The sequence below is a fragment of the Thetidibacter halocola genome, assembly GCF_018224955.1.
GTDB lineage: Bacteria > Pseudomonadota > Alphaproteobacteria > Rhodobacterales > Rhodobacteraceae > Thetidibacter > Thetidibacter halocola.
The window spans coordinates 456,008-568,773 of the sequence record NZ_JAGTUU010000002.1 but is presented as its reverse complement, the minus strand read 5'-3'; the positions used below and the strand labels follow the sequence as shown (position 1 = coordinate 568,773).

At 66.4% G+C, this 112,766-nt stretch carries 108 protein-coding genes and 2 tRNA genes (2 of these 110 running past the window's edge); 44 read left to right on the top strand and 66 right to left on the bottom strand.

Features of this window, described 5'->3' with window-relative positions; genetic code table 11:
- On the bottom strand, window positions 1-465 hold the 5' portion of the coding sequence (locus tag KB874_RS06930; RefSeq protein ID WP_212535816.1) for a 2OG-Fe(II) oxygenase family protein. 153 nt of this gene lie to the left of the window's left edge; 465 of the gene's 618 nt are visible here — the first part of the coding sequence; the start codon lies at window positions 463-465; the stop codon falls past the left edge of the window.
- Window positions 466-568: 103 nt separating this feature from the next.
- Between KB874_RS06930 and KB874_RS06925 the strand changes: the two genes are divergently transcribed.
- Entirely contained in the window at window positions 569-1,351 is a 783-nt protein-coding gene (locus KB874_RS06925; RefSeq protein ID WP_212535815.1) for a lysozyme family protein, read from the top strand.
- A gap of 158 nt (window positions 1,352-1,509) precedes the next feature.
- Here the strand turns inward: KB874_RS06925 and rplP are convergent, their stop codons facing one another.
- The 5 genes from rplP to rplB are packed head-to-tail and all read right to left on the bottom strand — an operon-like array spanning window position 1,510 to window position 4,156.
- The gene (rplP, locus tag KB874_RS06920; RefSeq protein WP_212535814.1) at window positions 1,510-1,923 is read right to left on the bottom strand and encodes a 50S ribosomal protein L16; all 414 of its coding nucleotides are present in this window, start codon (window positions 1,921-1,923) and stop codon (window positions 1,510-1,512) included.
- A gap of 2 nt (window positions 1,924-1,925) precedes the next feature.
- Window positions 1,926-2,648 carry a 30S ribosomal protein S3 gene (gene rpsC / locus KB874_RS06915; protein WP_212535813.1) on the bottom strand — a complete coding sequence of 241 codons (723 nt, stop codon included), beginning with the start codon at window positions 2,646-2,648 and terminating at the stop codon, window positions 1,926-1,928.
- Entirely contained in the window at window positions 2,648-3,028 is a 381-nt protein-coding gene (gene rplV / locus KB874_RS06910; protein WP_212535812.1) for a 50S ribosomal protein L22, read from the bottom strand. Before rplV ends, rpsC begins: the two co-directional genes overlap by 1 nt.
- Before the next feature lie 3 nt (window positions 3,029-3,031).
- Window positions 3,032-3,310: a 30S ribosomal protein S19 gene (rpsS, locus tag KB874_RS06905; protein WP_212535811.1), complete on the bottom strand. Its 279-nt coding sequence runs from the start codon at window positions 3,308-3,310 to the stop codon at window positions 3,032-3,034.
- Between the two features lie 3 nt (window positions 3,311-3,313).
- Window positions 3,314-4,156 (bottom strand): 50S ribosomal protein L2, encoded by an 843-nt coding sequence (rplB, locus tag KB874_RS06900; protein ID WP_212535810.1) that lies wholly within the window; start codon window positions 4,154-4,156, stop codon window positions 3,314-3,316.
- Window positions 4,157-4,477: 321 nt separating this feature from the next.
- Here rplB and KB874_RS06895 point away from each other — a divergent pair, with 321 nt between their 5' ends.
- Window positions 4,478-5,167, top strand: a complete 690-nt coding sequence (locus KB874_RS06895) for a DUF6639 family protein (RefSeq protein ID WP_212535809.1) — start codon at window positions 4,478-4,480, stop codon at window positions 5,165-5,167.
- Between the two features lie 283 nt (window positions 5,168-5,450).
- On the opposite strand, the gene KB874_RS06890 is transcribed toward KB874_RS06895, so the two are convergent.
- From KB874_RS06890 to rpsL, 10 genes are all read right to left on the bottom strand, one after another.
- Complete coding sequence (locus tag KB874_RS06890) at window positions 5,451-6,482, bottom strand: glycosyltransferase family 4 protein (RefSeq protein ID WP_212535808.1); 1,032 nt, start codon at window positions 6,480-6,482, stop codon at window positions 5,451-5,453.
- Between the two features lie 173 nt (window positions 6,483-6,655).
- Window positions 6,656-6,952 (bottom strand): 50S ribosomal protein L23, encoded by a 297-nt coding sequence (locus tag KB874_RS06885; protein ID WP_212535807.1) that lies wholly within the window; start codon window positions 6,950-6,952, stop codon window positions 6,656-6,658.
- Entirely contained in the window at window positions 6,949-7,566 is a 618-nt protein-coding gene (gene rplD, locus KB874_RS06880) for a 50S ribosomal protein L4 (protein ID WP_212535806.1), read from the bottom strand. Before rplD ends, KB874_RS06885 begins: the two co-directional genes overlap by 4 nt.
- Entirely contained in the window at window positions 7,563-8,384 is an 822-nt protein-coding gene (rplC, locus tag KB874_RS06875; protein ID WP_212535805.1) for a 50S ribosomal protein L3, read from the bottom strand. Before rplC ends, rplD begins: the two co-directional genes overlap by 4 nt.
- Window positions 8,385-8,395: 11 nt before the next feature.
- Window positions 8,396-8,701 (bottom strand): 30S ribosomal protein S10, encoded by a 306-nt coding sequence (gene rpsJ / locus KB874_RS06870; protein ID WP_017467315.1) that lies wholly within the window; start codon window positions 8,699-8,701, stop codon window positions 8,396-8,398.
- 487 nt (window positions 8,702-9,188) lie between these two features.
- Window positions 9,189-10,367, bottom strand: a complete 1,179-nt coding sequence (gene tuf, locus KB874_RS06865) for an elongation factor Tu (RefSeq protein ID WP_212535788.1) — start codon at window positions 10,365-10,367, stop codon at window positions 9,189-9,191.
- A gap of 59 nt (window positions 10,368-10,426) precedes the next feature.
- Window positions 10,427-11,098, bottom strand: a complete 672-nt coding sequence (locus KB874_RS06860) for a sulfotransferase family 2 domain-containing protein (protein WP_212535804.1) — start codon at window positions 11,096-11,098, stop codon at window positions 10,427-10,429.
- 27 nt (window positions 11,099-11,125) lie between these two features.
- A complete protein-coding gene (gene fusA, locus KB874_RS06855; protein ID WP_212535803.1) occupies window positions 11,126-13,249 on the bottom strand; it encodes an elongation factor G in 2,124 nt (707 codons plus the stop codon).
- A 26-nt stretch (window positions 13,250-13,275) separates the two neighbouring features.
- Window positions 13,276-13,746, bottom strand: a complete 471-nt coding sequence (gene rpsG / locus KB874_RS06850; protein ID WP_212535802.1) for a 30S ribosomal protein S7 — start codon at window positions 13,744-13,746, stop codon at window positions 13,276-13,278.
- A 101-nt stretch (window positions 13,747-13,847) separates the two neighbouring features.
- Window positions 13,848-14,219, bottom strand: coding sequence for a 30S ribosomal protein S12 (rpsL, locus tag KB874_RS06845; RefSeq protein WP_005862801.1), 372 nt, complete (start codon window positions 14,217-14,219; stop codon window positions 13,848-13,850).
- A gap of 358 nt (window positions 14,220-14,577) precedes the next feature.
- Between rpsL and KB874_RS06840 the strand changes: the two genes are divergently transcribed.
- Window positions 14,578-15,378, top strand: a complete 801-nt coding sequence (locus tag KB874_RS06840; RefSeq protein WP_212535801.1) for a putative rhamnosyl transferase — start codon at window positions 14,578-14,580, stop codon at window positions 15,376-15,378.
- Here KB874_RS06840 and KB874_RS06835 read toward each other — a convergent pair.
- The 15 genes from KB874_RS06835 to KB874_RS06765 form a co-directional block, all read right to left on the bottom strand.
- Window positions 15,354-16,241, bottom strand: coding sequence for a DMT family transporter (locus KB874_RS06835; RefSeq protein ID WP_212535800.1), 888 nt, complete (start codon window positions 16,239-16,241; stop codon window positions 15,354-15,356). The genes KB874_RS06840 and KB874_RS06835 overlap by 25 nt on opposite strands.
- A gap of 146 nt (window positions 16,242-16,387) precedes the next feature.
- Window positions 16,388-20,635 carry a DNA-directed RNA polymerase subunit beta' gene (gene rpoC / locus KB874_RS06830; protein WP_212535799.1) on the bottom strand — a complete coding sequence of 1,416 codons (4,248 nt, stop codon included), beginning with the start codon at window positions 20,633-20,635 and terminating at the stop codon, window positions 16,388-16,390.
- Between the two features lie 82 nt (window positions 20,636-20,717).
- On the bottom strand, window positions 20,718-24,860 hold the full coding sequence (rpoB, locus tag KB874_RS06825) for a DNA-directed RNA polymerase subunit beta (protein WP_212535798.1): 4,143 nt from the start codon (window positions 24,858-24,860) through the stop codon (window positions 20,718-20,720).
- A gap of 486 nt (window positions 24,861-25,346) precedes the next feature.
- Window positions 25,347-25,730 (bottom strand): 50S ribosomal protein L7/L12, encoded by a 384-nt coding sequence (gene rplL / locus KB874_RS06820; RefSeq protein ID WP_212535797.1) that lies wholly within the window; start codon window positions 25,728-25,730, stop codon window positions 25,347-25,349.
- Window positions 25,731-25,804: 74 nt separating this feature from the next.
- Window positions 25,805-26,323 carry a 50S ribosomal protein L10 gene (rplJ, locus tag KB874_RS06815; protein ID WP_212535796.1) on the bottom strand — a complete coding sequence of 173 codons (519 nt, stop codon included), beginning with the start codon at window positions 26,321-26,323 and terminating at the stop codon, window positions 25,805-25,807.
- Window positions 26,324-26,597: 274 nt separating this feature from the next.
- Entirely contained in the window at window positions 26,598-28,376 is a 1,779-nt protein-coding gene (locus tag KB874_RS06810; protein WP_212535795.1) for an ATP-binding protein, read from the bottom strand.
- A gap of 11 nt (window positions 28,377-28,387) precedes the next feature.
- Window positions 28,388-28,888, bottom strand: coding sequence for a putative pterin-binding protein (locus KB874_RS06805; RefSeq protein WP_212535794.1), 501 nt, complete (start codon window positions 28,886-28,888; stop codon window positions 28,388-28,390).
- A 120-nt stretch (window positions 28,889-29,008) separates the two neighbouring features.
- The gene (gene rplA / locus KB874_RS06800; RefSeq protein WP_212535793.1) at window positions 29,009-29,707 is read right to left on the bottom strand and encodes a 50S ribosomal protein L1; all 699 of its coding nucleotides are present in this window, start codon (window positions 29,705-29,707) and stop codon (window positions 29,009-29,011) included.
- 4 nt (window positions 29,708-29,711) lie between these two features.
- Window positions 29,712-30,164 carry a 50S ribosomal protein L11 gene (rplK, locus tag KB874_RS06795; protein WP_212535792.1) on the bottom strand — a complete coding sequence of 151 codons (453 nt, stop codon included), beginning with the start codon at window positions 30,162-30,164 and terminating at the stop codon, window positions 29,712-29,714.
- A 123-nt stretch (window positions 30,165-30,287) separates the two neighbouring features.
- On the bottom strand, window positions 30,288-30,821 hold the full coding sequence (gene nusG / locus KB874_RS06790; RefSeq protein ID WP_212535791.1) for a transcription termination/antitermination protein NusG: 534 nt from the start codon (window positions 30,819-30,821) through the stop codon (window positions 30,288-30,290).
- 171 nt (window positions 30,822-30,992) lie between these two features.
- Window positions 30,993-31,190 (bottom strand): preprotein translocase subunit SecE, encoded by a 198-nt coding sequence (gene secE / locus KB874_RS06785; protein ID WP_212535790.1) that lies wholly within the window; start codon window positions 31,188-31,190, stop codon window positions 30,993-30,995.
- Between the two features lie 137 nt (window positions 31,191-31,327).
- Window positions 31,328-31,403, bottom strand: a tRNA-Trp gene (locus KB874_RS06780).
- A gap of 52 nt (window positions 31,404-31,455) precedes the next feature.
- Window positions 31,456-32,451 (bottom strand): zinc transporter ZntB, encoded by a 996-nt coding sequence (locus KB874_RS06775; protein WP_212535789.1) that lies wholly within the window; start codon window positions 32,449-32,451, stop codon window positions 31,456-31,458.
- A 153-nt stretch (window positions 32,452-32,604) separates the two neighbouring features.
- Complete coding sequence (tuf, locus tag KB874_RS06770) at window positions 32,605-33,783, bottom strand: elongation factor Tu (RefSeq protein ID WP_212535788.1); 1,179 nt, start codon at window positions 33,781-33,783, stop codon at window positions 32,605-32,607.
- A gap of 102 nt (window positions 33,784-33,885) precedes the next feature.
- The gene (locus KB874_RS06765) at window positions 33,886-34,446 is read right to left on the bottom strand and encodes a hypothetical protein (protein WP_212535787.1); all 561 of its coding nucleotides are present in this window, start codon (window positions 34,444-34,446) and stop codon (window positions 33,886-33,888) included.
- A 133-nt stretch (window positions 34,447-34,579) separates the two neighbouring features.
- Here KB874_RS06765 and KB874_RS06760 point away from each other — a divergent pair, with 133 nt between their 5' ends.
- Both KB874_RS06760 and KB874_RS06755 read left to right on the top strand, forming a co-directional pair.
- A complete protein-coding gene (locus KB874_RS06760) occupies window positions 34,580-35,500 on the top strand; it encodes a ketopantoate reductase family protein (RefSeq protein ID WP_212535786.1) in 921 nt (306 codons plus the stop codon).
- Window positions 35,501-35,565: 65 nt separating this feature from the next.
- Complete coding sequence (locus KB874_RS06755; protein ID WP_428849231.1) at window positions 35,566-36,924, top strand: cytochrome P450; 1,359 nt, start codon at window positions 35,566-35,568, stop codon at window positions 36,922-36,924.
- 30 nt (window positions 36,925-36,954) lie between these two features.
- Here the strand turns inward: KB874_RS06755 and KB874_RS06750 are convergent, their stop codons facing one another.
- The 4 genes from KB874_RS06750 to KB874_RS06735 form a co-directional block, all read right to left on the bottom strand.
- The gene (locus KB874_RS06750) at window positions 36,955-37,530 is read right to left on the bottom strand and encodes a cob(I)yrinic acid a,c-diamide adenosyltransferase (protein WP_212535784.1); all 576 of its coding nucleotides are present in this window, start codon (window positions 37,528-37,530) and stop codon (window positions 36,955-36,957) included.
- 1 nt (window position 37,531) lies between these two features.
- Complete coding sequence (locus tag KB874_RS06745; protein WP_212535783.1) at window positions 37,532-37,735, bottom strand: twin transmembrane helix small protein; 204 nt, start codon at window positions 37,733-37,735, stop codon at window positions 37,532-37,534.
- Window positions 37,736-37,800: 65 nt separating this feature from the next.
- Window positions 37,801-38,634 (bottom strand): SDR family NAD(P)-dependent oxidoreductase, encoded by an 834-nt coding sequence (locus KB874_RS06740; RefSeq protein WP_212535782.1) that lies wholly within the window; start codon window positions 38,632-38,634, stop codon window positions 37,801-37,803.
- Between the two features lie 45 nt (window positions 38,635-38,679).
- Complete coding sequence (locus tag KB874_RS06735; protein WP_212535781.1) at window positions 38,680-39,306, bottom strand: SH3 domain-containing protein; 627 nt, start codon at window positions 39,304-39,306, stop codon at window positions 38,680-38,682.
- Between the two features lie 159 nt (window positions 39,307-39,465).
- On the opposite strand from KB874_RS06735, the gene KB874_RS06730 reads away from it, so the two are divergent.
- Entirely contained in the window at window positions 39,466-41,889 is a 2,424-nt protein-coding gene (locus KB874_RS06730; protein WP_212535780.1) for a DNA topoisomerase IV subunit A, read from the top strand.
- Window positions 41,890-42,051: 162 nt separating this feature from the next.
- Here the strand turns inward: KB874_RS06730 and KB874_RS06725 are convergent, their stop codons facing one another.
- The 3 genes from KB874_RS06725 to KB874_RS06715 all read right to left on the bottom strand — a co-directional run bounded on the left by KB874_RS06725 (window position 42,052) and on the right by KB874_RS06715 (window position 46,252).
- Window positions 42,052-44,427, bottom strand: coding sequence for a peptidoglycan -binding protein (locus tag KB874_RS06725; RefSeq protein ID WP_212535779.1), 2,376 nt, complete (start codon window positions 44,425-44,427; stop codon window positions 42,052-42,054).
- A 3-nt stretch (window positions 44,428-44,430) separates the two neighbouring features.
- Window positions 44,431-45,639 carry a biopolymer transporter ExbB gene (locus KB874_RS06720; RefSeq protein WP_212535778.1) on the bottom strand — a complete coding sequence of 403 codons (1,209 nt, stop codon included), beginning with the start codon at window positions 45,637-45,639 and terminating at the stop codon, window positions 44,431-44,433.
- Between the two features lie 67 nt (window positions 45,640-45,706).
- Complete coding sequence (locus KB874_RS06715; protein ID WP_212535777.1) at window positions 45,707-46,252, bottom strand: gamma-glutamylcyclotransferase; 546 nt, start codon at window positions 46,250-46,252, stop codon at window positions 45,707-45,709.
- 65 nt (window positions 46,253-46,317) lie between these two features.
- Here KB874_RS06715 and KB874_RS06710 point away from each other — a divergent pair, with 65 nt between their 5' ends.
- Both KB874_RS06710 and KB874_RS06705 read left to right on the top strand, forming a co-directional pair.
- Window positions 46,318-47,274: a DUF2125 domain-containing protein gene (locus KB874_RS06710; protein ID WP_212535776.1), complete on the top strand. Its 957-nt coding sequence runs from the start codon at window positions 46,318-46,320 to the stop codon at window positions 47,272-47,274.
- Between the two features lie 69 nt (window positions 47,275-47,343).
- Window positions 47,344-48,615 carry an acetylornithine deacetylase/succinyl-diaminopimelate desuccinylase family protein gene (locus KB874_RS06705; protein ID WP_212535775.1) on the top strand — a complete coding sequence of 424 codons (1,272 nt, stop codon included), beginning with the start codon at window positions 47,344-47,346 and terminating at the stop codon, window positions 48,613-48,615.
- 58 nt (window positions 48,616-48,673) lie between these two features.
- Here the strand turns inward: KB874_RS06705 and panC are convergent, their stop codons facing one another.
- Window positions 48,674-49,516, bottom strand: a complete 843-nt coding sequence (panC, locus tag KB874_RS06700) for a pantoate--beta-alanine ligase (protein WP_212535774.1) — start codon at window positions 49,514-49,516, stop codon at window positions 48,674-48,676.
- Window positions 49,513-50,346 carry a 3-methyl-2-oxobutanoate hydroxymethyltransferase gene (panB, locus tag KB874_RS06695; protein WP_212535773.1) on the bottom strand — a complete coding sequence of 278 codons (834 nt, stop codon included), beginning with the start codon at window positions 50,344-50,346 and terminating at the stop codon, window positions 49,513-49,515. Before panB ends, panC begins: the two co-directional genes overlap by 4 nt.
- Window positions 50,347-50,516: 170 nt before the next feature.
- Here panB and KB874_RS06690 point away from each other — a divergent pair, with 170 nt between their 5' ends.
- Together KB874_RS06690 and KB874_RS06685 are read left to right on the top strand one after the other, a co-directional pair.
- A complete protein-coding gene (locus KB874_RS06690) occupies window positions 50,517-51,986 on the top strand; it encodes an ABC transporter substrate-binding protein (RefSeq protein ID WP_212535772.1) in 1,470 nt (489 codons plus the stop codon).
- Between the two features lie 257 nt (window positions 51,987-52,243).
- The gene (locus KB874_RS06685) at window positions 52,244-52,660 is read left to right on the top strand and encodes a VOC family protein (RefSeq protein WP_212535771.1); all 417 of its coding nucleotides are present in this window, start codon (window positions 52,244-52,246) and stop codon (window positions 52,658-52,660) included.
- A 185-nt stretch (window positions 52,661-52,845) separates the two neighbouring features.
- Here KB874_RS06685 and KB874_RS06680 read toward each other — a convergent pair whose 3' ends face one another.
- On the bottom strand, window positions 52,846-53,454 hold the full coding sequence (locus KB874_RS06680; RefSeq protein WP_212535770.1) for a GcrA family cell cycle regulator: 609 nt from the start codon (window positions 53,452-53,454) through the stop codon (window positions 52,846-52,848).
- Window positions 53,455-53,589: 135 nt separating this feature from the next.
- On the opposite strand from KB874_RS06680, the gene KB874_RS06675 reads away from it, so the two are divergent.
- Window positions 53,590-54,399, top strand: a complete 810-nt coding sequence (locus KB874_RS06675; RefSeq protein WP_212535769.1) for an ABC transporter permease — start codon at window positions 53,590-53,592, stop codon at window positions 54,397-54,399.
- A gap of 1 nt (window position 54,400) precedes the next feature.
- Here the strand turns inward: KB874_RS06675 and KB874_RS06670 are convergent, their stop codons facing one another.
- Window positions 54,401-55,573 (bottom strand): phytanoyl-CoA dioxygenase family protein, encoded by a 1,173-nt coding sequence (locus tag KB874_RS06670; protein WP_212535768.1) that lies wholly within the window; start codon window positions 55,571-55,573, stop codon window positions 54,401-54,403.
- Window positions 55,574-55,664: 91 nt separating this feature from the next.
- Here KB874_RS06670 and KB874_RS06665 point away from each other — a divergent pair, with 91 nt between their 5' ends.
- From KB874_RS06665 to KB874_RS06640, 6 genes are all read left to right on the top strand, one after another.
- Window positions 55,665-56,705 (top strand): LacI family DNA-binding transcriptional regulator, encoded by a 1,041-nt coding sequence (locus KB874_RS06665; protein ID WP_212535767.1) that lies wholly within the window; start codon window positions 55,665-55,667, stop codon window positions 56,703-56,705.
- 67 nt (window positions 56,706-56,772) lie between these two features.
- Window positions 56,773-58,755, top strand: coding sequence for a M10 family metallopeptidase C-terminal domain-containing protein (locus KB874_RS06660; RefSeq protein ID WP_212535766.1), 1,983 nt, complete (start codon window positions 56,773-56,775; stop codon window positions 58,753-58,755).
- 82 nt (window positions 58,756-58,837) lie between these two features.
- On the top strand, window positions 58,838-60,496 hold the full coding sequence (gene betA, locus KB874_RS06655; RefSeq protein WP_212535765.1) for a choline dehydrogenase: 1,659 nt from the start codon (window positions 58,838-58,840) through the stop codon (window positions 60,494-60,496).
- 55 nt (window positions 60,497-60,551) lie between these two features.
- Window positions 60,552-60,932, top strand: a complete 381-nt coding sequence (locus tag KB874_RS06650) for a carboxymuconolactone decarboxylase family protein (protein ID WP_212535764.1) — start codon at window positions 60,552-60,554, stop codon at window positions 60,930-60,932.
- Window positions 60,933-61,032: 100 nt separating this feature from the next.
- Window positions 61,033-62,349 (top strand): UDP-glucose dehydrogenase family protein, encoded by a 1,317-nt coding sequence (locus KB874_RS06645; RefSeq protein WP_212535763.1) that lies wholly within the window; start codon window positions 61,033-61,035, stop codon window positions 62,347-62,349.
- Window positions 62,350-62,381: 32 nt separating this feature from the next.
- On the top strand, window positions 62,382-63,287 hold the full coding sequence (locus KB874_RS06640; RefSeq protein WP_212535762.1) for an NAD(P)-dependent oxidoreductase: 906 nt from the start codon (window positions 62,382-62,384) through the stop codon (window positions 63,285-63,287).
- 10 nt (window positions 63,288-63,297) lie between these two features.
- Here the strand turns inward: KB874_RS06640 and KB874_RS06635 are convergent, their stop codons facing one another.
- The 4 genes from KB874_RS06635 to KB874_RS06620 are packed head-to-tail and all read right to left on the bottom strand — an operon-like array spanning window position 63,298 to window position 67,338.
- Complete coding sequence (locus tag KB874_RS06635) at window positions 63,298-64,146, bottom strand: isocitrate lyase/PEP mutase family protein (RefSeq protein WP_212535761.1); 849 nt, start codon at window positions 64,144-64,146, stop codon at window positions 63,298-63,300.
- The gene (gene tcuB / locus KB874_RS06630) at window positions 64,139-65,248 is read right to left on the bottom strand and encodes a tricarballylate utilization 4Fe-4S protein TcuB (protein ID WP_249200297.1); all 1,110 of its coding nucleotides are present in this window, start codon (window positions 65,246-65,248) and stop codon (window positions 64,139-64,141) included. The genes KB874_RS06635 and tcuB overlap by 8 nt, the downstream gene beginning before the upstream one ends.
- Window positions 65,238-66,641: an FAD-dependent tricarballylate dehydrogenase TcuA gene (gene tcuA, locus KB874_RS06625; protein WP_212535760.1), complete on the bottom strand. Its 1,404-nt coding sequence runs from the start codon at window positions 66,639-66,641 to the stop codon at window positions 65,238-65,240. Before tcuA ends, tcuB begins: the two co-directional genes overlap by 11 nt.
- A gap of 1 nt (window position 66,642) precedes the next feature.
- Window positions 66,643-67,338, bottom strand: coding sequence for a GntR family transcriptional regulator (locus KB874_RS06620; RefSeq protein WP_212535759.1), 696 nt, complete (start codon window positions 67,336-67,338; stop codon window positions 66,643-66,645).
- Between the two features lie 46 nt (window positions 67,339-67,384).
- On the opposite strand from KB874_RS06620, the gene KB874_RS06615 reads away from it, so the two are divergent.
- The 7 genes from KB874_RS06615 (at window position 67,385) to KB874_RS06585 (ending at window position 75,839) form a co-directional block, all read left to right on the top strand.
- Window positions 67,385-68,449: an AbrB family transcriptional regulator gene (locus tag KB874_RS06615; protein ID WP_249200296.1), complete on the top strand. Its 1,065-nt coding sequence runs from the start codon at window positions 67,385-67,387 to the stop codon at window positions 68,447-68,449.
- Window positions 68,450-68,633: 184 nt separating this feature from the next.
- Entirely contained in the window at window positions 68,634-69,674 is a 1,041-nt protein-coding gene (locus tag KB874_RS06610) for a type 2 periplasmic-binding domain-containing protein (protein ID WP_212535869.1), read from the top strand.
- Between the two features lie 78 nt (window positions 69,675-69,752).
- Window positions 69,753-71,759, top strand: coding sequence for a tripartite tricarboxylate transporter permease (locus tag KB874_RS06605; protein WP_212535757.1), 2,007 nt, complete (start codon window positions 69,753-69,755; stop codon window positions 71,757-71,759).
- A 16-nt stretch (window positions 71,760-71,775) separates the two neighbouring features.
- Entirely contained in the window at window positions 71,776-72,876 is a 1,101-nt protein-coding gene (locus KB874_RS06600) for a 4-oxalomesaconate tautomerase (protein WP_212535756.1), read from the top strand.
- Between the two features lie 69 nt (window positions 72,877-72,945).
- Window positions 72,946-73,152 (top strand): hypothetical protein, encoded by a 207-nt coding sequence (locus tag KB874_RS06595; protein WP_212535755.1) that lies wholly within the window; start codon window positions 72,946-72,948, stop codon window positions 73,150-73,152.
- Window positions 73,153-73,170: 18 nt separating this feature from the next.
- A complete protein-coding gene (locus KB874_RS06590; protein WP_212535754.1) occupies window positions 73,171-74,853 on the top strand; it encodes a thiamine pyrophosphate-binding protein in 1,683 nt (560 codons plus the stop codon).
- Entirely contained in the window at window positions 74,850-75,839 is a 990-nt protein-coding gene (locus tag KB874_RS06585; RefSeq protein WP_212535753.1) for an NAD(P)-dependent oxidoreductase, read from the top strand. The genes KB874_RS06590 and KB874_RS06585 overlap by 4 nt, the downstream gene beginning before the upstream one ends.
- Here KB874_RS06585 and KB874_RS06580 read toward each other — a convergent pair.
- Window positions 75,805-76,746: a LysR family transcriptional regulator gene (locus tag KB874_RS06580; RefSeq protein WP_212535752.1), complete on the bottom strand. Its 942-nt coding sequence runs from the start codon at window positions 76,744-76,746 to the stop codon at window positions 75,805-75,807. The two genes, KB874_RS06585 and KB874_RS06580, sit on opposite strands and share 35 nt — an antisense overlap.
- A gap of 62 nt (window positions 76,747-76,808) precedes the next feature.
- Here KB874_RS06580 and KB874_RS06575 point away from each other — a divergent pair, with 62 nt between their 5' ends.
- The 4 genes from KB874_RS06575 to KB874_RS06560 all read left to right on the top strand — a co-directional run bounded on the left by KB874_RS06575 (window position 76,809) and on the right by KB874_RS06560 (window position 80,720).
- On the top strand, window positions 76,809-77,570 hold the full coding sequence (locus KB874_RS06575) for a sulfite exporter TauE/SafE family protein (RefSeq protein WP_212535751.1): 762 nt from the start codon (window positions 76,809-76,811) through the stop codon (window positions 77,568-77,570).
- A 64-nt stretch (window positions 77,571-77,634) separates the two neighbouring features.
- A complete protein-coding gene (locus KB874_RS06570) occupies window positions 77,635-78,795 on the top strand; it encodes an acyl-CoA dehydrogenase family protein (RefSeq protein ID WP_212535750.1) in 1,161 nt (386 codons plus the stop codon).
- Window positions 78,795-79,889, top strand: a complete 1,095-nt coding sequence (locus KB874_RS06565) for a CaiB/BaiF CoA transferase family protein (RefSeq protein WP_212535749.1) — start codon at window positions 78,795-78,797, stop codon at window positions 79,887-79,889. Before KB874_RS06570 ends, KB874_RS06565 begins: the two co-directional genes overlap by 1 nt.
- Complete coding sequence (locus KB874_RS06560) at window positions 79,890-80,720, top strand: HTD2 family dehydratase (RefSeq protein ID WP_212535748.1); 831 nt, start codon at window positions 79,890-79,892, stop codon at window positions 80,718-80,720. It begins immediately after the preceding gene.
- 12 nt (window positions 80,721-80,732) lie between these two features.
- On the opposite strand, the gene KB874_RS06555 is transcribed toward KB874_RS06560, so the two are convergent.
- Genes KB874_RS06555 through KB874_RS06520 form a run of 8 tightly spaced genes read right to left on the bottom strand, consistent with a single transcriptional unit; the run spans window position 80,733 to window position 90,270 of the window.
- On the bottom strand, window positions 80,733-82,289 hold the full coding sequence (locus tag KB874_RS06555; RefSeq protein WP_212535747.1) for a flotillin family protein: 1,557 nt from the start codon (window positions 82,287-82,289) through the stop codon (window positions 80,733-80,735).
- A 19-nt stretch (window positions 82,290-82,308) separates the two neighbouring features.
- Complete coding sequence (locus KB874_RS06550) at window positions 82,309-83,784, bottom strand: aldehyde dehydrogenase family protein (protein WP_212535746.1); 1,476 nt, start codon at window positions 83,782-83,784, stop codon at window positions 82,309-82,311.
- 13 nt (window positions 83,785-83,797) lie between these two features.
- Window positions 83,798-85,003 (bottom strand): ABC transporter ATP-binding protein, encoded by a 1,206-nt coding sequence (locus tag KB874_RS06545; RefSeq protein ID WP_212535745.1) that lies wholly within the window; start codon window positions 85,001-85,003, stop codon window positions 83,798-83,800.
- The gene (locus tag KB874_RS06540) at window positions 84,996-85,733 is read right to left on the bottom strand and encodes an ABC transporter ATP-binding protein (RefSeq protein ID WP_212535744.1); all 738 of its coding nucleotides are present in this window, start codon (window positions 85,731-85,733) and stop codon (window positions 84,996-84,998) included. The genes KB874_RS06545 and KB874_RS06540 overlap by 8 nt, the downstream gene beginning before the upstream one ends.
- Window positions 85,730-86,665 carry a branched-chain amino acid ABC transporter permease gene (locus KB874_RS06535; protein ID WP_212535743.1) on the bottom strand — a complete coding sequence of 312 codons (936 nt, stop codon included), beginning with the start codon at window positions 86,663-86,665 and terminating at the stop codon, window positions 85,730-85,732. Before KB874_RS06535 ends, KB874_RS06540 begins: the two co-directional genes overlap by 4 nt.
- Window positions 86,662-87,528 (bottom strand): branched-chain amino acid ABC transporter permease, encoded by an 867-nt coding sequence (locus KB874_RS06530; protein ID WP_212535742.1) that lies wholly within the window; start codon window positions 87,526-87,528, stop codon window positions 86,662-86,664. The genes KB874_RS06535 and KB874_RS06530 overlap by 4 nt, the downstream gene beginning before the upstream one ends.
- Before the next feature lie 55 nt (window positions 87,529-87,583).
- Window positions 87,584-88,786, bottom strand: coding sequence for an amino acid ABC transporter substrate-binding protein (locus KB874_RS06525; protein WP_249200295.1), 1,203 nt, complete (start codon window positions 88,784-88,786; stop codon window positions 87,584-87,586).
- A gap of 35 nt (window positions 88,787-88,821) precedes the next feature.
- Complete coding sequence (locus KB874_RS06520) at window positions 88,822-90,270, bottom strand: aldehyde dehydrogenase family protein (protein WP_346346515.1); 1,449 nt, start codon at window positions 90,268-90,270, stop codon at window positions 88,822-88,824.
- A gap of 148 nt (window positions 90,271-90,418) precedes the next feature.
- On the opposite strand from KB874_RS06520, the gene KB874_RS06515 reads away from it, so the two are divergent.
- Window positions 90,419-91,327, top strand: coding sequence for a helix-turn-helix domain-containing protein (locus tag KB874_RS06515; RefSeq protein WP_212535740.1), 909 nt, complete (start codon window positions 90,419-90,421; stop codon window positions 91,325-91,327).
- 7 nt (window positions 91,328-91,334) lie between these two features.
- On the opposite strand, the gene epmA is transcribed toward KB874_RS06515, so the two are convergent.
- Window positions 91,335-92,372: an EF-P lysine aminoacylase EpmA gene (gene epmA / locus KB874_RS06510; protein ID WP_212535739.1), complete on the bottom strand. Its 1,038-nt coding sequence runs from the start codon at window positions 92,370-92,372 to the stop codon at window positions 91,335-91,337.
- Window positions 92,373-92,470: 98 nt separating this feature from the next.
- Here epmA and efp point away from each other — a divergent pair, with 98 nt between their 5' ends.
- The gene (gene efp, locus KB874_RS06505; RefSeq protein WP_212535738.1) at window positions 92,471-93,037 is read left to right on the top strand and encodes an elongation factor P; all 567 of its coding nucleotides are present in this window, start codon (window positions 92,471-92,473) and stop codon (window positions 93,035-93,037) included.
- A 193-nt stretch (window positions 93,038-93,230) separates the two neighbouring features.
- Here the strand turns inward: efp and KB874_RS06500 are convergent.
- The 4 genes from KB874_RS06500 to KB874_RS06485 form a co-directional block, all read right to left on the bottom strand.
- Window positions 93,231-93,306: transfer RNA gene (locus KB874_RS06500), tRNA-Thr, on the bottom strand.
- A 45-nt stretch (window positions 93,307-93,351) separates the two neighbouring features.
- Window positions 93,352-94,839, bottom strand: a complete 1,488-nt coding sequence (locus KB874_RS06495) for a heme biosynthesis protein HemY (protein ID WP_212535737.1) — start codon at window positions 94,837-94,839, stop codon at window positions 93,352-93,354.
- An 11-nt stretch (window positions 94,840-94,850) separates the two neighbouring features.
- Window positions 94,851-96,308, bottom strand: coding sequence for a COG4223 family protein (locus KB874_RS06490; RefSeq protein WP_212535736.1), 1,458 nt, complete (start codon window positions 96,306-96,308; stop codon window positions 94,851-94,853).
- A gap of 62 nt (window positions 96,309-96,370) precedes the next feature.
- Entirely contained in the window at window positions 96,371-97,105 is a 735-nt protein-coding gene (locus KB874_RS06485; protein ID WP_212535735.1) for a uroporphyrinogen-III synthase, read from the bottom strand.
- 73 nt (window positions 97,106-97,178) lie between these two features.
- On the opposite strand from KB874_RS06485, the gene tsaD reads away from it, so the two are divergent.
- The 4 genes from tsaD to KB874_RS06465 are packed head-to-tail and all read left to right on the top strand — an operon-like array spanning window position 97,179 to window position 99,897.
- Window positions 97,179-98,261, top strand: coding sequence for a tRNA (adenosine(37)-N6)-threonylcarbamoyltransferase complex transferase subunit TsaD (tsaD, locus tag KB874_RS06480; RefSeq protein ID WP_212535734.1), 1,083 nt, complete (start codon window positions 97,179-97,181; stop codon window positions 98,259-98,261).
- Window positions 98,258-99,208 carry an NAD(P)H-dependent glycerol-3-phosphate dehydrogenase gene (locus KB874_RS06475; RefSeq protein WP_212535733.1) on the top strand — a complete coding sequence of 317 codons (951 nt, stop codon included), beginning with the start codon at window positions 98,258-98,260 and terminating at the stop codon, window positions 99,206-99,208. Before tsaD ends, KB874_RS06475 begins: the two co-directional genes overlap by 4 nt.
- Entirely contained in the window at window positions 99,209-99,478 is a 270-nt protein-coding gene (locus KB874_RS06470) for a YciI family protein (protein WP_212535732.1), read from the top strand.
- Window positions 99,478-99,897: an EVE domain-containing protein gene (locus KB874_RS06465; RefSeq protein ID WP_212535731.1), complete on the top strand. Its 420-nt coding sequence runs from the start codon at window positions 99,478-99,480 to the stop codon at window positions 99,895-99,897. Before KB874_RS06470 ends, KB874_RS06465 begins: the two co-directional genes overlap by 1 nt.
- 4 nt (window positions 99,898-99,901) lie before the next feature.
- Here KB874_RS06465 and KB874_RS06460 read toward each other — a convergent pair whose 3' ends face one another.
- The gene (locus tag KB874_RS06460; RefSeq protein ID WP_212535730.1) at window positions 99,902-100,333 is read right to left on the bottom strand and encodes a hypothetical protein; all 432 of its coding nucleotides are present in this window, start codon (window positions 100,331-100,333) and stop codon (window positions 99,902-99,904) included.
- A gap of 59 nt (window positions 100,334-100,392) precedes the next feature.
- Between KB874_RS06460 and KB874_RS06455 the strand changes: the two genes are divergently transcribed.
- The gene (locus KB874_RS06455) at window positions 100,393-100,788 is read left to right on the top strand and encodes a DUF1761 domain-containing protein (RefSeq protein WP_212535729.1); all 396 of its coding nucleotides are present in this window, start codon (window positions 100,393-100,395) and stop codon (window positions 100,786-100,788) included.
- A 255-nt stretch (window positions 100,789-101,043) separates the two neighbouring features.
- Here KB874_RS06455 and KB874_RS06450 read toward each other — a convergent pair whose 3' ends face one another.
- Entirely contained in the window at window positions 101,044-101,385 is a 342-nt protein-coding gene (locus tag KB874_RS06450; protein ID WP_212535728.1) for a DUF2853 family protein, read from the bottom strand.
- A 198-nt stretch (window positions 101,386-101,583) separates the two neighbouring features.
- Here KB874_RS06450 and KB874_RS06445 point away from each other — a divergent pair, with 198 nt between their 5' ends.
- Both KB874_RS06445 and KB874_RS06440 read left to right on the top strand, forming a co-directional pair.
- A complete protein-coding gene (locus tag KB874_RS06445) occupies window positions 101,584-102,189 on the top strand; it encodes an HD domain-containing protein (RefSeq protein WP_249200293.1) in 606 nt (201 codons plus the stop codon).
- Window positions 102,190-102,291: 102 nt separating this feature from the next.
- Window positions 102,292-102,753 carry a DsrE family protein gene (locus tag KB874_RS06440; RefSeq protein WP_249200292.1) on the top strand — a complete coding sequence of 154 codons (462 nt, stop codon included), beginning with the start codon at window positions 102,292-102,294 and terminating at the stop codon, window positions 102,751-102,753.
- 148 nt (window positions 102,754-102,901) lie between these two features.
- Here the strand turns inward: KB874_RS06440 and KB874_RS06435 are convergent, their stop codons facing one another.
- Window positions 102,902-103,933: a GlxA family transcriptional regulator gene (locus KB874_RS06435; RefSeq protein WP_212535727.1), complete on the bottom strand. Its 1,032-nt coding sequence runs from the start codon at window positions 103,931-103,933 to the stop codon at window positions 102,902-102,904.
- Between the two features lie 262 nt (window positions 103,934-104,195).
- Here KB874_RS06435 and KB874_RS06430 point away from each other — a divergent pair, with 262 nt between their 5' ends.
- Window positions 104,196-104,789: a LysE family translocator gene (locus tag KB874_RS06430; protein ID WP_212535726.1), complete on the top strand. Its 594-nt coding sequence runs from the start codon at window positions 104,196-104,198 to the stop codon at window positions 104,787-104,789.
- A 261-nt stretch (window positions 104,790-105,050) separates the two neighbouring features.
- Here KB874_RS06430 and ahcY read toward each other — a convergent pair whose 3' ends face one another.
- Window positions 105,051-106,451: an adenosylhomocysteinase gene (ahcY, locus tag KB874_RS06425; protein ID WP_212535725.1), complete on the bottom strand. Its 1,401-nt coding sequence runs from the start codon at window positions 106,449-106,451 to the stop codon at window positions 105,051-105,053.
- A gap of 167 nt (window positions 106,452-106,618) precedes the next feature.
- Between ahcY and KB874_RS06420 the strand changes: the two genes are divergently transcribed.
- From KB874_RS06420 to KB874_RS06410, 3 genes are all read left to right on the top strand, one after another.
- A complete protein-coding gene (locus tag KB874_RS06420; protein WP_212535724.1) occupies window positions 106,619-107,044 on the top strand; it encodes a hypothetical protein in 426 nt (141 codons plus the stop codon).
- Window positions 107,045-107,169: 125 nt separating this feature from the next.
- Window positions 107,170-107,733 carry an HD domain-containing protein gene (locus KB874_RS06415; protein ID WP_212535865.1) on the top strand — a complete coding sequence of 188 codons (564 nt, stop codon included), beginning with the start codon at window positions 107,170-107,172 and terminating at the stop codon, window positions 107,731-107,733.
- Complete coding sequence (locus KB874_RS06410; protein WP_212535723.1) at window positions 107,730-108,200, top strand: GNAT family N-acetyltransferase; 471 nt, start codon at window positions 107,730-107,732, stop codon at window positions 108,198-108,200. The genes KB874_RS06415 and KB874_RS06410 overlap by 4 nt, the downstream gene beginning before the upstream one ends.
- Window positions 108,201-108,208: 8 nt before the next feature.
- Here KB874_RS06410 and KB874_RS06405 read toward each other — a convergent pair whose 3' ends face one another.
- Both KB874_RS06405 and KB874_RS06400 read right to left on the bottom strand, forming a co-directional pair.
- Entirely contained in the window at window positions 108,209-108,763 is a 555-nt protein-coding gene (locus tag KB874_RS06405) for an ActR/PrrA/RegA family redox response regulator transcription factor (RefSeq protein ID WP_212535722.1), read from the bottom strand.
- Between the two features lie 80 nt (window positions 108,764-108,843).
- Complete coding sequence (locus KB874_RS06400; RefSeq protein WP_212535721.1) at window positions 108,844-109,461, bottom strand: SCO family protein; 618 nt, start codon at window positions 109,459-109,461, stop codon at window positions 108,844-108,846.
- 87 nt (window positions 109,462-109,548) lie between these two features.
- On the opposite strand from KB874_RS06400, the gene regB reads away from it, so the two are divergent.
- From regB to tsaE, 3 genes are all read left to right on the top strand, one after another.
- Window positions 109,549-110,940 (top strand): sensor histidine kinase RegB, encoded by a 1,392-nt coding sequence (gene regB, locus KB874_RS06395; protein WP_346346513.1) that lies wholly within the window; start codon window positions 109,549-109,551, stop codon window positions 110,938-110,940.
- Window positions 110,941-111,018: 78 nt separating this feature from the next.
- Window positions 111,019-112,533 carry a PAS-domain containing protein gene (locus tag KB874_RS23265; protein ID WP_212535720.1) on the top strand — a complete coding sequence of 505 codons (1,515 nt, stop codon included), beginning with the start codon at window positions 111,019-111,021 and terminating at the stop codon, window positions 112,531-112,533.
- A gap of 46 nt (window positions 112,534-112,579) precedes the next feature.
- A protein-coding gene (gene tsaE, locus KB874_RS06385; RefSeq protein WP_212535719.1) for a tRNA (adenosine(37)-N6)-threonylcarbamoyltransferase complex ATPase subunit type 1 TsaE crosses the window boundary here: on the top strand, window positions 112,580-112,766 show its 5' end (the start). Its footprint extends 278 nt past the window's final position; the window shows 187 of its 465 coding nt (coding positions 1-187); its start codon is at window positions 112,580-112,582; its stop codon lies off the right edge, out of view.

Here is a 112,766-nt window from a genome sequence, read left to right as displayed (position 1 = left end):
TTTCCGCGTCGGTGCGGCCATCATCATGGCCAGACGCGGGTCCTCGAGCTTCAGCGCCGAGGTGCCTTCGGGCATCGCCACGTAGGTGGTGCCGGAGATCACCGAGTGCGGGTGGATGTGGCTGCCGTGGGTGCCGCCCTCTGGCAGGATGTTGATCCAGAGGTCCTCCAGCACCAATGAACGCCCGGCGAGGTCGAATTCCAGGTCCTTCGCGAAGGCCTGCACGTGCTTGTCCAACGCCTTCTTGACCGCCTCGAAGATCGGAAAGCGCCAAGGCAGGTCCGTGAGCGAGGCGTAGGAGGTGTAGCCGGGATAGCCCTCGGTCTCGCACCAGTCCTGTCCCGCCTCGTCATCCTCGGCGATGGAATAGCAGGAGGCGGCCAGTTCGGCCGGGTCCACGTCGCCGAAATCGTTCAGGCGGGCGCGATAGAGTCGGGTCGCAAAGAGGGATCGGATGTCAGCCATGCCGCCTCTTACTGCGCAAAACGGTCGCTGGAAACAGGATTTTGCGCCGCATGGGTACGCGCGGGGCAAGGGTTTCTTAGGCGCTTTGCGGCACGGTGCCCGCATGACGCAGAACGCATCACTGGTTTCGATTCGGGTTTTCATGGCTGTCCTGCTGGTCTGGCTGCCGGGCACCCTATGGGCGGAACCGGCCCGTGTGCCGGGGCAGGTCGGGTTGTTTGCCGATCGCCAGCCGCTGTTTGCCACGCAGGGCGGAACCGGGCGCGGCTCTGCCAGCCTGTTCGCCCCGGCCCCGCCGGATGCGCAGGTCACCACCGCCAGCTTGTTCGCGGGAACACGCGACGGCGGCCTGTTCTCTCCGTTGCCGGAACGGTTGGACCGTCCGTTGCTGCGCGCGGGCACCGGCGGCAGCGCGGCCATGCGCCTGCGCGACTTGATCGCCCGGGCCGAGGCCGGGCGCGCGGGCTATGACGCGGTGCAGCACGGTGCGGTGATCCGCCCGCCCCTGCCGCCGACCCGCATGACGATCCAGGAGATCCATGCCTGGATCCGCGCCACGCCCGGCCAGCCACATGCAATCGGGCGTTACCAGTTCATCCCCTCGACCCTGCGGCGGCTGGTCGACCGGCTGGGGCTGGACCCCGGCGCGCGGTTCTCGCCCGACGTGCAGGACCGGCTCGCCGACCTGCTGCTGGAGGATGCGGGCCTGTCGCGCGTGCAGCAGGGTGTCATCAGCGAGGAGGCCTTTATGCTGAACCTGGCCAAGATCTGGGCAGGCCTGCCGACGTCCTCGGGGCGCAGCTATTACGACGGGTTCGCGGGGAACAAGGCGACCATGCCGTGGGAGGTCTATGCACAGGAGGTGCGGGCGATCCTGAACGGATAGGCGGCCGCCGCGCCCGTCGCGTCATCCGGGGCAGCAAAGAAAAACCCCGCTGCACCTGGCAGCGGGGTTTTATCTTTCTCTTGGTGCGAGGCCGGGGCAGGTCTTTCGAACTTGCCTAGACCCCGCTGGCCTCACTCCGCTGCGCGGAGTGCGCCGGCTTACCAGTCCTCGCGGACGACCACGCGGGTCTTGATCGGCAGCTTCATCGCGGCGAGGCGCAGGGCCTCGCGAGCGATGTCCTCGCCGACGCCGTCGATCTCGAACATGACGCGGCCGGGCTTGACCTTGCAGGTCCAGCGGTCGACCGAGCCCTTGCCCTTACCCATACGAACTTCGATGGGCTTCGCGGTCACGGGCGTATCCGGGAAGATGCGGATCCAGACGCGGCCCTGACGCTTCATGTGGCGCGTCATGGCACGGCGTGCGGCCTCGATCTGGCGCGCGGTGACGCGCTCCGGTTCGGTCGCCTTCAGGCCGAAGGTGCCAAAGTTGAGATCAGAGCCGCCTTTGGCCTCGCCCTTGATCCGGCCCTTGAACATCTTGCGGAATTTGGTGCGCTTAGGCTGAAGCATGATTACCTCCGATCATCCCGGCGGCCACCACCAGCACCGCGAGGTGCCGGACCGTCCTGGATTTCCTGTGCCTTGCGATCCCGCGCGGACGGATCATGTTCCATGATCTCGCCTTTGAAGATCCAGACCTTGATGCCGATGATGCCGTAGGGCGTGGTCGCCTCGACATTGGCATAGTCGATGTCGGCCCGCAGCGTGTGCAGCGGAACGCGGCCCTCGCGATACCATTCGGTCCGTGCGATCTCGGCACCGCCCAGACGGCCGGCCACGTTCACCCGGATACCCAGGGCGCCCATGCGCATGGCGTTCTGCACGGCCCGCTTCATCGCGCGGCGGAAGGACACGCGGCGCTCGAGCTGCTGGGCGATGCTTTCACCGACCAGCTGCGCGTCGAGTTCCGGCTTGCGCACTTCGACGATGTTCAGGTGCAGTTCACTGTCGGTCATCGCCGCCAGCTTCTTGCGCAGAACCTCGATGTCGGCGCCCTTCTTGCCGATGATGACACCCGGACGCGCCGTGTGGATCGTGACGCGGCACTTCTTGTGCGGACGCTCGATGATCACACGGGCAACGCCGGCCTGCTTGGCCTCGTTCTGGATGAACTCTCGGATCTTGAGATCCTCGAGCAGCAGGTTGCCATAGTCCTTGGTATCGGCGTACCAGCGGCTGTCCCAGGTGCGGTTCACCTGCAGGCGCATGCCGATCGGATTGGTCTTGTTACCCATTAGGCTTGCTCCTCGATCTGGCGCACCTTGATGGTGATTTCCGAGAACGGCTTGACGATCTTGCCGAACCGGCCACGGGCACGGGGACGTCCACGCTTCATCACCAGGTTCTTGCCCACATAGGCCTCTGCGACGATCAACTCGTCCACGTCGAGCCCGTGGTTGTTCTCGGCGTTGGCGATGGCCGACTGCAGGCACTTCTTCACGTCGATGGCGATCCGCTTCTTCGAGAAGGTGAGGTCGTTGAGCGCCTTTTCCACCTTCTTGCCACGGATCAGCGCGGCGACGAGGTTCAGCTTCTGCGGCGAGGTGCGCAGCATGCGCAGCTTTGCCATCGCTTCGTTGTCCGCCACGCGGCGGGGATTCTTATCCTTGCCCATGGCTTACTTCCTCTTCGCTTTCTTGTCGGCGGCGTGCCCGTAATAGGTACGGGTCGGCGCGTATTCGCCGAACTTCTGACCGATCATGTCCTCGGACACGTTGACCGGGACATGCTTGTGGCCGTTGTAGACGCCGAAGGTCAGGCCGACGAATTGCGGCAGGATCGTCGAGCGGCGCGACCAGATCTTGATCACTTCGTTCTTGCCCGACTCGCGGGACTTTTCGGCCTTCTTCAGCACGTAGCTGTCGACAAAAGGCCCTTTCCAAACGGAACGAGACATGCGTTACCGCCCCTTCTTCTTGGCGTGACGCGAGCGGATGATCAGCTTTGCGGACGCTTTGTTGGGATTGCGGGTCTTCTTGCCCTTGGTCGGTTTGCCCCACGGCGTCACAGGGTGACGGCCGCCGGAGGTCCGGCCTTCGCCACCGCCATGGGGGTGGTCGATCGGGTTCATGACGACACCGCGGACGGAGGGACGCTTGCCATAGTGGCGCATCCGGCCGGCCTTGCCGAAATTCTGGTTGCTGTTGTCGGGGTTCGACACGGCGCCGATGGTCGCCATGCATTCCTGCCGCACCATCCGCAGTTCGCCCGAGGAGAGGCGGATCTGCGCATAGCCGCCGTCGCGGCCGACGAACTGCGCGTAGGTGCCTGCGGCACGCGCGATCTGTCCGCCCTTGCCCGGCTTCAGTTCGATGTTGTGGACGATCGTGCCGATCGGCATGCCGCTGAACGGCATTGCGTTGCCCGGCTTGATGTCGGCCTTGGCCGAGGCCACGACCTTGTCGCCGATGCCCAGGCGCTGCGGCGCCAGGATATAGGCCTGTTCGCCGTCGTTGTACTGGATCAGCGCGATGAAGGCGGTGCGGTTCGGGTCATATTCAATGCGGACCACGATGCCGTCGACATCGAACTTGTTCCGCTTGAAATCCACGATGCGGTAAAGACGCTTTGCGCCCCCGCCCATGCGACGCATCGTGATCCGTCCGGTGTTGTTCCGACCGCCCGATTTCGTCAGACCCTCGGTGAGGGCCTTGACGGGACGTCCTTTATACAGCTCCGAACGGTCGATCAGCACCAGCCCGCGCTGGCCCGGCGTCGTCGGCTTGTACGACTTGAGTGCCATGCTTTCTGTCTTCCGTTAGCTTCGCAGGGGTTGCCCCCCGCCGTGTTTGGGTCTTGCGACCTTTGGTGAAGGCCCCCGAAGGTGCCCGGTTAGAGTGCTCCTGACGCGGGTGGACCCGCATGGAACAAACGCAAAGCCCCGGACGAATCCGGGGCCGTTACGGATGCTGCGGTGTAGTCAGCTTCTCACGAGAGGTCAAGGGCCGGCTCTGGACGAAAGCAGGGCAGGCAAACGGCTGCAAGAGGTCATGCGATACACGGACCTTTCGCCATACCGCCGGGGCCATGTAGACTGGTCGTTGCGTGCGCAGGAGGACCGCGAATGCCCGCTCTCAAACATGCCCTTGTCCTGGCGCTTGCCTGCCAGGCGGCAAGCGCTGCCGCGCAATCCGTCAGCGAGGGTTCCTGCGGCATCGGGAACATGATGGTGGCGGCGCCGTCGGCCTCGGATCTGAGCGACGCTTGCGTTGCCGTCCACGCCGCACTCCCGGTCCTGACGTCTCTTGGTCTGGAGCTCCGGCAGCCGGTAAGGATCGAGGTGACTCAAACCCTCGATCTTGCGCCGGGAATCTGCGTCGCCTTCTACAGTTCGTCGGAACGGAAGGTTCAACTGTTGCCCACCGATTGCCTTGCAGAGCAGCCGGGGCGGGCGAAAGCCTTTCCGGAAATGACCGCTGACCTGCTATTCCAGAGTCTGATCGTGCATGAATTGACCCACGCTCTCGTCGAGCAGGGCTTGGCGGGCCGGTTCCTGCCGCGGGTCGCGCATGAATACCTTGCCTACGCGATACAGTTGCTTGCCTTGCCCGAAACAGAGCGGTCCCGCATCCTGGCCAAGGCCGACATATCCGGCCCGATCGACCTTGCCGAGGTGAGCGAAGCCATTCTGGGCCTGTCACCGCTGCGCTTCGCGGCGCTTTCATGGCTGCATTTCGCGGATAACGGCGGCGATGCCGCGCTTGTCCGGCGTATCGTTGAGGGCGAGGTCCACTTTCAGAGCCTGCGTGAGTGAATGCCGCCAAGAAGCGAGCCCCCCGGCCATGACGGCAGCCGGGGCCTGTTTTCCTTGCGACGCTGCCGGACCAATGCCCGGGCGCTACGTCAATCGTGGTCCCATCTTCGAGCAACACATGGGCTTTCCCGGTATCGCGACGCGTGCCGGGGTGACATGTCGAGCGCCTCGTCTTGCCCCTGTTGACCGTCGCGGTCCCCAACATCACCTTGAAGACCGCGCTGCAAGCCGCCCGGCGAAATCGTCATTCCCGCTCTTGGCGTGAACCGGGCCGATCCTTCGTTCACGCGACGCGAAGGTCGCGGAGAAGGTCGGCCATTTTCTGCGCGAACACGGCCTCGCTCAGGTCCCGGCGGACCGTCGCAAGCGCGCCGGATTTCAGCCGGGCGAGTCCGTCGCGATCCTCTGCCAGCCGACGCAGCGCGTCCACCGCCCCGGCAAGGTCCGAGGGGTCGAACAGCAGGCCGTCCTGCCCGTCGATCAGGTAGCCGGCAGAGCCGCATTGCGTCGAGATCATGGGAACCGTTCCATAGGCCATGGCCTCGACCGGCGATGTGCCGAGAGGCTCGGCAAAGCTGGGCAGGATGCAGACATCATGCGTCGCATAGAGATCCGGCATGGCATGAAACGGCACCTCGCCGGCCAACGTGACCCAGGGCTTGTCGGCCAGCCGCCGCAGGTCCTCGTAATGCCGGTTGCCCGCGTCGGGCAGGGCGCCCACCAGCGTCAGGTCGATCCGGCCGGCCAGGTCGGACCGCGCCAGCGCGTCAATCAGCGCGGTCTGATTCTTGCGCTCCATCCCCAGCTTGCCGACCAGCAGCACCCGCAGCCGATCCTGCCCGGCGGGCCGGACGGCGGTCACCGGCAAGGGCGCCACCGGCCAGGGCAGGTAGGTGGCGAGGGGATCGGGCCGCACCACCGGTCCCAGACCGCGTACCGGGGTGATGCGGCGGGCGGGCAGCCCCTTCCACCACAGCTCGACCCGGCGGACGAGCGAGGTGCGTTGGGAGAGCGGGATCTGGTTGTAGAGAACGGCCGGCCGCCCCATTCGGCGGGCAACCCGCGCCGCGCGGCGGCTGATCGCCCAGGCGTTGCGGATGATGACCAGGTCGGGATCGAATTCGCGGACCGCCGCCTCGACCTCGGCGCGGGACGGATAGCGCCCCATCACCACGGGCTCGGCCAGGGAATGATCCTCACCGCGCGCGCTGAAATTCACCAGGAACTTCACCTCGTGGCCATCGCGCAGCATCTGGCGGACGGCGAACCACATGTTCGTGTGAAACCGCGGCAGGATGAAAAGGAGACGTGCCATGGATGCCGATAGACTGTTCCGGTCGCGTTGTCAGGCCCGCGAGGGCCGTCAGCGGATCATCGGCGATTGCCGCGGGCCGTGGCCCTAAGGCGCAACCCGGCGCATCGCAAACGCCAGACAAGCGAAACCCGGCCGTATCGACGACCGGGTTCCAGTTTACGGACGGGACCGGGTCAGAGACCGGTCGACACGTCGATCGTGTTGCCCTCTTCGAGCATCACGTAGGCCTTCTTGACGTCACGGCGCGTGCCGGGACGACCCTTGAAGCGCTTGGTCTTGCCCTTGGTGATGGTCGTGTTGACCGACTTCACCTTGACACCGAAAAGCGCCTCGACCGCGTCCTTGATCTGCGGCTTGTTGGCGGCCATCGCCACCTCGAAGACCACGGCGCCGTGTTCGGACGCCATCGTGGCCTTTTCGGTGATGATCGGCTTGCGGATCACGTCGTAGTGCTGTGCGTTCGCGCTCATTTCAGTCGAGCCTCCAGTGCTTCGACACCCGCCTTGGTCAGCACGAGCGTGTCGCGCTTGAGGATGTCATAGACGTTCGCGCCGATCGACGGCAGCACATCGAGACCCTCGATGTTGCGGGCCGCCTGCGCGAAGGTCTCGTTCACCTGCGCGCCATCGATGATCAGCGCACGCTTCCAGCCCAGGTTTGCAACCTGCTTGGCCAGGGCGGCGGTCTTGCCTTCGGATGCCGCGGTGTCGATCACCACCAGCGAGCCGGACAGGGCCTTGGCCGACAGGGCCATCTTCAGACCCAGGGCGCGGACCTTCTTGGGCAGGTCATGCGCGTGGCTGCGCGGGGTCGGACCCTTGTAGATGCCACCCTTGCGGAAGATCGGCGCCTTGCGCGAGCCGTGACGTGCGCCGCCCGTGCCCTTCTGGCGATAGATCTTCTTGGTCGAGTAGCTGACTTCCTTGCGGGTCTTGACCTTGTGCGTGCCGGCCTGCGCCTTGTTGCGCTGCCAGCGGACCACACGGTGAAGAATGTCGGCGCGCGGCTCGAGCCCGAACAGGGCCTCGTCCAGCTCGACCGACCCGGCGTTGCCGCCGTCCAGGTTGATCACGTCGAGTTTCATTCGTCGCCTTCCTTCTTCTCGGCTTCAGCCAGTGCTGCGGCCTCGGTGGCTGCCTGCTCTGCGGCCAGACGTGCGGCTTCGGCCTCTGCCTCGGCGGCTGCCTGGGCGGCGGCTTCCTCGGCCAGCTTCTGCGCTTCGCGCTTCTTGCTCATCAGGGCGGCGGGCAGGATCACGTTCTCGGGCGTGGCCTTCTTGACCGCGTCCTTGACCGTCACCCACGAGCCCTTGGGGCCGGGAACGGCACCCTTGATCATGATGATACCACGGTCGCTGTCCGTCTTCACCACCTGCAGGTTCTGCGTGGTGACGCGGACGGAGCCCATATGGCCGGCCATCTTCTTGCCCTTGAACACCTTGCCGGGGTCCTGGCACTGGCCGGTCGAGCCGTGTGAACGGTGGCTGACCGAGACGCCGTGCGAGGCGCGCAGGCCGCCGAAGTTATGCCGCTTCATGACACCGGCAAAGCCCTTGCCGATGGTCGTGCCGGACACGTCGACATACTGACCTTCAAAGTAATGGTCGGCGATGATTTCCTCGCCCACCTCGATCAGGTTCTCGGGGCTGACACGGAATTCCGCGATCTTCCGCTTGGGCTCGACGCTGGCCTTGGCGAAATGGCCGCGCATCGCCTTCGACGTGCGCTTGACCTTTGCCGTGCCGGCGCCCAGCTGGACTGCGGTGTAGCCGTCGGTGTCGGTGGTGCGCTGCGCGACGACCTGAAGGCCATCGAGTTGCAGCACGGTGACGGGGATCTGCTTGCCGTCTTCCATGAAGAGACGGGTCATGCCGACCTTCTTGGCGATCACTCCAGAGCGCATGGTCACCCCCCTTACACCTTGATCTCGACGTCCACGCCGGCGGCGAGGTCGAGCTTCATCAGGGCGTCCACGGTCTGCGGAGTCGGGTCGACGATGTCGAGCAGGCGCTTGTGCGTCCGGATCTCGAACTGGTCGCGCGACTTCTTGTTCACGTGGGGGCCACGCAGAACGGTGAATTTCTCGATCTTGTTGGGCAGCGGGATCGGCCCGCGGACCTGTGCGCCGGTGCGCTTGGCGGTGTTGACGATTTCCTGGGTGCTTGCATCAAGCACACGGTAATCGAACGCCTTCAGCCGGATACGGATGTTCTGGTTCATGGAACATGCCTTCTTTGGCGTTGGGGTTGAGAGGAGGACCGGCGACCACCGCAAGCCCTCATCGAACCCAAAGGGCGGGAATCACCCCGCCCTTGGACGGCCTCTCGACCGTTGCGCGCGTATACAGGGGGTGTGGAGGGGTGACAAGGCCTTTGCAGTAGCTGGACGGAAACGCTCTTTCGATCGGAGAGTCGCTCAGTCCAAGCCTGCCTTAACTTATGTTTTCCGGAATTGACTTGGAAAGAAAGCAGTCCGATCGTTAAAGGACAAGGTAGTGGCGGCGGCTGGCCATCGACGACGCGCAACCCCTCGGGTGGCGGACGCAGCAATGGCCGGTCTGGAGGCAGCAAGGAAAATAAGCTTCGAGTCAAAAAAGGCCGCCCGGTAGGGCGGCCTTCTCAATTCTCATCCGGGTTTCGCGTCTCGGGGCCGTCGCTTACGCGACGATCTCCGACACACATTTCGTGGCGCGTCTCGGGACCGTCGCTTACGCGACGATCTTCGACACGACGCCCGAGCCGACGGTGCGGCCGCCTTCGCGGATGGCGAAGCGCAGGCCGTCTTCCATCGCGATCGGCGCGATCAGCTCGACCACGAACTTCAGGTTGTCGCCCGGCATCACCATCTCGGTGCCCTCGGGAAGCTCGACCGTGCCGGTCACGTCCGTCGTCCGGAAGTAGAACTGCGGGCGATAGTTCGCGAAGAACGGCGTGTGACGGCCGCCCTCTTCCTTGGTCAGGATGTAGACCTCGGCCTCGAACTTGGTGTGCGGCTTCACCGAACCCGGCTTGCACAGCACCTGGCCGCGCTCGACCTTTTCACGGTCGATGCCGCGCAGCAGCGCGCCGATGTTGTCGCCGGCTTCACCGCGGTCCAGCAGCTTGCGGAACATCTCGACACCCGTGCAGGTCGTCTTCTGCGTCGCCTTGATGCCAACGATTTCCAGTTCGTCGCCGACGTTCACCACGCCACGCTCGACACGGCCCGTCACCACGGTGCCGCGGCCCGAGATCGAGAACACGTCCTCGATCGGCATCAGGAACGGCTGGTCGATCGCACGCGCCGGCTGCGGGATGTACGCGTCGACGGCGGCCATCAGTTCGCGGATCTTGTTCTCGCCGATCTCGGGATCACGGCCTTCGAGGGCGGCCAGCGCCGAGCCCGCGATGATCGGGATGTCGTCGCCGGGATAGTCGTAGGCCGACAGAAGCTCGCGCACTTCCATCTCGACCAGCTCGAGCAGTTCCTCGTCGTCCACCTGGTCGACCTTGTTCAGGAACACCACCATCGCCGGGATGCCGACCTGGCGGCCCAGCAGGATGTGCTCGCGCGTCTGCGGCATCGGGCCGTCAGCCGCGTTCACCACCAGGATCGCGCCGTCCATCTGCGCCGCACCGGTGATCATGTTCTTCACGTAGTCGGCGTGGCCGGGGCAGTCGACGTGGGCGTAGTGGCGCGCCTCGGTCTCGTATTCCACGTGCGCGGTCGAGATCGTGATGCCGCGCGCCTTCTCCTCAGGAGCCGCGTCGATCATGTCGTACGCCTTGAACTCCTTCGAGAAATACTTCGTGATCGCAGCCGTCAGCGTCGTCTTGCCGTGGTCGACGTGACCGATCGTCCCGATGTTGCAGTGCGGCTTATTCCGCGCGAACTTTTCCTTTGCCATGGCTTTCCTTCTTTCCTGCTGATTGGGCCCCTACGGACCCGATGTTGATGTTCGGGAGGTCAGGCCTTGACGGCCTGCTCCCCTTTGGCTGCGAACCATCGACCGTAAAGGTCGTAATCCTGCGCAAAGCGATTCCGGATCGCGTCGCGAACAGCGTCGGAGACCGGCGCCGTGTCGGCGGCGTTCTTCGTGCGGTTGCGGTGCGGCATCGCCAGCGTCGATCCCGTCCGCTCGCGCACAAGCGCAGCGAAGGCCTCGGCCTCGGAGATGTCGAACAGGGCATCGAACCACGCGGGATCGGCGCCCAGGAAGTGCGACAGCGGTTCCGAGTGCTGCTGCACCACGCCCGACGCCTTGCGATACGTGTCGAGCTTTTCGACGAAGGTCTCGAAGCTCGGCTTGACGTCGAGCCCGGCCTTGCGCGCCGCCGCCACGTCGGGCTTGCGCCGGAAGGCCAGCCCCTTGAGGATCTTGTCCTGGTAGCAGGACCGGATCCGCGCGACGGGATCACGCACGATCGCGACCTTGACGTAATCCGCAATTCGCTGATGCGGCAGCGACTCGAAGGGTCGCGACCGCGCCAGGTCATGCAGGGTATGCGTCTTGCCGCTGATCGCGAAAGGCTTGAAGGGCACCCCGTTCTCGATCTCGAAGAACAGGTTCTTGGCGGAGGTGCACGCACACTTCGGCACGCTCACATAAGCAAGCTTATGGTCGTGAAGAAGGATCATGCGTGCAACTCCGGCCCCTTGAGCAAATCAGGCGTACTTCGCCTGGATTTCGTCCGAGATGTTCTGCGGCACCGGGTCGTAATGGTCGAACTGCATCGTGAACTGCGCGCGGCCCGAGGACATGGAGCGCAGCGTGTTGATGTAGCCGAACATGTTGGCCAGCGGCACGAAGGCCTGGATCGCCACGGCGTTGCCGCGCGGTTCCTGACCCGACACCTGACCCCGACGCGACGTCAGGTCGCCGATGACCGAACCCGTGTATTCCTCGGGGGTCACGACCTCGACCTTCATCATCGGTTCCAGCAGCTTTGCGCCGGCCTTTTTCAGACCTTCGCGCATGCACATGCGGGACGCGATTTCGAAGGCCAGGACCGACGAGTCGACGTCGTGGAACTTGCCGTCGACCAGCGCGACCTTGAAGTCGATCACCGGGAAGCCCGCCAGCGGACCGGAGTCCATGACCGACTTCACGCCCTTTTCGACGCCGGGGATATATTCCTTCGGCACCGCGCCACCGACGATGCGGGATTCGAAGGAATAGCCTTCGCCCGGCTGGGTCGGAACGATCTCGAGCTTGACCTCGGCGTACTGGCCCGAACCACCCGACTGCTTCTTGTGGGTGTAGGTGTGCTCGATCTTGTGCGAGATCGTCTCACGATAGGCCACCTGCGGCGCGCCGATGTTGGCCTCGACCTTGAACTCGCGCTTGAGGCGGTCGACGAGGATGTCGAGGTGCAGTTCGCCCATGCCCTTCATGATGGTCTGGCCCGACTCGAGGTCGGTCTCGACGCGGAAGGACGGGTCTTCTGCTGCCAGACGGGCCAGGCCCGCCGACATCTTTTCCTGGTCGTTCTTGGTCTTCGGCTCGACGGCGATCTCGATCACCGGCTCGGGGAAGGTCATGGTTTCCAGGACCACCTGCTTCTGCGGATCGCAGAGCGTGTCGCCCGTGGTGGTTTCCTTCAGGCCGGCCAGCGCGATGATGTCGCCGGCAAAAGCTTCTTCGATCTCTTCGCGGTTGATGGCGTGCATCATCATCATCCGACCGACACGCTCGCGCTTGCCCTTGGTCGAGTTGATCATGCTGTCACCCTTCTTGAGAGTGCCCGAGTAGATCCGGGTGAAGGTCAGCGAGCCGACGAACGGGTCGTTCATGATCTTGAACGCCAGCGCCGCGAAGGGCTGGGCATCGTCTGCCGACCGGGCGATGTTGCGCTCTTCGGTTTCGTCATCCGGGCTGAAACCCATGTAGGCGGGCACATCCAGCGGCGAGGGCAGGAAGTCGATCACGGCGTTCAGCAGCGGCTGCACACCCTTGTTCTTGAACGCGGAGCCCGCGGTCACCGGAACGAAGGAGAGCGACAGCGTGCCCTTGCGGATCAGCTTGCGCAGGGTGGCCTCGTCGGGCTCGATGCCGTCGAGATACTTTTCCATCGCGTCGTCATCGACTTCGACGGCGACCTCGATCAGCTTGGCGCGCCACTCTTCGGCCAGCTCCTGCAACTCTTCACGGATCGGCTGACGCTTCCAGGAAGCGCCCAGGTCTTCGCCCTGGTACACCCACTCTTCCATCTTGAGCAGGTCGACGATGCCTTCCAGCTTGTCCTCGGCGCCGATCGGCAGCGCGATGGGGGCCGGGATCGCACCGGTGCGATCCTTGATCATCTTGACGCAGTTGAAGAAGTCCGCGCCGATCTTGTCCATCTTGTTGACGAAGACGATGCGCGGAACCTTGTAGCGGTCAGCCTGACGCCACACGGTTTCGGTCTGCGGCTCGACACCGGCGTTGCCGTCCAGCAGGCAGATCGCGCCGTCGAGAACGGCGAGCGAACGCTCGACCTCGATGGTGAAGTCCACGTGACCGGGGGTGTCGATGATGTTGAAGCGGTACTTGGTATCGGACGTGCCTTCGGCAGTCGGATCTTCCTGGCGCTGCCAGAAGGTGGTCGTCGCAGCCGAGGTGATGGTGATCCCGCGTTCCTGCTCCTGCTCCATCCAGTCCATCGTTGCGGCGCCGTCATGCACTTCGCCGATCTTGTGGGACTTGCCGGTGTAGTAGAGGATACGCTCCGTCGTCGTGGTCTTGCCGGCGTCGATATGCGCCATGATCCCGAAGTTGCGATAGCGGGTGAGAGGGTAATCGCGGGCCATTTGTCAGGTCCTTGAGCTAATGAGATTTACCAGCGGTAATGGCTGAACGCCTTGTTGGCGTCTGCCATCTTGTGGGTGTCTTCGCGCTTCTTCACGGCGGCACCGCGGGACTGGACGGCATCGATCAGTTCACCGGCCAGGCGCTCTTCCATGGTGTTTTCGTTGCGGTTCCGCGCGGCGATGATCAGCCAGCGGATCGCCAGCGCTTCACGGCGCTCGGGGCGAACCTCGACGGGCACCTGGTAGGTGGCGCCACCGACACGGCGCGAGCGGACCTCGACCGACGGCTTGATGTTGTCCAGCGCCTCGTGGAAGATTTCCACCGGGGCCCGCTTGACCTTGACTTCGACGCGCTCGAGCGCGCTGTAGACGATGCGTTCGGCAACAGACTTCTTGCCGTCGATCATCAGGTTGTTCATGAATTTCGTCAAAACCCGGTCACCATACTTGGCGTCGGGCAGGACTTCGCGCTTCTCTGCGGCGTGACGACGAGACATCTGTGTCGATCCTTCGCTCTTATCTTGACATGTCCCCGACGAGGTCGAGGGTCGATTGTTTCACGATATCCCGGGCCGGGCCCGGGACGACGCCACAGGCGTCACTTGGGACGCTTCGCACCGTACTTGGAGCGGCGCTGCTTGCGGTCCTTGACGCCTTGGGTGTCGAGCACCCCGCGCAGGATGTGGTAACGCACACCGGGAAGGTCTTTCACCCGGCCGCCACGGATCAGGACCACGGAGTGCTCCTGAAGGTTGTGGCTTTCACCAGGGATGTAGCTGATCACCTCGTAGCCGTTGGTCAGACGGACCTTGGCCACCTTCCGCATTGCCGAGTTCGGCTTCTTCGGCGTGGTGGTGTAGACGCGGGTGCAAACGCCGCGCTTCTGAGGGCACTGCTCGAGGTGCTGAGACTTCGAGCGCTTGACTTTCGGCTGCCGCGGTTTGCGGATCAACTGCTGGATCGTGGGCATTCCGGTATCTTCCCCGTACTTCTCACATGTGTGCGCCGGACGTACCGGCCGTTTCGTTTGAGACCCCCAGCGCGTCCGCTGGTGGCCGATGTCGCACGCATCGCTTCATAGCAACACGTAAAGGCCGCTTCGTTCCCATTCCGAGGTGAACGACGCGGCGGGTTCTCAGAGGATCGGGGCAGTTAAGTCGCCCGGATCTTGACCACTAAGTTCTGGATTTGGTCGCCGGACAGGATCCGCCAACCACATTCCGGGCGCGTATACGGGGAGTCGCATGGGTTGTCAACAGCAGCCCCGGCTTGCCTGGGGACGGCGGCAATGCCATGCCTTGCAGGTGTTTCGCGCGAAAGGCCCGCCCATGCAAGTCATCGGTTTCTGCCGCTTTTCCTTCCCGGCCGAGGGCGGTTTCCAGGTCGGTCATGCGACGGTCGAGGAACGCATCGCATACCTCTATGCCCCCGCCCGGATCGAGGAGCGATTCCGTCATTTCGAGACGATCTGCCTGCCCGGGATCAAGGCGCAGACCGACCCGGATTTCCTGTTCGTCATCCTGTGCGGCGACATGATGCCCAAGGGCCATCTGGACCGGCTGCGCAACCTGACCGCCGACATGCCGCAGGCCCGGATCGTGCTGCACCCGCCGGGGCCGCATCGCAAGGTCTGCCAGGAGGTGATGAATTCGGTCCGCGACATGGGCAGGCCCTGCCTGCAATTCCGCCATGACGACGACGACGCGGTCAGCGTGGAATTCGTCGCCTTGCTGCGCGAGGCGGCGCGGGACTGCGCGACGCTGATCGGGAAACACCGGCTGGTGGGCTTCGACTGGAACCGCGGGTTTGTCGCGCGGCCCGATGCGCGGGGGCTATTGGCCGCGCCATGCGTGACGCCCTACTGGGGTGTGGCGCAGGCGGTGGCGGTGCAGGCGCGGGTGCAGCAGACGGTCCTGAATTTCTCGCACAACAAGCTGAACCAGTTCATGCCGACCGTCACCTTCACCGATCCGCCGGTCTATGTGCGGGGTCACAACGACCACAACGACTCGCGCCAGAAGAAGCACGTCACGCAGCCCGACCTGCAAAGGCTGGATGCCGAGGGCGAGGAGGCCTTTCGCGATCTCTTTGCCATCGACGCCGATCAGGTGCGCCGTGCCTTTGCCTGACGCCGCTTTAGCTGCATCTCGCGCCAGAGGGTGAACAGGCCGGTGGCCATGATGATCGCGGCACCTGTCAGGGCGATGGGTTTCGGCCATTCGCCGAAAAACACGTAGCCCAGCAGCAGCGCGAGAACCAGGCTGGTGTAACGGAAGGGCGCGACGAAGCCGACCTCGCCCACGCGCATCACCAGCACGCTGAAGATGTAGCCGCCGATGATGAACAGGCTGGCGCCCGCCAGCAGCATGCCGCTGCGTGGCTCGATCGGCTGCCAGTCCTGGAACAGGCTCCAGACCGCGGCAAAGAGCATCACGCCCGCGGACGAGCCCAGCGTCACCGTCAGCGACGGCACGGCGGCCGAGATGCGCCGCGTGGTCAGGTCACGCACCGTGACACAGGCGACCGAGGCTAGCGCCGACAGCGAGAAGATGTTGAACCCTTCGGTGCCGGGCCGGACGATCAGCAGCATCCCGCAGAACCCCACCCCGATGGCCAGCCAGCGGCGCCAGCCAACCGGCTCGCGAAAGAACAGCGCGCTGCCCAGCGTGATGGTCAGCGGCAGCATCTGCAACAGGGCCGAGACGTTGGCGATGGGCATGTTGAACAGCGCGTAGAAGAAGAACAGCGCGGCGCCGATCTCGGCCACCGCGCGCAGGGCGACAAGACCCGCATCGCGGCGAGGGATCTGCCAGCGTAGCGCGCCCATGCGCCAGGCCAGAAGCAGGATGAACGTGGTCGCGACAAGGCCGCGGATCGTCAGGATCTGGGACAGTGGCAGATGCCCGCCCAGCCCCTTGACGCACAGGTCGCCAAAGGTGAACGCGGACATGGACGCAATCATCAGCAGCGCGCCGCGGGAATTGTCTGACATGGGGCTCATGTCTGCCGCGTAGCACCGGGCGCGGCGTCTCGCCAGCGGGAAAATCACGGCGCGGCCAAGGTCACCTGCCCTGCGCAGGAAACGAAAAGGCCCTTCCCGTTGCCGGGAAGGGCCATGTTTCTCAACCGGTCAGGCGCTTATTCGCGGCTTTCCGGCGTGTCGACGATCAGGGTGTCGTATTCGTCGCCACCCACCACGTCGTCCATCATGCTCGGCGCGGCCAGCGCGGCGGCGGCTTCGGCCTCCTCGCGGCGGGCCTCGATCACCTTGTTGTCGCGGTCCTGCGCGATGCGGCGCACGCGCTGGGTTGCGCCACCGGTGCCCGCCGGGATCAGGCGGCCCACGATGACGTTCTCCTTGAGGCCCACAAGCGTGTCGACCTTGCCCTGGACGGCGGCCTCGGTGAGGACGCGGGTGGTTTCCTGGAAGGACGCCGCCGAGATGAAGCTGCGGGTCTGCAGCGACGCCTTGGTGATGCCCAGCAGGATCGGCTCGCCCGTCGCCGGACGGCCACCTTTCTTCTCGACCTTGGCATTGGCCTCGTCGAACTCGGCCTTGTCCACGTGCTCGCCCTTGAGCAGCGTCGTGTCGCCGCTGTCCTGGATTTCCCACTTCTGCAGCATCTGCCGGACGATGACCTCGACATGCTTGTCGTTGATCTTCACACCCTGCAGTCGATACACGTCCTGCACCTCGTCGATCATGTAGTTGGCCAGCGCCTCGATCCCCATGATGGCGAGGATGTCATGCGGCGCCGGGTTGCCGTCCATGATGTAGTCGCCCTTCTGGACGTAGTCGCCCTCGGCCACCGGGATGTGCTTGCCCTTGGGGATCATGTATTCCTTGGGCTCGAGCGTCTCGTCGGTGGGCTCGATGGTGATGCGGCGCTTGTTCTTGTAGTCCTTGCCGAAGCGCACATAACCGTCGATCTCGGCGATGATGGCGTGATCCTTCGGACGGCGCGCCTCAAACAGTTCCGCCACCCGCGGCAGACCGCCGGTGATGTCCTTGGTCTTGGCACCCTCGCGCGGGATCCGCGCGACGACGTCGCCGGTCCGGATGGTCTGGCCATCCTCGCAGGACAGGATCGCATCCACCGACATCGGGTAGGTCATCGGGTTGCCCTGTGCGTTGCGCACCGGCTCGCCGTCCTCGGTCATCAGGATGATCTCGGGCTTGAGCTCGTTGCCGCGGGGCGCCGCACGCCAGTCGATCACGATCTTCTGGGTCATGCCGGTTGCATCGTCCACCTCGTCGCGCACGGCGACACCCGTGGTCAGGTCCACGTGGCGGGCGATACCGTCAGCCTCGGCGATGATCGGCAGGGTATACGGGTCCCACTCGAACAGCTTGGTACCACGCTTGATCGTGTCGCCTTCCTTGACGAACAGCTTGGAGCCGTAGCCCAGCTTGTGGCTGGCGCGCTCGTTGCCCTGGTCGTCGACGATCCGCAGCTTCATGTTGCGGCCGATGACCAGCGTCTCGCCATTGGCGTTTTCCAGCGTGTTGGTGCCTTCGAAGGCGATGGTGCCTTCCTGCGACGCCTCGAGGAAGGACTGCTGTCCGCCTTGCGCCACGCCGCCGATGTGGAAGGTCCGCATCGTCAGCTGGGTGCCCGGTTCGCCGATCGACTGCGCCGCGATGATGCCCACGGCCTCGCCGGTGTTCACCATCGTGCCGCGTGCCAGGTCGCGACCGTAGCACATGGCGCAGACGCCCTCCTCGCTCTCGCAGGTCAGCGGCGAGCGGATGCGGGCGGTCAGCACGGCCGCCTCGTCGATCACGTCCGACATGCGCTCGTCGATGAGTTGGCCGGCCTTGACGAGGATCTCGCCGGTGACCGGATGCGGGATATCGTCCGCAGAGACACGGCCCAACACACGTTCGGCAAGCGACGCCACGACCTCGCCGTCGTTGACGGCGGGTTCGGCGGTGATGGCGCGGTCGGTGCCGCAATCGAGCTCACGCACGATGCAGTCCTGCGCCACGTCCACCAGGCGGCGGGTCAGGTAACCCGAGTTCGCGGTCTTCAGCGCGGTGTCCGACAGGCCCTTGCGGGCGCCGTGGGTCGAGTTGAAGTATTCGAGAACGGTCAGGCCTTCCTTGAAGTTCGAGATGATCGGCGTCTCGATGATGTCGCCGTTCGGCTTCGCCATCAGGCCGCGCATCCCGCCCAGCTGCTTCATCTGCGTGACCGAGCCACGGGCGCCGGAATGCGCCATCATGTAGACCGAGTTCGGCTCCATCTCGGCGCCGGCTTCGTCGGTCTTGGCCGCCGAGATGGTCGACATCATCGCCTCGGTGACCTTGTCGTTGCACTTGGACCAGGCGTCGACGACCTTGTTGTACTTTTCGCCCTGGGTGATCAGGCCGTCCATGTACTGCTGTTCAAAGTCCTTCACCTGGTCGCGCGTCTCTTCGACGATCTCCCACTTGTTGTCGGGGATGACCATGTCGTCCTTGCCGAAGCTGATGCCGGCGCGGAACGCCTCCTTGAAGCCCATCGACATGATCTGGTCGCAGAAGATCACCGATTCCTTCTGGCCGCAGTAGCGGTAGACGGTGTCGATGACGCGCTGCACGTCCTTCTTGCGCAGCAGCGTATTGACCAGTTCGAAGGGCGCCTTGGCGTTCAGCGGCAGCAGAGCACCCAGCCGCACGCGGCCCGGGGTCGTCTCGTAGCGCTTCCAGACCTCCTGGCCTTCCTCGTCGATCTGCTTGACGCGGCAGGTGATCTTGGCGTGCGGATGCACCTCGCCCGCGTTGAGCGCGTGCTCGACCTCTTCGATCGAGGAGAAGGCCATGCCTTCACCCTTCATGCCCGAGCGTTCGATCGAGGTGTAATAGAGACCAAGGATCATGTCCTGCGACGGAACGATGATCGGCGCCCCGTTGGCGGGCGACAGCACGTTGTTCGTCGACATCATCAGCACGCGGGCTTCAAGCTGGGCTTCCAGCGAAAGCGGCACGTGCACGGCCATCTGGTCGCCGTCGAAGTCGGCGTTGAACGCCGAGCAGACCAGCGGGTGCAGCTGGATCGCCTTGCCTTCGATCAGGATCGGTTCGAACGCCTGGATGCCGAGGCGGTGCAGCGTGGGCGCGCGGTTCAGCAGGACCGGGTGCTCGCGGATGACCTCGTCGAGGATGTCCCAGACCTCGGGACGTTCCTTTTCCACCAGCTTCTTCGCCTGCTTGACGGTGCTGGACAGGCCCTTGGCCTCGAGCCGCGAGTAGATGAACGGCTTGAACAGTTCCAGCGCCATCTTCTTCGGCAGGCCGCACTGGTGCAGCTTGAGTTCGGGGCCGGTCACGATGACCGAACGGCCCGAGAAGTCGACCCGCTTGCCCAGCAGGTTCTGGCGGAAGCGGCCCTGCTTGCCCTTCAGCATGTCGGACAGCGACTTCAGCGGGCGCTTGTTGGCGCCGGTGATGACGCGGCCGCGGCGGCCGTTGTCGAACAGGGCGTCAACGGCTTCCTGCAGCATCCGCTTTTCGTTGCGGACGATGATGTCCGGCGCGCGCAGCTCGATCAGCCGCTTGAGGCGGTTGTTCCGGTTGATCACGCGGCGGTACAGGTCGTTCAGGTCGGACGTGGCGAAACGGCCGCCGTCCAGCGGGACCAGCGGGCGCAGTTCCGGCGGGATCACGGGGATAACGGTCAGGACCATCCATTCCGGGCGGTTGCCGGATTCCAGGAAGGACTCGACGACCTTCAGGCGCTTGATGATCTTCTTGGGCTTCAGTTCGCCGGTGGCTTCCTTCAGCTCTTCGCGCAGGCGCTCGGCCTCGGCTTCGAGGTCGATGTTGGCCAGCATCTCGCGGATCGCCTCGGCGCCGATGTTCGCCGTGAAGGCGTCCATGCCGAACTGGTCCTGCGCGTCGAGGAATTCCTCTTCGGTCATCAGCTGACCGTATTGCAGGTCGGTCAGACCCGGCTCGATCACCACGTAGTTCTCGAAGTAGAGGATGCGTTCCAGGTCGCGCAGCGTCATGTCCAGCATCAGGCCGATGCGCGAGGGCAGCGACTTGAGGAACCAGATATGGGCGCAGGGCGCGGCCAGCTCGATATGGCCCATGCGCTCGCGCCGGACCTTCTGCAGCGTGACTTCGACGCCGCACTTTTCGCAGACGACGCCGCGATACTTCATGCGCTTGTACTTGCCGCAGAGGCATTCGTAATCTTTGATCGGGCCAAAGATACGCGCGCAGAACAGGCCGTCACGCTCGGGCTTGAACGTGCGATAGTTGATGGTTTCCGGCTTCTTGATCTCGCCGAAGGACCACGAAAGGATCCGTTCCGGCGACGCCAGAGACACCTTGATCTCGTCAAAGACCTTGGGCGGGGTCAGCGGGTTGAACGGGTTGTTGGTCAGTTCCTGGTTCATTCTGTTCCTCAAGAGTTAGAGGGTGCGGGGAAGGCAGGTGCGCCCGCAGGCGCACCAAGCACGAGATGAGCGCGGTGGCGCGTCACTCCGCGTCTTCCTCCTCCGCATCCAGGAGTTCCATGTTGAGGCCCAGACCCCGGACCTCCTTGACGAGCACGTTGAACGACTCCGGCACGCCGGCCTCGAAATTGTCCTCGCCCTTGACGATCGACTCGTAGACCTTGGTCCGGCCTGCCACGTCATCCGACTTCACCGTCAGCATTTCCTGCAGGGTGTAGGCGGCGCCGTAAGCTTCCAGAGCCCAGACCTCCATCTCGCCGAAGCGCTGGCCACCGAACTGGGCCTTGCCGCCCAGCGGCTGCTGGGTGACGAGGCTGTAGGGGCCGGTCGAACGCGCGTGGATCTTGTCATCGACCAGGTGGTGCAGCTTCAGCAGGTATTTGACACCCACCGTCACCTTCCGGCTGAACTCCTCGCCGCTGCGACCGTCGAACAGGCGGCTCTGGCCGCTGGTGTCGAACCCGGCACGCGTCAGCGCATCGTTCACGTCGGCCTCCTTGGCGCCGTCGAAGACGGGCGTCGCGATCGGCACGCCGCGCGTGACGTTGCCCGCCGCCTCGACCAGCAGATCCTCGTCCATATCGCGCAGACCTTCTTCATAGACCTCGTCGCCATAGGCGATGCGCAGCGCCTCGCGCACCGGGGTCAGGTCACCCGAGCGGCGATAGTCGGACAGCGCGTCGTCGATCTGGATGCCCAGGCCGCGCGCGGCCCAGCCCATGTGGGTTTCCAGGATCTGGCCGACGTTCATCCGCGACGGCACGCCCAGAGGGTTGAGGCAGAAGTCGACCGGCGTGCCGTCCTCGAGGAACGGCATGTCCTCGATGGGAACGACGCGCGAGATGACGCCCTTGTTGCCGTGACGGCCGGCCATCTTGTCGCCCGGCTGCAGCTTGCGCTTCACCGCGACGAAGACCTTGACCATCTTCATCACGCCCGGAGGCAGATCGTCGCCGCGGCGGACCTTTTCGACCTTGTCCTCGAAGCGGGCGTCCAGCGCGCGCTTCTGGGCCTCGTACTGGTCGTGCAGCGCCTCGAGGTTCTTGGCATCCTGCTCGCCCTCAAGGGCCAGCTGCCACCACTGGCTGCGCGGCAGGCTGTCCAGCAATTCGTCGTTGATCTCGGAGTTCGGCTTGATCCCGCGCGGGCCCTTCACGGCCACCTTGCCCGTCACCATCGAACGCAGGCGCGCATAGATGTTGCGGTCGAGGATCGCCAGCTCGTCGTCCCGGTCGCGGGCCAGCTGTTCGATCTCTTCGCGCTCGATCTGCAACGCACGTTCGTCCTTTTCGACGCCGTGGCGGTTAAACACGCGGACCTCGACGACGGTGCCGTAGTCGCCGGGCTTGACCCGCAGCGAGGTGTCGCGCACGTCCGATGCCTTTTCGCCGAAGATGGCGCGCAGCAGCTTTTCCTCGGGCGTCATCGGGCTTTCGCCCTTGGGGGTGATCTTGCCCACCAGGATGTCGCCCGGCTCGACGTCGGCACCGATATAGACGATGCCCGCCTCGTCGAGGTTGCGCAACGCCTCTTCACCCACGTTCGGTATGTCGCGGGTGATTTCCTCGGGGCCGAGCTTGGTGTCGCGGGCGGCCACTTCGAATTCCTCGATATGGATGCTCGTGAAGACGTCATCGCGGGCGATGCGTTCCGAGATCAGGATCGAGTCCTCGTAGTTGTAGCCGTTCCACGGCATGAACGCGACGATCACGTTCTTGCCCAGCGCCAGTTCACCCATGTCGGTCGACGGGCCGTCGGCAATGACCTCGCCTTTGCCCACGGTATCGCCCACCTTGACCAGCGGACGCTGGTTGATGCAGGTGTTCTGGTTCGAGCGCTGGAACTTGCGCATCCGGTAGATGTCGACGCCCGGATCGCCTGGTTCCATGTCTTCGGTTGCGCGGATCACGATCCGCTGCGCGTCCACCTGGTCGATGATGCCGGCCCGGCGCGCCATCACGGCCGCGCCAGAGTCGCGGGCCACGATGCCCTCGATCCCGGTGCCGACCAGCGGCGCCTCGGAGCGCAGCGTCGGCACGGCCTGCCGCTGCATGTTCGAGCCCATCAGCGCGCGGTTCGCGTCGTCGTTCTCGAGGAACGGGATCAGCGAGGCGGCAACCGAGACCAGCTGTTTCGGCGAGACGTCGATCAGGTCGACCTGCTCGCGCGGAGCGAGCGTGTAGTCGCCGGACTGGCGGGTGTTCACCATCTCGTTCACGAAGGCGCCGCCATCGTCCAGGGTGGCGTTCGCCTGGGCGATGGTGTGGCGCATTTCCTCGGTCGCGGACATGTACAGGACTTCATCGGTCACCGTCGCGTCCTTGACGACGCGATAGGGGGTTTCGATGAAGCCGTACTTGTTTACGCGGGCGAAGGTCGCGAGGCTGTTGATCAGACCGATGTTCGGGCCTTCCGGCGTCTCGATCGGGCACATCCGGCCGTAGTGCGTCGGGTGCACGTCGCGCACCTCGAAGCCGGCGCGCTCTCGCGTCAGGCCGCCCGGGCCAAGCGCTGAGAGGCGGCGCTTGTGCGTCACTTCGGACAGCGGGTTGGTCTGGTCCATGAACTGCGACAGCTGCGAGGAACCGAAGAACTCGCGCACCGCGGCGGCGGCGGGCTTGGCGTTGATCAGGTCCTGCGGCATGACCGTGTCGATCTCGACCGAGGACATGCGCTCCTTGATGGCGCGCTCCATCCGCAGCAGGCCGACGCGGTACTGGTTCTCCATCAGCTCGCCGACCGACCGGACGCGGCGGTTACCGAGGTGGTCGATGTCGTCGATCTCGCCCTTGCCGTCGCGCAGCTCGACCAGCGCCTTGACGCAGGACACGATGTCGTCGCGGTCCAGCGTGCGCTGGGTGTCGGGCTTGCCCAGGTCGAGACGCATGTTCATCTTGACGCGGCCCACGGCCGACAGATCATACCGCTCGGAGTCGAAGAACAGCGTGTTGAACAGGGTGCTGGCGGCCTCGACGGTGGGCGGCTCGCCCGGGCGCATGACGCGGTAGATGTCCATGAGCGCGGTTTCCCGGTTCATGTTCTTGTCTTGCGCCATCGTGTTGCGCATGTAGGCGCCCACGTTGATGTTGTCGATGTCCAGCACCGGGACCTCGGTCACGCCGGCATCCAGCAGTTCCTTGAGGCTGCCGCCGGTCACGTCACCGTCCTTGTCGACGGTCCAGGTCAGCTCGTCGCCGGCCTCGGCATAGATCGCGCCGTTTTCCTCGTTGATCATGTCGCAGGCGGCGAACTTGCCCACGATGTGCTCGAACGGGACCAGCAGGTTCTTGACCTTGCCGGCATCGATCAGCTGCTTGACCGCGCGGGGCGTGATCTTCTTGCCGGCCTCGGCGATGACCTCGCCAGTGTCGGCGTCGACCAGGTCGAAGGGCGGGCGGGTGCCGCGCACACGCTCGGGGAAGAACTTGGTCACCCAGCCCTCGCCCTTGCGATAGCTGTAGGTCACCGTGTCGTAATAGGCATCCATGATGGCTTCCTGGTCCATGCCGAGGGCATAGAGCAGGGTCGTCACGGGCAGCTTGCGGCGGCGGTCGATGCGGGCGAACACGATGTCCTTGGCGTCGAACTCGAAGTCCAGCCACGAGCCGCGATAGGGGATGATCCGGCAGGCGAACAGCAGCTTGCCCGAGGAATGCGTCTTGCCCTTGTCGTGGTCGAAGAACACGCCCGGCGAGCGGTGCATCTGGGACACGATCACGCGCTCAGTGCCGTTCACGATGAAGGTGCCGTTATGCGTCATCAGGGGCATATCGCCCATGAAGACGTCCTGCTCCTTGATGTCCTTCACGGACTTGGCGCCGGTATCCTCGTCGATATCGAACACGATCAGGCGCAGCGTGACCTTCAGGGGCGCGCTGTAGGTCATGTCGCGCTGCATGCATTCTTCGACGTCGTATTTCGGCTTTTCCAGCTCGTATCCGACGAATTCCAACTGCGCGGTCTCGTTGAAATCCTTGATCGGGAAGATCGACTGGAACACGCCCTTGATGCCTTCGCCGTCCTGCGGCTGGGGCTGGTCGCCGGATTTCAGGAACAGCTCGTAGCTGGATTTCTGAACCTCGATGAGGTTCGGCATCTCGAGGACTTCACGGATCTTGCCATAATAACGGCGAAGACGTTTCTGACCGAGGAAGCTTTGCGCCATGAGAGGGGCACCCTTTCGATTTTCTCTGCCTGAACGCGCGCGCTGCCGGGGCCACAGCGGGCGTTCTGTCAGTGACGGCTGGCTACCGGATCCATTCTCGGCGCGCGTCCCACCGCGCGCCACTCGATCCGGCGGACCTTGCCTTGGAAAGCCCCCGCGCCGGGGGCTTGCCAAGACAGGCGGGCCGATCAGGCCATATGATGCTGTGCGGGGTCCGGAAAAGATGCGGTCAGGGCTGCGTTCATTCGGGAATGCCTCCTCGTCGTCCGGAACAACCAAAAGCGGCATCGAATCGGATCGAGCCGCAGGAAGGTTCCGGATATTCGCTGAACGCACGAAACGCAACCCCTGCACACAGGAATTGCCATTTCATTAACGCGCAGATTGCCAAAAACAGGCAACAGCGTCAAGCACTCCTGCGCAGCGCCCCCGGAAACGAAAACAGCCCCGCCATTGGCGGGGCTGCGCGCAATCGCCGTGAGGCAATTACTTGAGCTCGACTTCTGCGCCTGCTTCTTCGAGCTGCTTCTTGATGGCCTCGGCCTCGTCCTTGGAGACGCCTTCCTTGACGGCCTTGCCGCCGGCTTCCACGAGGTCCTTGGCTTCCTTGAGGCCCAGGCCGGTGATGGCGCGGACTTCCTTGATGACGTTGATCTTCTTGTCGCCAGCGGCTTTGAGGATCACGTCGAATTCGGTCTTTTCTTCCTCGGCAGCGGCGGCTTCGCCGCCGGCGGCCGGGCCAGCCATCATGACGGCGCCGCCAGCGGCGGGCTCGATGCCGTACTCGTCCTTGAGGATGGTTTTCAGTTCTTGTGCCTCGAGCAGCGTGAGGTTCACGATTTGCTCGGCAAGTGCTTTGAGATCAGCCATTTTGAGACTCTTTCCGTTTGCAAGATGTGTTCCAACGTCGGGCCTTGGCCCCTACGCAGGTCATTCCGATTGCCTTACGCCGCTTCGGCCTTTTCCTCGATGGTCGAGAGGATGGAAGCGATGTTCGATGCAGGTGCGCCAATGGCGCCGGCGATGTTCGCGGCAGGTGCGCCGATGCAGCCGACGATGGAAGCGATGAGCTCCTCGCGCGACGGCATCTTCGACACGGCCTCGATACCGGCACGGTCCAGGGTGGTTCCGCCCATCGCCCCGCCAAGGATCGCGAACTTCTGGTTCGCTTTGGCGAAGTCCTCGACCACCTTGGCAGCTGCCACGGGATCTTCGGAATAGGTCAGAACCGTCATGCCTTCGAGAAGCGACGCGATGCCAGCGGCCGGCGTTCCCTCGAGTGCAATCTTGGCGAGCCTGTTCTTGGCGACGCGGACCGATGTGCCGGCGGCGCGTGCGCGCCCCCGCAGGTCCGTCATCTCGGCAACCGTGAGACCTTCGTAGCGGGCAACCACCACGACGCCAGAGCTTTCGAAGATCTGGCCGAGTTCCTCGACCACTTTCTCTTTCTGGGCTCTATCCACAGTTTCACTCCAGTTGATGGAGGGCGGACCCTCCGGCTCAGTCTGACAGGGCGAACCCTGCCGCAAAGTCCGATACCGGGGTCGACGCATACCGTGGGGCCGGCGCGGCTGCGCGGGCCTTGGCAAGATGTCTCTTCCCGTCTCAGGCAGGACTTAACGCGCAATGCAGCCCACCGTCTCGGACGAAATGAGGGTCCGCACACGAATCGCGTCCGGGCCCTCGGCGGGTCGTTTAGCGGGTTTGGCGGGGCTTGCCAAGGGCCGTCGCAGGACCTCAGGCGGCCTCGGCCCGGGCATAGCGGGCCAGCAGCCGGAACAGCGCGCGTTTCGACACCGGCTTGGGCAGGAAATCGTGCATCCCCGCCGTCATGTATTCCTCGATCTGGTGAGCGAGGACATTGGCCGTGACGGCGACAATCAGGCTGGGCGCCTGGCCGCTTTCGGCCTGCTGCCAGCGGATCGCCTCGGTGGCGGCCATGCCGTCCATGCGAGGCATCTGGATATCCATCAGGATCACGTCGAAGCGGCGTGCACGCGCCCGGTCCACCGCTTCCTGCCCGTCCTCGGCGAAGGCCAGCTGCGCCTGCGTCGGCTCCAGGAAACGGCGCATCAGCAGGCGGTTGGTCGCGGTGTCGTCGACCACAAGGATGCGCATGCCGACGAGGATCGGGGCCCGGTCGAGGCGGCTGGAGACCGCCGCCGCCTGGTCCTGCGAGGCGGCGTTCAGTGGCAGGGTGACGTGAAAGACCGCCCCCTGCCCCACCGCGCTTTCGAGGTCCAGCGTGCCGCCCATAGCCTCGCACAACTGGCGCGAGATCGTCAGGCCCAGGCCTGTGCCGCCATGCTTGCGCGTGACGCCGGCATCGGCCTGGTGAAAGGGCTGGAACACGCGCTCCTGTGCCTCGGCGGGAATGCCCGGGCCGGTATCGGTGACGGTGATCCACAGCGCCTCGCCCGCAGGAGTGGGCCCGGCCCGGACCCGGACCCCGCCCGTCTCGGTGAACTTGACCGCGTTGGCGATCAGGTTGTGCAGCACCTGCCGGAGGCGCCGGCCGTCGCCAAGCACGACCTCGGGCAACGACTCGTCTATCTCCAGGTCCAGCGACAGGCCCTTTTCCCGTGCCCTTGCCCCATATAGCGCGCGCGCTGCGGACAGCACATCGCGCAGAACGAATGGCCGAGTTTCCACGTGCAGCTGGCCTGCCTCGATGCGGGACAGGTCGAGAACGTCGTTGATCGTGCTCAGCAGCAGGCCGCCGGATTGCTCGATCACGCTCAGGCAATCGGCCTGTTCGCGGGTCAGGTCGGTTTCCGCCAGTTCGGACGCCATGCCGAGGATACCGTTGAGTGGCGTCCGGATCTCGTGGCTGACATTGGCCAGGAAGCGCGTCTTGGCCGCGCTGGCCTGGGCGGCCTGTTCGCGCAGGCTGCGTTCACGGCGTTGCGCGACGCCGGCAAAATAGACCTCGCCCAGGACATAGGCCATCAGAGCGGCGATCAGAATGGCAAGGACCACCTCGTGCAGGATGGACGGGCGTTGCAGCGCACTGAGGGCGACGCGGCGCTGGTCGGCCTGCCGGGCGGCGAACATGTCGATCCAGGTGATCCGCGCGTCCCGCACCATGTCGTCCAGCCGCAGGGCCAGCCTGTCGACCTCCGTCGGGGAAATCGACGGGGCGGTGTAGATCACCGGCTCCTCGATGGCCAGGAAATCCCGGAATGCGGCGATCACCTGAGCAAAGGTGGGGTCCGGCGCCAGTTCGGACTCGGAGAGGATGCTCATCCGGCTCCACAGCAGGTCGAAGCGTAGATTGACTTCGTCGCGGGACAACAGGCCCGCCTCATGGTCGCGCAGGCCGGAAGACAGGCGTTGCGCCTCGAAGATCAGTTCGCTGACCTTCCATGAGATCGCGTTGACGGCGAAGATCGCGCGCTCCTTCGCCTGGGCCTGCGCGCGTTCCTGCACGACCACGGCAAAGGCCAGCGCTGCGGCAAGGCAGATCGCCGCCAGCGCCCGTGCCGCGCGGGCATTTTCTCGAAACCGCCGCCACATTTCGGTCTGCTCTAGCGACGGACCTCGATGCGGACGAGTTGCCAGATCATCTCGCCATCGAAGGGTTTCCCGGCAGCCTCGACCTCTGTCAGCGGATAGACGACCCAGATCGGGCCCTTGTCGCGCACGGTCATCGGCTTGCCGTCGAGATCCATCGCCAGCAGCACGTCGTGCCGGGCGGCATGGGCCACTGGGATCTCGATCGTGTAGTCGTTGATCGCGGTGGCGCGCAGCGTCCCCTCGGTCACGCCAAGCGCCGCCAGCAGCGAGGCCAGCGTGGGGCCGGCAAAGCGCTGCGGCCCATGGGTGAACGAGGTATGCGTGGCGACCTCGCGCCAGTCCAGAGACTGGAGCATCGCGCGGTCGAACACGGCAGAGTCGCCGGCGTTGGTCACGGCGATGTCGCCGGTCACGGTCAGCACGGTGGGGGATTGCGGCGCCTCTAGCGCCTGGGCGGCCGTTCCCGCCAAGAGAAATCCCCAAAAAGCGATCTGGCGCAGCGCATGCAGCATGTCTTGTCCTCCGGCTGGTGGGTCCTGCGCGGAGGATAGGGTCAAACTGCTAACGCGATCTTTCCCGGCAACGAAAAAGGCGGGCCCGAAGGCCCGCCCCATCCGCCGCAAGGGGCACGATCAGTTGCCGGTGGCGCTGGAAACGTCCACGGTCACGCCGGGGCCCATGGAAGAGCTCAGTGCGATCTTCTTCATGTAGGTGCCCTTGGCACCGGTGGGCTTGGCCGCCGAAACCGCCGCGACGAAGGCACGGATGTTCTGGGCCAGCTTGTCCGCATCGAACGAGGCCTTGCCGACACCGGCATGCACCACGCCGGCCTTCTCGGCCTTGAACTGGACCTGTCCGCCCTTGGCGTCCTTGACGGCCTGCGCCACGTCCATCGTCACCGTGCCGACCTTTGGGTTCGGCATCAGGTTGCGCGGGCCTAGGATCTTGCCCAGACGGCCGACGATCGGCATCATGTCCGGGGTCGCGATGCAGCGATCGAACTCGATCTTGCCGCTCTGGATGGTCTCCATCAGGTCCTCTGCACCGACGATGTCGGCACCGGCTGCCTGCGCCTCGTCGGCTTTGGGGCCACGCGCGAAGACCGCCACGCGCACCGTCTTGCCGGTGCCGTTCGGCAGGCCGACCACGCCGCGGACCATCTGGTCCGCGTGGCGGGGATCGACGCCCAGGTTCATCGCGATCTCGACCGTCTCGTCGAACTTCGCATTGGCGTTCGCCTTGATCAGCGCGACAGCCTCTTCGACCGTCACGTTGTCCTTGCCGGCGAAGGCTTCGCGGGCGGCGCGGGTGCGTTTTCCGAGTTTCGCCATCGTATTACCCCTTCACCTCGATACCCATCGACTTCGCCGAGCCGAGGATGATCTGCATTGCCGCTTCCACGTCGTTCGCGCTGAGGTCCTTCATCTTGGCCTCGGCGATCTCGCGGACCTGGGCGACGGTCACGGTGCCAACCACGTCGCGGCCCGGCTTGACCGATCCCTTGGGACGGTTGCGCTTGCCCACCGGCTTCAGGCCGGCCGCCTTCTTCAGGTAATAGGACGCCGGCGGCGTCTTGATGTCCATCGTGAAGGACTTGTCCTGATAGTAGGTGATCACGGTCGGGCAGGGCGCGCCGATTTCCATGTCCTGCGTCTTGGCGTTGAACGCCTTGCAGAATTCCATGATGTTGATGCCGCGCTGACCCAGTGCCGGACCCACCGGCGGGGACGGGGTGGCCTTGCCTGCAGGGATCTGCAGCTTCATCTTGCCCATCAGCTTCTTTGCCATGAGCTTTCTCCTCTACAACACCCGTCGGACGCGTCCTCGGGGCGGTTTCGTTGCGTGGTCAGGTCCGGACGGCGCGCCGCCCTCGCCTCCCACGGTGAGAGGGCCCTGACGGGCCCGCATCGCTCAGCCCTGCTTGGAGACCTGAGTGAATTCCAGTTCGACCGGGGTTTCCCGGCCAAAGATCGACACTGCGACGCGCAGGCGCTGGTTGTCGTCGTCGACACCCTCGACCATGCCGTCGAAACCCTCGAACGGGCCGTCAGTGACCTTGACCCGCTCGCCGATCTCGAAGCTGATCAGCAGCTTGGGCTGGTCGACGTTTTCCTGCACGCGGCCGAGGATCGCCTCGACCTCGGCATCGCGCATCGGCATCGGGCGGCCCTGCGGGCCAAGAAACCCGGTGACGCGGTTGATCGAGTTGATCAGGTGGTAGCCGCGGTCAGACATTTCCATGTGGACCAGGACATAGCCGGGCATGAAGCGCCGCTCGGTCGAGACCTTCTTGCCGCGGCGGACCTCGATGACCTCCTCGGTCGGCACCAGGACCTCGTCGATCTGGTCCTGAAGCGACTGCTCCTCCACCGCCGTCCGGATCTGCTCGGCGATCTTCTTCTCGAAGTTCGAGAGGACGCTCACCGAATACCACCGCTTCGCCATCTGGCCTTACCCTTGTTTCCTGCCCGCTGGGGCGGGTCTTTCCATCCCGGCTTGCGCGCGGGGAACAAAAAAGCGGCGTGCAACTCGAATCATTGCACGCCCTTGCTGTCGATTTGCGCGTGACTATCCCCAGCCGCGCGCGAATTCAAGTGCGCAGGTCGCGCGCCCACCTCAGGCGAACAGCCTCAGCAGTTCCTCGAGCCCGGTGCGGATCAGCAGATCGACGAGGGCAAAGAAGATCGCGGTCAGCGTCGCCATGATGAAGACCATGACGGTGGTCAGCATCACCTCGCGGCGGGTCGGCCAGACGACCTTGCCCACCTCGGCGCGGACCTGCTGGATGAACTGGAGCGGATTGGTGCGGGCCATGCCTGAAGGTTCCGGTCTGATTTTCGGTTCGTGGTCACTTACGCCCGCCGTCCGGCAAAAACAAGCCCGCGTGGCCACAAGTGTCGGACGGCACATCCCGGCAGCGGTTCCGGTCCGCGGACGATGCTGGAGGGAAATGGCAGGGGCAGCAGGGCTCGAACCCGCGACCTACGGTTTTGGAGACCGTCGCTCTACCAGCTGAGCTATACCCCTAAGGCCGCCGCTGATTTACGGCGGCCCGCCGACCATTGCAAGACGGAAATCGTCAGATCCAGCGCAGACGCCGCAGGACGACCATCTGCACCGCCACCAGCACCGCCAGCGCCGCGCTGAAGATCCAGAAGGCGGCGGGATGGTCCGCACCCGGCAATCCGTCGACGTTGATTCCAAAAAGCCCCGTAAGGAAGGTCAGCGGCAGGAAAAGCGCCGACAGGATCGACAGCAGGTACATGTTGCGGTTCAGGCGTTGCGACATCTGGCTGACCAGTTCGTCGCGCACCAGGGCCATGCGGTCGCGCAGCGCGTCGGCATCCTCGACCACGCGTTCCAGCGCGTCCAGTTCCTCGGCCAGTTCGCGCAGCCCGTCCTGCATCAACCAATGCGGATGAATCGCCTGCAACATCCGCATCGCATCGCGTTGCGGCTGGAGGTAGCGGCGCAGGATGATCGCACGGCGGCGCAGTTCGACCAGCCGCTGGCGCATCCCGTCCGAGGTGGCACCGGTCAGCACCTCTTCCTCCAATGCATCCGCCTCATCCTCGAGCTCTGACCAGAAGGATTCGATCCGCGTATTGAGCGACTGCGTCAGCCGCACGAGGAACCCGGCAGCGTCGGTCGGACCACGGCCTTGCGCCAGCGCGTCGGACAGCAGCTCGATCGCCGAAACGCGACGGCGTGACAGGCTGACGATTCGGTGCGGGTCGATCCACAACCGGACAGAGACCATGTCCTCGGGGTCAGCGCCCTCATTGGTGTTGATGCCGCGCAGGATCACGATCAACCCGTCGCCCACACGGGTGACGCGGGGCCGGGTTTCCTCGGCGACCAGCGCATCCACGATGGTCGGATCGAGATAGGAAAGGTTCTGCATGATCCAGCCGGCGGTGTCGGGATGCTGGGCGCGCAGGTGGACCCAGGCCAGCGTGTCGGCGCGCAGGACAGCGGGGGCCTCGTCGGCGGTCAGCGCAGTGCCGGCGGCGGGCCCGTCGAGGACATGCGCATAGGCCAGCAGGCTCTCGGGATGCGGTGCGGGATCGGTCATGGCAAAGGCTTAGCGCGGCGGCGGGGCGGAGCAAAGCAAAAGGCCGCCCGGTAGGGCGGCCTTCTCAATTCTCATCCGGGTTTCGCGTCTCGGGGCCGTCGCTTACGCGACGATCTCCGACACACATTTCGTGGCGCGTCTCGGGACCGTCGCTTACGCGACGATCTTCGACACGACGCCCGAGCCGACGGTGCGGCCGCCTTCGCGGATGGCGAAGCGCAGGCCGTCTTCCATCGCGATCGGCGCGATCAGCTCGACCACGAACTTCAGGTTGTCGCCCGGCATCACCATCTCGGTGCCCTCGGGAAGCTCGACCGTGCCGGTCACGTCCGTCGTCCGGAAGTAGAACTGCGGGCGATAGTTCGCGAAGAACGGCGTGTGACGGCCGCCCTCTTCCTTGGTCAGGATGTAGACCTCGGCCTCGAACTTGGTGTGCGGCTTCACCGAACCCGGCTTGCACAGCACCTGGCCGCGCTCGACCTTTTCACGGTCGATGCCGCGCAGCAGCGCGCCGATGTTGTCGCCGGCTTCACCGCGGTCCAGCAGCTTGCGGAACATCTCGACACCCGTGCAGGTCGTCTTCTGCGTCGCCTTGATGCCAACGATTTCCAGTTCGTCGCCGACGTTCACCACGCCACGCTCGACACGGCCCGTCACCACGGTGCCGCGGCCCGAGATCGAGAACACGTCCTCGATCGGCATCAGGAACGGCTGGTCGATCGCACGCGCCGGCTGCGGGATGTACGCGTCGACGGCGGCCATCAGTTCGCGGATCTTGTTCTCGCCGATCTCGGGATCACGGCCTTCGAGGGCGGCCAGCGCCGAGCCCGCGATGATCGGGATGTCGTCGCCGGGATAGTCGTAGGCCGACAGAAGCTCGCGCACTTCCATCTCGACCAGCTCGAGCAGTTCCTCGTCGTCCACCTGGTCGACCTTGTTCAGGAACACCACCATCGCCGGGATGCCGACCTGGCGGCCCAGCAGGATGTGCTCGCGCGTCTGCGGCATCGGGCCGTCAGCCGCGTTCACCACCAGGATCGCGCCGTCCATCTGCGCCGCACCGGTGATCATGTTCTTCACGTAGTCGGCGTGGCCGGGGCAGTCGACGTGGGCGTAGTGGCGCGCCTCGGTCTCGTATTCCACGTGCGCGGTCGAGATCGTGATGCCGCGCGCCTTCTCCTCAGGAGCCGCGTCGATCATGTCGTACGCCTTGAACTCCTTCGAGAAATACTTCGTGATCGCAGCCGTCAGCGTCGTCTTGCCGTGGTCGACGTGACCGATCGTCCCGATGTTGCAGTGCGGCTTATTCCGCGCGAACTTTTCCTTTGCCATCTTATCTGACGCCTCTGTTGAAGGGGCCACAGCCGACCCGGTTTACACATCGCGGGCCGTTTATGGGGTTCATCAGGGAAAATCAAGCGCCAGATACGCGCCTCAGCCCTCGGGCGGGACCAGCGCCGGATCCACCGGCGGGGCGACGGTTCCACCGAACCAGCCCTGGGTCTGATACTGCTCGCGCAGCCACGTCTCCAGCTCCTTGGCGGCGTCGGCGGCGAGGATGTCGATCTGCTGCTCGCGCGTCATGGTAATGCGGGATTCAAACACCTTGATGACGCTGATCACCTTGGTTTCGGCGTTCAGCTTCTGCTGGGTCGCATCGTCCCAGACAGTCACGCGCATCGCAAGCGCCGACTTGCCCGGCACCACAGGCGGCGGCAACGAGTAAGCCTCGACGCTGATGCCCAGATGATAGAACTTGTCGCCTTCGAATCGGCCAAAGCGGCGTTCCATCGCCTGGTCGACCGCGGTGATCCACTCTTCCTGGGTCGCGTCGCGCGAGATCAACAGCCTTTCGAGATTCGGCGCCACGACCTCGGAATACCCCAGTCGGAAATCGCCCATGGGCTCGAACGGACCGTCGAGGTCGCGGGTGGCATCGGTGCAGGCGGTCAGCCAGAGGGCAAGACCGGCGAAGGCGGCTATGGGACGGATCATGCTGTCTTCTCCTGAAAGCGTCCCGACCGTGGATAGATCATGCAAGCCGCTGGCGCAATTGCATCCCGGTCGGCATCTTGCTCCGCCCTGTGCTAGGATCGGATGAATGGCAGCGGAAAAAGGAACGGGACGAATGAAGATCGCAACCATGGCGACCGGCGGAATCGGCGGCTACCTGGCGGTTCGACTCACGCAGGCCGGCCACCAGGTGGCCACCATCGCGCGCGGCGCACACCTGGAGGCGATCCGCGACAAGGGTCTGACGCTTGACGGCCCCGAGGGGGTCGAGACGGTCCGGCCCTGGATCGCCACCGACGACCCGGCGCAGGTCGGCCCCGTCGATGCCATAATCTTTGGCGTCAAGGGCGGCGCCCTGCCCGGCGCCGCCGAGTCCTGCCGGCCGATGCTGGGCCCGGCCACCTTGGTGGTGCCCTTCCTGAACGGGGTCGAGGCGGCAGAGCGCCTTGCCGCGATCCTGCCGCCGCAGCATGTCGCGAATGGCGCGGCCATGGTCTCGACCACGATCGCGGAACCCGGCGTGATCCGTCAGGTTGGCGCCTTTGCCCGCTTCACCTTTGCCGAGCGCGATAGCCGCCCTTCCGCCCGGATCGACGCGCTGCGGGCCGCGATCACAGAGGCCGGGGCCGAGGCGCCGCCAACCGACGATATCGAGCGCGATTTGTGGATGAAGTTCGTGTCCTTCTCGGCCGTGTCGGGCGTGACCGCTGCGGGGCGCTGCACCATTGGCGACATCGTCGCCCACCCGCCGCTGGCCGCGCTGTTCCGGTCGGTTCTGGCCGAGACGGCGGCGCTGGCGCGGGCCCGGGGCGTCGCTTTGCCCGAGGACATCGCGGATCAGGCCTGGGAACGGGCGCAGATGCTGCCCGCACCGATGCGCGCCTCGACGGCAATCGACGTCGAGCACGGACGGCCGCTGGAAATCGAATGGGTCTCGGGCGCGGCGGTCCGGCTGGGCCGGCAACTTGGCGTCCCGACCCCGTCCAACGCCGCGCTTTACGCGCTGCTGCTACCACACAAGGACGGGCGCGGCTGAGTTGGCCAAGACCCGTCCGGCCCCTATCTATGGGCCATGACCGCTGGAGCCGTGCCATGACCGAGATGCGTGCCGTCACCGAAGCCCCCCTGCCCGTCCGCGTGCCGCTGGTGACGCAGCCAATGGGCCTTTGGGGCAGCCTGCAGGCCTCGCGCCGCAACGTCCTGTCGATCATCCCCGACCTTGCGACGCGCCAGCCGATGGTCTCGGGCAAGACCGGCAAGCGCTGGCACATGGTGATGGACCCCGGCGCGAACCGGCGCATCCTTCTGGAAAACCTAGACAATTACCCAAAGTCCATCGTCACCAAGAACCTGCTGCGCCCGGCCATCGGCGAATCGATGTTCATCGCAGAGGGGGCGAACTGGCGCTGGCAGCGGCGCACGGCCGCGCCGGTGTTCTCGCATCGCAACGTGATGAACCTGGCGCCGGTGATGTCGGCGGCGGCGGAGCGCTCGGTCGCCCGTGTGACGCAGGCCGGCCCGCGGGCGGTGGATTTCCTGGCCGAGATGGTGACGACGACCTTCGACGTGATCTCGGACGTCACGTTTTCGGGAGGCGAGGGCTTTGACCGCGACGGCGTGCACAAGGCGATCGACGCCTATATCGCCGAGGCGGGCAAGATCTCGCTGTTCGACATCCTCGGCATGCCGGACTGGGTTCCGCGTCCGGGGCGAACTTTCTTCGCCGGCGGGGTGAAGGAAATGAAGCGCGTCGCCGACGAGGCCATCGAGGCGCGCAAGGCGCGCGGGCACGAGGGCGTGCCCGACCTGCTGGACCTGCTGCTGGCCGGCGAGGACCCGGAAAGCAAGCGCCAGATGAACGTGGGCGAGTTGCGCGACAACCTGCTGACCTTCATCGTCGCCGGGCACGAGACGACGGCGCTGACGCTGGCCTGGTCGCTGTATCTGCTGGCCTTCGACCCTGTGGTGCAGGAGCGCGCGCGGGACGAGGTTCGCGGCGTGGTGCAAGGCCGTGTCGCGACCGGCGAGGACGTGGCGAAGCTGCCCTTTATCCGGCGGATCGTGGACGAAGCGCTACGGCTATATCCGCCTGCGGGGATGGTGTCGCGCACGGCGCAGGGCCCGGACGAGCTTTGCGGGCGCGAGATACGCCGCGGGGATACGGTGATCCTGCCGTTCTATGCGCTGCACCGGAACAAGCTGCTTTGGGAAGAACCCGATGCCTTCCGCCCCGACCGCTGGGGCGGGCAACGGCCCGACCGATACGCCTACCTGCCCTTCGGCGACGGCCCGCGAATCTGCATCGGGGCCAGTTTCGCCATCCAGGAGGCGGTGATCATCCTGGCGACGCTGCTGGCCAACCTGCGGTTCACGCCGGTCAAGGGCAAGGCGCCGGAACCCGTGATGATCCTGACCCTACGGCCCCAGGGCGGGGTCTGGCTGGAGGCCACGCCGGTCTGACGGAGGACGGGGTCTGACCCCGCCCGGTCCTCAGGTCCGGTTCGCGCCCGGCTGCCACAGGACGTCGGCGCGACCATCGTCATTGGCGATACGGGCGGCGACAAAGAACCAGTCCGACAGGCGGTTGAGGTAACGCACCGCGGCCGGGTTCACCTCTTCGACCGTCGCCAGCGCCACGGTCAGCCGCTCAGCCCGGCGTGAAACGGTGCGGCAGTGGTGCAGATGCGCCGACAGCGCCGATCCGCCCGGCAGTATGAAGCTGCGCAGCGGTTCCAGCCGCACGTTCATCGCGTCGATTTCCTTTTCCAGCCGCGTAACCTGGCTGTCATGCATGCGCAGCGGGTTCCACTCGCGCTGGTCGTCCTTGGCCATCTCGGGCAGGCACAGGTCGGCGCCCAGGTCGAACAGGTCATTCTGGATGCGCGACAGAGCGGCGTCCACCTCGTCCGCCGCATGCAGCCGGGCCAGGCCGACGACCGAGTTGACCTCGTCCACTGTGCCATAGGCCTCGACCCGCTGGGCGAACTTGGCTACGCGCGAGCCATTGCCCAGCGCGGTTTCGCCATCGTCCCCAGTCTTGGTGTAAATCTTGTTCAGAACGACCATGTCATGCCCCCCGGCGAATCCAGACGAAAAGAAGGATCAGCAGGATCGCGACGAATTGCGCGGCGATCCGCAGTTGCATGGCCTTGTTGGCGTATTTCTTGTTGAACTCGCCACCCTTGGCGAAACTGCCGATGCCGAACAGCAGCACGCCCACCACCAGAAGCATGGCGACGGCGACGACGATGAAAAGCGGGTCCTTGGTCATGATCCCTCCTGTGATTGGGGCGAGACATAGACCCCCGGCCGGGAAAAGCGAAGGCGCAATGCGTCTCAGCCGCCCTTGGCCAGCAGCCAGTCCAGCCCGCGCGTCGGCAACAGCCGTCGCGCCGCCCCCATCAGGTAGGTGGGCGTGGTGATGTAGTAGCGCGGTTTCGGGCGCGTATGTTCCAGCGCGTGGATCAGCTTGCGCGACACCGCCGAGGGCGGCAGTTCGAACGTGTCCGGGCCGCGATCCTCGTATAGCCGCTTCAGCAGGCGGGATTCGTATTGCTCGCGGCGGGCCGACGCACGCCAGTCCACCCAGCGCTCGAAATGCGGGATCGAGTTGACCCGGATCTTCGACGTGACCGGCCCGGTGTTCAGCGTGACGACGTGGATCGGCGTGTCGCGCAACTCGATCCGCAGCGTGTCGGTAAGCCCCTCGATGGCGAACTTGGTCGCGTTGTAGGCACCGCGCCAAGGCATCGTAACCAGCCCCAGAACCGAGGAGTGATTGACGATCCGGCCCGCCCCCTGCGCCCGCATGACCGGGATCACCCGGCAGGTCAGGTCGTGCCAGCCAAAGACATTCGATTCGAAGATCGCGCGCAGCGCGTCCACGGGCAGATCCTCGACCGCGCCGGGCGTCGCATGGGCGCCGTTGTTGAACAGTGCGTCCAGCCGTCCGCCGGTGGACTCCAGCACCTGCTCCAGCGCCGCGCCGATACTGTCCGGGTCGGTATAGTCAAGCCGGGGCGAGTCGAACCCCTCGGCGCGCAGGCGGACACAGTCAGACTCCTGCCGGCAGGCGGCAAAGACGCGCCAGCCGCGCGCGCGCAGCACCTGCGCCGCATCCGCGCCGATTCCCGAGGAACATCCGGTGATGAGTATGCTGCGGTCCGTCATGGCGCGGCTTTACGACGCCGACGGATCAAGGGGAAGGGATGGCGTTCAGTTCGCGGCGACCAGGAAGGAATCGGCCATCCAGCCGACGAATCCACCCTCCAGTGCGCGCAGTTCCACCCAGCCGTCGCCCGTATCCTGCACAACCTCGACCTCCTGCCCGCGTGACAGGGTGGTCACGACGGCAAAGCCGGTGCCGGGCCCGTCCCGCAGGTTGACGCGGGCGCCCGTGACGACGCGATAATCGGGACCGCCCAGCGCGTCGCGCACCGCCGCGTCTACGCCAACCGGACGGCCAAAATCCGACATGTCGCCGCCCAGCCCGCCCAGCACAACCCCCGACTCGGCGTCGTCGAGGCTGGCGGCGATCTGCGCTACGTCGGCCAGCTTGTCGGCCCCCGCCTGCGGCGAGGCCGCGGACACCTTGGGCGCCAGAACCGGCGCCTCGACCACGCGGATGCGCGGTTGCGGCGCGGTCGGGGTCAGGCCCAGATCGGTCTCGGCCCGCGCCACGGCAGGGCGTGCCTCCTGTTCCGATGCAGGCATCCGTGCGTCTGGCTGATATCGCGCGACGATGGTGACGCCCCGGTCGCCGGCCTCGAAATCGGCCCCGCCAGACAGCTCGAACCATGCCCAGCCCAACACCAGAAACGTCATGCCAATCATCGTCTTCATCGAAATCCCCCCGGCAGGCACGGCACGTATCCCCGCGATCAATTCCGCAGGACATGCCGAGGTTTAGCAGATTCCCTCTGCCGGTCGTAGCGGAAATTCCCGGTAGATTCCCCGCAACCGCGCTTTACCGTGCCGCACCGCATCGCTATCACAGCATCTATGGCTGACGATACGTTTGACCCCAACATCAACCCTCGACACATGGCGGAACCGCTGCGGCGGGCCATTGGCGAACGCTATCTGACCTATGCCCTGAGCACGATCATGCACCGCGCGCTGCCCGATGCGCGCGACGGGCTGAAGCCGGTGCATCGGCGAATCCTTTACGCGATGCGGCGGCTGCGGCTGTCCTCGACCGGCGGTTTCCTGAAATCGGCCAAGATCAGCGGCGACACGATGGGCGATTTCCACCCGCATGGCGACGCCGCGATCTATGACGCGATGGCCCGCCTGGCGCAGGATTTCACCATCCGCTATCCGCTGGTCGACGGCCAGGGCAACTTCGGCAATATCGACGGCGACAACCCGGCGGCCTCGCGCTACACCGAGGCGCGGATGACGATCATGTCCGAGGCTCTGCTCGACGGGCTGGACGAGAACGCCGTCGATTTCCGCCCGAACTACGACGGTCGGTTGATGGAGCCGGTCGTGCTGCCCGCCTCTTACCCGAACCTGCTGGCCAACGGGTCCAGCGGCATCGCGGTGGGCATGGCAACCAACATCCCGCCGCACAATATCGGCGAGCTGATCGACGCCTGCCTGCATCTCATCAAGTCGCCCGGTGCCGGTGACGAGACGCTGTTGCAACACGTGCCCGGTCCCGACTTCCCCACCGGCGGCGTCATCGTGGAACCCCGCGACAGCATCGCCGAGGCCTATGCGACCGGGCGCGGCTCGATCCGGCTGCGCGCAAAGTGGGAGGTCGAGGACCAGGGACGCGGTACCTGGCAGATCGTCGTGACCGAGATCCCCTACCAGGTGCAGAAATCCAAGCTGGTCGAACGCATCGCCGAGCTGATCCAGACCAAGAAGGTGCCGATCCTCGCCGACGTGCGCGACGAATCCGCCGACGACATCCGCATGATCCTCGAACCCAAGTCGAAGAACGTGGACCCGGATGTCCTGATGAACATGCTGTTCCGGAACTCCGACCTGGAAATCCGGTTCTCGCTGAACATGAACGTGCTGATCGACGGCGTGACGCCCAAGGTCTGCTCGCTGAAAGAGGTCCTGCGCGCCTTCCTCGACTTCCGGCGCGACGTGCTGATCCGCCGCGCGAAACACCGGATGGCCAAGATCGACAACCGGCTCGAGGTGCTCGAGGGGCTGATCGTCGCCTTCCTCAACCTCGACCGCGTGATCGACATCATCCGCTATGACGAAGATCCCAAGGCCGGGTTGATGTACGAGGACTGGTCGCGCCCGCACCAGGCCGGCATCCGTCGCGCCACGTCGGAACGCGACTATGTCTCGCCCCTGGCAGGCATCGACGTCAAGTCGCTGGACCTGCGCGACGACCCCGAGGCCGAGGCGCGCGGCGTGCTGGCCGACGATGGCGGTCCGGCGCAGATCCCGCGCCGTTTCGCCGGTCGGTCCGAGGGCCTGTCGGACGTGCAGGCCGAGGCGATCCTCAACATGCGCCTGCGCAGCTTGCGCCGGCTCGAGGAACTCGAACTGGTGAACGAGCGCGATTCGCTGATGGCGGAACGCGCGGCGCTCGAGGACCTGCTGGAAAACGAGAGCCTGCAGTGGAAGCGCATCGCCGAGGAACTGCGCGACGTGCGCAAGCGCTTCGGCAAGGAACAGGGCGGCGGCGCCCGCCGCACCGCCTTTGCCGAAGCCGCCGAGGCCGAGGAGGTGCCGATCGAGGCGATGATCGAGCGCGAGCCGATCACCGTGGTCTGCTCGCAGATGGGCTGGATCCGCGCCATGACCGGCCATATCGACCTGACCCGCGAGCTGAAGTTCAAGGACGGTGACGCCCCGCGCTTTATCTTCCATGCCGAAACCACGGACAAGCTGCTGGTCTTCGGGTCGAACGGACGGTTCTACACGCTCCAGGCCAGCCAGTTGCCCGGCGGGCGCGGCATGGGAGAGCCGCTGCGCCTGATGGTCGACCTGCCCAACGAGGCCGAGATCGTCGACCTGTTCATCCACCGGCCGGGCGGCAAGCTGCTGGTTGCCTCAACCGCTGGCGACGGCTTCATCGTTCCCGAGGAAGAGGTCCTGGCCCAGACCCGCGCTGGCAAGCAGGTGCTGAACATGCGCGACGACGTTCGCGCCCGGGTCTGCACGCCGGTCGATGGCGACCATGTCGCGGTGGTGGGCGAAAACCGAAAGGTGCTGGTCTTCGCGCTGGACGAATTGCCGGAAATGGGCCGGGGCAAGGGCGTGCGACTCCAGAAATACAAGGATGGCGGGCTGTCAGACGCCCGCATCTTCAGCCTCTCCGAAGGGCTGACCTGGCTCGACCCGGCGGGACGCACCCGCACCCAGACCGATCTCGAGGAATGGATCGCGAAACGCGCGAGCGCCGGCCGCATGGCACCGCGCGGCTTCCCGCGTGACAATCGGTTCACCTGATCCTTCATCTTGCCCGGAAATCTCCGGGGAGTCGCGCGGCACGCGCGACGGGGCAGAGCCCCGGCCCGATCTCCACCTGCAACGACGGCCGGATCATCGTCGCACGGGACGGCGGGCGGGGCGCCTTTCGCGCGTCCCGCGCGAAACAGCGCCGATCCGCCGTCAGCGCTCGGTCAGCTTCAGCTCGATCCGCCGGTTCTGCGCGCGCGCCTCGGCCGTGTCCGCCGGGTTCACTGGCTGGTACTGGCCAAAGCCGTTCGCCGCCAGCCGCTGCGGCGGGAGGCCCAGGAAATCGATCATGTAGCGCACCACGGACAGCGCCCGCGCCTGGCTCAATTCCCAATTGTCCGCGAATTCCGCCCCGGGGCGGATCGGGATGTCGTCCGTATGGCCATCGACCCGGATGATCCAGTCGATCTCCGGCGGGATGTCGTCCGAGACCCGCTGCAGGATGCTTGCGACCTTGGCGATCTCGGCCTCGCCCGCCGGGGACAGGTCGGCCGATCCCGGCGCGAAAAGCACCTCCGAGGAGAACACGAACCGGTCCCCCTCGATCCGCACGCCCTCGGTATTGCCCAGCACATCGCGCAGCCGGCCGAAAAACTCCGAGCGATAGCGTTCGAGATCCTGCTTTTCGGCCTCCAGACGCCGGGCCCGCTCTTCTTCCAGCTTGCGCTGTTCCTCTTCGGCGATGCGGCGGCGGCGCTCCTCCGCAGCCGCACGGGCCAGCGCGGCGTTGAGTTCCGAACCGAGGTTCTGCAGCTGCACCTGGCTGGCCTCGTCGCGCTGCTGCGCCTCGCCGAGAATGGCCTGCAGTTCCGACAACTGATTGCGCAGTTGCGCGACCTGCTGGTTCAGCAATTCCGCCTGTCTCTGCGCGGCGCTGCCGCGTTCCGTCGTTTGCGCCAGTTCCGCCTGCGCCTGGGCCAGCAGGGCCTGCCGCTGTTCGGCCTCGGACAGGCGCGCGGCGGCCTCGGATCGCGCCGCTTCTCGCTCGGCGATGGCCGCCGCCAGCCGGTCGCGGGTTTCCTCGACGCTGGTCTCGGCGGCCATGCGCGCGGCCAGCGCGGCGGCGAGGCGTTCCTCCAGGCTACGACGATCGTCGGCCTGGCTCGTTGCCCGCGCCTCGGCCTCGGCCAGCGCATCGCGCAGCGCCGCGATCCTCGCATCGCGCTCGGCGATCCGCTGCGAAGCAGCCTGAAGGTCTGCCTGCAGTTCCGCGACCTGCGCGTTGCCGCCCTGCAATTCGGCCACGCGCGCGGTGAGGCTCTCGACCTCGGCCCGGGCCGCCTCGGCCGCGGCGCGCGCGGCGGCGAGATCGACCTCGGCCGACTGCGCCGTGTCGCGGGCGGCATCACGGGCCGCGGCGGCCTCGGCCGCCTGCCCCTGCGCTGCCGACAGGTCCGACAGCAGCGCGGCATTGGACGCGCGCAGCGCCGCCATTTCCTTGTCCAGCGCCTCGGATTCCGCCAGCCGCGCCAGCGCGTTGGCCAACCGTCCCGCCAGCTCCGACAGCTGCGACTCGGCCTCGGCCCGCGCGGCGTCGCGCTCCGCCAGCGCCGCCTCGGCGTCACGCCGCGCCTGTCGGGCGTCGGTCAGGTCGGCCTGCAGCGCGGCAAGGCGGCCGTCGGCCTCCTGCCCGGCGACCAGCGCCGCGGCGAGCCGGGCGTTCAGATCGTCCTCGGCCTGGCGCGCGGCGGCCAGCAGGGTCAGCGTCTCTTCGGCGCGGGCGCGCTCCCGTTCCAGCGCCATGGTCATCGCGGTCAGCTCGGCATCGGCACTCTCCAGCCGCTTGCGCAGCGCCTCCGCGGCGGCGGCCTCGGTCAGGCGGCGCTGTTCTTCCTCGCTCAGCGCCGTGTCCAGGTCGGCCACACGGGCCTGCAGATCGGCCAACTGCGCCTGCTGGCCCTCGCTCTGTGACCGCAGGTCGGCGATCAGGGCCTCCATCGCCTCGCGCCGGGCAGCGGCCAGGCGGGCTTCTTCGGTCTGGGCGTCGATCTCGGTCCGGGCCTGCGCCAGCGCGAGGTTCAGCGCGTCGCGTTCCGACACCAGCGCATCGCGGGCGGCCTGCAACTCGGCCTCGCTGGCGCGCAACTCGGCCACCGTGCCGCGCGCCGCGTCGCGTTCGGCCAGCAGCACCGCGACCTGATCCTCGAACGAGGCGATCCGGGCGCTGGCCGCTGCCAGCTCTTCGGCCTGCCGGTCGCGGGTGGCAGTCAGCGTGTCGATGATGCTGGCCTGCTCGGCCAGTCGCGTGTCGCGGTCCGAAAGGGTCGATTCCAGCTCGCCCAGCTGGTTGGTCAGGTCGGTATTGCGCCGCTCCTGCACGCCCAGCGCCTGCGCCAGTGCGGCGATTTCGGCGCTCAGGGTGTTCAACTCGTCCTCCTGCCCCGAGATCGTCTCGCGCAGGACGAATTGCACGATCATGAAGATCGACAGGACGAAGGTCAGCACCAGCAGAAGCCCGGTCATCGCGTCCACGAAGCCGGGCCAGATATTCGCCTGAAGGCGCGATCCGGTGCGGCGCGACAGGGGCATGGCTTATTCCCCGCCGCCGGTGCGGCGCGGTTGTTGCGGCTGACCGCCTCCGGCCAGCCGGACGATCTGCTGCAGGGCGCGGGTCATGGCGGAAATCTCGGTCCGCAACTCGGCCATGCTTTCCTGCCGCCCCGCCGCCAGTTCCTCGAGGATGCGCAGCATCTGCACGTCGATCGAGCGCAGGCGCATCCGGCTTTCGGCGTCCAGCCCCTCGGCGCTTTCTTTTTCACGGATGGCGTCGGCCAGGCGGTCCTGGCCGTCGGCGATCCGCGCCATCGACGCCGCCGAAGGCGCGGTTGCCTCGATCCGCTCGGTCATCCGTTCGAGACTGTCGGCCAGCTGGCCCAGCCGGCTGTCGACCTCGGATCGCCCGGCCTCGGATTGCTGGAACAGGTATTCCAGCTGCGCCATCTGCTCGGCCATCCGGTCGAGCACGATGCCCGCAGCGCCCAGGTCCGGCCCTTCGCTGTCAGAGGAAAAGCCGATCCGCGTGATCGATGACAGCCACTCCTCAAGCTCGCGGTAAAAGCGGTTCTGCCCGTGACCCGCGAACAGTTCCAGCAGGCCCACCACCAGCGAACAGGCAAGACCCAGCAGCGAAGAGGCAAAAGCCGTGCCCATCCCGTCCAGCTGGCTTTCGAGCCCGGTCATCAGGCGCGAGAAGACAACGATCCCGCTTTCGCCCTCTGACGGAGCCAGGCTACGGATCGTGTCGACCAGCGCGGGAACCGTGGTTGCGAGACCATAGAACGTGCCAAGCAGGCCCAGGAAGATCAGCAGCGAGACGATGTAGCGGGTGATCTCGCGCGCCTCGTCGATCCGGGTCGCCACCGAGTCGAGGATCGAACGCGTCGAGGTGGTGGTGATCTGCGTGCGCCGGTCACGCCGCCGCAGCAGCGTCGCCAGAGGTGCCAGGATCGCCGGCGGCTGCGCCGTCGTGGCCCCGCCCGCATCGCGGTTCCTGCCGAACCGTTCGATCCAGCGCACCGAGACGATCAGCTGCGCCACCTGCCAGAATGTCGCCAGCACGCCCACCACGAAGACCAGCAGGATGAAGCCGTTCAGGTAGGGGTTCGACTCGAATACGGGCAAGACGCGTGGTAGCGCCAGAAAGGCGCCAAAGCCCGACAGGAGAAGAACCACCAGCATCAGGGTGACCTGGCGGACGGGTTGGGAAAATTGCAGCTCGGCCTCTAGGTCCGGCTTGTCCATCGGGACACCTGACACGCTTTGTTCTACTGGCCAGACGCTACGGGCTTTGCGCCGTCAAGCCAAGCGGTTATCCGCACAGGGCCCGCACCCGGTGCACCAGCCAATCAAGGTCTGCATCCGGAATGCCCAGTTCGGCCAGGTGCGCGGCGGTGTTGAATAGGTATTCGGTATTCGGCCCCCGCCCGCCCACGGCGCGGGCGATGATCCGGGCCTGGTCTTCCAGAGGCAGACCACCGCAATACTGGCCGTGATGGGCGTCGATCACGTAGGCCACCGCTACCACCGTGCCGCCCTCGTGGAGTGCTACCGGCAGCACCCGCTCGACATAGGCCGACGAGATCAGCTCGCGGTCGCGCAGGTAGGCCAGCGTGTCCGCCTCGGTGCCCGGCTCGGCCCGCAGGGCCAGCCCGTCGCAGGCGGCGCCAGGGCAGGAATCCAGCGCCAGCACCAACCCCGGTTCCTCGACCGTGCCGCGATGGTGGATCGAGCGCATGCAGAAACTGCGGGAATACCCCTCCAGCCGGGCGTGGCGGCGCTCGGCCACCGGAAAACCCGGGTTCCACAGAAGCGAACCGTATCCGAAGACCCATAGGGGCGCCTGCGCGTCTGCCATGTCTCTGGTCCTTGTTGCCGATGGCGCTTAAAACACGGCGTGGGGCCGGATTGAAGGGGATTGGCATGAAACGTCTGACGCTTTTGGTGGTCGCCGTAGCCGCGATCTGGGCCGGGTGGTGGTTCCTCCAGGCGCAGCAGACCCGCTCTGCCGTCGACGGCTGGTTCGCAGACCGCCGCGCCGAGGGCTGGACGGCGGAATATGCCGACCTGTCGGTGCGTGGCTTTCCCAACCGGGTCGACGTGACGCTGACAGAGCCGCGCCTGGTGGATCCCGAAAGCGGTTTCCGCTGGCAGGCGCCCTTCCTGCAATCGCTGCGGCTGGTCTACAAGCCCGGCCATCACATCGTCGCCTTTCCCGAGACGATGACGCTTGGCCAGACGCTCATCGAGGCCGAAGGCCTGCGCGCCAGCATCGTCGAAGAGGACGGCATCATCGCGCGCGCCAATGCCGAGGCGGTGGTGCTGAACCTGGCCGGACCCGAACGGTCGGTGGCGCTGGCCGGCGTCACCGCGGCCCTGTCGACCGTGCCCGGCCTGCCCGACACCTATCGGATCGGCCTGTCCGCCGACGCCGTGGCCGGGCAGGACAGGCCCGGACCGTCGCAAGGCGCCGCCGACGGCCTGGACGTGCAGGCCGAGATCCGCTTCGACCGGCCCTGGCGGCTGGCCGAGGCGGCGGCGCAGCGCCCGCAGCCGACCGCGATCGACCTGCGGCTGATGCAGTACCAGGTCGATGCCGTGCTGCTGAAACTGGCCGGAACCCTGACGGTGGACGCGGCGGGGCGCGGCGACGGTGAGCTCATGCTGCGCGCCGAGAACTGGCGCAGCCTGCTGGACCAGGCGCGCGAGGGCGGACAATTGCCGCAGGCGCTGGCCGACGCGATCGAGGAGGGGCTGGCGCTCTATTCCCGACTGACCGGCAACGGGCAGGCGCTGGACGTGACGCTCCGGTTCGACGAGGGGCGCGTGATGCTGGGCCCGATCCCGCTGGGCGAAGGCCCGCTGCTGCGCCTGCCCTGAGGCCCGTCCGCGCGCCACCCCTTGCACCGGTCCGCACCAACGGGAACAGTGCGGGCAGGAGGGCGGATCATGCGCGACACACTGGCAGACCGGATCGAGGACAGCCGCGACGACCTGATCGCGCTGACACAGGACCTGATCCGCATCCCGACACTCAACCCGCCTGGCGCGTTTTATCGCGAGATATGCGATTACCTGTCTCGCCGCCTCTCGGCCCACGGCTTCGCCTGCGAATTGCTGCGGGCCGAGGGCGCGCCGGGCGACAGCGACCGTCACCCGCGCTGGAACCTCGTCGCCCGGCGAGAGGGCACGCGCCCCGGCGACTGCGTGCATTTCAACTCGCATACCGACGTGGTCGAGGTCGGCCACGGCTGGACCCGCGATCCCTTCGCCGCCACACTGGAGGGCGACCGCATCTATGGCCGCGGCGCCTGCGACATGAAGGGCGGGTTGGCCGCCTCCATCATCGCCGCCGAGGCCTTCATCGTCGAACATCCCGACTTCGCCGGCGCCATCGAGATCAGCGGCACCGCGGACGAGGAATCGGGCGGCTATGGCGGCGTCGCCTGGCTGGCCGAACGCGGCTACTTCTCGCCCCAAAGGGTCCAGCACGTCATCATCCCCGAGCCGCTGAACAAGGACCGCATCTGCATCGGCCATCGCGGCGGCTGGTGGGCCGAAATCGAGACCAGGGGCGAGATCGCCCATGGATCGATGCCCTTCCTCGGCGATTGCGCCATCCGCCACATGGGCGCGGTGATTGACACGTTCGAACGGCACCTGTTCCCGGCGCTCGCCGCTCGCGTGACGCAGATGCCCGTCACCCCCGAAGGCGCCCGCCACGCCACGCTGAACCTGAACTCGGTGCATGGCGGCGAATCCGAGGAACCCGGCTACACCGGCCTGCCCGCCCCCTGCGTGCCCGACAGTTGCCGCATGATCATCGACCGCCGCATCCTGATCGAGGAACAGTATGACGATGTCCGGGCCGAGGTCATCGCCTTGCTCGACGACCTGAAGGCCCGCCGCCCGAATTTCGACTACGCGATTCGCGACCTGAACCGCATCGACCCGTCGCAGACCCCGCAGGACGCGCCCGTCGTGACCACCGTGCACCAGGCGATCCGCGATGTGCTGGGCCGCGATCCTGCCTACATCGCCTCGCCCGGCAGCTACGACCAGAAGCATATCGACCGGATCGGCAAGCTGAAGAACTGCATCGCCTACGGGCCGGGCATCCTCGAACTGGCGCACAAGCCCGACGAATGGGTCTCGGTCCGCGACATGCTGGACAGCGCGCAGGTCATGGCCCGAAGCCTGCAAGCCCTGCTCCTGCCGTAGCGCGACAAGGGACGGTGGGCGGGGCGCCTTTGCCGCAGGCAAACAGCGCCGGCCAACGTCACACCCCGATATTGTCGATCAGCCGCACTCCGGCCAGCCACGCGGCGGCCAGCAACCGTGCCGGACGCTCGGGGCGTTCCAGCGCCGACAGGTCGTCATGGGCGCGCAGGTCGAGATAGTCGACCGATGTGAACCCCGCTGCCTCCAGCCGCGCCTCGGCCTTAAGGCGCAACTCGGCCATCGTGCGACCTGCGCGCAAGCCCTCGGCCACCTCTTCCATCGCCTCGTGCAGCGCCGCTGCCCGCGCCCGCGCGCGATCCGACAGCAGCAGGTTGCGCGAGGACATAGCAAGGCCGTCCATCTCGCGAATCGTCGGACAACCAACGATCTCGCAGGGCAGGTTCAGATCGGCCACCAGCCGCCGCACCACCTGCAACTGCTGCCAGTCCTTCTCGCCGAAGAACGCCTTGTCACAGGCGGTCTGCAGCAGCAGCTTCGTCACCACCGTCGCCACGCCGTCGAAATGCCCGGGCCGGTGCGCGCCACAAAGGACATCGGTCAGCCCGGCGACAGAGACAGTCGTGGCGAACCCCGCCGGGTACATCTGATCCCCGTCGGGCACGAAGATCGCGTCGACGGCGAAGCGCTCGAGCTTCTCGGCGTCATCATGTTCGGTCCGGGGATAGTTCGCGTAATCCTCGGGGCTGTTGAACTGGCGAGGGTTGACGAAGATCGTCACGATCACCCGGTCGCAGGCGTTCTTGGCCGCCTGAACAAGGCTCAGATGCCCGTCATGCAGCGCGCCCATTGTCGGCACGGCCCCGATTGTCTCTCCCGCCCGGCGCCAGGCGTCCGTCATGGCGCGCAGCCCGGAGACGGTGCGGATGATGGGCGCGGTCATGCCTTGCCCTCTGGTGCGGCGTCGCCAAACACGTGCTCGGGTCCGGGAAAGCGGCGGGCGCGGACGTCCTCGGCATAGGCGGCGACAGCCGACCCGGCATCTGCGCCCAGCGTGGCATAACGTTTGACGAATTTCGCCTTGAAGGCAGTGAACAGCCCCAGCATGTCATCGACGACCAGGATCTGCCCGTCGCATCCGGCGCTTGCGCCGATGCCGATGGTCGGGATCGGCACCGCTGCCGTCACCGTGTCGGCCAGCGAGGCCGGCACCTTTTCCAGCACCACGGCAAAGGCCCCCGCATCGGCTACGGCCCGCGCATCCGCCATCAGCGCCGCTGCCGCCGCGCCGCGCCCCTGCACCTTGTAGCCGCCGAGCGTGTTGATCGACTGCGGCGTCAGGCCGACATGGGCCATGACAGGCACCCCGCGCTTGACGAGAAACCCGATTGTCTCAGCCATCGTCACGCCGCCTTCCAGCTTGACCGCGCCCGCGCCTGTCTGTGCCATGATCCGTGCGGCGTTGCGAAAGGCCTGCTGCGGGCTTTCCTCGTAACTGCCGAAGGGCATGTCGACGACCATCATCGCCCGGTTCAGCCCGCGCGCCACCGCCTGCCCGTGCAGGATCATCATCTCCATCGTGACGCCGAGGGTCGAGGGCAGGCCATGCAGCACCATCCCCACGCTGTCGCCCACCAGCACGAAATCGCAATGCGGGTCCATGACCTGCGCCATCGGCGTCGTGTAGGCGGTCAGGCTGACCAGCGGCACGCCACCCTTGCGGGCGCGGATGTCGTCGGGCATCGGCGCGGTCTTCTTCGCGGTCGCGCTCATGTCTGCGGTCCCCTCCAGAATCCTGCGCAACGCCATCGGTCGCGCAACAAAATTGCGCAGTCGTCTAGAAAATGCTGCGGCGCAGAACCAGAGGGCAAATGCAGGCGGTGCTTGAACCCGTGGCGGCAAACGGCAAGACTTGGGGCAGGATCATCTCAAGGAGTCCCGCCATGACCCTTCGCCTGCCGCTTGCGGCGCTGCTGCTTTCGGGCACTGCCGCGCTGGCCCAGCAGACCGACCTGACCATCGCCCTCCAGCTGGAGCCGCCGCACCTGGACCCGACCTCGGCCGCGGCCGGGGCGATCGACAGCGTGCTCTATTCCAACGTGTTCGAGGGGCTGACCCGGTTCACCGAGACCGGCGCCATCGCCGCGGGCCTGGCGGAACGCTGGGACATTTCCGAGGACGGGACGGTCTACACCTTTGAACTGCGCGAGGGCGTGACCTTTCACGACGGCACCGCGATGGATGCCGAGGACGTGAAATTCACCCTCGACCGCGCCCGGGCCGAGGACAGCCAGAACGCGCAGAAGGCGCTGTTTGCCGGGATCTCGGATGTCACGGTGATCGACCCCGCCACGGTGCAGGTCACGCTGGGCCAGCCGGACGGCAACTTCCTGTTCAACATGGCCTGGGGCGACGCCGTGATCGTGGCGCCCGAAAGCATCGAGGCGATCAAGACGACGCCCATCGGCACCGGCCCCTTCAAGTTCGACCAGTGGGTGCAGGGCGACCGGATCGAGTTGTCGCAATTTGATGGCTACTGGGGCGACAAGCCCGCCTTGACCGAGGCGACGTTCAAGTTCATCTCGGACCCCACCGCCGCCTTTGCAGCGATGATGGCGCAGGATATCGACGCCTTCGCCGGCTTCCCCGCCCCCGAGAACCTGCCACAGTTCGAGGCCGATCCGCGCTTCAAGGTGCTGGTGGGATCGACCGAGGGCGAGACGATTCTCGCCATGAACAACAAGCAGCCGCCCTTCGACGACAAGCGCGTGCGCGAGGCGGTGGCCCATGCGATCGACCGGCAGGCGATCATCGACGGCGCGATGTTCGGCCAGGGCACGCCCATCGGCACCCATTTCGCGCCGCACAATCCCGATTACGTCGATCTGACGGAAAAGTCGCAATACGACCCCGAGCGCGCGACGCAACTGCTGGCAGAGGCCGGACTGGCCGACGGGTTCACCACCACGCTGAAACTGCCGCCGCCCTCCTATGCCCGCCGCGGTGGCGAGATCATCGCCTCGCAGCTGCGCGCGGTGGGGATCCAGACCGAGATCACCAACCTCGAATGGGCGCAGTGGCTGGAGGAAGTGTTCCGCGGCAAGGATTTCGGCCTGACCATCGTCAGCCATACCGAGCCCTTCGACATCGGCATCTATGCCCGCCCGGACTACTACTTCCAGTATGACAACCCGGATTTCCAGGCGCTGATGACCACACTGACCGCCACCACCGACCCGGCGAAGCGGCACGAACTGGTGACGCAGGCACAGACCATCCTCGCCGACGATTACGTGAACGGCTACCTGTTCCAACTCGCCTTTCCGACGGTGATGGACGCGCGGCTGGAAGGGCTGTGGCAGAACGCCCCGACCCAGGCGACCGACCTGACCGGCGTGCGCTGGACTCAGTGAGGGCACAGCCCGGGAAACGAAAAAGGTCGGCTCATGCCCGGCGCCTTGCATCAAGCGGGCGCAGGTGAGCGATCTTGCAGCTTGAAGCGGCAATGCCCGCTTCAAGCCCAGTCTGTTGGGTTCCAAGACATGCCTGAACGGTTGGATTTGCATGGGTTCCTGCACCGGGAGTTGGAGCCGTTCAGCATTTCGGCCCACGGATCGCAGAAAGAATCCGGCGCAACGGCGAACCCAATCTCTGACAATGGACCCGCAGCATGATCAGCTATGTCACCGTCGGTGCCGACGACATTCCGCGCGCGAAGCGGTTCTACTCGGCCTTCTTGCGTGCTCTCGGTTATGAGTTGGAGGAAGGTCCGGAGGGCCTGAGCTACGCGCTCCCCGAGCGTCCCGACCAGCCTGCCGTTTCACCGGCATTCTTCGTGAAACCGCCCTTCGACGGATGCCCGGCATCGGCGGGCAACGGCGCGATGACCGCGTTCCAGGCACGAAGCCAGCAGGAGGTCCGGAACCTTCATTCAGCCGCGCTTGCGGCCGGCGGCCGGGACGAGGGCCGGCCGGGCTTTCGTGCCGCTTACGGAGCCCATTTCTACGTGGGCTATCTTCGAGATCCCCAAGGCAACAAGATCGCGCTGTTTTCAAACAATCCGGACGAACCCGGACGAGACGGGTAATCCGCCATTCGCGCCTTTCTGATGAAGGCCCGCGTCGCCCGGGCAGCCGCCATCCGGGACAGGACGCGTTAGAACATGTCTCGTGGCCTTGGCGTCGTCGCAGTCAGTGTGCTCTGTGGCAGACCAGGCCCTACAGAATGAAAAGGGCCGGGCCCATGCCCGGCCTTGTCAATGAAGCGCAAGGGTCAGCGACGACGGTCGCGGCGCGACGACATGGGCTGGAAGGCGACGCCCACATGCGCGTCGCAATAGGGCTTGCCCTGCTGCACGGGCAGGCCGCAAAACCAGAAATCCTCGGTTGCGGGATCGCCCACCGGCCATTTGCAGGTGCGCTCCGTCAGTTCCATCAGCGTCAGCTTCTTGGCCTTCTTCTCGATCTCGTTGACCCGGGCCAGCGCCTCGGGGCTGATCTCGTTGGCCGAGGGCTGCGGCGGCAGGGGCTGGCCTGCGGGAATGATCTGCTTGCGCGCGGGCGTCGGCGGCGGGCTGGCCGAAACCGTCATCATGGCGGGCTTTTCCTCGACCGGTTCGGCCTCTTCCTCGGCCACGGGCTTGGGCGCGGCCTTGGGCTTGGCTTCGGTCTTGGGCGCTGGCTTTGGCTTGGCCTCGGCAGGTTTGGCGGGGGCAGCGGGCGCCGGCGCCGCACCGGCGCGGTTCGACAGGCCAAGGCGATGCACCTTGCCGATGACCGCGTTGCGCGTCACCCCGCCCAGTTCCTTGGCGATCTGGCTGGCCGACTGGCCCTCCGACCACATCTTCTTGAGCAGTTCGACCCGTTCATCGGTCCAGGACATGACCCATCCTTTTCGGCTTCTTGCGACTGAAAAAGCGGCCACGTTCCGGCGGCCGCCTGCGCAAATTTCCTTGCCCCCCTATTCTAATCATCCCGACCCGAGTTACAAGCCGCCCGAAACCGAGGGGAGCAGGTAATGAGCACGCAACGCATCTACGCACCGGGCACGCGACGTTTCGGACGGGTAAACTGGCTGGGACTGTATACGCTGGCGCTGCGCGAGGTGATGCGCTTTGCCAATGTCTGGACGCAGACCCTGCTGGCACCGCTGGTGACGGCGGGGCTGTTCATGGTGATCTTCACCATCGCCATCGGGCCGCAGCGGGGCGACGTGATGGGGGTGGATTTCACCAGCTTCATCGCGCCGGGCATCCTGATGATGACGGTGATCCAGAACGCTTTTGCCAACACGTCGAGTTCGATCGTCATTTCCAAGGTGCAGGGCAACATCGTCGACACGCTGATGCCGCCCCTGTCCGCCGGAGAACTGGTGCTGGGCTACCTTGCCGGGGGCGTGGCGCGCGGGCTGCTGGTGGCGGTGGCGATCACGCTGGCCTTCTGGGTCGTACTGGGGCTGGTCCCGGCGCATCCGGTGGTCGCGCTGGCCTTTGTCCTGCTGGGCGCGACCTTCCTTTCGGCGCTGGGCATGGTCGCGGGGATCTACGCGAACAAGTTCGACCAGATGGCGGCGATCACCAATTTCATCGTCACGCCCCTGGCCTTCCTGTCGGGCACCTTCTACTCGGTCGAGGCGCTGCCGCCCGTGCTGTACCAGATCACCCACCTGAACCCGGTTTTCTACCTGATCGACGGGGTCCGCTACGGGATGCTGGGCGTGTCCGACAGCAACCCGGCTCTGGGCTTTGCCGTCGCCGCAGCGGCGACGACGGCTGTCTGCCTGCTGGCCTGGGCGTTTTTCCGCCGGGGCTACCGGCTGAAATCCTGATTCAGGACCGGTTCTTATCCAACAAAGCATCCAGCGTGGCGCAGAAGGCCGACGGGTCCTGCCCCTCGGCCAGCGCCGCGCGCATCAGCTCGGCCTGCGATTTCGGCGCAAGACCGCCCACCGGCGGGTTGCTGTCGAGGTTGGTTGGAAAGGGATAGCCCTCGGCCGAGGCGGCGATGACGTTGGCGAGGTCGATCCCCTCGGGCGCATTCAGCAGCATCGGATAGAGCGCCCGGCACATTGCGTCGCGATTGACCGTCTCCATTGCGCGGCCAAAGGCGGACGACACCTGAAGCAAGTTGACGAGCCGGAAGATGTCCGCCGTACGGTTCGTGCCTGCGCCGTGCATCACTGCCGGGTTGAAGAACACGACGTCGCCCTTCGCCAGCGGCAATTGCACGTGATGCTCGGCGAAATGGGCCTGGAACTCGGGCCGCGAGAAGGCGAGATAACCCTCGAAATACTGCTGCGAAAAGGGCAACAGCATCGTCGGCCCGCTTTCCAGCGGCATGTCCACATGGGCGACCGCGCCTTGCAGAGTCAGCACCGGCGAGACCGCGTGGATATGCGCCGGATACCGCGCCATCTGCGCCGCCGACATGAAGCCAAGGTGGTAGTCCCGATGCGGCACCTGCGCCGCGCCGCCGGGGTTCACCCGGTTGACCTGTGCCGTCATCTGGTAGTTCGGGCCAAGCCACGCCTCGGACGCCAGCGCCAGCGTGTGACAACTGTAGTATTCCGCGAAACTCGACGGGTCGGCGTTGCAATGCTTTTCCAGCGAGTTCCAGACCCGATCGTTCGCGCCCGGCTTGGCGAAATGGTCGCCGCCGCCCTTCGCCGCGGCCTTTTCCTCGGCGATGATGCGGTCGAAGACCGCGCTGGCGCGATCAAGCACGGCCGTGTCGGCATAGGCGGCGCGTATGACGATGATTCCCGCGCCCGAGGACAGGACCGTGGCCCATTCCTCCATCAGCGCCTGTCGGCGGGTCGGGTCGGTCGCGCATGCATCGACGCTGCGGCCCTCGTAGACGGGGATGTTCCGGACGATTTCGGCGGCATGAGGCACGTCGCGGGGCGCCGTGGTTTGTGCCGTCAGGCGACGGAATTCCTCGAAATCACCGCTGTCGGCGGTCAGCCAGACGGGTGCCTTCTGGGGCTTGGACTGGATGTTCATGGCGACTCCTCCCTTGGATTGCGCAGAGTCTGCCCAAGGTCACCTGTCCGAAACAGTTGCCAATCGCCTCAAAACCACCTCAAATCCGGGCATGGCGCGCCGCTTTACCATCAAGGAAATCGCCCACCAGGCAGGGCTCAGCCCGGCGACGGTGGACCGTGCCTTGCACGGGCGGGACAGCGTTCGGCAGGTGACGCGCGACCGGGTGGCGGCGGCGCTGGCGGAACTGGAAAGCCAGTATGCCGCCAGCACCGCCAGCGGGGCGCGCCTGACGCTGGATATCGTGGTGCAGGCGCCCAACCGCTTTTCCCAGGCGGTGCGGGCGGCGTTCGAGGCGGAACTGCCACTGATGCGCCCGGCCGCGATCCGGGCACGGTTCCACATGGCCGAACGCATGGACGAGGCGGAAATCGTCGCCCGCTTGCGCGCCATCGCGAAACGCGGCAGCCAGGGGATCGTCCTTAAAGTGCCGGCGACGCCCGCGATCGAGGCCGCACTGGCCGGGATCGCCCGGCACCGGATCCCGGTCGTGACCTATGTCACCGACGTCGCGGCCGCTCTGCGGCTGGCCTATGTCGGGATGGAGAACGCCCATGCGGGTGCGACCGCCGCCTACCTCTTGTCCCGCATGATGCGCGCGCCCGACGCCCGCGTGCTTGTCACCCTGTCCAGCCAGATGTTCCAGGGCGAAGAGATGCGCCGCCACGGGTTCACGCGGTATCTTGCGGATCACGCGCCCCGGCTGCGCAGCGTCACCGTGTCGGAGGGGTTCGGCGTGAACCGCTCGACCGGGGTCCTTGTGCGGCAGGCGCTGGAGACGCATGACGACATAAGCGCGGTCTATTCCATCGGCGGCGGCAACGCGGCAATCCTCGATGCCTTCGCGCAGGCGGGGCGCGACATCGAGGTGTTTGCCGCGCATGACCTGGACCGCACGAACCGGCAGTTGCTGGCCGCGGGCAAGGTGAGCTTCGTCATCCATCACGACTTTCGCCAGGACGCGCGCCGCGTCTCGCTGCACGTGATGAAGCACTGGCGGCATGTCGATCCGGCAACCGAGATCGGCGAAACGGCGATCAGCATCGCCTGCCCGGTGCCGGGGATCGCGCCCCTGCCCCGGACCACCGGATAGGTCGCCACCTTTACCGGATTCCCCCACGCTGCTAGCCTGCCTCTGAATAGCGTCAGGAGGCTCGGCCATGGCCGTCATCACCGAAACCACCGATGCGCCCGAGGAATACGACACCCCATATCGGATCGTGGCCGGAGACATCTTCAACGGCGTGATCGAAGGCGCGGGCGACGGCGATGCCATCGCGCTGACCGTCGAAGCGGGCATGGGATACCGCATCACCATCAGCTCGACCGATCCGTTGAGGCAGCCCTATTTCCAACTGCGCGACGAGGATACCGGGTTCATCGCTTGGAGCGAGTTCTATGACGAGAACGGCAGCGAGGCCATGGTGCTGGTCGCGCCGGAAACCGGCACCCTGTTCATCGGCGCGGAAATGGCGTGGAGCCGGGTCGGCAGCTATACCGTGACGGTCGACCTGCTGGACGATTTCCGCGAATGGACGCTCGAGGAGATCTCTGAATTCCTGCGCGTAACCCATTGGGCCGAGCGCGACCTGCCGACCGATCCACGCTGGTTCTCGACGGCCGTGGGGCCGCGCACCATCACCTACAACATCGAAGGGCTGGAGCCGGGGGCGCAGCAACTGGCCGAATGGGCGCTGGACGCGTGGCAGGCGGTGGCGAACGTCACCTTTGTCCGCAGCACGTCCAGCGCGGCGCACGTGATCTTCGACGACGAGGCGCGCGGCGCCTGGACGGACCTGGAGTACCAAGGCGATACCGCCATCATCACCGGCGCCTTCGTCAATATCGACCGGGATTACGAACGCTGGGACCCGGGCCTGGGCGATTTCGCCTACAAGACCTTCCTGCACGAGATCGGCCATGTACTGGGCCTTGGCCATGGCGGGTTCTACAATTTCTCGGGCGACTATTCGCAGGATGCCGTCTATCCGAACGACAGCCAAGCCACGACCGTCATGTCCTATTTCGGGGCCGAGGACGTGGTCTTTGCCGACACGTTCCGATCCTACGCGATCACGCCGATGCCGGCCGATATCCTGGCGGTGCGGACGCTTTACGGCACAAAGCTGGTCAATGTCGGCGACACCGTCTTTGCCACCGAGTTCACGCCGGGCAACAATTCGCAGGGCGCGGACGGTGTCTGGAACCGCCTGCTGAGCGGCGAAGAGCCCGGCGACTATGGCTGGGCCAACGTGCGCTACACCATCGTCGACAGCGGCGGAACGGACGTCATCGACGCCTCGGGAGCGACGGATCGGGTTAGGATCGACCTGAACGACGGCGCGACCTCGCGCGTGTCGAACCTGCCCGACGGGCTGACGATCATGCAAGGCACGATTATCGAACGCGCGAAGGGTAGCGCGTTCGACGACACGCTGATCGGGAACGCGATCGCCAACGAACTCTTGGGCGGCAGCGGGGACGACAGCCTGTATGGCAATGACAGACGCGACGTGCTGCACGGCGGCGAGGGCGCGGATTGGCTCGAAGGCAACCGCCACTCAGACACGATCTACGGGCAGGACGGTGACGACCGACTGGACGGTGGTCTGGACAATGACCGGATGAACGGAGGGACCGGCAACGACACGCTGTATGGCGGCGGCGGCTATGACACCCTCTGGGGTTGGGACGGTGACGATACCATCTTCGGAGACGATGGCCGGGATGTCGCCTACATGGGAGCGGGAGACGATCTGTTCCTGGATAATGCGCAAGGCGGCGAACGTGGGCGCGACACCGTCTATGGCGGAGACGGCAACGACACGATCGAAGGCGGCGCGGGCGACGACACGATCCAGCTTGGCGGCGGCAACGACATGGTGACGGGCGGCGACGGCGCGGATGTCTTTGTGCTGGCCGCCGAGATCGGGGCCGACCGGATCACGGACTACGACTTGGGCATCGACTCGCTGCACATCGCGGCGAGTCTGTGGGGCGGGCCGCTGACACAAGCGGCTCTCGACGCACGCAGCGACCTCTCCTCAGGCACACTTGTGCTGGATTTCGGCGGCGGCGACCGGCTGACCCTGGACGGGCTGACCACCAATGCCGGGTTGCTGGGGGATATCGTCCTGGTCTGACGCGACGCTGCCGCGCGGTCCGCGTTCCCATTTCCAAGGTGATGCTTTAAGCCTTGGCCAGTGCTGAGGGGTGGGACGCAACGTGGAAGCCGATTTCGTCATCGTAGGGGCAGGCAGCGCGGGCTGCGCCATGGCCTGGCGCCTGTCCGGGGCGGGCGCATCCGTCATCGTCATCGAGTATGGCGGCAGCGACGCCGGGCCCTTCATCCAGATGCCCGCCGCGCTCAGCTATCCGATGAACATGAAGCTGTACGACTGGGGCTTCATGACGGAACCCGAGCCGCACCTGGGCGGTCGGCGTCTGGTCTGCCCGCGGGGCAAGGTGATCGGCGGGTCGTCCTCGATCAACGGGATGGTCTATGTGCGCGGCCATGCGCGGGACTATGACCACTGGGCGGAAAGCGGCGCGGATGGCTGGGCCTATGCCGACGTGCTGCCCTATTTCCGGCGGATGGAAAGCTGGCACGACAGCGGGCAGGGCGGCGACCCTTCGTGGCGCGGCACGGACGGCCCGCTGCATGTCACGCGCGGCCCGCGCAACAACCCGCTGCATTCCGCCTTTGTCGAGGCCGGACGGCAGGCGGGCTACCCGGTGACGCAGGATTACAACGGTCGCCAGCAAGAGGGCTTTGGCCCGATGGAGATGACGGTCTGGAAAGGCCGGCGCTGGTCGGCGGCGAACGCCTACCTGAAACCTGCCCTCGCGCGCGACAACTGCAAGGTCGTGCGCGGCCTTGCCCGCCGCATCGTGATCGAGGACGGGCGCGCCACCGGTGTCGAGATCGCGCAAGGCTCGGCGATCCGCACCATCCGCGCCCGGCGCGAGGTGATCGTCGCCGCCAGCGCCATCAACTCGCCCAAGCTGCTGATGCTGTCGGGCATTGGCCCGGCGGCGCACCTGGCCGAGCATGGCATCCCCGTGGTGGCTGACCGGCCCGGCGTGGGGCGCAACCTCCAGGACCATCTCGAGGTCTATTACCAGTTCGCCTCGCGCCAGCCGATCACGCTGTTCAAGTACTGGCGGCTGTTCTGGAAGGGCCTGATCGGCGCGCAATGGATGCTCACGGGCCGGGGCCTCGGCGCGTCCAACCAGTTCGAAAGCGCGGGCTTCATCCGGTCGCGGGCGGGCGTGGACTATCCCGACATCCAGTATCACTTCCTGCCGCTGGCCGTGCGCTACGACGGCAAGGCCGCGGCCGAGGGTCACGGGTTCCAGGTGCATACCGGGCCGATGCGGGCCCAGTCGCGTGGCGCGATCACCCTGCGCAGCGCGGATCCCGCCGAGGCGCCGTCGATCCGGTTCAACTACATGTCCGAGGAAGAGGACTGGATCGAGTTCCGAACCTGCCTGCGGCTGACGCGCGAGATCTTTCAGCAGCCCGCGATGCAGCCCTTCGTCCGGAACGAGATCCAGCCGGGCGAGGCGCTGACCACCGATGACGAACTGGATGGCTTCATCCGCGAACACGCCGAAAGCGCCTATCATCCCTGCGGCACCTGCCGCATGGGCCGCGCCGACGATCCGCTGGCGGTGGTCGACCCGGACTGCCGGGTGATCGGGGTGGAGGGGCTGCGGGTGGCCGACAGTTCGATCTTTCCGCGCATCACCAACGGCAACCTCAACGGGCCGTCGATCATGGTGGGGGAAAAGGCCTCGGACCACATCCTGGGCCTGACCCCGCTCGCCCCGGCCAATGACGAGCCCTGGATCCATCCCGATTGGCAGACCGCGCAACGCTAGGGCTTGCCTATCCGGCGCGCCACGCCATGCTGCCACAACCAAGCAGGAGACACCGATGAGAACCTTCGACGAAGACTTGTTCCTGAAGGGACTGGAGCAGCGCAAGGCCACCCTTGGCGCGGAATACGTGGAAAAGAACCTCGCCGCCGCCGACGATTTCACCCGGCCCTTCCAGGAAGCGATGACGGCCTGGTGCTGGGGGTTCGGCTGGGGCGACGACGTGATCGACCCCAAGACGCGCAGCATGATGAACCTCGCGATGATCGGCGCACTCGGCAAGATGCACGAGTGGGAGTTGCATTGCCGCGGCGCGGTGAACAACGGTGTCTCGCGCGAGGAAATCCGCGCCATCATCCACGTGATCGGCATCTATTGCGGCGTGCCGCAGGCGCTGGAATGCTTTCGCGCCGCGCGCAAGGTGCTGGACGAAAGCTGAGTCGTATCGGCGCGGCGCTGGCCGCCCGGCCCTTGCCTTGCAGGGCGAAACCTGAAACCTAGGGACCAGTTCCCAGCCAGAATTTCCAAGGGATTTCGAGATGAAAATTGCGATGATCGGAACCGGTTACGTGGGCCTCGTTTCGGGCGTCTGCTTTTCCGACTTCGGGCATGACGTGGTCTGCGTCGACAAGGACCCGCGCAAGATCGCCATGCTGGAACGCGGCGAGGTGCCGATCTACGAACCGGGTCTCGACGCGCTGATGCACCGCAACGTTCAGGCCGGGCGGCTGTCCTTCACGCAGGACCTGCGCGGTGCCGTGCAGGGCGCGGACGCGGTGTTCATCGCCGTGGGCACGCCGACGCGGCGCGGCGACGGCCATGCCGACCTGACCTATGTCATGGCCGCCGCGCGCGAGATCGCCGAGGCGGCGACCGACTACGTGGTGATCGTGACGAAATCCACCGTGCCCGTCGGCACCAACCGCAAGGTCCGAGACGTGGTGGCGCAGGCCAATCCCGGCCTCGATTTCGACGTCGCCTCGAACCCGGAATTCCTGCGCGAAGGCGCGGCGATCGACGACTTCATGAAGCCCGACCGCGTCGTGGTCGGCGTTGAATCCGACCGCGCGGCAAAGGTCATGGCCGAGATCTATCGCCCGCTCTACCTGCGCGATTTTCCCATCGTCACAACCGACCTCGAGTCGGCTGAGATGATCAAGTATGCCGCCAACGCCTTTCTCGCGACCAAGATCACATTCATCAACGAGATCGCCGCGCTGTGCGAAAAGGTCGGCGCGGATATCAAGGCGGTCAGCAAGGGCATGGGCATGGACGGCCGCATCGGCAACAAGTTCCTGCATGCCGGGCCGGGCTATGGCGGGTCGTGCTTTCCCAAGGACACCAAGGCGCTGGCGCGGATCGGGCAGGACCATGCCTCGCCCGTGTCGATCGTCGAGACGGTCATCAAGGTCAATGACGAGGTCAAGCGCCGGATGATCGACAAGTTGCAGGACCTCTGCGGCGGCACGTTCAACGGCAAGCGGATCCTGGTGCTGGGCGTGACCTTCAAGCCCAACACCGACGACATGCGCGACGCGCCCTCTCTGACCATCGTGCCGGCGCTGATTGGCGGCGGCGCGCAGGTGACGGTGGCCGATCCGCAGGGCCGGCGCGAGGGCGAGACGCTGCTGCCCGGCGCGCTCTGGGCCGACGATCCCTATGGCGCCGCCGAGGGCGCCGACCTGATCGTGATCCTGACCGAGTGGAACGAGTTCCGCGCCCTCGACCTGTCGCGGCTGGCCGGATCGATGCGCCACGCGGCGATGGCCGACCTGCGCAACATCTACAGCGCCGACGTCGCGAAAAAGGCGGGCTTCGTCGCCTATGACGGGGTCGGGCGCGCCAGCCTGGTCTGATCCATCGGCCCGCCCCGCATGACGAGGATACCATGAGCCCCAACGGCAACCGCCCCGCCCGCCTCGCCTTTGTCGGTTTCGGCGAGGCCGGGGCGGCCTTTGCCTCCGGCTGGGGCGACATGCGCCCGGCCGATCTGCGCGCCTACGACATAAAGACAGACAGGGCCGCAACGCGGGACACGATGCAGACGCGCTATGCGGCGCATGGCATCGACGGGCGTGATACGCCGGCATCCGCGCTGGACGGGATCGAGGCGGTATTCTGCACCGTCACCGCCGACCAGGCGCTGGCCGCCGCACAGGCCGCCGCATCGCATCTTGCAGTCGGCACACTGTGGTTCGATTGCAATTCCTGCGCGCCGGGCACGAAACGCCGCGCGGCCGAGGTGATCGAGGCCGCAGGTGGGCGCTATGTGGATGTGGCCGTCATGTCGCCAGTGCACCCCAAACGCCACCACGCGCCGCTGCTGATCTCCGGCCCCCACGCCGAGGTCGCCGAAGCCGTGCTTCTGGCGCTGGACATGAAGCCCAAGCACGCGGGTGACGCCGTGGGGCGGGCTTCCTCGATCAAGATGCTGCGCTCTGTCATGGTCAAGGGACTGGAGGCGCTGACCGCCGAATGTTTCCTTGCCGCCCATCGCGCGGGCGTTGCCGACGAGGTGATCGGCTCGCTCGAGGCGTCCGACCCGGATATCGCCTGGCGCAAGCGCGGCGCCTACAACCTCGAACGGATGATGGTGCATGGTGCGCGCCGCGCCGCCGAGATGCAGGAGGTCGCCCGCACCGTGGATGAACTGGGCCTCGGCGGGCGCATGGCGGCCGCCACGGCGGAGTGGGAGGCGATGATCGCCGCGCTTGGGGTCGACCCGGGCGAGGACGACCTGGAAAGCCGCGCGAACGCGATCCTGTCGCGCATCGAAGATCCCGACGCGACCTGAACCCTGCCTTCTAGCGCAGGTGCCTTGCGATAAGGTCGGTCCAGAGGGCGGCCTCGCTCAACTCCTCGGGCAACGCCTCGGGCTTGTCCGTCGGTTGCGCGCCCGGCGTCGCTGCCAAGCTGTCCCAGGCCGCCGAGAGCGCGGCAGGGAATGTCCGGTGCGGCGTCAGGCAGATGCGCACGCCCAGCGCCGCCAGGTCAGCCCCCGCCAGTGCGCCCTTCGGTTCCGGCACGATGAGTGGCAGGCCCGACGCCTCATGCGCGCGAGCCAGTAGCGCCGCGTCGCGCGCCCCGGTGACGAACAGCGCATCGACTCCTGTCAGGCCATAGGCGGCGGAGCGTGCGATCAGCGCCTCGCCCGATTGCAGGCGCGCATCGGTGCGGGCGGCGATGACGAAACCCGGATCGGACCGCGCTTCGAGCGCCGCGCGCAGCTTGCCCTCGGCCTCGGGCAGCGGGATCAGCGATCCACCTTCGGCACCGAACGACGTCGGCAGGGCCGTATCCTCCAGCGTCATGCCGGAAACGCCCGCCGCCTCCAGTTCCTCGACGCAGCGCATGGCATGCAGCGCGTTGCCGAAACCGTGGTCGGCATCGACCAGAAGCGGCAGCGCACCGGGCCTGGCGATGCGGCGGCAAAGCCCGGTGAATTCGTCGAGCGACAGCAACTGGTGATCCGGCGCACCCAGAACGGCCAGCGCCGCCACCGATCCGCCGAGCATGGCCAGAGGGAAGCCCAGCCGCGCCGCAGCCCGCACCGTCATGGCATCGTAAACCGAGGCCGGGCGCACACACGCGTCGCCCGACAGGATCGCCCGCAGCGCCGCGCGGGCCTGCGGCGGGGTCAGGCGTTCAGCCATTCCGCACCCGCTTGTCCTGCGCCTCGCGCAGCAGTGCGGCAAGGCGGTAGAAGCCATGCGCCATCTTTGAATAGGGAGCCAGCAAGAAGAAGGTCAGAACCGCGCCCAGGTGCAGCGCCAGAAGCGGCCCGGTCAGGCCGGTCCCCCGCACCGCGTACAGCACCAGCCCCGACAGACCGACAAAGCCCAGCAGCCAGACGAAGGCGCGCTCGCCAGAGGCGCGGCCGGGCGTGCCAAGCTCGGGGTCGGCCTGCTTGCGCAGCATCAGCAGACCGGCACAGCCGACAGTCAGCAGGATGCCACCCGGCACACCCAGCAGCTTCGGCAGCGAGAAGAAGCCATAAGGCGCCTTGGCGTCGAAGACGTAGTGCAGCACCGTCCCCGCCGAGGTCGAGGCAAAGCACAGCAGGAAACCCCAGAACACCGCCTGGTGCGCGTGGCGGCGGGCCAAGGAATAGCGTTCGCCCTTTTCATAGTTGCAACCGCCCGCCTGCCCGCCCGACAGGTTCTTCATCCGTCCCGCCGCGTCCAGCGCCTCGCGCCAGTCGGCGAGCGTCAGCCGCGTGCCGCCCACCTCGCGCCAGTAGGCCCGCAGCGACACGCCGATGGCGGCCAGCGGCAGCAGGAAGGCGGGGGTGAAGATCGCCACCATCGCGCCGTGGCTGAGCCACGCGTAGAACCCCTCGCCCTCGCCCGGCAGCGCCGCGATCAGGGCGAACATCACGGCGAACCCGGCGACCAGGGCGGCGGCCACGGCCTCTCCCCGCGCCTGGAACACCTTGGCGATGCCGCCGGGCCAGGCCAGCCGCTCCCAGCTTTCGGCGCGGGCCGAGGCCAGCGCGCGGGGCAGGTTCAGGTCGAATTCATGCGGCGCGGTATACTGGCAAGCGTAATAGCAGCCCCGGCAGTTGTGGCACAGGTTCGCAAGCTGGGTGATGTCGCCATCGGCGAACACCTTTTCCCGGGTGATCGCCGGAAAGACCGAGCAATAGCCCTCGCAATAGCGGCAGGCGTTGCAGATCTCGATCTGCCGGCGGGCTTCCATCACCGGGTCGTCCGACAGGACCCCCGGATCCGTCTGCAGGCTGACGTCAAGCGACATGGGCGGCGGCCTCCTGTCCTGCGATGCGGCCAAAGACGGTGCCGATGGTCATGCCGAACCCGGCGAGGTAGCCCTGCCCAAGGATCGACCCCGCCATCATCTCTCCGGCGCTCCAGATGTTGTCATATTGGCCTTGCGGGCCGGTGGTGCGCGCCTTCAGGTCCACCTTCAGCCCCAGATAGGTGAAGGTCACGCCGGGGCGCAGTTCGTAGGCGTAAAAGGGCGGCTCGGCGATGGGGCGCGCCCAGTTGGTCTTGGGGGGCGTGATCCCCTCGGTCGCCACGCCGTCCAGTTCCTGCGGATGGAACGTGCCGGGGCGGCAGGCGGCGTTGAAGGCTTCGATGGTCTGTTGCAGCTTCGGCCCCGGCAGGCCGAGTTGCTGGGCAAGGCCGGGGATCGTGTCGGCGGTCACGGGCGGATAGACCGACGGCATGAACAGGTCGATCGAGCGCGAGTCGATGATCGAATAGGCCACCTGATCAGGCTGCGCCGCCACCAGACGGCCCCAGATCGCGTAACGCTTGGGCCAGACATCCTCGCCCTCGTCGTAGAACCGGTCGCCGTCCTTGTTCACGACGATGGAGAAGGGCACGCAGTCCAGCCGGGTGACGATGCCGCCATCGTATTTCGGCGCGCGCCCGTCGATGGCGACGGCGTGGCATTGTGTCGGGTCGCCCACCGTCTCGGCGCCGTGATCCAGCATGTCCTTCAGCACGAGACCCCGGTTGTAGGGCGTGCCGCGAATGAGAAAGTTCTTTGCCGCCGGCCCCCAGGCCCGCGCCAGCCAGTCCAGGTCCGACTGGAACCCGCCCGAGGCGAGAACAAAGGCGCGCCCCTTGACCGTCACCGTCTCACCCGCGAGGTCGACCTCCAGATGCGTGGCTTTGGCGGCGTCGATACCGACATGCTTCACCGTCGCCTCGTAGGCCACCGTCACGCCCAGGTCCTGCGCAGTCAGGTAATAGGCGTTGACCAGCGCCTTGCCGCCGCCAAGGAAAAAGGCGTTGGTCCGGTCCAGCGACAGCGTACCCGACAGGGATTTCTGGAACCGGACGCCATGCGCCTCCATCCAGGGCAGGCACTCGGCGGACTGGCGGATGACGTGGCGGGCAAGCGACTCGTCCGTTTCGCCCTTTGTGACGCGCAGCAGGTCCTGCCAGAATTCCTCTTCGTCGTAGGTGTCGATCAGTGGCCCCAAAGGCCCGTGATGCATGCAGCGAAAGTTGCGGGTGTGGCGCGAGTTGCCGCCGCGATAGACCTTGGGCGCGCCTTCGAGGATCACCACCCGCGCGCCGGTCTCTGCCGCCTCGATCGCGGCACACAGGCCCGCGTTCCCGCCGCCTACGACGACGACATCCCAGGTTTCGGCGCTCAGGGTCTTCGCGTCGGTCATCTCAGTCCTCTTGTCCTTCGGCGCGGCGCAGCATCCGCAGGCGGGTCAGTTGCGCCCGCTCCATGTGCCGCCGCATGGCCTGTTCCGCCGCAGCCCCGTCGCGCGCCTCGAGCGCTGCCAGCACAGCGGCGTGTTCCTCGACCGCCTCGCGGGCGCGTTCCGGCGATTCCATGCTGGACGGGCCAAGAATCAGCAGCGTCTTTTCCACCGTTTCCGCCGATTTCAGCAGGAACCGGTTGCGGGCCGCGTCCATCATGCGGGCGTGAAACTGCCGGTTCAGCCGGACCAGCGCCTTGCTGTCGCCCGTGGCCTCGGCCATCTCGGTGTTGATCGACTTGAGTTCTTCCAACTCGACCGGCGAGGCCGCCCGCGCTGCGAGCCGTGCAGCGGTGCCTTCGAGCACGGCGCGCATCTCGTAAAGCTCCATGATCTCTGGATAATCCAGCGTTCGGACGACCGCGCCGGTGCGAGGCTGATGATCGACGAGCCCCTCGGATTCCAGACGGCGGATCGCCTCGCGCACGGGCGTGCGGCTGATCTGCAAACGGTCTGCGATCTCGGTTTCCAGCAAACGCGCACCGGGGCGCAGCGCGCCCGAGCGGATCTCATCGCACAGCCGTTCATAGGCGCTCTGCCCATGCAAGGCGCGCCCGGACGCCTCTGCGCCCACCAGTCGAAGGTTTTCGCTTCCGCTCATGCGTCCAGTCGTATACACGTGGATACAAAAGCGTCAAGGCTCACCCATGCCCACTATCCTGATCCGTCGTGCCGGCACCGTGGCGCTCGCCCTTGCGGGCGTGGCAGTGTTCTGGGCGCTGTCGCTGCCTCTGCCCTTCCTGTTCGGGCCGATGTTCGCCTGCCTCGGCGCGGCACTTCTTGGCGCGCCGCTCAAGGGGCTGGGCGTGGTGTCGAAGGCGGCGCGCACGATCCTGGGCGTCGCGGTGGGCGCCTCGATTACGCCCGAAGTGCTGCACCAGCTGCCGCAGATGGCCGGGTCGGTTGCCTTTGTCCCGCTCTATATCCTCGCCATCGGGCTGGTTGGCGTGCCCTTCTTCCACAAAGTCTGCGGTTTCGACCGCCCGACCGCCTATTTCGCAGCCATGCCCGGCGGGTTGCAGGACATGGTCCTGTTCGGACAGGAAGCCGGGGCGGATGTGCGCGCCCTCTCGCTGATCCACGCGACGCGGGTCCTGGTGATCGTGACCATCGTTCCGATCATGCTGATCTGGGTCTTCGACAGCCCGTTGTCGCAACCCATCGGCGCGCCCGCGTCCGAATTGCCGGCGTGGGAACTGGCGCTGATGGCCGTGGCCGCCATCGGTGGATGGAAGGTGGGCGAGCGTGTCGGCCTGTTCGGCGCAGGCATCATCGGGCCGATGATCGTCACCGCCATCCTGTCGCTGTCCGGCGTGATCGAGCATCGCCCCCCGGCCGAGGCGATCCTTGCCGCGCAATACTTCATCGGGATCGGCATCGGCGTCGGCTATGTCGGCGTGACCCTTTACGAACTCAGGCGCGATGTGCTCGCCGGGATGCTTTACGTCGTGATCCTGGCCATTCTCGCCTTCATCGTGACCGAGATCGTGGTGATCCTGGGGCTTGCCTCGCCCATCGAGGGCTTCCTGTCCTTCGCACCGGGTGGTCAGGCCGAGATGACGGTCCTGGCCATCGTCGCGGGCGCCGACCTGGGTTTCGTCGTGGTCCACCACCTCGTGCGGCTGATGCTGGTGATCCTCGGCGCGCCCATCGCCGCGTCGATGTTGGGGCTACGGGGGCGCAAATCCGTGCAATCACCGCCTCAAAAGTGAAAATTTCTAATTCATGCATTCGCACAATGCATTTGATTTATGCAAAAACCCTTGTCATTTTGACGCAGGAGGCCGGCATCGAACCGGCCCGCGAGTGTCGCGGCCACAATCGCGACTGGAAACGCAAGGGAGGAATACCGTGCACAGCACCAATCTCGTCGCCGCCATCGCGGCCGGCGCCATCATGGCCGTTTCGGCACAGGCCGCCAGCGCGCAGTCCTATGAAGGCAAAACCATCGAGTACGTGATTCCGTTCTCGGAATCCGGCGGCTCGGCCAAGTGGGCCAACTTCTTCGCGCCGCTGCTGGGCCAGGCCCTGCCGGGCGCGCCCACCGTCGTCGTGCGCTATCGCCCCGGTGCGGGCTCGACCGAAGGCGCCAACTGGTTCCAGGGAAACCAGGATCAGGGCGACGGCACGCTGATCTTCGGCGATTCCGGCTCGACCAAGTTCCCCTACCTGCTGGGCGACCCGCGCGTGCGCTACGAATATGCCGAATGGCAGCCGGTGCTCGCCTCGGCGACCGGCGGTGTCGTCTATCTGCCCGGCGACCTGGGCGCGAAGTTCGACGGCGACATGGATGACCTGAAGGAAGAGTTCTACCTCTATGGCAGCCAGGGCGCCACGACGCTGGACCTCGTCCCGCTGCTGGCGTTCAAGATGCTCGGCCTCAAGGTCGATCCCGTCTTTGGCGTCGAAGGGCGTGGCGACGGCCGCCTGATGTTCGAGCGCGGCGAAGCCAACATCGACTACCAGACCTCTTCGGCCTACATCGCCAACGTGCAGCCGCTGGTCGACCAGGGTCTGGCCGTTCCGATCTTTTCCTGGGGCGCGCTGGACGACAACGGCGTGATCGTCCGTGACCCGACCTTCCCGGACATGCCGACCTTCAAGGAAGTCTGCGAGGCGACCGAAGGCTGCGAGACCTCGGGCATTGCATGGGATGCATGGAAGGCGTTCTTCGTCGCGGGCTTCGCGAACCAGAAGACGATCTTCCTGCCGAAATCCTCGCCGCAGGAAGTCGTCGACGTTTACGTCGCGGCTCTCGAGGCCGTGGTCAGCAGGGACGGCTTCATCGCCGAGGCGGATGCGGTGCTGGGCGCCTATCCGCAGCTGGTCGGCGCGGCCGCCGTCGAGGCGACCAACCAGGCGACAAAGATCGCACCCGAGGCCAAGCAATATGTCCTCGACTGGCTGAAGGCGGATTACGGCATCTCGATCGAGTAAGCCGCCATCCGGCCCGATACCGCCCCGCCCGGACCCACCGGGCGGGGTTTTGTGCCCGCCTGACCGAAGGATTCCACGATGTTCGCGCAAGTCCTGCCCGAGCTGGCATCGGCGTTTTCGATGATCTTCCAGCCGATGCAGTTGATGTACCTGATGGGCGGCGTGTTGCTGGGCCTGTCGATCGGGGTTCTGCCGGGCCTGGGCGGCATCGCCGGGCTCGCCCTGCTGCTGCCCTTCATGTATGGCATGGAGCCGGTTTCGGGCCTTGCCCTGATGGTCGGCCTGATCGCCGTGATCCCGACATCCGACACGTTTTCCTCTGTCCTGCTGGGCATTCCCGGCTCGTCCGCCAGCCAGGCGACGGTGCTGGACGGCTTTCCCCTGTCGCAACAGGGTCACGCGGCGCGGGCGCTGTCGGCGGCCTTCGTCTCGTCCCTGTTCGGAGGGCTTTTCGGCGCGGCGGTGCTCACCGCCTTTATCCTGATCGCGCGGCCGCTGATCCTGGCCTTCGGCCTGCCCGAGATGCTGATGATCACCATCCTCGGCATGTCGATGGTGGCGATCCTCGCCGGGCGCGTGCCGCTCAAGGGCGTGGTGGCCGCCGGTCTGGGGATCATGCTGGGCACCATCGGCTCGGCCCCCGCGGGCGGCAGCCTGCGGATGTCGACCTACGATTTCCCCTATCTCGTCGACGGCTTCCAGCTGGTGATCGTGGGCCTCGGCATCTACGCCATCCCGGAACTGGTTTCGCTGCTGCGGCAGGATCGCCCGATCGCCGAGGGCGGCAAGCTGGGCGACGGCTGGGGTCAGGGCCTGCGCGACTGGTGGCAGCACAAGTGGCTGTCACTGCGCTGCGCGACGATCGGCGTGATCGTCGGCGTCATACCCGGCTTGGGCGGCTCGGTGGTCGACTGGCTGGCCTATGGCTCGGCCGTGCAGACCGCCAAGGACAAGTCGCAATTCGGCTCGGGCGACATCCGGGGCGTCATCGCGCCGGAAAGCTCGAACAACGCCAAGGAGGGCGGCGGGCTGGTTCCGACGCTGATCTTCGGCATCCCCGGGTCGGGCAGCATGGCGATCTTCCTGGGCGGGCTTGCGCTGCTGAACATGACGCCGGGCCCGCAGATGGTGCGCAACAACCTGGACATCACCTATACCATCGTCTGGTCGCTGGCGCTGGCCAACGTGTTCGGCGCTGGCCTGTGCATCCTGCTGTCCAAGCACATCGCCAAAATGACGACGATCCGCTTTACCATCATCGCGCCCTACCTGTTCATGATCATCGCCTTCGCCGCCTTCCAGTCGCGGCAATCGGCGCTGGACCTGGCGGCGCTGGTGGGGATCGGGATCATCGGCATCCTGCTGCGCCGCTTCGACTATTCGCGCCCGGCCTTCCTGATCGGCTTCGTGTTGAGCAACCAGACGGAGATCTTCGTCAACCAGGCCTTCCAGATCGCCGCCGCGCGGTTCCGCCGCTCGGCAGAGGCAGGCTGGGATTACCTCCTGTCGCCGATCTCGGTCACGCTGCTGATACTTACGGTCGTCTCGGTCGTGGTGGGCATCAAGGCGTCCAAGAACATCCGCGAGAACATCGACGCCCCCACCGGGGGCAAGACCGCCCCCTTCATCTTCCTCGGCGTGGCGACCCTGTATCTGCTTGTGTCCACCTGGGACGCGTGGATGGTCGGCCGCTTGCAGGACCGCGTCTTTCCGCTGACAATCGGTCTGGTGACGCTGGCTGGCGCGCTGGCGCTGCTGGCGCGGATGGCGCTGCGGCCCGCCACCGATGATGTGTTCATCGACCTTGAGACCGGGGGAGAGGGGCAGGCACCGCATGGGCTGTGGTCGACGCTGGGATGGTTCATTGGCCTTCTCGTGCTGACCTTCACCTTTGGCCTGTTCATCGCGATGACGATCTTCCTGATGGCCTTCTTCCGGACGCGCGGCCGTTTCGGCTGGGCAAGGTCGGTCTTTGCCACCGCCATCGGGATCGGCTTCATCACCGGGCTCGCCGCCGTTCTCGGGCGCGACCTGCCGCCCGGCTACCTGCAAACGCTGGCCGACCTGCCCTGGCCCCTGACCTGACCTACCGGAAAGAACCATGACCCAAACCGCTATTCCCTACCTGTTCCTGCGCGGCGGCACCTCGCGCGGGCCGTATTTCCGGAGCAGCGACCTGCCCGAGGATCGCGACACCCTGTCCGAGGTCCTGATGGCCGTTTGCGGTTCGGGCCATCCGCTCAACATCGATGGGATCGGCGGCGGCAACGCGGTGACAACCAAGGTCGCCATGCTGTCGAAATCGGAACGCGCGGATTGCGACGTGGACTATTTCTTTGCCCAATGCGCGGTGGACAAGCGCGAGGTCGATTACCGGCCCACCTGCGGCAACATCATGGTGGGCGTCGCCCCCGCCGCAATCGAGATGGGGCTGGTCCCGGTGCAGGACGGCAAGACCACGGTGCGCATCCACGCGGTCAACACCGGGGCCGTCGTGGAATCGGTCGTCCAGACGCCGGGCGGGCGCGTCCGATATGACGGCGACGCAGAGATCCCCGGTGTGCCGGGCAGCGCCGCGCCGATCCGCATGGGCTTCATGGAAACCGTGGGCGCTGCCACTGGCAAGCTGCTGCCCACGGGCAACCTGCGCGACGTGATCGACGGAATCGAGGTGACGATCGTGGACGTGGCCATGCCCGTCATGTTCGCCCGCGCCGACGCCTTTGGCATGACCGGCTACGAAACCCAGCAGGAACTGGACGAGAACAAGGACCTTTACGCGCGGATGGAACCGATCCGCCTGAAGGCGGGCGAGTTGATGGGGCTGGGCGACGTGTCTCAGTCGGTCATTCCCAAGATCACGCTGCTGTCCGCTCCGCGCAACGGCGGAACGATCAATGCGCGCTACTTCATGCCGTGGTCCTGCCACCCATCGATGGCGGTCACCGGCGCGCAATGCATCGCCGCCTGCTCGATCCTTCCCGGCACCGTGGCCGAACCCTTTGCCGAAGGGGTCGCCGGGCGCGGCGCGCCGCTGACCGTGGGCGTGGAACACGCCTCTGGCACGTTCGACGTGGTCATGGATTTCACCCGAACCAAGGGCGGAATAGACATCCGCTCGGCCGGGCTGGTGCGCACCGCCCGGTTGGTCGCACGGGGCGAGGTCATGGTGCCCTCCGCGGTCTGGCCGGGCAAGGCATGAACAGTCTTCCGGGAATCGCCGAAATCGGTATACCGCGGCATACAGCAAGCCCCTGACGCGAGACATGCCATGACCCTCGACCCGATCGACCGCGCAGCACATGCGCTGCGCGCCTGCCTTGACGATGTCCGTGACGAGATCACCGGCTATCCCGGCCCGATCGCGGGCTGCGACGCCCAGTTCAATGCACTGCTCGACAGCCGCCGCCGGCTGGAACGGGCGCTGTCCGAACTCTCGCAGCCCGAATTCATCCCGACCCCGCGCCAACCCGCCTGAGAAAGGATCCCGCCGCCCATGCCGACCCATGTCTTCGAGACCCTCGCCGATGTCTTCGCCGCCGAGGGAGCAGATACCTGCTTTGCCCTGCTGGGCGATGCGAACATGGCCTGGGCGGCGGCGCTGGCAGAGCGCGGCGTGGGCATGGTCTATGTCCGGCACGAACATTGCGCCGTGGCGGCTGCGACGGCCTGGGCGCGCAAGACGGGCAAGCCCGGCATCGCCACCGTCACCTGTGGCCCCGGGCTGACGCAGATTCTGACCGCGCTGCCCGCCGCTGTCCGCGCCCGCATCCCGTTGGTGATCTTCGCCGGCGAATCTCCGCTGGGCACGTCCTGGTATAATCAGGCGATCGACCAGGCCCCCTTCATCACCGCGACCGGTGCGCGCTATCGCCCGCTGCACCACGTCCCGCGCATGGCCGAGGCGATCCGCGATGCCTTTGTCGAGGCGCAGGAGGATCGCGTTCCGGTGGTGCTGGGCGTGCCCTTCGACCTTCAAGCGCAGGTGCCTGTGAATCCGCTGGCCCTACCCGTGCCATCCGCCGAAATCCTGCCGCGCCCTTCGCGGAACCCGCCCAACCCCGACGACCTCGCACAGGCCGCCAACCGGATTGGGCAGGCGAAACGGATCGTCGTCATGGCCGGTCTTGGCGCGGCGGAAAGCGGCGCGGCCGATGCCTGCCGCGCACTGGCTGACCGGTTGGGCGCGCTGTTGACCACGACCCTGCCCGCGCGCGGCCTGTTCCACGGCCATCCTTTCCATGTTGGCATCGCCGGGGGCTTTTCGTCGTCCCTCGCACGGGCCTGCTTTGCCGAGGCCGATCTGGTGATCTCGGTCGGCGCGCAGCTGACGCAGCACAACATGGACAAGGGCAAGCTGTTCCCCAAGGCCGAGATCCTGCGTATCGACACGCATCCCCGCGCCCTGTCGCAGGGCATGGTCCATGCGCGGCATCACCTGCGCGGCGACGCCCGCCTGACGGTCGAGGCGCTGGCTGCGCGCATCGCTCCGAAGCCCGGCTGGCGGACGGATTCCTTGGCCAAGGCGATCAAGGAAACCCCCTTCGACACCGCCGACTTTCCGGCAGAACCCGGCCTGCACGACCCCCGCGACGTGGTCACGGCACTGGACGCCGCTCTGCCCGGTGGCTGGCAAATGGTGAATTCCTCGGGCCATTGCTCTTTCTACTTCGCGCACATGGACCGGCCCTTTGACCGTTTCCTGACGATCCGCGAATTCGGCGCCATCGGCAACGGCATTTCCTACGCGATGGGCGTTGCCGCCGCGCGCCCCGGCGAGACAGTGGTGCTGTTCGACGGCGACGGGTCCCTGCTGATGCACGTGCAGGAGCTGGAGACGATCCGCCGCCACGGCATGAACATCCTGATCTGCGCGCTGAACGACGGCGCCTATGGATCGGAAATCCACAAACTGCGCGACGATGGATTGCCGGACACCGGCGCGGTCTTTGGCCATACCGACCTCGCCGCCATCGCGCGCGGCTTTGGTGTGCAGGGCGAGCGGGTCACAGACCTGTCCACCCTGCCCGACCTCGTCGCGCGCTTCGCACAAACCGGCGGCGCGGCGGTCTGGGATTTCCCGATCTCGGACAAGGTCGCATCCCCCGTCATCCGCCGCGCCCATCCCAAGGGCCATGTCGGCACCGAACGCCCCGTATCCCTGGAGGACTTGCTGTGAAGGTTCACATTCTCGACGATTGGTATGACGTGCTGCGCGGTCTGCCCAGTTTTGCAATGCTGGACGAGCACGACGTGACGGTCTGGACCGACCGCGCCCCCGACGACGCCACGCTGGCGGCACGACTGGCCGATGCCGACGCGGTGGTTCTGTTCCGTGATCGGACGCCGATCACCGCCGCGCTGGCGGGCCAGATGAACGGCCCGAAACTGATCGCCATGCGCGGCCAGCACAACCACGTCGACCATGATGCATTGACGCGGGCGGGAATCCTGTTCTGCTCGCACATGGCCGTTGATGGCCCCTCGACCTCGACCGCCGAGCTGACCTTTGGTCTGGTTATCGCCGCCATGCGCTATCTGCCGGAACAGATCGCCTCGGCCCGGGCGGGCCAGTGGCAGGCGGCGGCGCCGTTGGGGCGCAACGTGGGCGGCAAAACCCTGGGCCTTTATGGCCATGGCAAGATCGCCGGCGCCGTGGCCGGCTTTGCCCGCGCCTTTGGCATGGAGGTGCAATACTGGGGCAGCGACAAGGGCCGCGACCGTGCCCGCGCCGCCGGAGAGACCGTGCCCGAAAGCCGCGAGGCGTTCTTTGCCACCTCGGACGTGGTCAGCATCCACAAGCGCCTGTCGCCCGACACGAAGGGAGAGATCACGCGCGCCGACCTGATGGCGATGAAACCGGACTCGATCCTGGTGAACACCTCGCGGTCCGGGCTGGTGGAAAAGGGCGCGATCCTGGCCGCACTGGAGGCCGGAACGCTGGGACGCGCCGCGCTGGACGTGTTCGACGTGGAACCCCTGACCGACGCGAGTGACCCGCTGCTGTCGCATCCCCAGGTGATCCCGACGCCGCATGTGGGTTTCGTCACCGCCGAGGAACTGGACCGCCAGTTCACCGACATCTACGCGCTGGTCAACGCCTTCGCGACAGGTGCGCCGCAGCACATGGTCAACCCCGAGGCCTGGACCGGGGATCGGAGCTGACCGCCAGGTGACGCGGAAAATTCTCCAGCATCTCGGTCTCGATCCGGTGCAGCAAAACGGCGGCGTCGTCCGAGATCGGCACGCCCCGGCGCGACACGACGCCCAGCTTGCGTTGCAGACGAACGCCCTCGAATGGGACCGACACCAGCGGCACCGGCGCCATGGCCAGGGCGGATTCCGGCAGGATGGTCAGCGCCATGCCGCTGGCCACCAACCGCATGGCGACCGTCGCGCTCTGCACCTCGAACTGCCAGCGCAGCCGGTCACGCATCTGGCCAAAGGCGATGTCCAGCAACTGCCGGTTCTTGGACTGGCTGGAGATTCGCACCATGGGCAGCGCCTCGACATCCTCCAGCGTGACGGAACGGCGCGCGGCCAGCGGATGGTCGTGGCGCATGAACAGGCGGTAATCCTCGTCCGCCAGCGGACGGATGCGCAGGTCGGACAACTCGGCCGAGACGATGGTCAGACCGAATTCCGCGCGCCCCGACCGGACCGCCTCGACAATGCGCGAAACAGGAATGTCCAGCAGGTCGAAGGCGATGTCGGGCCGATCCACCTGCAAGGCGCCCAGAACCGGCGGCAGGAACCCGTTGGCGATGGTCGGCAGGCAGGCGAAGGCAAAGCGCCGCGCCTGCGCCTTGCCGCCCGCGCGCGCGGCCTCGTAGGTGTCCTGCAACGCCTTCAGCAGGCGCCGCGCCTCGGGCAGCAGGTTCTGCCCGGCCGGTGTCAGCGACACCTCGCGGCTGGACCGGATCAGCAGCGCCGCGCCCAGGTCCTCCTCGATCTTGCGCAGCCGGTGGCTGAGCGCCGCCTGGCTGAGGCTCAGCACCTCGGCCGCGCGCTGGAAGGACCCCGTGTCGGCGATGGCGACAAAGGCTTCGAGGCCAAGGTAATCCACGCGCATCGTCGCCGCTCCTGTCTCGGGGTCGGGCGCAGGCTACGCACAATACCGGCGGGGGCAAGAGCATGAGCGGTCTGGAATGGCTGATGCCCGAGGGCATGAGCACGGCGGTTTTCCTCGCACTCCTGGGATCGAGTTTCATCGCCTCGCTGATTACCGTCGCCTTTGGCATCGGCGGCGGCGGCCTGCTGCTGGCGATCATGGCGGTGCTGGTGCCGCCCGCCGCGCTGATCCCGACGCATGGGGTGATCCAGATCGGCTCGAACCTGGGCCGCGCGCTGATCACCTTCCGGCATATCTTCTGGCCCGCGCTGCCCGCCTTCACCGTGGGCTCGGTGATCGGCGCGGCGCTGGGCGGCGCGCTGGTGGTGAACCTGCCGCCCGAATGGGTGCAGATCGGCGTTGGTGGTTTCGTGCTATGGTCGGTACTGGGCAGACCGCCCCGCCAAGTGCGCGACTGGCCCGGCATCGTCGGCGCGATCTCGACCTTCCTGACCATGTTCTTCGGCGCGACGGGGCTGTTCGTGGCAACCTATACCAAGTCGCAGGATCTGCCCCGCCATGCCCATGTCGCCACCCATGCCGCGCTGATGACGGTGCAGCACGGGCTCAAGACCATCGCCTTTGGCCTGCTGGGCTTTGCCTTTTCGCATTGGTGGGGCTTTGTCGCGGCGATGATCGCGGCGGGGTTTGTCGGCACGCTGGTCGGCAAGCTGTTCCTGAACCGGATGGACGACACGAAATTCCGGTTTGCGCTGAACACCGTGCTGATCCTGCTGTCGCTGCGGCTGATCTGGGGTGGGCTCTCGCAACTGATGGCGGGCTGACCGGCCCGGAATTGCACCCGCCGATACGGCGGCGTATCCGGAAGCAGAAAAAGAGGGGACCGCGATGAACTTTCTCGAAGACGACTACCAGGACATCCGCGAGGGCGTGCGCGCGCTCTGCGCGACCTTCCCGCCCGAGTATCACCGCAAGATCGACGCGGAACGCAGCTATCCCGAGGACTTCGTCGATGCGCTGACGCGCGAGGGCTGGATGGCCGCCCTGATCCCCGAGGAATACGGCGGGTCCGGCCTTGGCCTGACCGAGGCATCGGTCATCATGGAGGAAATCAACCGCGCGGGCGGCAATTCCGGCGCCTGTCACGGCCAGATGTACAACATGAACACTCTGGTCCAGCATGGGTCCGAGGCACAACGTAGCCGCATCCTGCCGAAACTGGCCAGCGGCGAGTTGCGCCTTCAGTCGATGGGCGTGACGGAACCGACCACTGGCACCGACACGACGCAGCTCAAGACGACCGCCGTGAAAAAGGGCGACCGCTGGGTGATCAACGGCCAGAAGGTCTGGATCAGCCGCGTGCAGCATTCCGACCTGATGATCCTGCTCGCCCGCACCACCCCCCTGTCGGAGGTAAAGAAGAAGTCCGAGGGCCTGTCGATCTTCCTCGTCGACGTGAAACAGGCGATGGCCAAGGGCATGACCGTCCGGCCCATCGCCAACATGGTCAACCACGAGACGAACGAGCTGTTCTTCGACGAGCTGGAACTGCCCGAGGATGCGCTGATCGGTGAAGAGGGCAAGGGGTTCAAATACATCCTGACCGGACTCAACGCCGAAAGGGCGCTGATCGCGGCGGAATGCATCGGCGATGGCTACTGGTTCACCGACAAGGTGACCGAGTATGTGAAGGAACGTAAGGTCTTTGGCCGGCCCATCGGCCAGAACCAGGGCGTGCAGTTCCCCATCGCCGAGGCTTTCATCGAGATCGAGGCGGCGAACCTGATGCGCTACAAGGCCTGCGCCCTTTTCGATGCGGGCAAGCCCTGCGGGTCCGAGGCGAACATGGCGAAACTCCTGGCCGCCAAGGCCAGCTGGGAGGCGGCGAATGCCTGCCTGCAATTCCACGGCGGTTTCGGCTTTGCCTGCGAATACGACGTGGAACGCAAGTTCCGCGAGACGCGGCTCTACCAGGTGGCGCCGATCTCGACCAACCTGATCCTCTCCTACGTGGCCGAGCACATCCTCGGCCTGCCCCGGTCCTTTTGATGCGCGCGCTCGAGGGTCTGACGGTTGTCGCGGTGGAACAGGCCGTGGCCGCGCCCTTTGCCTCGTCCCGGCTGGCGGATGCGGGCGCACGGGTCATCAAGGTGGAGCGCCCCGAGGGCGATTTCGCGCGGGGTTACGATGACGTCGCTGCGGGGCAGTCGAGCTACTTCGTCTGGCTGAACCGGGGCAAGGAGAGCGTGACGCTGGACCTGACCGGCGACGCGGGCAAGGCACGGCTGGAGTCACTTCTGGCCGGGGCCGACGTGCTGATCCAGAACCTGAAACCGGGCGCGCTGACAAAGCTGGGCTTTGCCATCGACCGGCTGAGGGCGGACTATCCGCGCCTCATTACCTGTTCCATCTCGGGCTATGGCGAGGATGGCCCGATGGCCGACCGCAAGGCCTATGACCTGCTGATTCAGGCGGAGTCGGGACTGTGTTCGATCACCGGCGGGCCAAGCGAGCCGGCCCGCGTGGGCGTGTCGCTGGTCGATATCGCCACGGGGGCCACGGCCCACGCCGCCATCCTCGAGGCGCTGATCCGCCGGGGTATCACCGGCGAGGGCGCCGAAATCTCGGTGTCGATGTTCGACGTCATGGCCGACTGGTTGACCGTGCCGCTGCTGAACCATGAGGGCGGGAAGAGCCCGAAACGTATCGGCCTCGCCCACCCGTCCATCGCGCCCTATGGCGTGTTCGAGACGGGTGACGGCCCGCCGGTCCTGATCTCGATCCAGTCGGACCGCGAATGGCGTGTGTTGTGCGAGCGCTTCATCGGGGATGCATCCCTTGGCACCGATCCGCGCCTTGCCACCAATGTCGCGCGGGTCTCGTACCGGGATTTCACCGACGGCATCGTGGCACAGGCTTTCGCCCGCCGCAGCAGCACCGAGGCAGTGGCGATCCTGTCCGAGGCCGACATCGCGCTGGCGATGGTCAACGACATGGGCGGGCTTTCGGCCCACCCTCACCTGCGCCGCGTCACGGTGAACAGCCCGAATGGCTCCGTCTCCTTCCCCGCGCCGGGCGCGCAGGTGAAGGGTGAGACGCGCCAATATGGCCCCGTGCCCGCCCTCAACCCGCTGGAGGAGTGAATGGACATCGACCACCTGCGCAGCTGGATCGGCACGATGCAGGAGGACAGCGAGACCCTGTCCCCCACAACGCTGCGCCAGTTCAACGCCACCTTCGACCGCCAGTCGAGCCATGCCGAAGGCGCGGTTGCACCGCTGCTGATCCACCTGTGCCTCGCACAACCAATCGCACCCATGTCAGCGCTGGGACGCGACGGGCATCCGGCGCTGGGGGGCTTCATGCCGCCGGTGCCGCTGCCGCGCCGGATGTGGGCCGGTGGGGAATTCACGTTTCTCGGCGATATCCGCGTTGGGCAAAAGGTGACGCGCCGTTCGACCGTGACCGATGTCCAGTTGAAACAGGGGCGCACCGGGGCGCTGTGTTTCGTGACCGTCGAACACGCGGTGACGGCGGATGGCCAGCCCGTGCTGACCGAGCGGCAGGATATCGTCTATCGCGACGTGGCCCCGGCCTCGGCGGGCAAGGCCGAGCCGCCACCCGCGCCGGAAGGCACGCATCGCCGCGTGATCGAGCCGACTTCGACGCTGCTGTTCCGCTATTCCGCGCTGACCTTCAACGGTCACCGCATCCACTACGACAAGCCCTTCTGCATCGAGACAGAGGGCTATCCCGGACTTGTCGTGCACGGGCCGATGCAGGCGACGATGCTGTGCCAGATGGCGGCCGACCTGCGCGGCGCGCGACCCGCGACTTTTTCCTTCCGCAGCCTGTCGCCGATCTTCGACGACGCGTATTTCACGCTGAACGCCAAGGATCGCGATGGCGCGCTGCACCTCTGGACGGCGCGTCAAGGCGGGCCGGTGGCGATGGAGGCCACCGCCACCTGGTAGGCCTCGCCGGGATCAGCCGCGCGGCTTTCCCTCGATATCCAGCGCGTCGAGATTGACACCCATGACCTCGCCCAGCCGCTTCATCGCGGGCAGGCTGACCGCCATGTCGAGGATCGCGTCGACGGTCTGATCGACCGGCGACGACGGCCCGGCGGCGCGTGACCCGTCGCGGCCCAGGCCAGTGACATGGTTGATCGAGATGCCCTTGATCTTCTCGGCGGGCTTGACCAGTTCGGCCACGATCGCGGGCAGCGCAGCCAGCCGCTGGCGCTCCATCTCCATCGCCGCCAGTTCGGTGGAACGGGTGTTCTCGGCGCGGATGCGCGCGGCCTCGCCGTCGGCCTCGGCCTCCTTGAAGATGCGCAGCGTCTCGGCCTCGCCACGCCTGATCTCGGACCGGGCCAGCGCCGCGACCTTGTCGCTTTCGGCACTGGCGCGGACGCGTAGCGCGGTCGCCTCTGCATCCTGCTCGGCGGCGACGAGGGCCAGTTGCTTGCGCCGGTCGGCCTCTGCCAGCTGGCGCATCGTGGCCAGCGCCTCTTCGGCCATGACCAGCACCTGCCGGGCCTCGGTCGCCTCGGCCTTTGCCCGGCTTTCCTCCTGGCTCTTGGCGGCGGTCAGGATCGTGCGGTCTTGCTCGGCGATCTCCAGCGTTCGGGACTGCGTGATTTCCGCCTCGCGGATCGCCTGTTCGCGGCTGATCGAAGCGGCCTGGATCGCGCGCTCCATTTCGATGCGGGCTTCGGCGGCATTGCGTTCGGCCTCGGCCTTGCGGCGGGCGACCTCGGTCAACTGCTGGGCCAGCAGCGTCTCGATCTCCTGGGTCTGGGCGATCTCGGCGCGGCGCTGCTCCAGCTCGATCTCCAGTGTGCGGCGGTTGGCCTCGACCTCGGCGCGGCGCACGCTGACCTGGCTTTCGCCCTCGATCTCGGCGCGTTCCTTCTTCGATTTCGCGATCACCTCGGCCAGCTTGCGCATGCCCACCGCGTTGAAGGCGTTGTTCTCGTCCAGCGCGTTGAACGGCGTCTGGTCCAGCGCGGTCAACGAGACACTGTCCAGTTGCAGTCCGTAGCGCGCCAGCGTGTCGGTCAGCGCCTCGCGCACCTCGCGGACAAAGGTGCTGCGGTTCTCGTGCAGCTCGTCCATCGTCATCTTGGCGGCGACGGCGCGCAGCGCGTCCACCATCATGCCGTCGATCAGCGCCTTGAGCTGATCGGCCTGGAAGGTCCGGCGGCCCAGCGTCTGCGCGGCGCGGGTGATGGCGTCGGGTTCCGGCATTACCGAGGCGTAGAATTCCGCGCCCACGTCGATCCGCATCCGGTCCTTGGTGATAAGGCTGTGCTCGCCCGAGCGCTGCACGTCCATGCGGATGGTCTGCATGTTCACGCGGCTGACCTCATGGAAATAGGGGATCGCCAGCGTGCCGCCGTCGATCACCACCTTGCGCCCGCCGATCCCGGTGCGCACCAGCGCAACCTCGTTCGTGGCGCGTTCGTAGAACCACGCGGCCAGCGCGATCGCGATGGCGGCGAGGACGACAAGCAGGATGATCCAGCCGAGAAACGTCATGGGGTTTTCCTTTCCTGCATCAGAAGACCGGCGGGAAATGCCGCCCGCCGCGGTCGAGCGTGATCCAGCGCAGCTCGGTGAAGGCATCCAGCGACCAGCGTCCGCCGTAGCGGCCCACGCCAGACGCCTTGACGCCGCCGAAGGGCACATGCGGCTCGTCGTTGATGTTCTGGCAATTGACGTGGCAGATGCCGGTTTCCAGCCGTCCCGCCATGCGCAGCGCGCGCGGCTCGTCCTTTGTCCAGACGGCGGCGGTCAGGCCGTATTCGGTGTCATTGTTCAGCGCGATGGCCTCTTCGTCGGTGCGGAAGGGCACCACGATCACCACCGGGCCGAATGTCTCGTCGTGCCAGATGTCCATGCTGGAATCGACGTTGGTCAGCACCGTGGGTTCCACGAAGTTCTCCCACGCGTTGCCGCCCAGCTCGACCCGCGCGCCCTTGGCCACGGCATCGTCGATCAGCGCCTTGACCCGCAGCGCCTGCCGCGTGTTGACGAGCGGGCCGATCACGTTGTCCTTGTCGCGAGTGTGCCCGGTCTTGAGCTTGCGCGCCCGGGCGAGGAATTTCTGCATGAAGGCGTCGTAGACAGCCTCGTGCACCAGCAGCTTTTCGGTCGACATGCAGACCTGCCCCTGGTGCATGAAACTGCCGAAGTTGGCGGCGCGGGCGGCGGCGTCGAGGTCTGCATCCTCGAGCACGATCATCGAGTCCTTGCCGCCCAGTTCGACGCAGGCTTTCTTGAGGTGCGCGCCTGCCTTGGCCGCGATGTGGCGGCCCACGGCGGTCGAACCGGTAAAGCTGATCGCCTTGACGCGCGGGTTCTCGATCATCTCGTCTCCCACCTCACCGACGCTCTCGCGCGAGCAGGTGACGACGTTGAAGACGCCCGGCGGGATCCCCGCCTCTTCGAGGATCTCGGCAAAGTAGAGCCCGCCGGCATAGGGCGTGTCCTCGGACGGCTTCAGCACCACGGTGTTGCCCACCGCCAGCGCGGCGGCAAAGCCGCGCGCGGTCAGGATGCCGGGCATGTTCCACGGGCTGATGACGCTGACCACGCCCAGCGGCCAGCGCGTCGCGGTCATGAACTTGCCGTGTTCCGAGGGCAGCACCTCGCCGATGTTCTGATAGCAAAGTGCGGCGGCGCTGCGGAACACCTCGGCGACGTATCCCGCCTCGAACATGCCCTTGCCGAACCAGCCGCCACCCTCCTGCACCGCCGCAGCGACAAACCGGTCGCGGTTGCGCTCCCAGGTGTCGGCGATCTTCAGCAGCGCATGCGCGCGGTCGTGGAAGGGGCGCTGCGACCAGTCGGGAAAGGCGGCCTGCGCGGCCTCGATGGCGCGGCGCATGTCAGAGCGCGAGCCATCCGGGATGCGGGCATACAGGCTGTTGTCCGAGGGGTTCAGGTCCTCGAAGGTGCGGGCGGCGGGCACCCAGTTGCCGCCGATGTAGAGGCCCTTGATGACGGGGGCGTTGGGGGCAGAATCGAGCATCGTCTGTCGCTCCTCACTTGCGGTGCGTGTCGGGCCGCCAGGCGCGGGCGCGCGCGGCGGCGTCCTCGATCTCGGCGAGGACGGATTTCAGCCGGTCCGAGCTGTCGGCGCGCGGGTCAGGCATGGGTTGGGCCGGCCTGCGGTCTTGCTGCGCGGGCCTGGGCGCGGGGCGCGGCGTGACGCCCGTTCCCACGCGGGCGCGGCTGCTTTCCGCGGCCTTCGCGACCAGGTCCGCGACCGAGCGACCCAGGATCGCATCGGCGGCGCTGGCGCGCGGCGGCAGGGGCGGGGCGGCGGGTTTAGGCGGCGGAGGCGGCGCGGGCGCGCGGGGACGCTCTGCCACCGGCTGCGGTTTCGGGGCGGGCTCGGACCGGGGCGCGCGGTTCGTCTGGAAGCCCGACATCGCGGCGGCGGCGATCTGCGCCGGGGACGGCCCGGCAGCGGGGCGCGGGGCGCTGGGGCGCGGCGCGGCGGGTTTCGCCACCATTGGGGCAGGTTTCGCAGCCCCCTTGCCACCCCCAAGGTAAGCCGCCTGCACCGCCGGGTCGCTGCGCAGCTTGGCGGCGCTGTCCTCGTGGATGATGCGGGTGTTCTCCAGCAGGTAGCCCCGGTCCGCGATTGCAAGGCTCGCCCGCGCGTTCTGTTCCACCAGAAGGATGCCGATGCCGGTGTCGCGCACGGCCTTGAGGCTCTGGAACAGCTCCTTCGACAAGAGCGGCGACAGGCCGAGCGAGGGTTCGTCCAGCGTCAGCAGCGCCGGGTTCGACATCATCGCCCGCCCGATCGCAACCATCTGCTGTTCACCACCCGACATGGTGCGCACCTGCTGGCCGCGCCGTTCGCCCAGCTTGGGGAACAGCGACAGCACGCGGTCGAGGTTGCCCGCCTCTTCCTCGCGAGCGCGTTCGGCATAGGCGCCCAGAAGCAGATTCTCCATCACGGTCAGATCGCCAAAGACGCCGCGCCCCTCGGGCACCAGCGCCACGCCCGCCTCGACGATGCGATGCGGCGGCAGGCCGACCAGTTCCTCTCCTTCAAGCGTGACGGAACCCGAGACGCGGCCCTCGCAGATACCGGAAATGGCCTTGAGCAGGGTCGACTTGCCCGCGCCGTTCGCGCCAAGGATCACGACGATCTCGCCGCGTTTCACCCGCAGCGAGGCGCCGTTCAGCGCCGGATGCTGGCCATAGGCGACGGACAGGTCGGAGACCTCAAGCATCGTCATCCCCCAGGTAGGCCCGGATCACTTCCGGGTCGGACAGCACCTCGGACACGCCACCCTCGGCGATCTTGGTCCCCGAGGCCATGACCACGCAGCGGTCGCAGAGCGAGCGGATGGCATCCATCACGTGTTCCACGAGGATCACCGTGCGCCCTTCGTCCCGCAGGCGGCGGATCAGGGCGATCCCCTCTTCAAGCTCGGTCGGGTTCAGACCCGCCAGCCATTCGTCCAGCAGCAGCACCTTGGGGTCGGAGGCCAAGCAGCGGGCGAGTTCGACCCGTTTCGTGTCGATATAGGTCAGCTGACCCACGCGCAGATGGCCGCGCCCGCCAAGACCCACGGATTCCAGCATCGCCTGTGCGTGAGTGTCGGCCTCGGCGCCCCAGCGGCGGCGATGACCGAACACCGCGCCTGCCTTGACGTTTTCCAGCACGGTCATCGAGGGCAGCAGACGCACCAACTGGAATGTCCGCGAAACGCCCCGCCGGGCGATGTCCTGCGCAGGCAGTTCAGTGATCGGCGTGCCGCGCAGGCTGATCGTGCCGGCGGTGGGCATCAGCGCGCCGGAAATCAGGTTCAACGTCGTCGACTTGCCCGACCCGTTCGGACCGATCAGGCCCAACACCTCGTGCTCGGCCACGTCGAAATCCATCCCGTTCACTGCCACAAGACCGCCAAAGCGCTTGGTCACGCCGCGCAGGCTCAGGACCGGGGACACCGCCCTCATGCCAGAGCCTCCCGTCCGGCGCGGGCGCGGATGTCGTCGATCAACCCGACAAAGCCGCGCGGCAGCAGGTAGACGATCACCAGGAAGGACAGGCCCAGAAGCAGCGTCGTCTGGTTCGGGAACGAGGCCGAAATCGCCTCCCAAAGCAGGGTGAAGGGGATCACGCCGACGATCGGCCCCCACAGCCGCCCGGTGCCGCCCAGCAGCGCCATGATGACGACCTGGAAGGACAGCATCGGCGTAAAGGCGAGGATCGGCTCGATATAGACATAGCGCGGCGCCAGGATCGCGCCGGTGATGGCCCCCACCGCGCCCGGCACCATGAACAGCAGGATCTTGGCGCGGGCGGTGCGGATGCCGGAATGGCGCGCCACCTCTTCGTCATCGCCGATGATGCGTAGCGCAAAGCCCAGCCGCGACCGCCCGATCAGCCAGCCGGTCAGGAAGACCAGTGCCGCAAGGCCGACCAACTGCCAGTAGATATGCGCCTCGGTGATCGAGGTCAGGACATAGATACCCTTCTGCCCGGTCCAGTTCTGCACCCAGGTGATGACCTGGCGGATGAACTCGGCCAGGCCCAGCGTGAAGATCACGAAATAGACCCCGCTCAGCCGCAGCGTGGTAAGGCCCACCAGCGCCGCCATCACCGCGCCGATCACGCCCGCGATCACCAGTAGCGACCAGTAGGGCAGATGCTCGATACCGTAGCCGACCACGTAGGCGCCGACGCCAAAGAAGGCCGCCGTGGCGAGCGAGATGTAATGCGTGGGGCCGGAAAACAGTGCCCAGCTTGTCGACAGCACCGTGTACATGGCGATGGTCACGCCTATGGTCAGCCAGTAGCCCGCGGTCAGGAAGGGCAGGCAGGCGGCCGCGGCCAGCGCCAGCGTGGCAAAGGTCAGGGTCTGCCAGTCCTTCGACGAAAGCCTCATGTCGTGCGTCTCCCGAAAAGGCCCTGCGGGCGCACCAGCAGGATGACGACGAACAGCAGGTAGGCCGCCGCCAGCGTCAGGCCGGGATCGATCACGCTGGCCACGAAGGTTTCCAGCAGGCCCAGCAGCAGCGCTGCGACGATGGTGCCGCGCACGTCACCCACGCCGCCCATGATGACGATGACCAGCGCCTTGAGCGTGAACAGGACGCCGGTCGAGGCATCCAGCGTCAGGAAGGTCGAGATCAGCGCGCCGCCCGACGCGGTGACGGCCCCGCCCAGCGCAAAGGCCAGCGCTGCCAGCCGCCGCACGTCGATGCCCACCAGCCGCGCGCTTTCGGGCGCGACGGCGATGGCGCGGATCGACATGCCCGCGCGCGACCGGGTCAACCACAGCCACAGCGCGCCGCAGATCACCACAGCCGCGAGGAACGCCGCGATTCGGTTCGCGCCATAGGTGTCGCCCAGCAGCGCAACCGGGAAAGACAGGTAGGAATAGCTGAAGTAGTCGCCGCCAAAGACCGCCAGCATGATGCCCACCGCGACAAACGACAGGCCGAAGGTGGTCAGGATGGCATCGACCTCAAGCTGGCCGCGCGACTTGGCGCGGGCGACCAGCGGCCGCAGGAACAGGACGTAGAGCAGCCAGTTGACCACGAACGCCACCGGCGCCACCAGGAACACGGTCAGCAGCGGGCTGACCTGGGCCGCGGTCCAGAACCAGAAGGCGGCAAAGCCGCCCGCAACCAGCATCTCGCCATTGGCCAGGTTCATGATCCGGGCCATGCCGTATTGCAGGTTCAGGCCCATGGCGATCAGCGCATAGGCCCCGCCCAGCAACAGCCCCGTGACGATCACGTCCATCCCGTTCTCCGATCAAGGGCCCCGGCGGCGGGTTGCGCCGCCGGGGTCGGTTGCATCAGTTCCAGCCCGCCTTGGGCAGGACCTCGACCGCGCCTTCGCGCCCGGTCGATGCGACACCCTTAAATACGCCGCCCTGCCACTGTCCCACGGTCCAGAAGCTGGTGTTGTTGTTGTTCTCGTCGAAATCCAGCGTGCCGATCACGGTTTCAAAGGCGTTGTCCTTGATGTGCTGGATGATCGCCGCGTTGTCGAAGCTGCCCACGGCCTCGATTGACTGTTCCAGCACCTGGAACGAGCTGTAGACCATTGCCGACGCCCAGAAGTCGGGCTTGGCGCCGGTCACCTGTTCGTGCCGAGCGGCGTATTCCTGAAAGGCCGCGCCATCGGCATAAACGCCGCCGATGCCCAGCACGCCCTCGGCCTGTGCGCCGAACCGGCCGACATAGCCCGGGAAGGCGGTGGCGACGGCGGTAAAGAACGCGCCAACCTGAAGATCCTCGACGATGGCCTGTTCGGTCAGCGCGAAGGTGTCCGGCGGATAGGACCATGCGATGAAGGCGTCAGGTGCTGCGGCCTTTGCGGCCTTCATCACCGGCGACAGGTCCTGGCTGCCCAGCGGATAGGAGCTTTCATAGACCAGTTCGAACCCGGCGGCCTCGAAGGCGGGCTTGGCCTGGCCCATCAGCTCAATGCCGAATGCGTCGGCCACGTTGACCATCGCCAGCTTGTTGCCGATGTCGCCACGGTCGCGCAGCGCGGTGAACGCCTCGACCACGCCGCCGACAATGCCCTGCGCGCCGCCCAGCGTGAAGAACACGTTGGGGAATTGCTGCGACAGTTCACCCGCCTTGTCGGTCGTCGCGGTCGAGGTGACCATCGGCAGGCCGAAGCGGTTGTAGATCGGCGCTGCGGCCAGGTTCAGGCCAGTGGAATAGGGCGGCAGAACGATCTGCGCGCCGTCCTGGTTCACAAGGCGCTGCACGGCCTGGATGGTCTGGCCGGGGTTGGTCTGGTCGTCATACTCGACGACTTCCAGCATGTATTTCGTGCCGCCCACGTCCAGCCCGCCCCGGGCATTGACGTCGTGCACCCAAAGCTGGACGTTCGGCCAGTAGGTGACGGTCGCGCCACCGGCCAGCGGCCCGGTCTTGGGCGCAACGGCCCCGACCTTGAGCGTCTCCTGCGCGGCGGCAGGCAGCGCCACGGCGGCGGCAACCGCAATAGCGGCGAGCGTCGTGAAGGTTCTGCGTTTCATCATGTCTTCCTCCCTGAAAGATCCTGTTGCAGCGGGGTTCAACGGCCCAGCCGGTCTGGCGCGGGTTCGTCCCGCTCCGTTCTCCATTGCACTTCGGTGAATTCCTCGACAGCGGCATGGCCGCCGAACCGGCCATAGCCGCTGGCCTTCATGCCGCCGAAGGGCATCGCCGGGTCGTCGTAGACGGTCGAGCCATTGACATGCACGATCCCCGCCTCGATCTGGCCCGCCACGGCGCGCGCACGGTCCAGGTCGGCGCCAAAGACCGAGGCCGCCAGCCCGAATTCGCTATCATTGGCAACGGTCACGGCCTCGTCCGCGTCGGCCACGCGGATCACGCCGACCACGGGGCCGAACACCTCTTCGTCGTGCAGCCGCATCCCGAAGGCGACGTGATCCAGCACTGTGGGCTGCATCGCGGTGCCCACGGCCTCGCCGCCGGTGACCAGCCGTGCGCCACGCGCAACGGCATCCTCGATCAGCCCGCGCAGGCGCGTCACCGCCTCAGGACTGATGACCGCGCCCAGCGGCCCTGCCCCTGCGGCGAGATCGGCGCGCAGGCGTTCGGCCTCGACCCGCAGGCGGTCGACAAAGGCGCCGGCCACGGCCTGCTCGACCACGATCCGGTCGGTCGACATGCAGACCTGCCCCTGGTTGAAGAAGGCACCATGCGCCGCCGCCCGCGCCGCACCGTCCAGGTCGGCATCGGCCAGCACGATCATCGTGCCCTTGCCCGACAGTTCCAGCAGGCATTTCTTGAGATGCCGCGCCGCCATCACCGCGATCTCGCGCCCAACGCGCGTCGATCCAGTGAAATTCACCCGCCGCACAGCCGGATGCGCGATCAGCGCCTCGACCACCGCATGCGCGTCCTCCGGCGCGTTGGTGACGAAATTCAGCACCCCGTCGGGTAACCCCGCACGCATCAGCGCCAGCACCACCGTTTCATGCGTCTTGGGGCAAAGCTCCGAGGCCTTCAGCACGACCGTATTGCCCAGTGCCAGCGGCGCCGCCACGGCCCGCACCGCCAGCGTCACCGCCGCGTTCCAGGGCGCAAGGCCCAGCACCACGCCCGCAGGCCGGCGGCATAGCGCATAGCGCATGCCCGGCGCTGCCGAGGGCGCGGCGCGTTCGCCGACTTCGGTCGCGAGGCTCGCGGCCTGTCGCAGCATGGCGCAGGCGACATCCACGTTGAAGCGCACCCAGCCGGGCGCTGCGCCCAGTTCCTGCCCGGCGGTGGCAACAAGGGTTTCGGTCGCTTCGGTCAGCCGGTCGGCGGCAGCGCACAGACAGGAAGCGCGCTGCTCGGGCGGCAGGGTCGACCAGTGGGGAAAGGCGGCGGCGGCAGCATCCGCGGCGCGCTCGGCCTCGGCCGGGCTGCACGCGGCCGCACGGGTCACGACCGCCCCGGTCAGCGTGTTGCGCCGGTCCCAGGATGCGGCGTCGGGTCCGGCCACGGCCAACCCGCCAATGATGCCATTGGCCACGAACAAGGGCGTCCTCCCCAAACTGCCTTGTCTCGACTGCGGATGGCACAGACGCCCTCCCGGCCTGCGCTGACTTAGAGTTCGCTTGACGCAGGGCAAAGTAAATGTCGTCATGTGGGAAAGTACTAGCGATTTGCGGGAAAGTCGCATGCCACATACACGATCCGGTGGCCTTGCCGATGCCGAGGACACGCCGGTCCGCGCCGAACGGTTCCGCGCCGCGCTTCAGACGCGGGTGATCGGGCGCGTGGGAATCGAGGGACCGCAGAGCTTTCGCGCGCTGCACCTGGAACGCGGAACCGGCCGGTTGCGCCGCCAGGACGAGGATATCGCCTTTGTCGGCCCTGTCTTGGCGTGGTTCCCCTGGACCGAGACACAGCGGGTCGAACTGGGCGCCGGCGCGCAGGGCACCCACCTGATGCTGGGCTCGGGCGCGCTAGAACGCGCCCTGCGGCAGAAACCCGAGGCCGCGCAACTGCGCCTGCTGGCGGGCAGCCCTGCCCTTCTGCCGCTGGGCCGCTCGGACGAGACGCGCCAGGCGGTGCGCTCCTGCGTCGACGGCATCCTTGTCGAGACGGCGCGCGCGGGACTGATGGGCGGGGCGGTGATCGACTCGCTGCTGCACGTGCTGCTGGTGCTGCTCTATCGTGACCAGCCACAGGCCACGCGGGCCGAGGCGGGTGGTGCCCGGGCACTGGCCACCCGCTTTACCGCGCTGGTCGAAAGCCATTTCCGCGCGCACTGGACGGTGCAGCGCTATGCCGCCGCGCTGGGCATCTCGCGCGACCGGCTGAACGACATCTGCCTGCGGGCCTATGGACGGACACCCGGCGCCCTGATCCGCGCCCGGCTGTACCAGGAGGCGCGGCTGTATCTGGAAAACGCGCCGCTGTCGCTGGACCAGATCGCGGCGCTGCTGGGCTTTTCCGGCACCGCGCAGTTCAGTCGTTTCTTCAAGGCGCAGGGCGGTCTGCCGCCCGGGCGCTATCGCGCCTCGCTGCGCGGCGCCGAGGGCACAGTGCCGATGGTGCCCACCGCGCCTTATGCCTGGCCGTGACCCATCATCAGCAGAGCGGCGCCCACATCACGTCCTCGATGCGCGGCGCGGCATTGGCCAGCATCACCAGCCGGTCGAAGCCCAGCGCGATCCCCGAGGCGTCCGGCATGATCGCCAGCGCGTCGAGGAAATCCTCGTCCAGCGGATAGCGTTCACCGTAGACGCGGTGTTTCTCGTCCATTTCGATCTCGAAGCGGCGGCGCTGTTCGACCGGGTCGGTCAGCTCTCCGAACCCGTTGGCCAGTTCGACGCCGCAGGCATAGACCTCGAACCGCTCGGCCTCGCGACTGTCGTCGGCACAGGCCCGGGCCAACGCCGCCTCGACCGCTGGGTAGCGGTCGAGAATGGTCAGCCGACCGTCGCCGAGGTTCGGCTCGATCCGCTCGACCAGCACGCGCGAGAAAACGTCGGACCAGGTGTCACCCGCGGCGCTGCGGATACCCGCCTGTGCCGCGGTTTCGGCCAGCGCCGCGCCATCCGCCGCACCATCGGACCCCAGCGTCGCCAGCAGGTCGATCCCGGCATGAAGGCCAAAGGCATCGGCCACCGACAGGCGCTCGAACGGCGCGAAGGGATCGCAACTGCGTTCCCCGAATCGCAACTCGGCGCTGCCCGCCGCCGTGCAGGCCAGTTGCGCCATCCGCACCACATCCTGCATCAGCACGGCGTAATCCTCGCCCGCGCGATACCATTCCAGCATGGTGAATTCCGGGCTGTGGCGCGGCCCGGCCTCGCGGTTGCGCCAGACATGGGCAAAGGCAAAGATCCTCGGCTCGCCCGCCGCCAGCAGCTTTTTCATCGCGAATTCCGGCGAGGTGTGCAGATACATCGGATGCACCACGCCGTCATTGCCGATCCGGCTGGTGGCAAAGGCATGCAGATGCGCCTCGTTTCCAGGGCTGACCACCAGCCCGGGTGGGTCCACCTCGACAAAGTCGCACTCGGCCAGAAAGCCCCTTATCGCCGTCTGCGCCCGGTTGCGCGCCAGCAGCGCCGGGCGCCGGTCGGCGTGCCGGTCCGGCAGCCACCACGGAGAATCGCTCATTCCGTCCACCTCGTTACTGGAATTCCGGTTCGAGTTCGTATAGGCCCGGCCCGACCCGGCGCCTATCGCGCCCAACGCCCATCGACAAGGTTCCACCGATGAAAGTCATCGCCTCCTCCCTCCGCAAGGGCAACGTCGTCGAACTCGACGGCAAACTGTATGTCGTTCTCAAGGCCGAGAACTTTCACCCCGGCAAGGGCACCCCGACCACTTCGGTCGACATGCGCCGCATCTCGGACGGGGTGAAGACCACCGAACGCTGGAAGACGACCGAGCAGGTCGAGAAGGCCGATGTCGACGAACGCGAATGGGATTTCCTGTATGACGACGGCGAGGGGTATCATTTCATGAACCCCGAGACCTATGACCAGGTGGTCGCGACCGAGGACATCGTGGCCGAGGCCGCCACCTTCCTCGAACCGGGGATGAAGGTTTTCCTGCAAACCTTCGACGGCCTCCCGATCGCCATCACCCTGCCACAGCGGACCGTCGTCGAGATCACCGAGACCGAGCCTGTCGTGAAGGGCCAGACGGCCTCGTCCAGCTACAAGCCCGCGATGACGAATGTCGGCGTGCGGGTGATGGTGCCGCCGCATATCGGCGTGGGCACCCGCGTGGTCATCAACACCGCCGATTCCAGCTATGTGGAACGCGCCAAGGACTGACCCTCCGTGCCGTTCTGCCGGTCAAGCAAGCGCCTGCCATCCCCCTAAGGTGGCGGGCTTTTTGCTGGGCGGTAGCGGCGGATCGACACCGCGAGACACGACCCGGAGGATATGATTTCTGGCCACCGCCGCCCGCAACGACCGCTTGCCCGGCCCAAGGACCTTGCCGCAATCAGGGTTTTTTTTCGGGAAGTGGTGCCGGTGAAGGGACTCGAACCCCCGACCCCATCATTACGAATGACGTGCTCTACCAGCTGAGCTACACCGGCACTGGTGGGCGGCCTGTTAGCACCGAGGCCGCCCGAGGGAAAGACCTATTTTGCCTTCTCTTCGACGGTTTCCGCGTCCTCGATCTCGGTCTTCGACGCAGGAGCGGAATCGGCCTGTGCCGGGGGCTTGGCCTCGGCTTCGCCCGACTTGTCCTCGATTGCGCCGACGATCAGCGGCAGCATGCCGGCACCGCCGGGCAGCGCCGTCTCGGATTGCGGCGGGGTCGTCCAGCTGAGCGTGTCGAAGGCGCCGCAGTTGGAACAGATCGGCGTCCAGTCGGCATGGATCGTGTGGCACTTGTCGCAGACCCATTGCGGACCGCGCGGTGCGGTGAGCGCGCGGGCCAGCCAGCCGCGCACCACTGCCTCGGACGCGCCTTCACCCTTTTCGACGGCGGCCATGATCGCCAGCACACGCGTATCGGGTTCATGCTCGGCCAGGTCGCCCAGTGCGCGTCGGGCGGCGGGAAAATCCTCGGCGGCGAGGTTCAGTTCGGCCTTGAGCAGGCGCGTCTCGCGGTGGTCCGGCTTGATCGCGGTCAGCATGCCGAACCGGCGCACGCGCTCGGCCGGCGTCTCGGTCGGCTCGATCTCGGCGAAGGCCGCGGCGAGGTCCGGATGCGGCTGCGCTTCCCAGGCCTTTTTCAGGACGCGGATCGCGTGGCGCTTTTGTCCCTGGGCGATATAGCCGCGGGCGGCCATGGCGGCGGCGGGCACCAGGTCGGGCGAACTCTTGTTGGCCGCGATGGCCGCCTCGCGCGCCTCGATGGTCTTGGTCTCGTCGATCACGTCCTTGGCCTGGCTCAACGCCAGAACCGCGTCACGCCGCTTGTAGACATCGCGCGGCAGGGCGCCGTGCTTCAGCTTGGCAGCCAGGGTCTTGCGGGCCCCCTCGTAATCGGCCTTCTCGGCCTGGAGGCGCAGCAGCACGTCCTGCACCTCGGTATGCTTTGGCTTCAGCGCAAAGGCGCGCTCGGCCAGCTTCAGCGCGGTGTCGGTATCGCCCGCAGTCAGCTTCTGCTTCATCAGGCCGCGCACCCCGACAAATCGGGTATCGCTGTTCTGGAGCAGGCGCTTGTAGACCTCTTCAGCCTTGCGGTTGTCGCCTGCCATCTCGGCCGCCTGCGCGGTCAACAGGTCGGTCAGTTCGGGTCGGTGCAGATACTTGTCCGCCTTCTGCGCCTTGGCCATGGCGAGGCGCGCCTCGCCACTGGCCAGCGCCATCATGCCTTCGGACAGGGCCTGAAAGCCCTTGCGCTCGCGGTTTCGGTCGAAATAGCGGCTGAGCGCGGTCTCGTCCCCGTTGATGAAGCGGATAAGCGCCACCAGGAAACCCGCCAGTTTGAAGAAGGCATAAAGCACGACCACCAGCACCAGCGCGGCGATGACCGATTGTAACGGACCCAGAGTGTACTCGGTACCGGCGACCGTGACCTGCACGCCGCCTTCGCTTTCCATGAGATAGCCCGCACCCAGGGTCAGGGACGCGACCATCGCGACGAAAAGAACGATCTTGATGAGAGACCAAAGCATGATGTCGACCCTTATTCTTCGTTCAGTTGCCGCGCGATGCCGGCCAGCGCGTCATCCGCGGCCTGTCGCGCCTGGGCCTGGGCGACCCAGGCAGCCATGGCCGCCTGTCCCGCTTCGGGCAGGGTTGCGATTTCCGCGAGCGCACCGCCAGTATCGCCCGAGCGCAGCGCGGCCTCGGCCCGTGACAGGACAGCGTCCGTGCTGTCGCCGTCGCGCGGCGTGACCGAGCGCGCGCCCAGCGCGCCTTTCAGGAAATCGCCCAGCGATTTTTCCCCGTCCGAGGTGCGCGCCGACGCCAATGCAGCGCGGGCAGCCTCGGGGAAGCCGTCCATCAGTTCGGCCAGTGTCGGCACACCCTCGCCCGCCGAGGTGGCCAGCGTTTCGGGAACCTCGACGCCGCTTTCGGACAGGACCGAGAGCGGCGCGGCAAAGCTCTCGCCTGCCTGCATGGCTACCGTCATCTCGGCCAGGGCCGCGCGGGCGCGCGCCAGTTCAGCCTTGAGCGCCGCAGAGCTTTCGGCCGCGACCGCGTTGGCCGCCAGCGCTTCGATCTCCTGCCGCTGGCGGGTGATCTCGTTGCGCAGCGCCTCGAACTCACGCTCGTAGGCGGCGATGGCCTCGGGGCCGACGGCCTCGACGACAGGCGCCTTTTCCAGCGTGACGAGCCGCGCGTCGATCTCTGACAGGCGGCCGTCCAGCGCGGCCAGCGCATCGCGCAGACCGGCGGTTTCGGCGGTGGCGGCCTCGATCGAGGCGGTCAGCGGGGCAAGGTCGATCCCGCCCACGGCCGCCTCGGTCGAGTCGATCCGGGCGCCGAGCGTCTCGATCTGACCGGATTGCGAGGCCAGCGCGTCGCGTGCTTCCTGCTGGAACGGATCGGGAGCGGGTTCGGGCAGAAACGGCAGGCGGACATCGGTGAATTGCGCGGCGCCAAAGCCCAGAACTGCCGCGACAGCCCCGCCCAGAAGCATCGCGCCGAAGCCGCCCTTGCGCTCGACCACGGTCTCGCGGATGACCTCGGGCTTGGCGGCGGCGGGGGGCGGCGCAGAGGAGTCCTGCGAAGACAGCATGTCGTCCGCCTCGGCCGAGGCCACGTCATCGCCATCCTGCGCCAGCGGGATCTCGTCGGCGGCATCGCGCGCCGCGATCTCTCCGTCAGCGTCAGCGGGCCTGTCGGCCTCGGCGAAAACGGTGTCGGAATCATTGGCAGGGCTGTCCGCGCCTTCGGATACCGTATCGGACCTCTCCGGCGCCGTATCACCCGTGTCGGCGGCGGGGGCCGCATCAACCGTGTCGGCGGCCGGCTCAACCATCGGCGCGGCAGCCTCCGCGGCGGCGCCGTCGGGCTTGTCCGGCTCTGCGTCCTGCGTGACGGCGGTCACCGATTCGGTGCCTTCGGCGCCGGTTTCGACGTCGGTCTTTTCAACCGGGTCGCCGTTCGTGGTCTTGTCCCTGGTCTTCTTTGCCACCCTGAGCCACCTTTCGAACCGTATCGTCAATCCTGATAGACACCATTCGTGTCCAAAAAAGTTTACACCCTGCCGGGCTCCGCCTCAAGCCCGGCGGCAAGGCCCAGCAATTCGGCAGTCGCATCCAGCATCGCGCCCGAGTCCGGGTGCGACGCCACTCTTAGCCCCCTTATATGCGTCGTCGGGAAGGCCTTGACCACCGCTTCGCTCATGGCCGCGACAAGAAGCGGCGCTTTTATGGGCCATTTGCCGAGGATAGCGGCGCTACGTGGCGAAAAGAGCGGGGCGACGACGGGTCTTTCGCCAGCCAAGACAGCGCGCGCTGCCTCGGTCGGGTCCCGTTCCGGCTGATCGTAGATCACCGCTTCGTCCACCCTCAGTCCGGCGGCGCGCAAGCGGTCGGCCACCGCGCCCCGGCTATACGTCCCGCGCAGGTGCAGCAGCCGCCCGTCGGGGCGCATCGCGGTCAGCATCGCCACCAGCGCATCCGCGTCGCCCGAGGCAGAGCGCGCCTCCATTCCCTCGGAACGCGCCGCCCGCGCGGTCGCGTCGCCCACGGCAAAGACCGGAAGATCGGTCCGCCCGCCCAGCGCGCGCCACGCCGCCACGCCCTGTGCGCTGGTCACGATCAGCCCCGCGACACCCTCTGAATCGGGCAATGGGCCAATCGGCCGGATCTCGAGCACCGGACTGACGATGGCCTGAAACCGCGCACCTCGATCCCGCAGCGCCACCGCGAATCCCTCTGACGCCGCCTGCGGACGGGTCAGAAGAAGAAGCGGCGCTAATTCGGTCATGCCCTGAACCCGGGATTGTGAGGCAGCGTATCCGGTGGTAGCTGCTGAGGCCATGTTTCGCAACGACAAGAGCATGGCTGCCGCCCCCCTGATCCTCGGGCTGGAAAGCAGCTGCGACGATACCGCGGCCGCCGTGCTGCGCGGCCGAGCCGTGCTGTCTTCGGTCGTCATGGGGCAGAACGCCCTGCATGAGGCGTTCGGCGGCGTCGTGCCCGAGATCGCGGCCCGCGCCCATGCGGAACGGCTGGACCTTTGCGCGGAACAGGCGCTGGACGAGGCTGGCGTGACGCTGGCGCAGGTCGACGCCATCGCCGTCACCGCCGGGCCGGGGCTGATCGGCGGCGTCCTGTCAGGCGTGATGACGGCCAAGGGGCTGGCAACGGCGCTGAACGTGCCGCTGATCGGGGTGAACCACCTGGCAGGCCACGCGCTGACGCCGCGCCTGACCGACGGGCTGGCCTTTCCCTATCTCATGCTGCTGGTCTCGGGCGGACATTGCCAGTTTCTGGTTGTGCGCGGGCCGCAGGATTTCACCCGGCTGGGCGGCACGATCGACGACGCTCCGGGCGAGGCGTTCGACAAGACCGCGCGCATCCTCGGCCTGCCGCAGCCCGGCGGCCCCTCGGTCGAGGCCGAGGCGGCCATGGGCGACGAGACGCGCTTTCGCCTGCCGCGACCGTTGCTGGACCGCGAGGGCTGCGACCTGTCCTTTTCCGGGCTCAAGACCGCGATCCTGCGGCAGCGCGATTCGCTGGTCGAGGCGCAGGGCGGGCTGCACGCACAGGACCGCGCCGATCTCTGCGCGGGGTTCCAGGCGGCGGTGCGCGACGTTCTGGTGGAAAAGACGCGCCGCGCCATCGCGGCCTACCTGTCCGAAACCCCGGCCGAGCCTGCCTTTGCCATCGCGGGCGGGGTCGCGGCCAACCAGACCCTGCGCGCGGCGCTGGAGGCCCTCTGCGCCGACGCGGGCCTGCGCTTTACCGCGCCGCCGCTGGGGTTGTGCACCGACAATGCGGCGATGATCGCGTGGGCCGGTTCGGAACTGCTGGCCCTCGGCGTCACCCACGACATGACCCTTCAGGCCCGCCCCCGTTGGCCGCTGGACCGCGACGCCGCGCCACTGGTCGGCCACGGCAAGAAAGGCGCCAAGGCATGAGTGTGGCGATCCTCGGCGGCGGTGCCTTTGGCACGGCGCTGGCGGTGGCGCTGTCGGCCAACGGGCCCGTGACGCTCTGGGCGCGTGAGGCCGCGCCGCTGATCGCCACGCGGCAAAGCCCGCGCCTGCCCGGCGTCACCCTGCCCGAGACCGTCACCGTCACCGGAGACCTGGCGCAGGCGGTGAGCGCCGAGACGATCCTGCTGTCGGTGCCGATGCAGAGCCTGTCGGGCCTTTTAGCGCAGATCGACGACCCGCTGACAGGCAAGGCGCTGGTGGCCTGCTGCAAGGGGATCGACCTTGCAACGCTCGAAGGGCCTGCAGCGCTGATCGCCCATGCCAAGCCTAAGGCGACAGCCGCCATCCTGACCGGCCCCAGCTTTGCCACCGACATCGCGCACGGCCTGCCGACCGCGCTGACGTTGGCCTGCGCCAGTGAGGCGCGCGGCGCGGCGCTTCAGGCGCAACTGTCCACGGCCACTCTGCGGCTGTATCGCAGCAGCGACGTAACGGGCGCGGAACTGGGTGGTGCCTTGAAGAACGTGATCGCCATCGCCTGCGGCGCCTGCATCGGGTTGGGGCTGGGCGAGAGCGCCCGCGCCGCGCTGATGACCCGCGGTTTTGCCGAGATGACGCGCCTTGCCACGCGGCTGGGCGCGCGGGCCGAGACGCTGGCGGGCCTGTCGGGCTTTGGCGACCTTGCTCTGACCTGCACCTCGGACCACTCGCGCAACTACCGTTTCGGCCGGGCGCTGGCGCGCGGCGAGACCATCGACCCCGCCGTGACCGTCGAAGGCGCCCGCACCGCCGAGGCCGTGGTCGCCCTGGCCGAAAGGCTGGGTGTCGACATGCCCATCGCCCGCGCCGTCACTGCCATCGCCCATGACGGGCGCCCCGTTCCGCAGGCCATGCAGGACCTGCTCAACCGCCCCCTCAAGGAGGAATGAATGCTTATCGCCCTGATCGCCCATGACAAGCCCGGCCATTTGCAGATCCGCAAGGACAACCGCGACGCGCATCTCGACTATATCAAGGCGACCGGCGTCGTTTCGCAGGCCGGCCCGCTGCTGGATGCCGCCGGCGAGATGTGCGGCAGCCTGGTGATCCTCGACGTGGCCGACATGACCGCCGCCGAGGCCTGGGCCGAGGCCGACCCCTATGCCCGCGCGGGGCTGTTCGACGAGGTCAAGCTGATCGCCTGGAAGAAGGTGATCTGATGAACTACTGGCTGTTCAAGTCCGAACCCGACGCCTGGTCCTGGCAACACCAGGTGGACAAGGGCGACGCGGGCGAGGAATGGACCGGCGTACGCAACTACCAGGCGCGCAACTTCATGCGGCAGATGGGCCTCGGCGACCGGGGCTTCTTCTATCACTCGCAGACCGACAAGGCGATTGTCGGCACGGTCGAGGTGATCGCCCTGTCCCATCCCGACAGCACCACCGACGACCCGCGCTGGGACTGCGTCGACATCAAGGCGCTGGAGGCAGCGAAGACCCCGGTCACGCTGGAGACGATCAAGGCCGACCCGAGGCTGGCCGGGATGGTGCTGGTCAGGAACTCGCGCCTGTCGGTGCAGCCTGTCACCGAGGAGGAATGGCGCATCCTCTGCGGTATGGCCGGGCTCACGCCCTGACTCCTCAGCCGCGCAGAGCGGGAGGCACCCGGGACAGGTTGAGCCAGCGCAGCGCCTCGTCGCGGTCGTATGTCACCATCGCCTCGATCCCGACCGTGGCGAGCAATTGTTCATACATCCGGCCCAGGCCGAAGCCAACCTCCGATCCCGCATGGATCGCGACCCGCACGTGCAGCCCGTGCCGCTCGGTGGCGCCCTGCGCCCGGTTCCGGGTCTGCATGACATCGGCAAAACCAAGGTCGAACCCCGTGGCATCGCGCAGGTCGACAAACCCCAGTGGCTGGGCACCCGCGCCGTCGGGTGGAAAGGCCGAAAGGGACGCCGCGCTGAGATCGGCCGCCGAGACCGTCCCGCTGGCACGCACCCACCGCAACCCGAGTTCCGGGAAAGTCGAGACATCTACCGGCATTCCGTCGGGTCCACCTGCATCCTTCATGGCGACTTTTCCGAAATCGGGATACGCTGGCAAGAGCAGGTTAATCGGGAATGCAAGACATGGGGATCATTTCGGTACTCGCCGCGGCGGCCGCGGCCTGGATACTGGGCGCCGTCTGGTACATGGCGCTTGCCACCCCCTGGATGGAGGCGGCCGGCGTTCCCCGCGATGCGCAGGGCAAGCCCGCGAACGGCGCCAATCCCCTGCCTTTCGTCCTGTCGGCGCTGTGCATGCTGCTGGTGGCAGGCATGATGCGCCACATGCTGAGCATGTCGGGCATCCAAGGCGCGGGCGCCTCGGGCGTGACCGGGCTGGGTGTCGGTCTGTTCTTCATCGCGCCGTGGATCCTGATCAACAACGCCTACGCGATGCGCCCCTTCCGGCTTACGCTGATCGACGGTGGATACGCGGTGTTGGGATGCACCCTGATCGGGATCGTGCTGGGCCTGCTTTGACAGGGACAGGGTGACGGGGGGCACGGCGGCAGAGATGCTGCAAAAAACGGAAAAGGGGCCCGGACTGGACCGGAACCCCTTTTCGCCCCACGTGCTCCCACGCACCACACGCGACACCTGGATCGGGTCCGGCCCTACTGGCTCGGTTTCCTTGACCCTAGCCGCATGGCGCATCCAGAGCAAACCGGATTTGCCCGCAATTTGAGGCGATTGCCGCGGAACGGCGAGTGGGGCCGGTCGCCCGGCCCGCCGAACTCAGCCGTAGACGGCTTCCTTGCCGAAATGCTTGGTCAGCATGTAGTAGACCACGGCGCGATACTTGTTGCGCTCGGACTTGCCGTAGATCTCGACCACCTGGTTGATCGCGTCCATCAGCTCGGGGCCGTCGGCGAGGCCCAGCTTCTTGACGAGGAAATTGTTCTTGACCGTCTCAAGCTCGCCCGGCTGGCTGGCCGCCACGGTCGAGGAATCGTCATTATAGATCGCCGGGCCGCAGCCAATGGTGACCTTGGTCAGCAGCGCCATGTCCGGCTCCATCCCGCACTTGTTCTTCAGATCGTCTGCATACTTGACGATCAGCTCGTCCCGTTTTCCCATGTCCCGGCTCCCTGTCTTCGGTTTTCCTGTCGAAGGCCCTCTCCGGCCTTGCACGCATGGTTACCGGCAATCCGGCTGCTGACAACGAAAAAGGACGCCGAATTACGCCGTTTTGGCGGGATTGCCACAGCGGCTGTCGGAAAACCGCGTGCATGACCGCGCCCCGCCGCGCAGCCTGACCACAAAGGGAGACCCGCCATGACCGACCCGGATACCGTAAGCTTCACCACCATGAAGGATGGCACGCGCGAGGATTACGAGCTGCTTGCGCGGCTCGAGAAACCCTTTCTCGCGCTCACCGCCGACCGCGTTCTGGACGAATTGCGGCGCGCCGGCGAGACCTCGCTCGAAGGTTACCGGATCACGCGGCTGGATCACGGACTGCAATCCGCCACGCGCGCGGAACGGGACGGCGCCGACCTCGACTGGATCGTGGGCGCGCTGTTGCACGATATCGGCGACGGGCTGGCGCCGCAGAACCACGACCGCCTGTCGGCCGAGGTGATCCGCCCCTTCGTGCGCTGGGACGTGGCCTGGGTGGTCGAGCATCACGGCATCTTCCAGATGCTCTATTACGGCCATCACTACGGCTGGGACCGCAACGCGCGCGACCGGTTCCGCGACCACCCCTGTTTCGACAGCTGCGCCACCTTCTGCGAGCGCTGGGACCAGTCTAGTTTCGACCCCGATTACGACAGCCTGCGGCTGGAGCATTTCGAACCGATGGTGCGCGCGGTCTTCGGTCGAAAGGCGCATGATCCGGCGGTGATCCGCGAGGGGTTCGTCTCTGCCCTGCCGGCGTGACCGGCCAAAAGGGTTGATTTGCGTCGCCCGGGACCGCACCATGCGAACATGCGAATGTTTGCAACCAATGCAGGCGCGCATGTCATCTCAGGGAGGAGACGCATGAATATCCTGACGAAACTGACGGCCATGCTGGCTGCCGCGCTGCTGTTCGTCGCGGCCTTTGCCGCGCCGTCCTTCGCCGAAGGCTATGGCAAGCAGAAGGTGGTCTATCACATCAACTATGACGGCGGATCCGAGTCGAAGGCCTACAAGGGTGCGCTGCGCAACATCCAGAACCATATCAACGCAGTCGGCGCGGAGAACATCGAGGTCCGGGTCGTGTTGCATGGCAATGGCGTGGACCTGCTTAAGAACGCAAAGTCCGACGAGGGACTGAAAGGCACCGTGACCTCGCTGAAGGGTCAGAAGGTGGCGTTCAACGTCTGCAACAACACGCTGGTGGGCCGCAAGATCAGCTACGAGAACGACCTCTACGATGTCTGGGACAGCGACATCGTGCCGTCGGGCGTGGCCGAACTGTCCAAGCTGCAAATGGAAGGCTTTACCTACATCAAGCCCTGACCACGGCGGACAGGAAACGAAAAAGGCCCGGCGATCCCGGGCCTTTGCTATTCCGGGAGGGTCCGGGCGTGCAAGGAAACACCGTTTGGTTCGCCGGAATGGTCGTCGATCCCGGCGAGATCGGCCACCAACCGGCAGGCGCCCTCCGCTACCAGGCCGACTTGCCGTTGACGAGGTTCTCGAGGTCCATCCGCAACCCGTCCTCGATCCGGGGCGTGCGGCCGGGACCCTGCTCGGCGCTGCCAAAGTTCTTGCGGTACTGGTTCGGCGACACGCCTAGCCGACGGGCAAAGGCCCGACGCATCGACGTGGTCGTGCCGAACCCGGCCTTGAATGCGATCATCTCCATCCTCTGGGTCGACACTTCAAGCAGGCGCCGGGCGATGTTCAGTCGCACGTCCTCGATATACTGCGACAGGGTCGTTCCGGTGACCGCCGCGAAACGCCGACCAAGCGACCGCTTGCTCATTCCGGCAACCGTCGCGAGGCTTTCGAGCGAAAGATCCCCACCCGGGTCTTCCCATATCCGTGATTGGACCTTCCGTATCTGCGGATCCTCAGTCGCCTCGGCCAACAACTGCGAACTGAACTGGGATTGCCCGCCATCCCGTCGCAGGACCAGCACCATGAACCGCGCGATATCGAGGGCAAGCGCGCGGCCCTGGTCCCTTTCGATCAAGGCCAGCGCAAGGTCCACGCCCGCCATCATCCCGGCCGAGGTCCAGAACTTGCCAGATTGGACAAAGATGGCGTCCCTGTCGACTTCCGTGGCCAGCCCGGGTTCGGACTGAAGCCGCATCGCTTCCAGCCAATGCGTCGCGATCTTGCGCCCCTCGACGACGCCGGACGACAGCAGCACCGTCGAGCCGGTGCAGACCGAGCCCATGCGCGCGCAGCGCGGCTCGAGGCGCTGCAACCACGCCAGCAGCGCCGCGTCTTCCGAGGCGGCAAAGCAGCCCGGGCCGCCTGCGACCAGAAGCGTGTCGATGCGGTCGGGCAGATCGGCACAGCTGCATGTCGGCTCCAGCTTCAGAAAGCCGCCGGCGACCGGGACAGGCACCCCGTCGACCGAGGCGGTGATCGGTTGGTAAAGCCGCTGTCCGGTCAGGAAATTCGCCAGCCCGAAGACCTCGAGCGGGCCTGACACATCGACCGAAGCGACCTGCGGATACACCAGCATCACGACGAACCGGGGGGCGGAAAGAAGATCGCGGCCATTCATTAACTGCACTTCGTTTATTGGTTTTGAAATAAACTTGCACAAATCATAACCGGCTCGATGCGTCAGCCAACCTTTTTTCGGCAGAACGCTTGACGCCAAAGTAAAGACACTTGCTGCCAAACGGGCTTCGGGCGCTTCGCGGAAATCGCCCGTCGTGACATCGTCGATTCCCATTGAACGTCGATATTGCGGATTGGAGTGCGCTGTGGAGACCTCCGCATTGCTGACCTACATGGCGACGCTGGCGGCGCTTACCCTCACTCCGGGGCCTCTCGTGGCCGTGATGGCCGCACGCGCCGCAAGCGCGGACCGGTCCGGGGCCTGTGCACTGGCCGTCGGTATCTGCCTGGGCGACATCCTAGTCATCGTCGCGATCTGTGCCGGCCTAGGCATCTGGCTCGAGGCGCGCCCGGAAGTCTTCGATTTCTTCAAGTATGCCGGCATCGGGTTTCTATTGTTGATCGCCCTCCGCATGTGGCGCAGCACACAGGTGTCGACGGATCATCCTGCCGGTGTAACCGGCATCATCGCGTCCGGCCTTGCCGGGTTGTCAATCTGCCTGAGCAGCCCCCAGACCCTTGTGATCTACCTGGTACTGCTTCCGCAGGTCACCGACATCACGAGGATCGGCATGGCCGAACTGATTCCGCTTGTCCTTGCCACCTCGGTCGCGCTGTTCGGCGTGTTCCTCGTGGTGATCCTCATGGCCGAGATCATCCAGCGGGCCTTGAGGTCGGCAGCCGGTGTCGCCGTCTGGAGCCGGGTCATGTCGTCGTCGGTGGCGCTTTCGGCCGTCTGGATCGGCCTGCAGTAGACCAACCCGCCAAGCGGACCCGATCCGCAACCCTTCGCCGGGCGAAGGTATCCGGCCCCCGGGACCCTCGTCGGCGCACGGGACATATGGACATCGCCTTGGCGCGAAACCCGGCACGCCAGCCCTGCGCCTGGGCGCCCTTGTTTCACGGGCTTCTGCCCGCGCTCTTTTCGCCAAAGGAAAAGGCGGCGCCCGCATCGGGACGCCGCCTTGTCTTTCTCGATCCTCGCGCCGCCACGCGGGCGGTGCCCGCAAGACCGGTCAGTAGCGGTAGTGCTCGGGCTTGAACGGGCCTTCGGGCGTCACGCCGATATACGAAGCCTGCTCGGTCGAAAGCTGCGTCAGTTTCACGCCGATCCGCGCCAAGTGCAGGCGGGCGACCTTTTCATCCAGATGCTTCGGCAGGATGTGCACGCCGTTGGCATAGTCGTCGCCCTTGGTCCAAAGCTCGATCTGCGCCAGCACCTGGTTGGTAAAGCTGGCCGACATCACGAAGGACGGATGCCCGGTGGCGTTGCCGAGGTTCAGCAGGCGGCCTTCGGACAGCAGGATGATCCGGTTGCCCGAGGGCATCTCGATCATGTCCACCTGTTCCTTGATGTTGGTCCACTTGTGGTTCTTAAGCGCGGCGACCTGGATCTCGTTGTCGAAATGGCCGATGTTGCCGACGATGGCCATGTCCTTCATCGCGCGCATGTGCTCGATGCGGATCACGTCCTTGTTGCCGGTCGTGGTGATGAAGATGTCGGCGGTGTCGATCACGTCTTCGAGCGTGATGACCTCGTAGCCATCCATCGCCGCCTGGAGCGCGCAGATCGGATCGACCTCGGTCACTTTCACGCGGGCGCCGGCACCGCTCAGGCTGGCGGCCGAACCCTTGCCCACGTCGCCATAACCGCAGACCACGGCGACCTTGCCCGCCATCATCGTGTCGGTGGCGCGGCGGATGCCGTCGACCAGCGATTCCTTGCAGCCATACTTGTTGTCGAACTTCGACTTGGTGACGCTGTCATTGACGTTGATCGCCGGGAAGGGCAGCTGGCCCTTCTTGTGCAGCTCGTAAAGGCGATGCACGCCGGTCGTGGTTTCCTCGGACACGCCCTTGATCGCCTCGCGCTGCTTGGTGAACCAGCCCGGGCTGGCCTCCAGCCGCTTCTTGATCTGGTTGAACAGGCAGACCTCTTCCTCGGAAGTGGGCACGGCGATCAGCTCGGTCTCTCCGGCTTCGACCCGCGCACCCATCAGGATATACAGGGTCGCGTCGCCGCCGTCGTCGAGGATCATGTTGCAGGTGCCACCCTCGCCGCCGAACTGGAAGATCTTGTCGGTGTAGGTCCAGTAATCCTCCAGCGTCTCGCCCTTGATGGCAAAGACCGGCGTGCCGCCGGCCGCGATGGCCGCCGCCGCGTGGTCCTGCGTCGAGAAGATGTTGCACGAGGCCCAGCGCACATCGGCGCCCAGCGCCTTGAGCGTTTCGATCAGGACGGCGGTCTGGATCGTCATGTGCAGCGATCCGGCGATCTTCGCGCCCTTCAACGGCTTGCTGGCTCCGTATTCCTCGCGCAGCGCCATCAGGCCCGGCATCTCGGTCTCGGCAATGTCCAGTTCCTTGCGCCCATAATCGGCAAGCGAAAGGTCTTTAACGATATAGTCGGTGCTCATAACGGCGTCTCCCTTGGAATAATCCGGTTGGTTTGGCGTTAGCAGCTTTGATTTGGCCGGACAATGGCACCGCATGGAGACGGTGTGTTTTTCCTGTCGTGCGCTTTGAGGATCGGCACGAATGCGTTAGCATTATGCGTCAGCCATTTCAGACATAGGTCATCCCCATGAAATTCGTTCAGGCAAGTCTTTCCCTCGCCCTCCTCCTCGCCGCCGCAGGCCCGCTTGCGGCACAAGAGATCGTCGCCAGCTACTACGCGGCGCTGGGCGCGCAGGATTATCACAACTCGCGCGGCGCGCGGCTGGGCAACTTCGCCGCGGTGATCCAGCAGGACCGCGCCAACTTTCACCGTTTCGGCTGGCGCGACCCGCAGGACGAGGGCGACCCGATCTTTGGCAGCCGCGAGATGCGGTCCAGGATACCGGAATTGTTTGACGCGGGCGACAACGGCTGGTGGACGCGCCAGCCGCTGCGCGTGCCAACCGGCCGGCCACTGGATGCAGAGGTGCTGGTGTTCATCTGCGCCACCCGCGGCAGGATCTCGTACATCATCGTCGACCATGCGAATGGCGACGGGCACAGGGGTTGCTGATTACCTTGTGGGCACGGGCCGTACGGTGCCGGAAGTGGGATGCAAACGGCAAGGCGTCCTGCTAAGGCTTCGGAACGCAACAAGAGGATCCGACCTTGCCCACACCACCCCGCGCCTGGCAACGCATGCTGTCGGGCCGCCGGCTGGACCTGCTGGACCCGACGCCGGTGGACATCGAGATCGCAGACATCGCGCATGGGCTGGCCTTTGTCGCCCGCTGGAACGGACAGACGCGCGGTGACTATGCCTATTCCGTGGCGGAGCACTCGCTGCTGGTGGAGACGCTGTTCGGGCGGCTCTGCCCGAATGCCACCGCGGCTGAACGGCTGACCGCGCTGCTGCACGACGCACCCGAATACGTGATCGGCGACATGATCAGCCCGGTCAAGGCCGCGGTCGGACCGGGATACGAGGAACTGGACAAACGGCTGTCGGCGGCGATCCACATCCGCTTCGGCCTGCCCGCCGTGACGCCGGCGAAACAGAAGAAGCAGATCAAGAAGGCCGACCGCATCAGCGCCTGGATGGAGGCGACGCAGATCGCCGGGTTCACCGAGGCCGAGGCCGACCGCTTTTTCGGGCGGCCGGATGCCGGTGTCACGCAGGGCCTGGCAATCCGCCTGCGCCCGCCAGTCGAGGCGCGCGAGGAATACACCACCCGCCACGCCGAATTGCTGGCGCAGCTATGATCGCCGTTCGCAGCATGCAGGCCCGCGATGTCGCCGACTGCGTCGCCATCGTGAACCACATCATCGCCCTTGGCGGGTCAACCGCCTACGAGACGCCCTTTTCCGGGGATGGGTTCGCGGCGCATTACCTGGGCGAACCGCCGGTCAGCAATGTCGTACTGCGAGGTGAGCGGATCGTCGGCTTCCAGGCCGCGTTCGATGTCGGCGACGGGCATTATTCCATCGGCAGCTTCACGGACCGCCGCGCCCCGGTGCGCGGCGCCGGGCGGGCGCTGTTCGACAAGACGCTGGCCGACTGCCGGGCGCGGGGCGGCGTCGCCATCCTGGCCAAGATCACCGCCGACAACGCCGCGGGGCTGGCCTATTACCGGCGCATGGGCTTCGAGGACTGGCAGGTCTGGCCGAATGACCACACCCGTCAGGACGGGTCGATGGTGGACCGCATCGTCAAGCGGTTCGCCCTGTAGCCCTCCGCTCAGCGCGGCGAGCGCTTGGCGAGGATGCGTTGCAGCGTACGGCGGTGCATGTTCAGGCGACGCGCGGTTTCCGAGACGTTGCGGTCGCACAGTTCATAGACCCGCTGGATGTGTTCCCAGCGCACGCGATCCGCGCTCATCGGGTTTTCCGGCGGCGGCGGCAGGTCGTCGGTTTTGCACAACAGGGCGTTCACGATGTCGGTGGCGTCGGCGGGCTTTGACAGATAGTCGGTCGCCCCGATCTTGACCGCCGCGACGGCGGTGGCGATCGCGCCGTAGCCGGTCAGCACCACCACCCGGGAATCCGGCCGCTTGTCCCGCAGCACCTCGACCACGTCGAGACCGTTGCCATCCTCCAGCCGCAGGTCGACCACCGCATAGGCCGGCGGCCGGGCAGTGGCGATGGCGGTGCCGGCGGCGACCGATCCGGCCGTCTCGACCTCGAAGCCGCGCTTTTCCATCGCCTTGGCGAGTCGTTTCAGAAAAGGTTCGTCGTCATCGACCAGAAGCAGCGACCTGTCATCGCCTAGATCATCAACCGCGCGTTCCGACAAAACTTTTCCTCCCGGCCATCTGCCTGTTCGGGAAAGTATTAGTCTGCGGGCGGGCAGTGGTCAAACGCCATGTCAATGCGTCACTGTGCCGATGCGTCGATGAAACAGGCGGTGCGGTCGGCCATTTCCTGCGGCGTCGCCTCGCGCCGGAAGTAATCGACGAAGCCGACCTCCGGCAGGACCAGATAGGTGAAGGTCGAATGGTCGACGAGATAGTATTCGTCGCTCTTGTCCTGCGCGTTGTAATAGGTCCGGTAGGCCTGGCTGGCGGCCTTGACCTGTTCGGCGCTGCCGGTCAGCCCCACCATCTTCGGATGGATGTTTGCAGAGAAATCGCCCACCGCGTCGGGCGTGTCGCGGTCCGGGTCGATCGAGACGAAGACCGGTGTCACGCTGTATCCGCGCTCTGCCAGAAGGTCGACCGCATCGGCGTTGCGCACCGTGTCGAAGGGACAGACATCGGGGCAGAACGTGTAACCGAAATAGATCAGCGACGGCTCGGTGATGACGTCGGCATCGGTCACGGTCTGTCCCTGCGCGTTCACCAGTTCGAAAGGCCCGCCGATCTCGCCCGCCACGGCGCCCTGTCGGCACTGGGCAAAGGCGTCTTCGGGCTTGCCGCCCGAGGTGATGAACCAGACACCGCCCACGAGGGCGAGGATCGCGACGCTTGCGGAAAGGGCTGCCAGCCGGGTCATGGTCTCTCCATATCTGTCGTTGAATGCGCGTCGGGCGGGACATAACAATGACAGCAGGGCATTCAAGCGGGACGAAAAGGCGCAGGCGTGTCGGATATCGGTCTGATCGGCGAACACGAACGCAGCAACTGGATCCGGTTGCGCACCATGATCCTGTTGCGCTGGTTCGCCATCATCGGCCAGCTGATCGCGATCACGGTGGCGCAGCAGCTGTATAACCTGCGGCTGGAACTGGGGCTATGTTACCTCGCCGTCGGCGTCTCGGTCGTGGGCAACCTGATCGCCATCTTCGTCTTTCCGGAAAACAAGCGCCTTTCCGAGACGGAAAACTTCCTGATGGTCATGTTCGACCTGCTGCAGCTGTGTTTCCTGCTGTATCTGACGGGCGGTCTGCACAATCCGTTCTCGCTGCTGGTGCTGGGGCCGGTCACGGTGTCGGCGGCCGTGCTCTCGCTGCGCTCGACCCTGATCCTGGGGGTGACGGCCTTCCTGCTGGTGACGGGGATGGTCTATTACCACCTGCCGCTGCGGACAGAGCAGGGGTTCATCCTGCGTATCCCCGACATCTTCATCTTCGGGCAATGGGTGGCGATCAGCATCGCGCTGGCCTTCATCTCGATCTACGCCCGCCGCATCACGCGCGAGATGCATTCCATGTCGAATGCGCTTGCCGCGACGCAGATGGCGCTGGCCCGCGCGCAGAAGCTGAACGACCTGGGCGGGGTGGTGGCGGCGGCGGCGCATGAGCTGGGCACGCCGCTGGCGACGATCAAGCTGACCTCGTCCGAACTGGCCGAAGAACTGGAGGACCGGCCCGAACTGCGCGAGGACGCGCTGCTGATCCGCGAGCAGGCCGACCGCTGCCGCGATATCCTGCGCAGCATGGGGCGGGCGGGCAAGGACGACCTGCACATGCGGCAGGCGCCGCTGGTCGAGGTGATCCGCGAGGCGGCCGAGCCGCACCAGGGCCGCGGCAAGGAGATCCTGATCGAGGAAGGCCCCGGGCCCGGCGGCGAACCCGGCCAGCCGCAGATCCTGCGCCGCCCCGAGATCATCCACGGCCTGCGCAACCTGGTGCAGAACGCCGTCGATTTCGCCCGCTCGACCATCTGGGTCGAGGCGATCTGGACCGACGACGTGATCTCGATCCGCATCCTGGACGACGGGCAGGGATTTCCGCCGCACCTGATCGGGCGCATCGGCGACCCCTTCGTGCGCAAGCGCCGCAGTGAAAGCGAACGCCGTGCCCGGCCGGAATACGAGGGCATGGGACTGGGCCTGTTCATCGCCAAAACGTTGTTGGAGCGGACGGGCGCCGAACTGAGCTTTGCCAATGGCGCCGACCCGTTCCTGCCCGCGGCGGAACAGGGCGCACGCCGCGGCGCCGTGGTCGAGGTGGTCTGGCCGCGCAGCCGGATCGTTCCCGAACCGCATGTGCCAGGAAGCCTCATCGGGCAGAACCAGCCCATCGAAATATGAAGGTTGGGCCTGCCTATTAACCCGGGATTAACCAATCCTCCGCAGGCTGCGGGAGGGATGATACGACAGGGGCAGGCAGTGACCGAAGCAACAGCGCTTTTCGTGGGCGTTCTGACAGGGCTCTGCACAATGGTCGCTGCATGGTTCCTGCTGCGATCGCGACCCGCAGGCCCGGCGGAGCATGGAACCAGCGACCATGATCCGGAAATCCTGCTGCGCGACGGGATCGTGATCGACAGCGCCCCTGGCCTGGGCGCCTTCCTTGGTCTTGGAACACTGGTCGGCGTCGACTGGGCCGATCTGTCGCGGACCCTTTCGCAGCATTTCGACGGTGTGCCACGCGCCCTGCCGAGCGAAACCGGGCGATTTGCGGCCCTTGCCGATGCAGAGGGATGGCTGTCCATCACGCCAGAGGCCGACCGCCACCGGATCGCCCTGCACATGGGCGGGCTGTCGTGCGACACCGCCCATCCCAGCCCGATCAACGGCATCGAATTCCGTCGCATGAGCGCCGTCTGCGACGCGGCACCGACACCGGTCTGGCTGACCAATGAAACCGGCGTCGTCCTGTGGCGCAACGCGGCCTGCACCGAACTTGTCGCCGAGGCCGGCCTCAGGGATCCGATGGCCAGCCCCCTGCTTCTGCCCGAAGGCGGCGACCGCAGCGAAGCACCGGTTCGTGTCAATGTCGACCTGACCGACGGCAGCCGCCGCTGGTACGAAGTCGCGATCCGCCAGACGGATCTTGGCCTTCTGCATTTCGCGGTCAGCATCGACAACCTGGTCGAGGCAGAGCTGGCGCAGCGTAACTTCGTCCAGACCCTGACCAAGACTTTCGCCCATCTGCCCATCGGCCTTGCCGTGTTCGACCGCGACCGCCGTCTGGTGCTGTTCAATCCCGCGCTGGTCGACCTGACGCGCTTGCCGGTGGATTTCCTGTCGGCGCGTCCGAACCTGATGTCTTTTTTCGACCACATGCGGGAAAACCGCATGATGCCGGAACCCAAGAACTACGTGTCCTGGCGCGAACGGCTGACAGAGGTGGTTTCCGCCGCCCGCGACGACCGCTATTGCGAGACATGGAACTTGCCCTCGGGGCTGACCTACAAGATCACCGGCCGGCCGCACCCGGACGGGGCCGTCGCCTTCCTGATCGAGGACATCAGCGCCGAGATCACGCTGACGCGCCGGTTCCGATCGGAACTGGAAATGACGCAATCGGTCATCGATTGCTTCGAGGACGCGGTGGCCGTGTTCTCGCAGCTGGGTATTCTGACCTTCTGCAACCGGGCCTTCCGCGAGATGTGGAAATGCGATCCGGACAGCGCCTTTGTCGAGATGTCGATCGCCGACGCCACCGCGGGCTGGCAGCGGGATTGCGCCCCCAACGCGGCGTGGCCCGACCTCGAGGACTTCGTGCTGACTCTGCGCGACCGGTCGGCCTGGACTTTCTCGCTCCGCCTCAAGAGCGGAGGTCAGCTGCTGTGCACCGTCGAGCCGGTTTCGGCCGGGGCGACCATGGTCCGCTTCAGCGGCCAGCCGGTCAAGGCACTGCCGGCGCCCGAACCAGCCGTGGCGGATCAGGCGACCTAGCGGCTTCGGCCCTTGCAGCGACCGGCCCTGACAGTATCTTCGGCCCATGTCCGCACAAAGCCTGATCCTGACCGGCCCTGACCATACCTGCCACCTGGCGGAACGCCTGGCGCCGTGCCTGGCGCCGGGCGACGTGCTGCTGCTGTCGGGCGGGATCGGCGCCGGCAAGACGCATTTCGCCCGCTGCCTGATCCGCGCGCTTCAGACCGTCCCCGAGGATGTGCCCTCGCCCA

Coding starts and splice junctions, on each gene's coding strand:
- KB874_RS06925 (WP_212535815.1), top strand. CDS start 569: ATGACGCAGAACGCATCACTGGTTTCGATTCGGGTTTTCATGGCTGTC.
- rplP (WP_212535814.1), bottom strand. CDS start 1,923: ATGCTTCAGCCTAAGCGCACCAAATTCCGCAAGATGTTCAAGGGCCGG.
- rpsC (WP_212535813.1), bottom strand. CDS start 2,648: ATGGGTAACAAGACCAATCCGATCGGCATGCGCCTGCAGGTGAACCGC.
- rplV (WP_212535812.1), bottom strand. CDS start 3,028: ATGGGCAAGGATAAGAATCCCCGCCGCGTGGCGGACAACGAAGCGATG.
- rpsS (WP_212535811.1), bottom strand. CDS start 3,310: ATGTCTCGTTCCGTTTGGAAAGGGCCTTTTGTCGACAGCTACGTGCTG.
- rplB (WP_212535810.1), bottom strand. CDS start 4,156: ATGGCACTCAAGTCGTACAAGCCGACGACGCCGGGCCAGCGCGGGCTG.
- KB874_RS06895 (WP_212535809.1), top strand. CDS start 4,478: ATGCCCGCTCTCAAACATGCCCTTGTCCTGGCGCTTGCCTGCCAGGCG.
- KB874_RS06890 (WP_212535808.1), bottom strand. CDS start 6,482: ATGGCACGTCTCCTTTTCATCCTGCCGCGGTTTCACACGAACATGTGG.
- KB874_RS06885 (WP_212535807.1), bottom strand. CDS start 6,952: ATGAGCGCGAACGCACAGCACTACGACGTGATCCGCAAGCCGATCATC.
- rplD (WP_212535806.1), bottom strand. CDS start 7,566: ATGAAACTCGACGTGATCAACCTGGACGGCGGCAACGCCGGGTCGGTC.
- rplC (WP_212535805.1), bottom strand. CDS start 8,384: ATGCGCTCTGGAGTGATCGCCAAGAAGGTCGGCATGACCCGTCTCTTC.
- rpsJ (WP_017467315.1), bottom strand. CDS start 8,701: ATGAACCAGAACATCCGTATCCGGCTGAAGGCGTTCGATTACCGTGTG.
- tuf (WP_212535788.1), bottom strand. CDS start 10,367: ATGGCAAAGGAAAAGTTCGCGCGGAATAAGCCGCACTGCAACATCGGG.
- KB874_RS06860 (WP_212535804.1), bottom strand. CDS start 11,098: ATGATCCTTCTTCACGACCATAAGCTTGCTTATGTGAGCGTGCCGAAG.
- fusA (WP_212535803.1), bottom strand. CDS start 13,249: ATGGCCCGCGATTACCCTCTCACCCGCTATCGCAACTTCGGGATCATG.
- rpsG (WP_212535802.1), bottom strand. CDS start 13,746: ATGTCTCGTCGTCACGCCGCAGAGAAGCGCGAAGTCCTGCCCGACGCC.
- rpsL (WP_005862801.1), bottom strand. CDS start 14,219: ATGCCCACGATCCAGCAGTTGATCCGCAAACCGCGGCAGCCGAAAGTC.
- KB874_RS06840 (WP_212535801.1), top strand. CDS start 14,578: ATGCAAGTCATCGGTTTCTGCCGCTTTTCCTTCCCGGCCGAGGGCGGT.
- KB874_RS06835 (WP_212535800.1), bottom strand. CDS start 16,241: ATGTCAGACAATTCCCGCGGCGCGCTGCTGATGATTGCGTCCATGTCC.
- rpoC (WP_212535799.1), bottom strand. CDS start 20,635: ATGAACCAGGAACTGACCAACAACCCGTTCAACCCGCTGACCCCGCCC.
- rpoB (WP_212535798.1), bottom strand. CDS start 24,860: ATGGCGCAAAGCTTCCTCGGTCAGAAACGTCTTCGCCGTTATTATGGC.
- rplL (WP_212535797.1), bottom strand. CDS start 25,730: ATGGCTGATCTCAAAGCACTTGCCGAGCAAATCGTGAACCTCACGCTG.
- KB874_RS06810 (WP_212535795.1), bottom strand. CDS start 28,376: ATGTGGCGGCGGTTTCGAGAAAATGCCCGCGCGGCACGGGCGCTGGCG.
- KB874_RS06805 (WP_212535794.1), bottom strand. CDS start 28,888: ATGCTGCATGCGCTGCGCCAGATCGCTTTTTGGGGATTTCTCTTGGCG.
- rplA (WP_212535793.1), bottom strand. CDS start 29,707: ATGGCGAAACTCGGAAAACGCACCCGCGCCGCCCGCGAAGCCTTCGCC.
- rplK (WP_212535792.1), bottom strand. CDS start 30,164: ATGGCAAAGAAGCTGATGGGCAAGATGAAGCTGCAGATCCCTGCAGGC.
- nusG (WP_212535791.1), bottom strand. CDS start 30,821: ATGGCGAAGCGGTGGTATTCGGTGAGCGTCCTCTCGAACTTCGAGAAG.
- secE (WP_212535790.1), bottom strand. CDS start 31,190: ATGGCCCGCACCAATCCGCTCCAGTTCATCCAGCAGGTCCGCGCCGAG.
- KB874_RS06775 (WP_212535789.1), bottom strand. CDS start 32,451: ATGACCGATCCCGCACCGCATCCCGAGAGCCTGCTGGCCTATGCGCAT.
- tuf (WP_212535788.1), bottom strand. CDS start 33,783: ATGGCAAAGGAAAAGTTCGCGCGGAATAAGCCGCACTGCAACATCGGG.
- KB874_RS06765 (WP_212535787.1), bottom strand. CDS start 34,446: ATGATCCGTCCCATAGCCGCCTTCGCCGGTCTTGCCCTCTGGCTGACC.
- KB874_RS06760 (WP_212535786.1), top strand. CDS start 34,580: ATGAAGATCGCAACCATGGCGACCGGCGGAATCGGCGGCTACCTGGCG.
- KB874_RS06755 (WP_428849231.1), top strand. CDS start 35,566: ATGCGTGCCGTCACCGAAGCCCCCCTGCCCGTCCGCGTGCCGCTGGTG.
- KB874_RS06750 (WP_212535784.1), bottom strand. CDS start 37,530: ATGGTCGTTCTGAACAAGATTTACACCAAGACTGGGGACGATGGCGAA.
- KB874_RS06745 (WP_212535783.1), bottom strand. CDS start 37,735: ATGACCAAGGACCCGCTTTTCATCGTCGTCGCCGTCGCCATGCTTCTG.
- KB874_RS06740 (WP_212535782.1), bottom strand. CDS start 38,634: ATGACGGACCGCAGCATACTCATCACCGGATGTTCCTCGGGAATCGGC.
- KB874_RS06735 (WP_212535781.1), bottom strand. CDS start 39,306: ATGAAGACGATGATTGGCATGACGTTTCTGGTGTTGGGCTGGGCATGG.
- KB874_RS06730 (WP_212535780.1), top strand. CDS start 39,466: ATGGCTGACGATACGTTTGACCCCAACATCAACCCTCGACACATGGCG.
- KB874_RS06725 (WP_212535779.1), bottom strand. CDS start 44,427: ATGCCCCTGTCGCGCCGCACCGGATCGCGCCTTCAGGCGAATATCTGG.
- KB874_RS06720 (WP_212535778.1), bottom strand. CDS start 45,639: ATGGACAAGCCGGACCTAGAGGCCGAGCTGCAATTTTCCCAACCCGTC.
- KB874_RS06715 (WP_212535777.1), bottom strand. CDS start 46,252: ATGGCAGACGCGCAGGCGCCCCTATGGGTCTTCGGATACGGTTCGCTT.
- KB874_RS06710 (WP_212535776.1), top strand. CDS start 46,318: ATGAAACGTCTGACGCTTTTGGTGGTCGCCGTAGCCGCGATCTGGGCC.
- KB874_RS06705 (WP_212535775.1), top strand. CDS start 47,344: ATGCGCGACACACTGGCAGACCGGATCGAGGACAGCCGCGACGACCTG.
- panC (WP_212535774.1), bottom strand. CDS start 49,516: ATGACCGCGCCCATCATCCGCACCGTCTCCGGGCTGCGCGCCATGACG.
- panB (WP_212535773.1), bottom strand. CDS start 50,346: ATGAGCGCGACCGCGAAGAAGACCGCGCCGATGCCCGACGACATCCGC.
- KB874_RS06690 (WP_212535772.1), top strand. CDS start 50,517: ATGACCCTTCGCCTGCCGCTTGCGGCGCTGCTGCTTTCGGGCACTGCC.
- KB874_RS06685 (WP_212535771.1), top strand. CDS start 52,244: ATGATCAGCTATGTCACCGTCGGTGCCGACGACATTCCGCGCGCGAAG.
- KB874_RS06680 (WP_212535770.1), bottom strand. CDS start 53,454: ATGTCCTGGACCGATGAACGGGTCGAACTGCTCAAGAAGATGTGGTCG.
- KB874_RS06675 (WP_212535769.1), top strand. CDS start 53,590: ATGAGCACGCAACGCATCTACGCACCGGGCACGCGACGTTTCGGACGG.
- KB874_RS06670 (WP_212535768.1), bottom strand. CDS start 55,573: ATGAACATCCAGTCCAAGCCCCAGAAGGCACCCGTCTGGCTGACCGCC.
- KB874_RS06665 (WP_212535767.1), top strand. CDS start 55,665: ATGGCGCGCCGCTTTACCATCAAGGAAATCGCCCACCAGGCAGGGCTC.
- KB874_RS06660 (WP_212535766.1), top strand. CDS start 56,773: ATGGCCGTCATCACCGAAACCACCGATGCGCCCGAGGAATACGACACC.
- KB874_RS06650 (WP_212535764.1), top strand. CDS start 60,552: ATGAGAACCTTCGACGAAGACTTGTTCCTGAAGGGACTGGAGCAGCGC.
- KB874_RS06645 (WP_212535763.1), top strand. CDS start 61,033: ATGAAAATTGCGATGATCGGAACCGGTTACGTGGGCCTCGTTTCGGGC.
- KB874_RS06640 (WP_212535762.1), top strand. CDS start 62,382: ATGAGCCCCAACGGCAACCGCCCCGCCCGCCTCGCCTTTGTCGGTTTC.
- KB874_RS06635 (WP_212535761.1), bottom strand. CDS start 64,146: ATGGCTGAACGCCTGACCCCGCCGCAGGCCCGCGCGGCGCTGCGGGCG.
- tcuB (WP_249200297.1), bottom strand. CDS start 65,248: ATGTCGCTTGACGTCAGCCTGCAGACGGATCCGGGGGTCCTGTCGGAC.
- tcuA (WP_212535760.1), bottom strand. CDS start 66,641: ATGACCGACGCGAAGACCCTGAGCGCCGAAACCTGGGATGTCGTCGTC.
- KB874_RS06620 (WP_212535759.1), bottom strand. CDS start 67,338: ATGAGCGGAAGCGAAAACCTTCGACTGGTGGGCGCAGAGGCGTCCGGG.
- KB874_RS06615 (WP_249200296.1), top strand. CDS start 67,385: ATGCCCACTATCCTGATCCGTCGTGCCGGCACCGTGGCGCTCGCCCTT.
- KB874_RS06610 (WP_212535869.1), top strand. CDS start 68,634: ATGGCCGTTTCGGCACAGGCCGCCAGCGCGCAGTCCTATGAAGGCAAA.
- KB874_RS06605 (WP_212535757.1), top strand. CDS start 69,753: ATGTTCGCGCAAGTCCTGCCCGAGCTGGCATCGGCGTTTTCGATGATC.
- KB874_RS06600 (WP_212535756.1), top strand. CDS start 71,776: ATGACCCAAACCGCTATTCCCTACCTGTTCCTGCGCGGCGGCACCTCG.
- KB874_RS06595 (WP_212535755.1), top strand. CDS start 72,946: ATGACCCTCGACCCGATCGACCGCGCAGCACATGCGCTGCGCGCCTGC.
- KB874_RS06590 (WP_212535754.1), top strand. CDS start 73,171: ATGCCGACCCATGTCTTCGAGACCCTCGCCGATGTCTTCGCCGCCGAG.
- KB874_RS06580 (WP_212535752.1), bottom strand. CDS start 76,746: ATGCGCGTGGATTACCTTGGCCTCGAAGCCTTTGTCGCCATCGCCGAC.
- KB874_RS06575 (WP_212535751.1), top strand. CDS start 76,809: ATGAGCGGTCTGGAATGGCTGATGCCCGAGGGCATGAGCACGGCGGTT.
- KB874_RS06570 (WP_212535750.1), top strand. CDS start 77,635: ATGAACTTTCTCGAAGACGACTACCAGGACATCCGCGAGGGCGTGCGC.
- KB874_RS06565 (WP_212535749.1), top strand. CDS start 78,795: ATGCGCGCGCTCGAGGGTCTGACGGTTGTCGCGGTGGAACAGGCCGTG.
- KB874_RS06560 (WP_212535748.1), top strand. CDS start 79,890: ATGGACATCGACCACCTGCGCAGCTGGATCGGCACGATGCAGGAGGAC.
- KB874_RS06555 (WP_212535747.1), bottom strand. CDS start 82,289: ATGACGTTTCTCGGCTGGATCATCCTGCTTGTCGTCCTCGCCGCCATC.
- KB874_RS06550 (WP_212535746.1), bottom strand. CDS start 83,784: ATGCTCGATTCTGCCCCCAACGCCCCCGTCATCAAGGGCCTCTACATC.
- KB874_RS06545 (WP_212535745.1), bottom strand. CDS start 85,003: ATGCTTGAGGTCTCCGACCTGTCCGTCGCCTATGGCCAGCATCCGGCG.
- KB874_RS06540 (WP_212535744.1), bottom strand. CDS start 85,733: ATGAGGGCGGTGTCCCCGGTCCTGAGCCTGCGCGGCGTGACCAAGCGC.
- KB874_RS06535 (WP_212535743.1), bottom strand. CDS start 86,665: ATGAGGCTTTCGTCGAAGGACTGGCAGACCCTGACCTTTGCCACGCTG.
- KB874_RS06530 (WP_212535742.1), bottom strand. CDS start 87,528: ATGGACGTGATCGTCACGGGGCTGTTGCTGGGCGGGGCCTATGCGCTG.
- KB874_RS06525 (WP_249200295.1), bottom strand. CDS start 88,786: ATGATGAAACGCAGAACCTTCACGACGCTCGCCGCTATTGCGGTTGCC.
- KB874_RS06515 (WP_212535740.1), top strand. CDS start 90,419: ATGCCACATACACGATCCGGTGGCCTTGCCGATGCCGAGGACACGCCG.
- epmA (WP_212535739.1), bottom strand. CDS start 92,372: ATGAGCGATTCTCCGTGGTGGCTGCCGGACCGGCACGCCGACCGGCGC.
- efp (WP_212535738.1), top strand. CDS start 92,471: ATGAAAGTCATCGCCTCCTCCCTCCGCAAGGGCAACGTCGTCGAACTC.
- KB874_RS06495 (WP_212535737.1), bottom strand. CDS start 94,839: ATGCTTTGGTCTCTCATCAAGATCGTTCTTTTCGTCGCGATGGTCGCG.
- KB874_RS06485 (WP_212535735.1), bottom strand. CDS start 97,105: ATGACCGAATTAGCGCCGCTTCTTCTTCTGACCCGTCCGCAGGCGGCG.
- tsaD (WP_212535734.1), top strand. CDS start 97,179: ATGGCTGCCGCCCCCCTGATCCTCGGGCTGGAAAGCAGCTGCGACGAT.
- KB874_RS06475 (WP_212535733.1), top strand. CDS start 98,258: ATGAGTGTGGCGATCCTCGGCGGCGGTGCCTTTGGCACGGCGCTGGCG.
- KB874_RS06470 (WP_212535732.1), top strand. CDS start 99,209: ATGCTTATCGCCCTGATCGCCCATGACAAGCCCGGCCATTTGCAGATC.
- KB874_RS06465 (WP_212535731.1), top strand. CDS start 99,478: ATGAACTACTGGCTGTTCAAGTCCGAACCCGACGCCTGGTCCTGGCAA.
- KB874_RS06460 (WP_212535730.1), bottom strand. CDS start 100,333: ATGAAGGATGCAGGTGGACCCGACGGAATGCCGGTAGATGTCTCGACT.
- KB874_RS06455 (WP_212535729.1), top strand. CDS start 100,393: ATGGGGATCATTTCGGTACTCGCCGCGGCGGCCGCGGCCTGGATACTG.
- KB874_RS06450 (WP_212535728.1), bottom strand. CDS start 101,385: ATGGGAAAACGGGACGAGCTGATCGTCAAGTATGCAGACGATCTGAAG.
- KB874_RS06445 (WP_249200293.1), top strand. CDS start 101,584: ATGACCGACCCGGATACCGTAAGCTTCACCACCATGAAGGATGGCACG.
- KB874_RS06440 (WP_249200292.1), top strand. CDS start 102,292: ATGAATATCCTGACGAAACTGACGGCCATGCTGGCTGCCGCGCTGCTG.
- KB874_RS06435 (WP_212535727.1), bottom strand. CDS start 103,933: ATGCTGGTGTATCCGCAGGTCGCTTCGGTCGATGTGTCAGGCCCGCTC.
- ahcY (WP_212535725.1), bottom strand. CDS start 106,451: ATGAGCACCGACTATATCGTTAAAGACCTTTCGCTTGCCGATTATGGG.
- KB874_RS06420 (WP_212535724.1), top strand. CDS start 106,619: ATGAAATTCGTTCAGGCAAGTCTTTCCCTCGCCCTCCTCCTCGCCGCC.
- KB874_RS06415 (WP_212535865.1), top strand. CDS start 107,170: ATGCTGTCGGGCCGCCGGCTGGACCTGCTGGACCCGACGCCGGTGGAC.
- KB874_RS06410 (WP_212535723.1), top strand. CDS start 107,730: ATGATCGCCGTTCGCAGCATGCAGGCCCGCGATGTCGCCGACTGCGTC.
- KB874_RS06400 (WP_212535721.1), bottom strand. CDS start 109,461: ATGACCCGGCTGGCAGCCCTTTCCGCAAGCGTCGCGATCCTCGCCCTC.